General features: G+C 71.2%; 106 protein-coding genes and 1 tRNA gene (1 of these 107 cut by a window edge). 53 read left to right on the plus strand and 54 right to left on the minus strand.

Annotated features, from left to right (window positions below):
• Window positions 1-104: 104 nt before the first annotated feature.
• Together ABZW32_RS09840 and ABZW32_RS09845 are read right to left on the minus strand one after the other, a co-directional pair.
• A complete protein-coding gene (locus ABZW32_RS09840) occupies window positions 105-1,244 on the minus strand; it encodes a glycosyltransferase (RefSeq protein ID WP_356213708.1) in 1,140 nt (379 codons plus the stop codon).
• An 82-nt stretch (window positions 1,245-1,326) separates the two neighbouring features.
• Entirely contained in the window at window positions 1,327-2,442 is a 1,116-nt protein-coding gene (locus ABZW32_RS09845; protein WP_356213710.1) for a DUF3344 domain-containing protein, read from the minus strand.
• A 421-nt stretch (window positions 2,443-2,863) separates the two neighbouring features.
• Between ABZW32_RS09845 and ABZW32_RS09850 the strand changes: the two genes are divergently transcribed.
• From ABZW32_RS09850 to ABZW32_RS09865, 4 genes are all read left to right on the plus strand, one after another.
• Window positions 2,864-3,274, plus strand: coding sequence for a rodlin (locus ABZW32_RS09850; RefSeq protein ID WP_356213712.1), 411 nt, complete (start codon window positions 2,864-2,866; stop codon window positions 3,272-3,274).
• A 282-nt stretch (window positions 3,275-3,556) separates the two neighbouring features.
• Window positions 3,557-3,748 carry a chaplin gene (locus tag ABZW32_RS09855; RefSeq protein WP_256462242.1) on the plus strand — a complete coding sequence of 64 codons (192 nt, stop codon included), beginning with the start codon at window positions 3,557-3,559 and terminating at the stop codon, window positions 3,746-3,748.
• A 120-nt stretch (window positions 3,749-3,868) separates the two neighbouring features.
• Window positions 3,869-5,164: a chaplin gene (locus ABZW32_RS09860; RefSeq protein ID WP_356213714.1), complete on the plus strand. Its 1,296-nt coding sequence runs from the start codon at window positions 3,869-3,871 to the stop codon at window positions 5,162-5,164.
• 195 nt (window positions 5,165-5,359) lie between these two features.
• Complete coding sequence (locus ABZW32_RS09865) at window positions 5,360-5,704, plus strand: hypothetical protein (RefSeq protein ID WP_356213716.1); 345 nt, start codon at window positions 5,360-5,362, stop codon at window positions 5,702-5,704.
• An 83-nt stretch (window positions 5,705-5,787) separates the two neighbouring features.
• Here the strand turns inward: ABZW32_RS09865 and ABZW32_RS09870 are convergent, their stop codons facing one another.
• Together ABZW32_RS09870 and ABZW32_RS09875 are read right to left on the minus strand one after the other, a co-directional pair.
• Window positions 5,788-6,030 carry a chaplin gene (locus ABZW32_RS09870; protein ID WP_356213718.1) on the minus strand — a complete coding sequence of 81 codons (243 nt, stop codon included), beginning with the start codon at window positions 6,028-6,030 and terminating at the stop codon, window positions 5,788-5,790.
• Between the two features lie 156 nt (window positions 6,031-6,186).
• Window positions 6,187-6,657: a hypothetical protein gene (locus ABZW32_RS09875; RefSeq protein ID WP_356213720.1), complete on the minus strand. Its 471-nt coding sequence runs from the start codon at window positions 6,655-6,657 to the stop codon at window positions 6,187-6,189.
• A 279-nt stretch (window positions 6,658-6,936) separates the two neighbouring features.
• Between ABZW32_RS09875 and ABZW32_RS09880 the strand changes: the two genes are divergently transcribed.
• Complete coding sequence (locus ABZW32_RS09880) at window positions 6,937-7,347, plus strand: rodlin (protein WP_356213722.1); 411 nt, start codon at window positions 6,937-6,939, stop codon at window positions 7,345-7,347.
• A gap of 105 nt (window positions 7,348-7,452) precedes the next feature.
• Here ABZW32_RS09880 and ABZW32_RS09885 read toward each other — a convergent pair whose 3' ends face one another.
• Window positions 7,453-8,088: a vitamin K epoxide reductase family protein gene (locus ABZW32_RS09885; RefSeq protein WP_356213942.1), complete on the minus strand. Its 636-nt coding sequence runs from the start codon at window positions 8,086-8,088 to the stop codon at window positions 7,453-7,455.
• Between the two features lie 198 nt (window positions 8,089-8,286).
• On the opposite strand from ABZW32_RS09885, the gene ABZW32_RS09890 reads away from it, so the two are divergent.
• Window positions 8,287-9,060: a DUF6227 family protein gene (locus ABZW32_RS09890; RefSeq protein WP_356213724.1), complete on the plus strand. Its 774-nt coding sequence runs from the start codon at window positions 8,287-8,289 to the stop codon at window positions 9,058-9,060.
• A gap of 100 nt (window positions 9,061-9,160) precedes the next feature.
• Here ABZW32_RS09890 and pfkB read toward each other — a convergent pair whose 3' ends face one another.
• The 3 genes from pfkB to ABZW32_RS09905 all read right to left on the minus strand — a co-directional run bounded on the left by pfkB (window position 9,161) and on the right by ABZW32_RS09905 (window position 12,467).
• Window positions 9,161-10,102, minus strand: a complete 942-nt coding sequence (gene pfkB, locus ABZW32_RS09895; protein WP_356213726.1) for a 1-phosphofructokinase — start codon at window positions 10,100-10,102, stop codon at window positions 9,161-9,163.
• Window positions 10,099-10,866, minus strand: coding sequence for a DeoR/GlpR family DNA-binding transcription regulator (locus ABZW32_RS09900; protein WP_356213728.1), 768 nt, complete (start codon window positions 10,864-10,866; stop codon window positions 10,099-10,101). Before ABZW32_RS09900 ends, pfkB begins: the two co-directional genes overlap by 4 nt.
• A 155-nt stretch (window positions 10,867-11,021) precedes the next feature.
• Window positions 11,022-12,467, minus strand: a complete 1,446-nt coding sequence (locus tag ABZW32_RS09905; RefSeq protein ID WP_356213944.1) for an MFS transporter — start codon at window positions 12,465-12,467, stop codon at window positions 11,022-11,024.
• Between the two features lie 194 nt (window positions 12,468-12,661).
• Here ABZW32_RS09905 and ABZW32_RS09910 point away from each other — a divergent pair, with 194 nt between their 5' ends.
• Entirely contained in the window at window positions 12,662-13,657 is a 996-nt protein-coding gene (locus ABZW32_RS09910) for a YafY family protein (protein ID WP_356213730.1), read from the plus strand.
• A 66-nt stretch (window positions 13,658-13,723) separates the two neighbouring features.
• Here the strand turns inward: ABZW32_RS09910 and ABZW32_RS09915 are convergent, their stop codons facing one another.
• Window positions 13,724-14,701 (minus strand): sigma-70 family RNA polymerase sigma factor, encoded by a 978-nt coding sequence (locus ABZW32_RS09915; RefSeq protein WP_356213732.1) that lies wholly within the window; start codon window positions 14,699-14,701, stop codon window positions 13,724-13,726.
• Between the two features lie 552 nt (window positions 14,702-15,253).
• On the opposite strand from ABZW32_RS09915, the gene ABZW32_RS09920 reads away from it, so the two are divergent.
• Window positions 15,254-15,898, plus strand: coding sequence for a Uma2 family endonuclease (locus tag ABZW32_RS09920; protein ID WP_356213734.1), 645 nt, complete (start codon window positions 15,254-15,256; stop codon window positions 15,896-15,898).
• 7 nt (window positions 15,899-15,905) lie between these two features.
• On the opposite strand, the gene ABZW32_RS09925 is transcribed toward ABZW32_RS09920, so the two are convergent.
• From ABZW32_RS09925 to ABZW32_RS09935, 3 genes are all read right to left on the minus strand, one after another.
• A complete protein-coding gene (locus ABZW32_RS09925; protein ID WP_356213736.1) occupies window positions 15,906-16,688 on the minus strand; it encodes a class III extradiol ring-cleavage dioxygenase in 783 nt (260 codons plus the stop codon).
• A gap of 130 nt (window positions 16,689-16,818) precedes the next feature.
• A complete protein-coding gene (locus ABZW32_RS09930; protein WP_356213738.1) occupies window positions 16,819-18,363 on the minus strand; it encodes an MFS transporter in 1,545 nt (514 codons plus the stop codon).
• A gap of 100 nt (window positions 18,364-18,463) precedes the next feature.
• Window positions 18,464-19,213 (minus strand): TetR/AcrR family transcriptional regulator, encoded by a 750-nt coding sequence (locus ABZW32_RS09935; protein ID WP_356213740.1) that lies wholly within the window; start codon window positions 19,211-19,213, stop codon window positions 18,464-18,466.
• A 268-nt stretch (window positions 19,214-19,481) separates the two neighbouring features.
• Between ABZW32_RS09935 and ABZW32_RS09940 the strand changes: the two genes are divergently transcribed.
• The 4 genes from ABZW32_RS09940 (at window position 19,482) to ABZW32_RS09955 (ending at window position 23,870) form a co-directional block, all read left to right on the plus strand.
• Window positions 19,482-20,759, plus strand: coding sequence for a M6 family metalloprotease domain-containing protein (locus tag ABZW32_RS09940; protein WP_356213742.1), 1,278 nt, complete (start codon window positions 19,482-19,484; stop codon window positions 20,757-20,759).
• Window positions 20,760-21,084: 325 nt separating this feature from the next.
• Window positions 21,085-21,573 carry a RidA family protein gene (locus ABZW32_RS09945; protein WP_356213744.1) on the plus strand — a complete coding sequence of 163 codons (489 nt, stop codon included), beginning with the start codon at window positions 21,085-21,087 and terminating at the stop codon, window positions 21,571-21,573.
• Window positions 21,574-22,144: 571 nt separating this feature from the next.
• Entirely contained in the window at window positions 22,145-22,426 is a 282-nt protein-coding gene (locus ABZW32_RS09950; protein WP_356213746.1) for a hypothetical protein, read from the plus strand.
• A gap of 940 nt (window positions 22,427-23,366) precedes the next feature.
• Window positions 23,367-23,870: a nucleoside deaminase gene (locus tag ABZW32_RS09955; protein WP_356213748.1), complete on the plus strand. Its 504-nt coding sequence runs from the start codon at window positions 23,367-23,369 to the stop codon at window positions 23,868-23,870.
• Between the two features lie 840 nt (window positions 23,871-24,710).
• Here ABZW32_RS09955 and ABZW32_RS09960 read toward each other — a convergent pair.
• From ABZW32_RS09960 to ABZW32_RS09985, 6 genes are all read right to left on the minus strand, one after another.
• On the minus strand, window positions 24,711-25,622 hold the full coding sequence (locus tag ABZW32_RS09960; protein ID WP_356213750.1) for a hypothetical protein: 912 nt from the start codon (window positions 25,620-25,622) through the stop codon (window positions 24,711-24,713).
• Entirely contained in the window at window positions 25,619-26,914 is a 1,296-nt protein-coding gene (locus tag ABZW32_RS09965; RefSeq protein WP_356213752.1) for a hypothetical protein, read from the minus strand. Before ABZW32_RS09965 ends, ABZW32_RS09960 begins: the two co-directional genes overlap by 4 nt.
• Entirely contained in the window at window positions 26,911-27,276 is a 366-nt protein-coding gene (locus tag ABZW32_RS09970) for a hypothetical protein (RefSeq protein WP_356213754.1), read from the minus strand. The genes ABZW32_RS09965 and ABZW32_RS09970 overlap by 4 nt, the downstream gene beginning before the upstream one ends.
• A gap of 370 nt (window positions 27,277-27,646) precedes the next feature.
• On the minus strand, window positions 27,647-31,042 hold the full coding sequence (locus ABZW32_RS09975) for an ATP-binding domain-containing protein (protein ID WP_356213756.1): 3,396 nt from the start codon (window positions 31,040-31,042) through the stop codon (window positions 27,647-27,649).
• A 93-nt stretch (window positions 31,043-31,135) separates the two neighbouring features.
• Complete coding sequence (locus tag ABZW32_RS09980) at window positions 31,136-31,510, minus strand: hypothetical protein (protein WP_356213758.1); 375 nt, start codon at window positions 31,508-31,510, stop codon at window positions 31,136-31,138.
• Window positions 31,507-33,969, minus strand: a complete 2,463-nt coding sequence (locus ABZW32_RS09985; RefSeq protein WP_356213760.1) for an AAA family ATPase — start codon at window positions 33,967-33,969, stop codon at window positions 31,507-31,509. Before ABZW32_RS09985 ends, ABZW32_RS09980 begins: the two co-directional genes overlap by 4 nt.
• A 465-nt stretch (window positions 33,970-34,434) precedes the next feature.
• Between ABZW32_RS09985 and ABZW32_RS09990 the strand changes: the two genes are divergently transcribed.
• The 6 genes from ABZW32_RS09990 to ABZW32_RS10015 all read left to right on the plus strand — a co-directional run bounded on the left by ABZW32_RS09990 (window position 34,435) and on the right by ABZW32_RS10015 (window position 45,956).
• The gene (locus ABZW32_RS09990) at window positions 34,435-36,648 is read left to right on the plus strand and encodes an N-6 DNA methylase (protein ID WP_356213762.1); all 2,214 of its coding nucleotides are present in this window, start codon (window positions 34,435-34,437) and stop codon (window positions 36,646-36,648) included.
• A gap of 90 nt (window positions 36,649-36,738) precedes the next feature.
• Window positions 36,739-38,748 (plus strand): class I SAM-dependent DNA methyltransferase, encoded by a 2,010-nt coding sequence (locus ABZW32_RS09995; RefSeq protein ID WP_356213764.1) that lies wholly within the window; start codon window positions 36,739-36,741, stop codon window positions 38,746-38,748.
• Window positions 38,745-40,055, plus strand: a complete 1,311-nt coding sequence (locus tag ABZW32_RS10000) for a restriction endonuclease subunit S (protein WP_356213766.1) — start codon at window positions 38,745-38,747, stop codon at window positions 40,053-40,055. Before ABZW32_RS09995 ends, ABZW32_RS10000 begins: the two co-directional genes overlap by 4 nt.
• A gap of 2 nt (window positions 40,056-40,057) precedes the next feature.
• Window positions 40,058-43,255, plus strand: a complete 3,198-nt coding sequence (locus ABZW32_RS10005) for a type I restriction endonuclease (protein ID WP_356213768.1) — start codon at window positions 40,058-40,060, stop codon at window positions 43,253-43,255.
• Between the two features lie 237 nt (window positions 43,256-43,492).
• Window positions 43,493-44,161 carry a hypothetical protein gene (locus ABZW32_RS10010; protein ID WP_356213769.1) on the plus strand — a complete coding sequence of 223 codons (669 nt, stop codon included), beginning with the start codon at window positions 43,493-43,495 and terminating at the stop codon, window positions 44,159-44,161.
• Window positions 44,162-44,366: 205 nt separating this feature from the next.
• Window positions 44,367-45,956 carry a protein kinase gene (locus tag ABZW32_RS10015; RefSeq protein WP_356213770.1) on the plus strand — a complete coding sequence of 530 codons (1,590 nt, stop codon included), beginning with the start codon at window positions 44,367-44,369 and terminating at the stop codon, window positions 45,954-45,956.
• Between the two features lie 311 nt (window positions 45,957-46,267).
• Here ABZW32_RS10015 and ABZW32_RS10020 read toward each other — a convergent pair whose 3' ends face one another.
• Both ABZW32_RS10020 and ABZW32_RS10025 read right to left on the minus strand, forming a co-directional pair.
• Entirely contained in the window at window positions 46,268-47,356 is a 1,089-nt protein-coding gene (locus tag ABZW32_RS10020) for an XRE family transcriptional regulator (protein ID WP_356213772.1), read from the minus strand.
• 72 nt (window positions 47,357-47,428) lie between these two features.
• Window positions 47,429-48,061 carry a hypothetical protein gene (locus tag ABZW32_RS10025; RefSeq protein ID WP_356213774.1) on the minus strand — a complete coding sequence of 211 codons (633 nt, stop codon included), beginning with the start codon at window positions 48,059-48,061 and terminating at the stop codon, window positions 47,429-47,431.
• Between the two features lie 186 nt (window positions 48,062-48,247).
• On the opposite strand from ABZW32_RS10025, the gene ABZW32_RS10030 reads away from it, so the two are divergent.
• The 4 genes from ABZW32_RS10030 (at window position 48,248) to ABZW32_RS10045 (ending at window position 49,650) form a co-directional block, all read left to right on the plus strand.
• Window positions 48,248-48,745, plus strand: a complete 498-nt coding sequence (locus ABZW32_RS10030) for an NUDIX domain-containing protein (RefSeq protein WP_356213776.1) — start codon at window positions 48,248-48,250, stop codon at window positions 48,743-48,745.
• 22 nt (window positions 48,746-48,767) lie between these two features.
• Window positions 48,768-48,920 carry a hypothetical protein gene (locus ABZW32_RS10035; protein ID WP_356213778.1) on the plus strand — a complete coding sequence of 51 codons (153 nt, stop codon included), beginning with the start codon at window positions 48,768-48,770 and terminating at the stop codon, window positions 48,918-48,920.
• Between the two features lie 128 nt (window positions 48,921-49,048).
• Window positions 49,049-49,195, plus strand: a complete 147-nt coding sequence (locus tag ABZW32_RS10040) for a hypothetical protein (RefSeq protein WP_356213780.1) — start codon at window positions 49,049-49,051, stop codon at window positions 49,193-49,195.
• Window positions 49,196-49,574: 379 nt separating this feature from the next.
• Window positions 49,575-49,650 (plus strand) — tRNA-Arg (locus ABZW32_RS10045).
• Window positions 49,651-49,695: 45 nt separating this feature from the next.
• Here ABZW32_RS10045 and ABZW32_RS10050 read toward each other — a convergent pair.
• Window positions 49,696-50,010, minus strand: a complete 315-nt coding sequence (locus ABZW32_RS10050) for a deoxyxylulose-5-phosphate synthase (protein WP_356213782.1) — start codon at window positions 50,008-50,010, stop codon at window positions 49,696-49,698.
• Window positions 50,011-50,242: 232 nt separating this feature from the next.
• On the opposite strand from ABZW32_RS10050, the gene ABZW32_RS10055 reads away from it, so the two are divergent.
• Both ABZW32_RS10055 and ABZW32_RS10060 read left to right on the plus strand, forming a co-directional pair.
• A complete protein-coding gene (locus tag ABZW32_RS10055; protein WP_356213784.1) occupies window positions 50,243-50,587 on the plus strand; it encodes a hypothetical protein in 345 nt (114 codons plus the stop codon).
• A 95-nt stretch (window positions 50,588-50,682) separates the two neighbouring features.
• On the plus strand, window positions 50,683-52,989 hold the full coding sequence (locus ABZW32_RS10060) for a hypothetical protein (RefSeq protein WP_356213786.1): 2,307 nt from the start codon (window positions 50,683-50,685) through the stop codon (window positions 52,987-52,989).
• Window positions 52,990-53,133: 144 nt separating this feature from the next.
• Here ABZW32_RS10060 and ABZW32_RS10065 read toward each other — a convergent pair whose 3' ends face one another.
• The 3 genes from ABZW32_RS10065 to ABZW32_RS10075 all read right to left on the minus strand — a co-directional run bounded on the left by ABZW32_RS10065 (window position 53,134) and on the right by ABZW32_RS10075 (window position 58,214).
• A complete protein-coding gene (locus tag ABZW32_RS10065) occupies window positions 53,134-53,340 on the minus strand; it encodes a hypothetical protein (RefSeq protein WP_356213788.1) in 207 nt (68 codons plus the stop codon).
• Window positions 53,341-53,439: 99 nt separating this feature from the next.
• On the minus strand, window positions 53,440-55,221 hold the full coding sequence (locus tag ABZW32_RS10070; protein ID WP_356213946.1) for an MFS transporter: 1,782 nt from the start codon (window positions 55,219-55,221) through the stop codon (window positions 53,440-53,442).
• Between the two features lie 185 nt (window positions 55,222-55,406).
• Window positions 55,407-58,214, minus strand: a complete 2,808-nt coding sequence (locus ABZW32_RS10075) for a hypothetical protein (RefSeq protein ID WP_356213790.1) — start codon at window positions 58,212-58,214, stop codon at window positions 55,407-55,409.
• 185 nt (window positions 58,215-58,399) lie between these two features.
• Between ABZW32_RS10075 and ABZW32_RS10080 the strand changes: the two genes are divergently transcribed.
• The 3 genes from ABZW32_RS10080 (at window position 58,400) to ABZW32_RS10090 (ending at window position 60,719) form a co-directional block, all read left to right on the plus strand.
• Window positions 58,400-59,143: a GPP34 family phosphoprotein gene (locus ABZW32_RS10080; protein ID WP_030232012.1), complete on the plus strand. Its 744-nt coding sequence runs from the start codon at window positions 58,400-58,402 to the stop codon at window positions 59,141-59,143.
• 278 nt (window positions 59,144-59,421) lie between these two features.
• Window positions 59,422-60,309, plus strand: a complete 888-nt coding sequence (locus ABZW32_RS10085; RefSeq protein WP_356213792.1) for a helix-turn-helix transcriptional regulator — start codon at window positions 59,422-59,424, stop codon at window positions 60,307-60,309.
• Window positions 60,310-60,521: 212 nt separating this feature from the next.
• Entirely contained in the window at window positions 60,522-60,719 is a 198-nt protein-coding gene (locus ABZW32_RS10090; RefSeq protein WP_356213794.1) for a DUF397 domain-containing protein, read from the plus strand.
• Between the two features lie 153 nt (window positions 60,720-60,872).
• Here the strand turns inward: ABZW32_RS10090 and ABZW32_RS10095 are convergent, their stop codons facing one another.
• Window positions 60,873-61,751: a hypothetical protein gene (locus ABZW32_RS10095; RefSeq protein WP_356213796.1), complete on the minus strand. Its 879-nt coding sequence runs from the start codon at window positions 61,749-61,751 to the stop codon at window positions 60,873-60,875.
• 127 nt (window positions 61,752-61,878) lie between these two features.
• Here ABZW32_RS10095 and ABZW32_RS10100 point away from each other — a divergent pair, with 127 nt between their 5' ends.
• Window positions 61,879-63,099: a PLP-dependent aminotransferase family protein gene (locus tag ABZW32_RS10100; RefSeq protein ID WP_356213798.1), complete on the plus strand. Its 1,221-nt coding sequence runs from the start codon at window positions 61,879-61,881 to the stop codon at window positions 63,097-63,099.
• 144 nt (window positions 63,100-63,243) lie between these two features.
• Entirely contained in the window at window positions 63,244-63,900 is a 657-nt protein-coding gene (locus ABZW32_RS10105) for a hypothetical protein (RefSeq protein WP_356213800.1), read from the plus strand.
• Window positions 63,901-63,937: 37 nt separating this feature from the next.
• Here ABZW32_RS10105 and ABZW32_RS10110 read toward each other — a convergent pair whose 3' ends face one another.
• Entirely contained in the window at window positions 63,938-65,761 is a 1,824-nt protein-coding gene (locus ABZW32_RS10110; RefSeq protein ID WP_356213802.1) for an alpha/beta fold hydrolase, read from the minus strand.
• A gap of 327 nt (window positions 65,762-66,088) precedes the next feature.
• Window positions 66,089-67,948, minus strand: a complete 1,860-nt coding sequence (locus ABZW32_RS10115) for a long-chain fatty acid--CoA ligase (protein ID WP_356213804.1) — start codon at window positions 67,946-67,948, stop codon at window positions 66,089-66,091.
• Window positions 67,949-68,214: 266 nt separating this feature from the next.
• On the opposite strand from ABZW32_RS10115, the gene ABZW32_RS10120 reads away from it, so the two are divergent.
• The gene (locus ABZW32_RS10120) at window positions 68,215-68,958 is read left to right on the plus strand and encodes a hypothetical protein (protein WP_356213806.1); all 744 of its coding nucleotides are present in this window, start codon (window positions 68,215-68,217) and stop codon (window positions 68,956-68,958) included.
• Window positions 68,959-68,978: 20 nt separating this feature from the next.
• On the opposite strand, the gene ABZW32_RS10125 is transcribed toward ABZW32_RS10120, so the two are convergent.
• The gene (locus ABZW32_RS10125) at window positions 68,979-69,929 is read right to left on the minus strand and encodes a DUF1648 domain-containing protein (RefSeq protein ID WP_356213808.1); all 951 of its coding nucleotides are present in this window, start codon (window positions 69,927-69,929) and stop codon (window positions 68,979-68,981) included.
• Window positions 69,926-70,273 (minus strand): GntR family transcriptional regulator, encoded by a 348-nt coding sequence (locus ABZW32_RS10130; protein ID WP_266839684.1) that lies wholly within the window; start codon window positions 70,271-70,273, stop codon window positions 69,926-69,928. Before ABZW32_RS10130 ends, ABZW32_RS10125 begins: the two co-directional genes overlap by 4 nt.
• A gap of 101 nt (window positions 70,274-70,374) precedes the next feature.
• Between ABZW32_RS10130 and ABZW32_RS10135 the strand changes: the two genes are divergently transcribed.
• The 3 genes from ABZW32_RS10135 to ABZW32_RS10145 all read left to right on the plus strand — a co-directional run bounded on the left by ABZW32_RS10135 (window position 70,375) and on the right by ABZW32_RS10145 (window position 71,709).
• Window positions 70,375-70,749 (plus strand): VOC family protein, encoded by a 375-nt coding sequence (locus ABZW32_RS10135; RefSeq protein ID WP_356213810.1) that lies wholly within the window; start codon window positions 70,375-70,377, stop codon window positions 70,747-70,749.
• 203 nt (window positions 70,750-70,952) lie between these two features.
• Entirely contained in the window at window positions 70,953-71,360 is a 408-nt protein-coding gene (locus ABZW32_RS10140) for a hypothetical protein (RefSeq protein WP_356213812.1), read from the plus strand.
• Window positions 71,361-71,412: 52 nt separating this feature from the next.
• The gene (locus ABZW32_RS10145) at window positions 71,413-71,709 is read left to right on the plus strand and encodes a hypothetical protein (RefSeq protein WP_356213814.1); all 297 of its coding nucleotides are present in this window, start codon (window positions 71,413-71,415) and stop codon (window positions 71,707-71,709) included.
• A gap of 94 nt (window positions 71,710-71,803) precedes the next feature.
• On the opposite strand, the gene ABZW32_RS10150 is transcribed toward ABZW32_RS10145, so the two are convergent.
• A complete protein-coding gene (locus ABZW32_RS10150) occupies window positions 71,804-72,715 on the minus strand; it encodes a helix-turn-helix domain-containing protein (RefSeq protein ID WP_356213816.1) in 912 nt (303 codons plus the stop codon).
• Between the two features lie 487 nt (window positions 72,716-73,202).
• On the opposite strand from ABZW32_RS10150, the gene ABZW32_RS10155 reads away from it, so the two are divergent.
• Complete coding sequence (locus ABZW32_RS10155) at window positions 73,203-73,517, plus strand: hypothetical protein (protein WP_356213818.1); 315 nt, start codon at window positions 73,203-73,205, stop codon at window positions 73,515-73,517.
• A 53-nt stretch (window positions 73,518-73,570) separates the two neighbouring features.
• Window positions 73,571-73,831, plus strand: coding sequence for a hypothetical protein (locus ABZW32_RS10160; protein WP_356213820.1), 261 nt, complete (start codon window positions 73,571-73,573; stop codon window positions 73,829-73,831).
• A gap of 87 nt (window positions 73,832-73,918) precedes the next feature.
• Here ABZW32_RS10160 and ABZW32_RS10165 read toward each other — a convergent pair whose 3' ends face one another.
• From ABZW32_RS10165 to ABZW32_RS10185, 5 genes are all read right to left on the minus strand, one after another.
• Window positions 73,919-75,253 (minus strand): dicarboxylate/amino acid:cation symporter, encoded by a 1,335-nt coding sequence (locus ABZW32_RS10165; protein WP_356213822.1) that lies wholly within the window; start codon window positions 75,251-75,253, stop codon window positions 73,919-73,921.
• A 452-nt stretch (window positions 75,254-75,705) separates the two neighbouring features.
• Complete coding sequence (locus tag ABZW32_RS10170; protein WP_356213823.1) at window positions 75,706-76,014, minus strand: DUF4229 domain-containing protein; 309 nt, start codon at window positions 76,012-76,014, stop codon at window positions 75,706-75,708.
• Between the two features lie 107 nt (window positions 76,015-76,121).
• Window positions 76,122-76,646, minus strand: coding sequence for a GNAT family N-acetyltransferase (locus ABZW32_RS10175; RefSeq protein WP_356213825.1), 525 nt, complete (start codon window positions 76,644-76,646; stop codon window positions 76,122-76,124).
• Window positions 76,647-76,749: 103 nt separating this feature from the next.
• The gene (mqnE, locus tag ABZW32_RS10180) at window positions 76,750-77,913 is read right to left on the minus strand and encodes an aminofutalosine synthase MqnE (protein WP_030232071.1); all 1,164 of its coding nucleotides are present in this window, start codon (window positions 77,911-77,913) and stop codon (window positions 76,750-76,752) included.
• A gap of 55 nt (window positions 77,914-77,968) precedes the next feature.
• A complete protein-coding gene (locus tag ABZW32_RS10185; RefSeq protein ID WP_030232075.1) occupies window positions 77,969-78,424 on the minus strand; it encodes an Lrp/AsnC family transcriptional regulator in 456 nt (151 codons plus the stop codon).
• Window positions 78,425-78,545: 121 nt separating this feature from the next.
• Between ABZW32_RS10185 and ABZW32_RS10190 the strand changes: the two genes are divergently transcribed.
• Window positions 78,546-78,680 carry a hypothetical protein gene (locus ABZW32_RS10190; RefSeq protein ID WP_266839699.1) on the plus strand — a complete coding sequence of 45 codons (135 nt, stop codon included), beginning with the start codon at window positions 78,546-78,548 and terminating at the stop codon, window positions 78,678-78,680.
• Here ABZW32_RS10190 and ABZW32_RS10195 read toward each other — a convergent pair.
• Window positions 78,677-79,360, minus strand: a complete 684-nt coding sequence (locus ABZW32_RS10195) for a UbiX family flavin prenyltransferase (RefSeq protein ID WP_356213828.1) — start codon at window positions 79,358-79,360, stop codon at window positions 78,677-78,679. The two genes, ABZW32_RS10190 and ABZW32_RS10195, sit on opposite strands and share 4 nt — an antisense overlap.
• A gap of 87 nt (window positions 79,361-79,447) precedes the next feature.
• On the opposite strand from ABZW32_RS10195, the gene ABZW32_RS10200 reads away from it, so the two are divergent.
• Window positions 79,448-80,041, plus strand: a complete 594-nt coding sequence (locus ABZW32_RS10200; RefSeq protein WP_356213830.1) for a rhomboid family intramembrane serine protease — start codon at window positions 79,448-79,450, stop codon at window positions 80,039-80,041.
• A gap of 4 nt (window positions 80,042-80,045) precedes the next feature.
• On the opposite strand, the gene ABZW32_RS10205 is transcribed toward ABZW32_RS10200, so the two are convergent.
• The 4 genes from ABZW32_RS10205 to ABZW32_RS10220 are packed head-to-tail and all read right to left on the minus strand — an operon-like array spanning window position 80,046 to window position 83,516.
• Window positions 80,046-80,630: a Uma2 family endonuclease gene (locus ABZW32_RS10205; protein ID WP_356213832.1), complete on the minus strand. Its 585-nt coding sequence runs from the start codon at window positions 80,628-80,630 to the stop codon at window positions 80,046-80,048.
• A 26-nt stretch (window positions 80,631-80,656) separates the two neighbouring features.
• On the minus strand, window positions 80,657-81,580 hold the full coding sequence (gene mqnP, locus ABZW32_RS10210) for a menaquinone biosynthesis prenyltransferase MqnP (RefSeq protein WP_356213834.1): 924 nt from the start codon (window positions 81,578-81,580) through the stop codon (window positions 80,657-80,659).
• Window positions 81,577-82,062, minus strand: coding sequence for a hypothetical protein (locus ABZW32_RS10215; protein WP_356213836.1), 486 nt, complete (start codon window positions 82,060-82,062; stop codon window positions 81,577-81,579). Before ABZW32_RS10215 ends, mqnP begins: the two co-directional genes overlap by 4 nt.
• Window positions 82,059-83,516 (minus strand): menaquinone biosynthesis decarboxylase, encoded by a 1,458-nt coding sequence (locus ABZW32_RS10220; protein ID WP_356213838.1) that lies wholly within the window; start codon window positions 83,514-83,516, stop codon window positions 82,059-82,061. The genes ABZW32_RS10215 and ABZW32_RS10220 overlap by 4 nt, the downstream gene beginning before the upstream one ends.
• 90 nt (window positions 83,517-83,606) lie before the next feature.
• Between ABZW32_RS10220 and ABZW32_RS10225 the strand changes: the two genes are divergently transcribed.
• Together ABZW32_RS10225 and ABZW32_RS10230 are read left to right on the plus strand one after the other, a co-directional pair.
• Window positions 83,607-83,942 (plus strand): PLD nuclease N-terminal domain-containing protein, encoded by a 336-nt coding sequence (locus ABZW32_RS10225; protein ID WP_356213840.1) that lies wholly within the window; start codon window positions 83,607-83,609, stop codon window positions 83,940-83,942.
• A gap of 73 nt (window positions 83,943-84,015) precedes the next feature.
• On the plus strand, window positions 84,016-84,564 hold the full coding sequence (locus ABZW32_RS10230; RefSeq protein WP_356213842.1) for a hypothetical protein: 549 nt from the start codon (window positions 84,016-84,018) through the stop codon (window positions 84,562-84,564).
• Here the strand turns inward: ABZW32_RS10230 and ABZW32_RS10235 are convergent.
• The 8 genes from ABZW32_RS10235 to hemL form a co-directional block, all read right to left on the minus strand.
• Complete coding sequence (locus ABZW32_RS10235) at window positions 84,540-85,043, minus strand: SRPBCC domain-containing protein (protein WP_356213844.1); 504 nt, start codon at window positions 85,041-85,043, stop codon at window positions 84,540-84,542. The genes ABZW32_RS10230 and ABZW32_RS10235 overlap by 25 nt on opposite strands.
• A gap of 25 nt (window positions 85,044-85,068) precedes the next feature.
• Complete coding sequence (gene ccsB, locus ABZW32_RS10240) at window positions 85,069-86,151, minus strand: c-type cytochrome biogenesis protein CcsB (protein WP_356213846.1); 1,083 nt, start codon at window positions 86,149-86,151, stop codon at window positions 85,069-85,071.
• A complete protein-coding gene (locus ABZW32_RS10245; protein ID WP_356213848.1) occupies window positions 86,148-87,884 on the minus strand; it encodes a cytochrome c biogenesis protein ResB in 1,737 nt (578 codons plus the stop codon). The genes ccsB and ABZW32_RS10245 overlap by 4 nt, the downstream gene beginning before the upstream one ends.
• A 13-nt stretch (window positions 87,885-87,897) precedes the next feature.
• The gene (locus ABZW32_RS10250; RefSeq protein ID WP_356213850.1) at window positions 87,898-88,674 is read right to left on the minus strand and encodes a cytochrome c biogenesis protein CcdA; all 777 of its coding nucleotides are present in this window, start codon (window positions 88,672-88,674) and stop codon (window positions 87,898-87,900) included.
• A gap of 4 nt (window positions 88,675-88,678) precedes the next feature.
• Window positions 88,679-89,338: a TlpA disulfide reductase family protein gene (locus ABZW32_RS10255; protein ID WP_356213852.1), complete on the minus strand. Its 660-nt coding sequence runs from the start codon at window positions 89,336-89,338 to the stop codon at window positions 88,679-88,681.
• Between the two features lie 77 nt (window positions 89,339-89,415).
• The gene (locus ABZW32_RS10260) at window positions 89,416-90,663 is read right to left on the minus strand and encodes a hypothetical protein (RefSeq protein ID WP_356213854.1); all 1,248 of its coding nucleotides are present in this window, start codon (window positions 90,661-90,663) and stop codon (window positions 89,416-89,418) included.
• Between the two features lie 176 nt (window positions 90,664-90,839).
• Complete coding sequence (locus tag ABZW32_RS10265) at window positions 90,840-91,514, minus strand: histidine phosphatase family protein (protein ID WP_266839717.1); 675 nt, start codon at window positions 91,512-91,514, stop codon at window positions 90,840-90,842.
• Window positions 91,511-92,833 (minus strand): glutamate-1-semialdehyde 2,1-aminomutase, encoded by a 1,323-nt coding sequence (gene hemL / locus ABZW32_RS10270; RefSeq protein WP_356213856.1) that lies wholly within the window; start codon window positions 92,831-92,833, stop codon window positions 91,511-91,513. The genes ABZW32_RS10265 and hemL overlap by 4 nt, the downstream gene beginning before the upstream one ends.
• A 133-nt stretch (window positions 92,834-92,966) precedes the next feature.
• Between hemL and ABZW32_RS10275 the strand changes: the two genes are divergently transcribed.
• Both ABZW32_RS10275 and ABZW32_RS10280 read left to right on the plus strand, forming a co-directional pair.
• Window positions 92,967-93,578: a hypothetical protein gene (locus ABZW32_RS10275; protein WP_078950404.1), complete on the plus strand. Its 612-nt coding sequence runs from the start codon at window positions 92,967-92,969 to the stop codon at window positions 93,576-93,578.
• A 581-nt stretch (window positions 93,579-94,159) separates the two neighbouring features.
• Entirely contained in the window at window positions 94,160-94,666 is a 507-nt protein-coding gene (locus ABZW32_RS10280) for a GNAT family N-acetyltransferase (protein ID WP_356213858.1), read from the plus strand.
• 240 nt (window positions 94,667-94,906) lie between these two features.
• Here the strand turns inward: ABZW32_RS10280 and ABZW32_RS10285 are convergent, their stop codons facing one another.
• Window positions 94,907-95,806 (minus strand): NADP-dependent oxidoreductase, encoded by a 900-nt coding sequence (locus tag ABZW32_RS10285; protein WP_356213947.1) that lies wholly within the window; start codon window positions 95,804-95,806, stop codon window positions 94,907-94,909.
• 169 nt (window positions 95,807-95,975) lie between these two features.
• Here ABZW32_RS10285 and ABZW32_RS10290 point away from each other — a divergent pair, with 169 nt between their 5' ends.
• The 3 genes from ABZW32_RS10290 to ABZW32_RS10300 are packed head-to-tail and all read left to right on the plus strand — an operon-like array spanning window position 95,976 to window position 98,881.
• Complete coding sequence (locus tag ABZW32_RS10290) at window positions 95,976-96,392, plus strand: helix-turn-helix domain-containing protein (protein WP_356213860.1); 417 nt, start codon at window positions 95,976-95,978, stop codon at window positions 96,390-96,392.
• A gap of 41 nt (window positions 96,393-96,433) precedes the next feature.
• Window positions 96,434-97,168 carry a Mut7-C RNAse domain-containing protein gene (locus ABZW32_RS10295; RefSeq protein ID WP_356213862.1) on the plus strand — a complete coding sequence of 245 codons (735 nt, stop codon included), beginning with the start codon at window positions 96,434-96,436 and terminating at the stop codon, window positions 97,166-97,168.
• Between the two features lie 42 nt (window positions 97,169-97,210).
• Window positions 97,211-98,881 (plus strand): FAD-dependent monooxygenase, encoded by a 1,671-nt coding sequence (locus tag ABZW32_RS10300; protein ID WP_356213864.1) that lies wholly within the window; start codon window positions 97,211-97,213, stop codon window positions 98,879-98,881.
• Here ABZW32_RS10300 and ABZW32_RS10305 read toward each other — a convergent pair.
• A complete protein-coding gene (locus tag ABZW32_RS10305) occupies window positions 98,869-99,306 on the minus strand; it encodes a hypothetical protein (protein WP_356213866.1) in 438 nt (145 codons plus the stop codon). The two genes, ABZW32_RS10300 and ABZW32_RS10305, sit on opposite strands and share 13 nt — an antisense overlap.
• A 138-nt stretch (window positions 99,307-99,444) precedes the next feature.
• Between ABZW32_RS10305 and ABZW32_RS10310 the strand changes: the two genes are divergently transcribed.
• Both ABZW32_RS10310 and ABZW32_RS10315 read left to right on the plus strand, forming a co-directional pair.
• Window positions 99,445-99,777 carry a YnfA family protein gene (locus ABZW32_RS10310; protein ID WP_356213868.1) on the plus strand — a complete coding sequence of 111 codons (333 nt, stop codon included), beginning with the start codon at window positions 99,445-99,447 and terminating at the stop codon, window positions 99,775-99,777.
• Window positions 99,778-99,862: 85 nt separating this feature from the next.
• Window positions 99,863-100,630 (plus strand): SDR family oxidoreductase, encoded by a 768-nt coding sequence (locus ABZW32_RS10315; RefSeq protein ID WP_356213870.1) that lies wholly within the window; start codon window positions 99,863-99,865, stop codon window positions 100,628-100,630.
• On the opposite strand, the gene ABZW32_RS10320 is transcribed toward ABZW32_RS10315, so the two are convergent.
• Window positions 100,627-101,301, minus strand: a complete 675-nt coding sequence (locus ABZW32_RS10320) for a polysaccharide deacetylase family protein (protein ID WP_356213872.1) — start codon at window positions 101,299-101,301, stop codon at window positions 100,627-100,629. The two genes, ABZW32_RS10315 and ABZW32_RS10320, sit on opposite strands and share 4 nt — an antisense overlap.
• 263 nt (window positions 101,302-101,564) lie before the next feature.
• Between ABZW32_RS10320 and ABZW32_RS10325 the strand changes: the two genes are divergently transcribed.
• A complete protein-coding gene (locus ABZW32_RS10325) occupies window positions 101,565-102,047 on the plus strand; it encodes a Uma2 family endonuclease (RefSeq protein WP_356213874.1) in 483 nt (160 codons plus the stop codon).
• A gap of 198 nt (window positions 102,048-102,245) precedes the next feature.
• Window positions 102,246-103,043, plus strand: coding sequence for an LAGLIDADG family homing endonuclease (locus tag ABZW32_RS10330; protein ID WP_356213876.1), 798 nt, complete (start codon window positions 102,246-102,248; stop codon window positions 103,041-103,043).
• A gap of 58 nt (window positions 103,044-103,101) precedes the next feature.
• On the opposite strand, the gene ABZW32_RS10335 is transcribed toward ABZW32_RS10330, so the two are convergent.
• On the minus strand, window positions 103,102-104,295 hold the full coding sequence (locus ABZW32_RS10335) for an RtcB family protein (RefSeq protein ID WP_356213878.1): 1,194 nt from the start codon (window positions 104,293-104,295) through the stop codon (window positions 103,102-103,104).
• 187 nt (window positions 104,296-104,482) lie between these two features.
• Between ABZW32_RS10335 and ABZW32_RS10340 the strand changes: the two genes are divergently transcribed.
• The 3 genes from ABZW32_RS10340 to ABZW32_RS10350 all read left to right on the plus strand — a co-directional run bounded on the left by ABZW32_RS10340 (window position 104,483) and on the right by ABZW32_RS10350 (window position 107,782).
• Entirely contained in the window at window positions 104,483-105,385 is a 903-nt protein-coding gene (locus ABZW32_RS10340) for a DUF3558 domain-containing protein (RefSeq protein WP_356213880.1), read from the plus strand.
• A 124-nt stretch (window positions 105,386-105,509) separates the two neighbouring features.
• The gene (locus tag ABZW32_RS10345; RefSeq protein WP_356213882.1) at window positions 105,510-106,331 is read left to right on the plus strand and encodes a DUF3558 family protein; all 822 of its coding nucleotides are present in this window, start codon (window positions 105,510-105,512) and stop codon (window positions 106,329-106,331) included.
• 98 nt (window positions 106,332-106,429) lie between these two features.
• Complete coding sequence (locus ABZW32_RS10350; protein ID WP_356213884.1) at window positions 106,430-107,782, plus strand: DUF2637 domain-containing protein; 1,353 nt, start codon at window positions 106,430-106,432, stop codon at window positions 107,780-107,782.
• Window positions 107,783-107,866: 84 nt separating this feature from the next.
• On the opposite strand, the gene lysS is transcribed toward ABZW32_RS10350, so the two are convergent.
• Both lysS and ABZW32_RS10360 read right to left on the minus strand, forming a co-directional pair.
• On the minus strand, window positions 107,867-109,594 hold the full coding sequence (gene lysS, locus ABZW32_RS10355; protein ID WP_356213886.1) for a lysine--tRNA ligase: 1,728 nt from the start codon (window positions 109,592-109,594) through the stop codon (window positions 107,867-107,869).
• A 154-nt stretch (window positions 109,595-109,748) separates the two neighbouring features.
• Complete coding sequence (locus tag ABZW32_RS10360) at window positions 109,749-110,609, minus strand: hypothetical protein (protein WP_356213887.1); 861 nt, start codon at window positions 110,607-110,609, stop codon at window positions 109,749-109,751.
• 220 nt (window positions 110,610-110,829) lie between these two features.
• Here ABZW32_RS10360 and argS point away from each other — a divergent pair, with 220 nt between their 5' ends.
• On the plus strand, window positions 110,830-112,599 hold the full coding sequence (argS, locus tag ABZW32_RS10365; RefSeq protein ID WP_356213889.1) for an arginine--tRNA ligase: 1,770 nt from the start codon (window positions 110,830-110,832) through the stop codon (window positions 112,597-112,599).
• 92 nt (window positions 112,600-112,691) lie between these two features.
• A protein-coding gene (locus tag ABZW32_RS10370; protein ID WP_356213891.1) for a DUF6247 family protein crosses the window boundary here: on the plus strand, window positions 112,692-112,819 show its 5' portion. The gene runs 220 nt beyond the window's last position; 128 of the gene's 348 nt are visible here — the first part of the coding sequence; it begins with the start codon at window positions 112,692-112,694; its stop codon lies beyond the right edge, outside the window.

The raw sequence follows: 112,819 nt of genomic DNA on the forward strand, positions 1-112,819 counted from the left end.
CACGGTGCGGCGGGCTTCCGCGGGTGGCGCGGGCGCGAAGGCGCCGCCGCCGGCGGGCGCCGTGGCGCCCTGCCCCGTGTGCCGGGCGGGTGCGCTGTCCATCGTCATCGGCTGACGCTCTCCTGGTTCAAGGGCCGGGGCCTGCCAAGCAGTTCGTGGTACAGGCCGGTGACCGCGTCCGTGGTCCGCCGCACGTCGAACTCCGTCCGGGCGTGCTGCTGGGCCTGCTCCCCGAGTTCGGTGAGCAGCCGCGGTTCGGTGAGCAGCCGTCCCAGGGCCTTGGCCAGTGCCGTCGGGTCCTCCGGCGGTACCAGGCAGAGCCGTCCCTGGCCGGGCGGCAGGCTCTCCCGGGCACCGCTGACGTCGGAGACCAGGACCGGGCGGCCGCAGGCCATGGCTTCGAGCGGGGCGAGCGCCATGCCTTCCCACCGCGACGGCAGTACAACGAGATCGGCGGCCCGAAGCCACGGGCGGATGTCCGCCGCGGCCCCCGCGAAGTGCACGCCGGGCGGGGCGGCGCGGCGCAGCCGCTCGGCGTCGGGTCCGTCGCCGACGAGGGCGAGGCGGGCGCCCGGGACGTTGCCCAGCAGTTCGGGCCAGGCGCGCAGCAGGACGTCCTGGCCCTTCTGGGGGCAGAGCCGGCCGACGCAGACGGCGAGCGGGCCGTCGCCGGTGAGGGCGGCGGGCAGGGGGAGGGCGGCCCGCGCCTCGGCGCGTTCGCGGTCCGGGTCGCGGTGGGCGGGGCGGAAGCGGTCGAGGTCGACGCCGTTGCGGATCACGGACCAGCGGGCGGTGACGCCTTCGGACTGGCCGGCCCGGCGTTCGGACTCGCTGACGCAGAGCACCCGGTCGGCCCAGCGGGCTCCGGCCCGTTCCCAGCGCAGCGCGAGGGCGGCGGTGGCGCCGCCGACGGCGTCGAAGGACCAGGCGTGCGGCTGGAACACGGTGGGTACGCGGCCCCGTACGGCGATCCGCCCGGCCAGTCCCGCCTTGGCGCTGTGGAGGTGCAGCAGGTCGGGGCGGGCGTGGCGGATCAGCCGGGCGGCGCCGAGTACTTCCGCGGGCAGGCCGGGGCCCGGGGAGCGTCCGGCGCGCCAGGTGAGCACCTCGGCGCCGGCGGCGCGGGCGTCGTCGGTGAGGTGCCCGCCGGGCGGGCAGCCGACGAGGACCCGCAGTCCGGCTGCGGTCTGGGCCCGTACGAGGTCGGTGACGACCCGGGCGACTCCGCCGTCTACGGGCTGCACGAGGTGCAGGACGGTCAAGGGCTCCGGGGAAGGTGTGGGGGCTGGTGAGGACTTTTTCCGCACGGGGAGTGGTCTCCTGCGTTCAGCGGCGCGCGTCTGTCTGAACGAAGAGCACACCGAGGAATTGACCCTGGCTTTCGCCCGTGAACCTGAAGTTCAGAGTGTGGGCGCCCCCGGACAGGGCGGGGCTCAGATCGAACACGTCCGCGTCATATCCGAGGTTATTCATATGTTCGGGCTGTCGCACGAACGAGGGACGTCCGAATTCTGTGATAGTAGAATTCATCACATCATTGAAGGGGTTTTCGGCATCGCTGATACTGATCCGGCGACCACTGTCGGCGGTCACCGTGAGTGAGTCCCCGAGGGTCCCGCGGTCCCCGTCGTACGCCACCACCCCGGCGCGTCCGCTCGCCCCGGCCGGCGCGTTCAGCCCCGCGATCTCCACCGTCTCCCCGGCGGCCTCCCCGGCCCCGGCGGTCAGCGACTCGAAGCCGTCCCACAGGGAGATCCGGCGCAGCGGCTCCCCGGGGTTCTCGTACGCCACGACCAGGGTCCAGCCGCCCCAGGCACCCACCTCGGAGTGCCCCATGGCGATGTTGAGCTGGGCGACCGTCCACATCCCGGCGCCGCCCCTGCGCACCATCGGGGTCACGTCGGCGGAGGCCTGATAGGCATCGCTGCCCGCGTCGGTGTGGTGGCCGACGACGGTGTCGGCGAGCACCGCCTTGTAGGCGCCGCCCGGTTCGGCCACCAGCACCCGGCCGTTGTCCTCGGGCGGCTTCTGCTCGCCCACGCGCAGGTTGCCGCCCCAGTACAGCCGGGCGTACGAGACCTTCGCGCCCTGCGGCACCTTGAGTTCGGCCCGGGTGGAGTTGTAGGTGTCGGGATCCTTGTCGACCTCGTCGTAGAACATCTCGAAGTCGCTGTTGACCCCGGCCGCCCCCTTCTGCACCTCAGGGCACGGCTCGGCCTGGGGGGACTCGGCCGAACGGCAGCTGATCGAGGAGTTGGAGGCCCGTACCAGGCCGCCGTGCTGGACCGCCTGGTAACGCTGCGTGAAGGGGATCCGGGGTGATTCACGGACGGCGGCGGGAGGGGCCGGGGGCGCGGCGGCCTCCGCCACGGGGACGAGTGCGGAAAGCGTGAGGCAGGACAGCAGGCCGACTGTGCCGAGGATTCTGCGGGAGGAACCCATGACGCCTGTCTCCATTTTCGATCAAGGGGACAAAACAGGAGTGCACTTTGTCAGAAATCAGCCTGGAAATCACGCCGGACTCGCTCGTACGGCCTTTTGGGCGATGAATCGCACCCTGGCGCCGGGCGGGTCGTTATGGGTTGCACCGTCGTTCGAACCGAAAGGGAAAACGAGGAGGGGGAAGACGCCGGCGCGCGGCACCACCACGGCCGTCGGCGCGGCCGCCCCGCCCGGCCCCTCGCCCAGCCCCCCGCCCGGCCCCTCGCCCAGCTCCCGTTCGGCGACGCCCGCGTGAACGCCTGAGCGTCAACCGCGCCGTCCGAAACGGCGGCATCCGAGTGAAGTCACGCAACCCGGGCCGGGGGCGGGCCGTTGATCCGGGTGCTCCTGTACCGGGCAATCCTGCAAAAAAGGGACGATAATGATCAAGAAGTTTGTGGCCGGCGCAGCGGTTGCCGCCTCCGTCGTGGGTCTCGGTGCCGCCATGGCCCCGCAGGCGATGGCCATCGGGAACGACAACGGCATCAACACCGTGAACGGCAACAACTCCGCGCAGATCTACGGCAACCAGGCCACCTACGGCAACATGAGCCCGCAGATGGCGCTGATCCAGGGCTCCTTCAACAAGCCCTGCATCGCCCTGCCGGCCAAGGCCAACGTCCAGTCGGTGCTGGCCCTCGTCAACGTCGGCGTCCAGGACATCCCGGTCCTGTCCAGCCCGCAGAACCAGCAGTGCACCGAGAACTCCACCCAGGCCAAGGGCGACGAGGCCCTCTCGCACATCCTGGACAACATCCCGATCCTCTCCGGCAACGCCTCCGCCGGCAGCTGACCGCACCCCAGCGCCCCGCGCCAGCGAGGCCGCCGCACCCCCGGGGCGCGGCGGCCTCGCCGCATGCCGGGCCCGCGTCAATTCCGCCACCGCAAATAGGGGCGGAAATTGCACGGACGAGCGGCCGGACCATCGGAGTGAATTCGTCCACACCCTCCGGAAAATCCCGGTTTCTTTTTCCCCGACCGCTCGTTGTTATTTGTGCAGCGGATACACCTCTGCGGGAAGGATTGAAATCAAATGACCTACAAGAAGGCAGTCGTCCTGGCCGCCGGCATCCTGATGGCCGCCGGTGCCGCCGCCCCCGCCATGGCTGACGCGGGCGCCGCGGGTCAGGCCGTCGGCTCCCCGGGCGTCCTGTCCGGCAACCTCGTCCAGGTCCCGGTGCACGTCCCGGTGAACGTCTGCGGCAACACCGTCAACGTGATCGCGCTGCTGAACCCCGCGTTCGGCAACACCTGCGTCAACGCCTGACGCAGCGCCTGTGCCCACCAGGGCAGACCTCCTCGGGTGGCCTCGGAGTGCACGGCGGTGCACTCCGAGGCCGTCTTCGATTGAGCACCGGCCCCCGCGCCGGTAGACAGGGAAAGACCCATGCGACAGGTACTGAGCCGACAGGTACTCGGCAAGGGGGTGCTCACGGCGGCGGCCGCCTCCAGCCTGCTGTCGATCGCGGCCGGCGCGGCCTACGCGCATCCCGGGGCGATGTCCGAGGCCTCTCATTCGCCGGGCGTGCTGTCCGGCAACAGCGTCTCGGTACCGATCACGTTCGCGCCCAACGTGTGCGGCAACAGCGTGGACGGGGGTGCGGCGCTCAACCCCGCGATGGGGAACACCTGCGTCAACACGACCGGCTCCGACGCCGGCCACGACTACGAGCGCTACCTCAGCCCCGAAAGCTCCGCGGCCCTGGAGCGCTACCTCGACGAGCGCGAGCAGCAGCGGGGCGGCCGGCACGCCCTGCCCGCGCAGCGCCAGGACGAGGAACGCGGCTACGGGGGCGGGGGCCACGAGGAGCCCCGCGCGCACGCCCCGCGGCACGCGGCACCCCGCCCGCAGCAGGACCGGCACGAGGACCGGGGCGGCTACGGCGGCCCCGCCGACGAGGACCGCGGCCCGCAGGGCGAGGAGGAGTGCGACGACCACTCCCCGCACCCCGCGCCCCACGCCGAGAACCCCGCACCCCACCCGGCCCCGCCCGCACCCGCCCCGCACCACCCGCAGCCCAAGCCCCTGCCGAAGCCCCAGCCGCACCCGCACCCCGCGCCCCGCCCGGCGCCGGCCGCGGACCATCCGGCACCGGCTCCGGCACCGCACGTCCCGGCAGCGCAGGCTCCCGCCCCGCGGCCGCAGGAGCAGGAGCAGCCGCACACGCTCCCGGCGCCCGTCCCGGCCCCGGCCCCGGCCCCGGCGCAGGAGGCTCCCCGGCCCCCGCTGCCCGAGGAGCAGCCCAAGGATCAGCCCGGGGAGCAGCCCGGGGAGCAGCCGCACACCCTCCCCGCGCCCGTCCCGGCGCCGGCCCCCGCGCCCCCCGCCGCGCAGGAGGAGGCGCCCGCTCCCCGGCCGCCGCACGGCAGCCTGCCGGTGGAGCGCCCCGCGCCCGCCCCCGTACCGGTCGCGGAGACCGTGCCCGCGGCCGACCAGCCTCCGGCGGCCCCCGCCGGTGACGTCCCGGTGCACCTGCCCCCGGTGCCGGCTCCCGTCCCCGCGCCGGCTCCCCCCGTGACGGCCGCCCCCGCGCCGGTCCCGGCGACGGCTCCCGCACCCGCCCTCGCGACGGCCCCGGAGCTGGCCGCGACCGGGGCCGGGCAGGCCGGAGCCGCGGCGGCCCTCGCCACGGCCCTGGTCCTCGGCGGCGCGATCCTGTACCGGCGGTCCCGGATCGCCTGACCGGGAATACCGGTAATCGGAAGAGTCGGAAGAATCGCAAGAAATATCGGCCGGAGAATCCCTTGACGGATTCTCCGGCCGCTGCCGTGTGCCCGGTCCGCGTTTCCGTGGCGGCGGGTAATCGTTACCCAGGGCGAAAGCGGCGCGACGGGCGCCGCCGATGCCTCCGCCCACGAAAAGAAAAGGATTTCGATAATGAAGCTCTCCCAGGTCGCCGCCGTCGTCGTCGGCTCCGTCGCCGCCCTCGGTGCCGCGACCCCCGCCTTCGCCGCCGACGCGCCGGCCTCGATGCCCCCCATGAGCGCGACGGGCGGGCTGACCGAGGTGCTGAACGCCGCGGGTCCCGTCACCGAGTCGCTCCCCCAGACGGTGGGCAACGGTCTGGCCGAGCAGGGTCAGACGGTCGACAAGGCCGTCGGCACCGTGCAGAAGGTCAACACCATCCGCAACAACGCCCCCGGCGAGGTCCTCGGTCTGGCGAACGGCGCCACCCAGGCCTCCCCGCTGCTCGGCGGGGTGAAGCTCAACGGCGGTCAGTGAACCGGCCCCGGACATGACTGTGGGCGCCACCGGCGAGGCCGGGGCGCCCACGGTCACGTGGTGCCGACTGGGACGTGCGTACGTCAGTCGTTGACGCAGACGTTGCCGAACGCGGGGTTCAGCAGGCCGACGACGTTCACGGAGTTGCCGCAGACGTTGACCGGGATGTGGACCGGGACCTGGGCCAGGTTGCCCGAGAGAACACCGGGGGAACCCACGGCCGCGCCTTCGGCCGAGGAGTCGGCGGAAGCGGCGCCCGCGGCACCGGCAACGGCGAGACCGGCGGAGGCCAGGGCCACGGCGGCCTTCTTGGCAGCAGAGTTCATGGGAAGTGCACCTTCTCTTCGATGTCCTGCCCCGATCCCGGGGCTCACACCGAGCGAAACGGTCCACCACCCGGGACGACACGGTTCCGGGCCGGATCTGACCTGTTCAGCCCAATAGTCGTAACCATCGGACCCGGAACCCGCCGTCCGCGCGGGCTAGTTGCTCAGCGGAATGTCGGGAATCGCCGGGATCGGCGGGATCGCGGGAACCAGGGTGCCCACCGGGGGGACGGCCGGAGTGGCCGGCAGGGCCGGAACCGTGACCGGGAGCTTGGGGAGTTCGATCGACGGGAGCTTGAGGTCCGGCAGGCCCGGGATGTCCGGCAGGGCGGGCAGTTTCGGCAGTTGGATCGGCGGCAGGCTCACCCCGGCGGGCAGCAGGCCCGTAAGGGACTTGAGGAGGTCCTCCAGCGTCTTGGTGAGGCCTGCGAGGAGGTCGTCGATCGGGCCGGCCGCGACCCGCTCCTCGATCCGGTCCACCTGCCGCCGCACGGAAGCCACCCGTTCCGTGACGGAGGCACCGGAACCGTCCGCGGCGCCCGCGGGGGCGGCCGCGCCGGACAGTATGACGACCGCGAGGGCCGACGGGACGAGGACGCGGGCGCGGAACGGCTTGGTGCGGTGCATGGAGTGTCCTTCTGTGGTCGCACGAAAACGGAACAAATTGATCCGCTTCTTCACCCACCGTGCGAACACCTCGTACGGAGCGCAACCGGACCTCGGGCGCGCGGCCGGCGCCAGGGGCTGCGTACGGGCTTCGCGCAGGCGTCCGGAGCGGCCTCACCCGGGCCGGGGAAAAGCGCCCCGAGAACGGGCCGATTGAGTGAAGGGGCGGAACCAACCCCCCGGCGGGCCAGTTGACCAGGGCGCTCCACACGTGGGCACTCGTGCGAAAGAAGGACAGTGATGTTCAAGAAGATCATGACCGCCGCCGCGGTCTCCGCCGTCGCCGTCGGGGCGGGCGCCGCCATCGCGACCCCGGCCATGGCCATCGGGAACGACAACGGGATCAACACCGTCAACGGCAACGGCGCCTCCCAGATCTACGGCAACCAGAAGACCGAGGGCGACCTGAGCCCGCAGCTCGGCCTGGTCCAGGGCAGCCTGAACAAGCCCTGCATCGCCCTGCCCGCCAAGGTCAACGCCCAGTCGCTGGTGGCCCTGCTCAACATCGGCGTCCAGGACATCAACGTCCTGTCCAACCCGCAGAACCAGCAGTGCACCGAGAACTCCACCCAGGCCAAGGGTGACGAGCCGCTCTCGCACATCCTCGACAACATCCCCGTGCTGTCCGGCAACGCCTCCGTCGGCAGCTGATTTCCCGCTCCCCCTCCCGGTCAGGGCCACGGCGCCCGTGGAGCAAAGTGACGGGGCCCCGGCGGCGTCCAGCCGCCGGGGCCCCCGCATGTGCGCAGCCGCCGGTCAGCCCGTCCAGAAGTCCCACCACCGGGTGAGGATCAGCATGCCGATCACGCCCAGGTGCAGCGCGGGCGGCGCCCAGCCGAAGTCGGCGAAGAAGGTCCGCAGCGGGCCCGGGGCGGGCAAGATCCCCGTACGGACGTTGTACGCCGTGACCGCCCAGAACATCAGCAGCGTCGCCGTCCAGGCCAGGCAGCACCACAGGCACAGGGCGTTGATCTCGTAGAGCGACTGCACCATCAGCCAGGCGCAGAAGCCGGTCCCGAAGAGGGTGCCGGCGTTCAGTCCCAGCCAGAACCAGCCCCGGTAGCGGGCCCCGGCCAGCAGGCCCGCGGCCACGCAGACCACGACGGCGTAGCAGGCCAGCCCGAGCATCGGGTTGGGGAAGCCGAACGCGGCGGCCTGCTCGCTCTTCATCACGCTGCCGCAGGAGACCACCGGGTTGAGGCTGCACGCGGGCTTGAAGTCCGGGTCCTCCAGCAGGAGGAACTTGTCGAGGGTGATCACCCAGGAGGCCAGCAGTCCGGCGGCCCCGGTGGCGGCCAGCAGCCAGGCCAACGCCCGTGACGGCGGGGCCGGTTCACACTCGGGGAGGTTGCCGGAGCGGCGCTGCTGGCGCGGGACGCTCACTGTATTCATTGCCATGCCGCCCATATTCCCCCCGATCGCCACATAGTGCCGCCAACCCTGACCAACCGTGCGCAAGTTGACCTGAAGGTGTGGCGGGAACCCCTGATACTTCCCGGACGTTTTACCGAACCCCGGACGTGATGTCAGAGCCAGGGGCTACGTTGTGCTTCCGCGAAGTGACAAGCTGCGACGGCCTGGAGACCCACCTTGAGCGATCCGTACGAGACAACCGAGGCGCACCTCGAGCGACTCCTGGGCCGCGCCCTCAACTCCTTCGACCTCCCGGACCCGCTGGTCGAGCGCCTGGGGGCGGCGCTCGCCCACAGCTCTTCGCTGTACACCACGCACCACAGCCCCTCGGCGGGGCTGTGGCGGGAGACCCACCGGCACACCTACCTGCTGCCCGACGGCGCCGCCGTCTCCCTCTGGGAGCTGGCCTACCGGCTGAAGGGCGACCGCGGCACCCGGTGCGAGGTGTACGCGGGCAAGGACGAACTCCGGCTCGCCGTGGCCCGGATATTCGGTGAGACCCCGTCGGACGCCGTGCTGTCACCGCTCGGGGACGGCGGGGACGAGGACGGCCTCGACGGCGATCTGGCGCTCCTCGGCGCCCTGTTCGCCGCTCCGTCGCCCCGGGAGCGGCACCGCGAGTACACGGTGGAGCAGTCCGCCGACCACGCCCGCCGGGTGCTGCGCCGGGCGGAGAACGCCGACCGCCCCGGTGAGCGGGTGGCGGCGTTGCTGCGCTCGGCCTACGCGCACCAGATCACCCAGGCGTTCGGCGGCCGCCAGTGCCTGGCCGACGGCCGGGACGCCGGTTTCAGCCTGTACGAGCACTCCTTCGTGCTGCTCGACGGGACGGAGCTCAGCCTGTGGGAGGTCGAGCACACGGCCACGCCGGACGGCCGCCACATGTGCGAGGTCTACGAGAGCGAGGCCGCCGCGCGCGGGGCGATGAAGCTGCGGACCCGGGTCCGCTAGCCCCGGGCCGGACTCCCCCGCCTCCGCTCGGTCTTCCGCCTTCGGGCCGTCCGCGGTCCGCCTCCGGTCGGGCTCCGGCCCGCCTGCGGCCCGTCTGCGGTCAGGCTTCGGTCAGGGGGAGGTCCAGCGGCGGGTCCGCGGTGACGCGGACCGCGTCCGGGCGCAGGTCCGCGGGCGTCGGCACGGCGCTGCCCGGGAGCTGTACGGCGGCCGCCCCGTGGGCGAGCGCCGAGGCGAGGGCGGCGGGGCCCGCGCCTCCCGCAATCAGGAAGCCGGCCAGGGAGGCGTCGCCGGCGCCGACGTCGCTGCGGACCGCCGCGACGGGGGCGGTTCCGTGGAAGGCCCCGTCCCGGGAGACCAGGAGCTGGCCGTGTCCGCCGAGGGAGGCCAGGACGGCACCCGCGCCGAGGCCGACCAGTTCCTCGGCGGCCTTGACCGCGTCCCCCAGGGTGGCCAGGGGGCGGCCCACCGCTTCGGCGAGCTCCGCCGCGTTGGGCTTGACGACGTCCGGGCGGGCCTTCAGGGAGGCCAGCAGGGCGGCCCCGGAGGTGTCGACGGCGATGCGGGCGCCCGCCTGATGGGCGCGGGTGACGATCTCGGCGTACCACTGCGGCTCCAGGCCGCGCGGCAGGCTGCCGCAGCAGGCGATCCAGGCGGCGTCGGCCGGGCAGGTGCGCACGGTGTCGAGGAGGAGGGCGGATTCGGCGGGGGTGAGTTCCGGACCCGCGCAGTTGACCTTCGTGAGGGTTCCGTCGGGTTCGGCGACCGCGATGTTCGACCGGGTGCTTCCGGCGATGGAGACGGCGGTGACGTCCACGCCCTGCGCGCCGAGGAGTTCGGCGAGCAGGGCGCCGGAGGCGCCGCCGAGCGGGAGGACGGCGGTGGCGTGCACGCCGGCCGCGACGACGGCCCGTGCGACGTTGACCCCCTTGCCGCCGGGGTCGACGCGCTCCCCGGCGGTGCGGTGCACCTCGCCCCGGACCAGTGCGGGCACCTCGTAGGTCCGGTCGAGGGAGGGGTTGGGGGTGACGGTGAGGATCATACGAGCACGACTTCCGTACCGGCGGCCTCGATCGGGGCCTGGTGGGCCGGGTCGAGCCCGGTATCGGTGATGAGGACGTCCACGTCCGCGAAGGAGCCGAAGCGGGAGAAGCGCTCCTGGCCGGCCTTGGCGGAGTCGGCGAGGAGCACCACCCGGCGGGCGGCGGCGATCGCGGCGCGTTTGACGGCGGCCTCGGCGGGGTCGGGGGTGGTCAGGCCGACCTCGGCGGTGAAGCCGTTGGTCGCGAGGAAGAGGACGTCGGCGCGGATCTCGGAGTAGGCGCGCAGGGCCCAGGCGTCGACGGCCGCGAGGGTGCGGTGGCGGACGCGGCCCCCGACGAGGTGGAGGTCGACGCCGGCGTGGTCGGCGAGTCCGGCGGCCACGGGCAGGGCGTGGGTGACCACGGTGAGCGTGAGCGTCTCCATGCGGGCCATCGCGGCCGCGACCCGGGCGACGGTGCTGCCGGCGTCGAGGATGACGCTGCCGCCGATGGGGAGCCGGGCGAGGGCGGCGGCCGCGATGCGGTCCTTCTCGTCGGGGGCGGCGGTCTCGCGGGAGGTGAGGTCGGGCTCGAAGCCGAGCCGGCCGGCCGGGATGGCCCCGCCGTGCACGCGGCGCAGCAGTCCGGCGCGGTCGAGGGCGGTGAGGTCGCGGCGGACGGTCTCGGAGGTGACCTGGAACCGCTCGGCGAGGGAGAGCACGTCGACCCGTCCGGCTTCGCGGGCGAGGCGCAGGATCTCCTGCTGGCGCTCGGGTGCGTACATGTGGGTTTACGTCCGTTCGATGCCCGGTTGTGTGACCTTGCCTCCGACGGTACCCGCACATGAGGGATAAAACCAAACTAAACGGACATGCCCGCCTGTGGGGGCGGGCATGTCCGTGCGCGGGGCCCTGGGCCTGGACGGCCGGGGCCCGGGGTCTAGACGGCCGGGGCCGGGGCCGGGGCGACCGCGTCCTCGCCGCCGCTCCCGTTCTCGTACTCGCGCTGCTGGTCGGCCATCGAGACCTGCTTGCGCGGCAGCAGGAACATCACCGCGAAGATCAGGACGAGGACCGCCACGACCCACCACAGGGCGCTGCGGAAGGCCTCGACGTAGGGCGGGCCGTAGATCATGTCGTCGTCGAGCACACCGAAGAAGACGACGGAGGTCAGGCCGAGGCCGAGGGCGTTGCCCATCTGGCCGGTGGTGTTGATCAGGCCGGAGGCCGATCCGGCGTGCTCGCGCGGCACCTGGGAGAGCACGGTGTCGGTCAGCGGCGCCACGATCAGGCCCATGCCCAGGCCCATGACGATCAGCGGGGCCGCCATCTGCCAGGACGCGATGCCCATGCCGTAGTGGTCGGACTCCCAGATGTAGAGGAGCAGACCGGCGGCCATGAGCAGCGCGCCCGCCTGGAGCACCTTGCGGCCGAAGCGCGGGACGAGCTTCTGGACGGAGATGCCCGCGGCGACCGAGACGGCGATCGAGAAGGGGATGCCGGTGGTGCCGGCGCGCAGGGCGCTCCAGCCGAGGCCCATCTGCATGTAGAGCGTCCAGACGAGGAAGAAGATGCCGGTCGCGATGCCGAAGGTCAGCTGGACGGCGATGCCGCCGGCGAAGCTCTTGACCTTGAAGAGGGAGAGCTCGACGAGCGGGGAGCCGTCCTTGCGGATCTTGTACTTCTCGTAGAGGACGAACGCGGCGAAGACGACGGGCGCGAGTCCCATGCAGACGAAGCCCCACAGCGGCCAGTCGTTCTCCCGGCCGTGGGTGAGCGGGAAGATCAGCATGACCAGCGCGAGGGTGGCGAGCACGACGCCGACCAGGTCGAGGCGCAGGGCCTTGGGGGCCTTGGACTCGGTGATGAACCTGCGGCCCATGAGGATGGCGGCGATGCCGACGGGCAGGTTGATCAGGAAGATCGGGCGCCATTCGAGGCCGAAGATGTTCCACTCGGTGAGCAGCGCGCCGAGCATCGGGCCCGAGACGGCACCGAGGCCGATGATCGCGCCGAACATGCCGAAGGCCTTGCCCCGCTCGTGCGGCGGGAAGGTGACGTGGATGATCGCCAGGACCTGCGGGACCATCATCGCCGCCATGGCGCCCTGGAGGATGCGGGAGGCGACGAGCATGGAGGGGTCGGCGGCGATGCCGCAGAGCAGCGAGGCGGCCGTGAAGCCGGCGACGCCGAGGAGGAAGAGGCGCTTGCGGCCGTAGATGTCGCCGAGACGGCCGCCCGTGATCAGGCCCGCCGCGAAGGCGAGGGCGTACCCGGCGGTGATCCACTGGATCGCGCTGGTGGAGGCGCCGAAGTCCTGGCGCATGCTCGGTATCGCGATGTTGACGATCGTGACGTCGACCAGGTCCATGAAGGCCGCGGTCATCACGATGGCGAGCGCCAGCCAGCGGCGCGGGTCGGCGGGGGAGCCGGTTGCTTCTGCCGGGGCGGCGTTCCGCTCTTCTCGTACGGGCCCGTTCGTTCTTTCGGGCGATGTCTTGGACGTCTCGGTGCTCATGGAGAGAAACCTAGACGGGATGTAGGTCAGATGGTGTCCGCATTCGCTGGCAATCTGGCTCCATGAACGACACCCCTGCCCGGCTGCTCACCCTGCTGTCCCTGCTCCAGACCCCCCGCGAATGGCCGGGCAGCGAGCTGGCGGTCCGGCTGGAGGTGAGCGCGCGGACGATCCGGCGGGACATCGAGCGGCTGCGCGACCTCGGGTACCCGGTGGAGGCCTCGCGGGGCGCGGAGGGCGGGTACCGGCTGGTGGCGGGCGCCGCGATGCCGCCGCTGCTGCTCGACGACGAGGAGGCGGTGGCGATCGCGGTGGGGCTGCGGGCGGGCGCCGGACACGCGATCGAGGGGGTGGAGGAGGCCTCCGTACGGGCCCTGGCGAAGCTGGAACAGGTCCTTCCGGCCCGGCTGCGGCACCGGGTGGGCGCCCTGCAGTCGGCGACGGTCGCGCTGACGCGGGGCGACGGCCCGAGCGTGGACCCGCGCACGCTGACGACGATGGCGGGGGCGGTGGCCGGCCCGGAGCGGCTGCGGTTCGCCTACCGGGCGCGGGACGGGGCCGCTACGCGGCGGCTGGTGGAGCCGTACCGGCTGGTGAGCACCGGCAGCCGCTGGTACCTGGTGGCCTACGACCTGGAGCGGGAGGACTGGCGGACCTTCCGCGTGGACCGGGTGAGCGAACCGTTCGCGACGGGGGCCCGGTTCGTCCCGCGGGAGCTGCCCATGGACGCGGCCGCGTTCGTGCGGCGCGGGCTGCGGGGCGGGGAGACGTACCCGGTCGAGGTGTCCTTCGCGGCGCCGCCGCGGGAGCTGCCGGGGTGGCTGCGCGAGACGGCCGTGGCGGAGGGGGAGGGCTCCCTGGTCCGCTTCGAGAGCGGGGACGCCCCGGAGTGGGTGGCGGCGCGGCTGGCGCTGACGGGGGTGCCGTTCACGGTGCGGGGGCCGGAGTTCCTGGCGCGCAGCGCCCGGACGCTGGCCGACCGGCTGGCGGCGGGTGCGGGGGCGGGGGCAGGCGGCCCGGCATCGGAGGGGGAGCGGGCGGGGGCGGAACCGGAATGAGGGAGCCCCGGCACCTGGGGGGGGTTAGGTGCCGGGGCTCGTCCGGGGGGGCGGGACGCTGGCCGGTCAGGCCACGGCGTCGAAGCCGGTGTCGCGGGCCATGCGCTTGAGTTCGAGCAGCGCGTGCTTCTCGATCTGCCGGATCCTCTCGCGGGTGAGGCCGTGCTGCTTGCCGACCTCCGTCAGGGTCCGTTCGCGGCCGTCCTCGATTCCGTACCGCATCTTGATGATGGACGCCGTGCGCTGGTCCAGCTTGCCGAGGAGGTCCTCCAGTTCCTCGCTGCGCAGCAGCGAGAGCACGGACTGCTCGGGCGAGATCGCCGAGGTGTCCTCCAGCAGGTCGCCGAACTGGGTGTCACCCTCGTCGTCCACGGACATGTTGAGGCTGACCGGGTCACGCGCCCAGTCCAGGACGTCGCCGACGCGCTTCTCGGTGGATTCGAGTTCGGCGGCGATCTCGGCGTGCTCCGGGTCGCGGCCGTTCTCGCGGTTGAACTCGCGCTGCACCCGGCGGATCCGGCCGAGTTCCTCGACCAGGTGGACGGGGAGGCGGATGGTGCGGGACTGGTCGGCGATGGAGCGGGTGATGGCCTGGCGGATCCACCACGTGGCGTACGTGGAGAACTTGAAGCCCTTGGCGTAGTCGAACTTCTCGACGGCGCGGACCAGGCCGGCGTTGCCCTCCTGGATGAGGTCGAGGAGGGGCAGCCCACTGCGCGGATAGCGGCGGGCGACGGCCACGACCAGGCGGAGGTTGGAACGGATGAAGACTTCCTTGGCGCGCTCGCCCTCGGCGGCCAGGGCCTCCAGCTCCTCGCGCGCGGGGGCCTCCCCCTCGCGGTCGGTCGCCTCGTCGAGGATCTGCCGGGCATAGACGCCCGCCTCGATGATCTGCGAGAGCTCCACTTCCCTGGCGGCGTCGAGCAGCGGGGTGCGCGCGATCTCGTCGAGGTACATGCCGACCAGGTCGCGATCGGCGATCTCCCCGCCCACAGCGCGGGCGCTGCTCGTGGACTGACGACGGGCGACGGCGCGGGTTGCCATGCGTGCTCCCTTGCGATGCGGTGAGTCGGTCGCGGTGCGTCCTCGGACACTCTCCCGAGTGCCCGCTTCCGAAGGAAACAACGACTGGAATCGGGACAGAATTCCCCAGCCGGTCCCTGTTTTCCGAGATCTTGCAGTATCCTGCCCCGCCATCCTTTACGCGGAGCTGACAGGACCGATGCGAGAGCCCGTGGAGGCGCAGGTCAGAGCGGGGACGAAGGTCATCGCGCACACCCTCGCCCGTCGGCGTGACCGCCACACCCGTGAGACCGTCGTCACATCCGTACGACGCCTTTCACCCGGGTGCGACGCACTCCCGGCCGCACTTCCACCCCTGAAGACGGGGCGCACCGGCCTCCGGTTGCCTGGACTGGCGAGCGAATGCCCGAATACGTCACAAGTGGGATAAATCGCTACTGACGGGCTCCCGCCCCCAACCCGTCCGGGTGAGCTTTCGGCATATCCCACCGGCACGGGACACCGCTCCCTAGCGTCGGGGGGTCGCTTGTGCCGCCCGGTCGGCGACGCCCACACTGAAGGAGGTGCTGAACCATGACCGCTCTCGCCCACGAGACGCTGGAGGCCGCAATGCCGAGGGTCACGACTCCCCCGTCGGACCTGGACGACGTCCTGTGGCAGGCATGGAAGGCCATGGAACTCCCCGAGGGCTACCGCGCCGAGATCATCGAGGGGTTCATCGAGGTGTCACCCACGGGCCGCTACGCACACGGACAGGCCTCGAACAGGCTGCGCCGTGCCCTGGACGCGTTTCTGACCGGCGGAGAGTTCGCCGCGTACCAGGACATGAACGTCATCCACGGCCGCGAGGCGTGGATCCCCGACGTGTTCATCACCCTGGAGGACGCCGAGGAGCACGTCACCGAGGACGGCCTCGGGATCGAGGCCTCGGCCGTCCGTCTGATCGTCGAGGTCGTCTCCCCCGGCGGTGACGGCATCACCCGCGACCGCACCCGCAAGCGCCGCGCCTACGCGCGCGCGGGGATCCCCGTGTACGTCCTGATCGACGACCACGACGACGGCGGCACCGTCACCGTGCTCAGCGCGCCCGATCCCGAGGCGGCCATCTACGCCGACGAGGTCAGGACCGCCTACGGGTCCGGCGCCACCGTGCCGGAGGGTCCCGCCAAGGGGTTCACCATCGGCGAGGAGATCACCGGGCCCCGCCGGGGGGCCTAGCCGTGGCCTAGCCGAACTGGAGGGAGCGCTTCGAGAGGCCCATCCAGAAGCCGTCGACCGGGGTCCGCTGGGCGCCGAGGTCGGCTTCGGCGGCGCCGAGGGTGACGAAGAGCGGGGCGAAGTGTTCCGTGCGGGGGTGGGCGAGGCGGCCCGCCGGGGATTTGGCCTCGAAGTCGAGCAGGGCGTCCACGTCGCCGGCGTCCAGGGCCTCGCGGCCCCACGCGTCGAACTCCGCCGACCAGCCGGGCACGCCGGGGCCGGTGTGCCGCAGGGCGGCCAGGTTGTGGGTGAAGAAGCCGCTGCCGACGATCAGCACTCCCTCGTCGCGCAGCGGGGCCAGCTTGCGGCCGAGGTCCATGAGCCGGGCCGGGTCCAGGGTGGGCAGGGATATCTGGAGCACCGGTATGTCGGCGTCCGGGTACATCTCCACCAGCGGGACGTACGCGCCGTGGTCCAGGCCGCGGTCCGGGATGTCCTGGACGGGGGTGCCGGGGGCCCGCAGCAGCTTGCGGACCGAGGCGGCCAGCTCCGGGGCGCCGGGAGCCCCGTAGCGCACGCGGTAGTAGTGCTCGGGGAAGCCCCAGAAGTCGTAGACGAGCGGCACCGGTTCGACGGCGCCGAGGGCGAGCGGGGCTTCCTCCCAGTGGGCGGAGACCATCAGGATCGCGCGCGGCCGGGGCAGGCCGGCGGACCAGGCGGCGAGCTCGGACGGCCAGAGCGGGTCGTCGGCGAGCGGCGGGGCCCCGTGACTGAGGTACAGCGCCGGCATGCGGGGGGTGGCGGTGGTCATCGGGCGCTCCTCGGTCATCGGCGCGGGGCCGCGGCGGGCGGTGCGGTACCGCCCCACAAAGACTAACCCCGCTTCGTTCAAATTTGAACGAAGCGGGGTGATCAGTCATTCCCGTACCGGCGGGGCCCCGTCAGTGGGCGATCACCGGGACCTTGAGCTCGGCCTCCTCGGAGCCGGCGCCCTCGCCGCCGGCCACCGGACCGCCGGAGCCGGGACGGCCCGTGTTGATCAGGGTGAACGCGATGGTCGCGCTGATCGCCAGGATGCCGACGGCCCACCAGATGGCGGCGGAGTAGCCCTCCACCATGGCCTGGGCCTGGACCAGCTTCCCGGCCGCGCCGCCCGCCGCGGCCTGCGCCGCGTGGTCGGTCAGGTACGCGGTGGTCGCCGAGGCGGCGATGGTGTTCAGCAGGGCGGTGCCGATCGCGCCGCCGACCTGCTGGGAGGTGTTGACCATGGCCGAGGCGACGCCGGCGTCGGCCGGGTTCACCCCGTACGTGGCCAGGGACATGGCCGGCATGAAGGCGGTGCCCATGCCCAGGCCCAGCAGCAGCTGCGCCGGCAGGATCAGCGCCGGGTAGGAGGAGCCGACCTCCAGCTGGGTCAGCAGCAGCATGCCGGTGGCGGCGAGCAGGAAGCCCGGCCCCATCAGCAGCCGCGGCGCGACGCGGGTCATCAGGCGGGCGCCGATCTGGGTGGAGCCCGTGATCATGCCCGCGATCATCGGCAGGAAGGCGAATCCGGTCTTGACCGGCGAGAAGCCCTTCACGACCTGGAGGTAGTAGGTGAGGAAGAGGAACAGGCCGAACATCGCGATGACGGCGAGGCCCAGCGAGAGGTAGACGCCGCCGCGGTTGCGCTCCAGCAGTACGCGCAGCGGCAGCAGCGGGGACTTCACCTTGGACTCGACGGCCACGAAGGCCAGCAGCAGCGCGGCGGAGGCGATGAACAGGGACACGGTGATCCCGTCCGACCAGCCCGCGGACTCGGCGCGGGTGAACCCGTAGACGAGCGAGACCAGTCCGAGGGTCGAGAGGATCACGCCCGGGACGTCGAGGCGGGCGCTGTTGCGGGAGCCGGCCGGCTCGCGGATGACCATCCAGGCACCGGCGGCCGCGACGATCGCGAAGGGGATGTTGACGAAGAAGGTCCAGCGCCAGTTGAGGTACTCGGTGAGGAAGCCGCCGAGGATCAGGCCGACGGCGCCGCCGCCGCCCGCGATCGCCCCGTAGATGCCGAAGGCCTTGGCGCGCTCCTTGGCGTCGGTGAAGGTGACGGCCAGCAGGGAGAGCGCGGCCGGGGCGAGCAGCGCGCCGAAGGCGCCCTGCAGGGCGCGGGCGCCCAGCATCATCGCCTCACCGGTCGCCGCGCCGCCCAGCGCGGAGGCCAGGGCGAAGCCGGCGAGGCCGGTGATGAAGGCGTTCTTGCGGCCCCACTTGTCGGCGATGCGGCCGCCGAAGAGCAGCAGTCCGCCGAAGGCCAGCGCGTACGCGGTGATGACCCACTGGCGGTTGCCGTCCGAGATGCCGAGGTCGGTCTGGGCGGAGGGGAGCGCGATGTTCACGATGGTCGCGTCGAGGACGACCATCAGCTGCGCCAGCGCGATGAAGACCAGGGTCTTCCAGCGACTGGGATCGGCGCCGGCCGGCGCGGGGGCCGCGGCTGTTTTGGACATGGGGGTACCCACTTCACTGTGCGGAATGACTGAAAACAACTACTGAGAAACGAAAAGACCGAATTGCGATATCGAAGCTAGGGGACGCCGGGTGGCCGCGTCACATGGTTTTACGCCGCAGGTCTTGCAACGTGGTTGCGGTGCCGGGCAGTTGAGAGCGGGCCGGAGCCCGCAGCCCGTCGAGGAAGAGCTGGAGGTGGCGGTGGACGAAGCGGTCCGCGCCCATGCAGTCCGTCCCCGGCAGGGGGCGGCTGAGCTGGGACAGGGCCACCATCAGGTCACCCACGCCGATGTCGGTGCGCAGCAGCCCGTCGCGCTGGCCGGCGGCGACCAGGCCCTCCACGGCCACTCCCAACGCGTCACGGGCGGCCAGGAGTTCGGGGTGCTCGCGGTCGAAGTCGGTGGAGAGCATGGGACACAGGGCGCCGATCCGCTCGTCGGCCGCGGCGTGCGTGAAGCGGCAGAGCGCGGCGAAGGCGTCCGGCTCCTCGGCCAGGGAGTCCTCGGCCTGGGCCGTGACCCGGTCCATCACGTAGAGCACCACGTGGTGGACGAGGGCGGCCCGGTCGGGGAAGTGCCGGTAGAGGGTGGCGTTGCCGACGCCCGCCCGGCGGGCGATCTCGTCGAGCGGGGCCTCCACGCCGGTTTCCACCAGCATCTCGCGGGCCGCCGCCAGGATCCGCTCCCGGTTGCGCACGGCGTCGGCGCGGGGCTTCGGGACCCGGCCGGGGGCCGTGGCGGCGGTCGCGGCGGAGCGGGTGGCGGGGGTCGCGGCCGAGCGGGTGGCGGGGGCGTCGAGGTCCGCGGACGCCTCGGGGGCGGTCGCCGGCGTACGGCTGGAGCTCTTCATCCGGGGCCTCCCTGGGGCTGGGACTCGTACGGGTCAATCGGCACCACCAAACGGGGAGCCGGTCCCCGGTTAGCGGGACTCCCATGCAAACGGGGATTGCGTCCCCGGTTATTTCACTCTTGAGTGTGACCCCGATCACATATAAATTTGGGCTGTTTCGTCTCGTTTGGGCGCTTCCGACGGGCGGGTGCGCCGCGGCCGACGGAGGGTGAGCGCACAGAGCGCAGTCCGGACCCGGCCGGCTGCCGCGGACCCGAAGGCGATCTCCATGCCGCAGACCCGCCACCGGATACGCAGACCCTGCCGCACCGGCGCCTACATCGGCCTGACGGCACTGGCCCTGGGCGTCACCGCCACCGCCAGCACCGGCATATCCGGCCGCAGCCACTCGGCCTCCGGCCCGGTCGCGGCGAGCGCGGAGTCCGTCCTGGCGCCCTGCCGGATCGCCGGGACCATGGGCGTCCAGATGTCGGAGGGCCTGCCGACGCCCCCCGGGTACTCCCGGTCGACCGGCGAGGTCCGCGCACTGAACCTGATGATCGACTTCCCGGACGCCAAGGGCGAGGGCTCGGCACTGGACCGGCTGGCGGAGTTCTTCCCCCAGACCTCCGACTGGTTCCGCACCAGCTCCTACGGGCGGCTCACCTACCGGGCCGAGGCCCCGATACGGAACTGGCTGCGGATGCCGATGCCCTTCGCGGCGTACGGGATCGAGCGGGGCTCCGCCTACGAGCCCGGCTACCGCCAGCTCGTCGAGCACATCGCGAGGGCCGCCGACTCCGAGGTGGACTTCAGCCGGTACGACCTGATCAACATCCTGGTCACCCCGAACGCCGGACCGTCCGCCCTGGACACCGTCCTGTCCGTCACCTTCTCCGGCAACGGAGAGGCCCCGATGGCCGACGGGGTGCCGCTCGCGAACACGTCCTTCGTCTACAGCCGGCAGGACGACGGCTCCGGCACCTACCGGGAGACCGGCTACCGGGTGCTCCCGCACGAGAACGGGCACGTCTTCGGGCTGCCCGACCTCTACACCCCGGACGGGGGCGGCACGGTCGGCCACTGGGACATCATGAGCGAGGACTGGGGGGCCAACAACGACCTCCTCGGCTGGCACAAGTGGAAGCTGGGCTGGCTCGACGGCTCACAGGTCAGCTGCGCCTCCAAGTCGGGGGTCAGCGACCACGTCCTGACGCCGCTGGCCGTCGAGGGCGGGACCAAGCTGGCCTTCGTCCCGCTGTCGGAGAGCGCCGGGTACGCCGTGGAGGTCCGCACCCGGGCCGGGAACGACGAGGCCGTCTGCAAGCCCGGCGTGCTCATCTACAAGGTGGACTCCGAGGTGGACACCGGGCGCGGCCCGGTGACGGTCGCGGACAGCGCGAGGGGGAGCGGCGGCTGTACGCGACGGCCCAACGTGCACGCGGAACTGTCGGACGCCCCGTACCGGCCGGGCGAGACCTTCACCGACGAGAAGGCGGGGGTCAGCGTCTCGGTGGTGGGCGAACTGCGCGACGGCAGCTACCAGGTACGGGTCACTCGGCCGTGAAGGGGCGGGGGGCGGCAGGGTCGGGGCGGGGGCCCGGGGTCCGGGCGGGGACCGGAGGTCCGGGCGGGAGCCCCCGAATCCGGGCGGAGCCTCACGGGCCCGGGCGGAGCCTCACGGGCCCGGGCGGCGGCCCGCGATCCTGCGGTCGGCGGTCGGCGGCCCGCGGCCCGCGGCCCGCGGCCGGGGAGCGGCTCACCCGGACGGCCGCCCCGACCGGCGGCGGGCCGCCCGGTCCCACCCTGATGGAGGAGCGCTTTCACCGGCTTTCGGCGCGGGATGCGGGCATGGTCGAAGCACTGATCCGCTTCCCCCGGAGGAGCCCGTCGTGACCGCCACCCCCACCACCCCCGAAGAGCGCCTGGCCGCGGCCGGGCTGGAGCTCCCCCCAGCCCCCGCGCCCGTAGCCGTGTACGTGCCGGCGGTCGTCACCGGGCACTACGTCCACACCTCCGGCCAGCTGCCCATGGTGGACGGCGCCCTGCCGGTGACCGGCAAGGTCGGGGACGGGGTGGGCGCCGATCTGGCCAAGGAGCTGGCGCAGCGGTGCGCGCTGAACGCGCTGGCCGCCGTCGCGTCGGTGGCCGGGGACCTGTCCGCGGTGAAGCGGGTGGTGAAGGTGGTCGGCTTCGTGGCCAGCTCCCCCGACTTCACCGGGCAGCCGGGCGTGATCAACGGCGCGAGCGAGCTCCTCACTACGGCATTCGGCGACGCGGGCATCCACGCGCGCAGCGCGGTCGGGGTGGCGGTGCTGCCGCTGGACGCCCCCGTGGAGGTGGAGATCACCGTGGAGCTCCACGCCCCGATGGGCGTGTGACGGGGCGCCACCGCGCGCGAACCCGGAGGCGCGCACGAGCATCCTCGCATACGTGACCACGCGCGCCCGGCGGCGATGGGCCCTGCGTCTTCCCGCCGGGCTCCGTCGCGGGTGGATCGCGGCCGTGGACGCGCCTTCGTCCCGGGGGGGGGGATCCCAGGGGGGCATTCCGGGGCCGTCTCGGTGCCGATCCGGACACCGTCCGGGCGGAGGTCCGCGATACCACGACGCCCGTGGACACCATTTCCTGACCCGCCGCCCTTTTCACCGCGCCCGTGGAAAGAGCCCCGGCGGCTTCGGGGCGATTTCCGGCATTCCCGCCGCCCCGCGGTTCCGCGTATCGACAGGACCGGGCCCGCGCGTGAGCCGGGCCCGATGGAAAAGCTCCCGACTTCACCCAGCACGAAGGAAAGAAGCTTGTCCCGGACGTCATCCGCCCGGAACATCGAGATCGCCCGGCCCGACCCGGGCACCACCGTCACCGCGGAACGCGACGACCGCAATCCCTCACCAGCCGGCTTACCAGAGCCTGCAGGGACACGCGCTCGCGGCGGGAAGCCCCCTCTGTCACGTGGCCCCGACCCATTCCCTCCCGCACCTGCACCTCGGCATCGCATACGGCCCGCTGACCGAACCGATGCCCGCATCCCCCGTCGGGCAAATCCGGCCGGAGGACATACCGGCTCTGCAGGAAACCGGCCGGGCCATCTGGAACGCCGTCCATTCGACGAAGAAGCCGATCGTCGCCGCGGTCCGCAAGACCGGCCGGGGAGGCGGCCACCGCATTCCCCGCCTGACCGCCACCGGGTCGCTGCGCCAGGAGCGCCCGGCCGGAGCGGGCCCGCGGCCCTGACGCCGTCCGTTGCGCCCGCGCCACCCGCCCGCCCCGGCGCACCGCGCTGCGGCCCGCCGCGGGCGGCGGCCGGACCTCACCCACCGACGTGATCGCGCCATATCCTGAGCGCCGACGGGCGTTCCGCTCCGCCTCCGCCGACGTGTGCCGCGGCCCTCGGGGCCGCCGAATCCGCACCGTCGGCCTGTCCGCTGGACTATTGACCAGCGGTGACATGACGCGCGGACCAACTCTCGTAGAAGTCTACGAAGAGCTGCTCTCAGCCTGCGGACTTTTCATGTCTTCGCCCCCTAGCTGATTCCGGCCGGTTGGCTGTGTACTCCTCACAAGTCGCAATGCAGCGGAGGGGTGGTCTGTCGTGTCCGCACGGCGGCCACGTGCGAGAGGCGTTCGCGTGATGCCGGATTTCCGGTCGGGAACTCGCTCTTCCTGACATCTCGCGGAACGAAGGAGAAAGCCTTGACTGAGTCGTTATCCGGCCCACACATCGGGACCGCCTGCCCCGGTCCGGGTGTCACCGTCAACGCGGAACCCGACGTCCGTAATGCGTCGGCTCCCGCATGGGCCGGATCCCCTGCGAACCAGGCGATCCGCCGCCCGCATCCCCCGTCGGACGGACCCGACCGGAAGAGATGCCGGCCCCGCACGAACCCCGTCAAACCCCGCGGGACGCCGGAGGCCACCCGCGCCGCAGGCGACCCCAGCCGGGTCGCGCGTCACGGACGCCCGACGACCTGACCGCCTTACGCACGTCCCGGCCGGAGGCCGCCGGGGGAGAAGCTCCGACGCCGGACCCCTCCCCCGCGTTCGACTCGCCCCGCGTGCCCACGGCACCGCCGACTTCAAGACGGCCTCCGCGGGCCCCTTGCCGTCCCGGATGCGGTGCTCCGCACAGGCAGAGCATCCGGAAAAGTCCCCACCTTCTCCACAAGGAGCGATCATGACCGCGCACACCGAAGAGATCAGAGTCCAGGAACTCCACCGCTCCTGGATGGACGAGGCCGTCAAGCTGGCCACCAACAGCGTGGCGAACGGCGGCGGCCCCTTCGGCGCGCTGGTCGCCAAGGGCAGCGAGATCGTCGCCGTGGGGAACAACCAGGTCACCGCAAACCTGGACCCGACCGCGCACGCCGAGGTGAGCGCGATGCGCGCCGCCTGCAAGGAGCTGGACACCTTCTCCCTCGAGGGCTGTGTCCTGATCACGTCGTGCGAGCCCTGTCCGATGTGCCTCACGTCGGCGCTCTGGGCCCGGGTCGACCGGATCCTCTACTGCGCCGACCGGCACGACGCGGCGGTGGCCGGCTTCGACGACCTCAAGTTCTACGAGCTGTTCGAGAAGGCGCCCGCGTCGCTGTGGCCGACCCCGGTCGAGCAGCTGGAGCTGCCGAGCCGGACGGCGCCCTTCAACGCGTGGCTGGCCAAGTCCGACCGGGTCGACTACTGACCCACCCCGCTCGCCGCTCCCGGTCCTCCACCACTCCGGGAGCGGCGCAGGCCCGTCACGCACCGACAGAGCCACGACCGGCGGCCCGCACCGGGCCGGCGGACAGGTCCGCTCGGGGGCGCGTGTCGCGCCGCGGGGCCTCCTGAAAACCCAGCCGCGGAGCCCCGCCCTGATCCGCTGCCCTGTCCCTGGGTTGCCCTCGTGGCGGCCCAGGATCTTGCCGAGGCGAGCGGGACTCTCACGCAGAGCATCCGGCCACGTCTCACGCAAGGCCCCGCCTTCGTGGGGCTTGACGGAAACACCAAAACCGCAGGTCGGAAACCTGGCACCGAGTTCACTCAAAACGCTCTGCCGTCCTTTCTGGAACGCAGTACGCAACGCCCCAGGTCAGAGCCCACGCTGATACCTCACCCGCCAGCGCATTCATGCCGCGGCTCCCAGGGGGCTGCATACCCTTCCGGGTCCCCCAGATGGACACGTGAAGTCCCGTTACTGACGGCCCACCAGCCACGGCCGTGGGCACCTGCGGGGCTGCTGTTCGCCGGCGACGATCAGAAGGGTCGTCGGCGACGGGTCACCGCGCGCGTGGTGTAGCTCCGGTGCGGGCGTGGTGCGTAGGCCGACTCACGTGATGCCCAGTGCCCAGAGACACCATCCCTGACGGCTGATCCTGAAGTCACCGCTCGGCATCACCACCTGGAGCCAATCCAGGTCCTCCGCCCGGAGGGCGGCTGCTGAGGCTGATCCCTCGTACTCAGTTTCCACGCCCCAGACCCCGAGCAGGCCCGGTACGCGACTCCCATCGCGCACCAGGCCTGTGGTGTCACCATCGAGACGCAGTCAGGCCTGTTCCCAAGGTGCGGGATTCGGGCGGCGGTGCCACCACCAGCCGACCGGCGTCTGCTCTGCGGAGCTGCCGGTCAGCTCTCGGCGGAGACTCCCTGACGGGTCATCCTCTGTCGCAGCGACAAACCGCCTGTCCAGTTGCTCCAAGGCCTCGTCGAGTAGCTCAGTGACATCACGCGGCAGGTGGGCACCAATTCCGGCCAGCTCGTCACGCGATTCCAGCCGCTCCCGGTAGAGGTCGGCCGGATACCACCCCGACGGCGCCCACCCGGATTCCATTTGCGTGATGACCCTCTCCCACACCACCAGGTTGCCCTTCGCGGTCCAGACGGGGCTGCCGGTGCCGTCGTCGAGGGAAAGCTTCGCGAGACCCGAGGCGGCCTGCCGCACCTTCTCCACCGATGCCGCGAAGGCCCAGGCCACCGGCGTGTCCGGCCGCTGTTCCCGTACGATCTCGGCGAATCTGGTCACGGTCGCCCCGAGCAGTTGCGGCACTGGCGCCTCGACGGCAGTGATCGCGTAAAGGGGAGGCTCGTCGTCGGAGAGTTCGAGCCGGGCTCGGGTGAGAACTCCTTCCGGCGTCACCGCCCAGTAGGCACTGGGTGGTGCTTCCTCAGCGGGAAACAGGACGGTCGTCATGGCGGCCTTCGCGAACCCTGCGGCGAGGTCGGACTCGGGCGGCTGATCAGCGACGTGTTCCTGGGCGTAGACGTCTAGCGACCAGGCCACATCCCCTTGAACTGCCCGGTATTCGCACGAGACGGGCGCATCCCAGTTGCGGAGGTCGGGGTCGCCGTCAGAATCCGCCACGTCCACGTCACCGACCGCGATACCGAGGCATCCGGCAAGTGCGAGGGCCATGGTCTCGGGGCTGACGGGGTCGACGGTAAGGAGGTTGTATGTCACGGATACGTCCCGTTGTAGATGGCCAGCGCTTTCTCGACGAGGCCTGCATTTTTCGTGAAACGCGGATTCTTAGTCAATTGCGGCGCGGCGCTGAGGTCTCCTTTCGCTTTGGCTATCTGCTGCAAGGCGGCATACTCGTTCCTGTCGAGCTTCACAATGCCTGGGCCGGAGTCCGGATAGACCCTTCCCGAATCTTCTACGCCATAGGTGCGCCCGTTCACCTCATAGCGGTTAGTGTCCGAGACATATTTCGCCTTACCGCTGGCTATGTCAGCTATGTCCTTGGAAACAGACTCCTGTTGGCCCCGCAGGATGACGCTGTTGTCTTTTTTCACCTCGCCGCTGGCCGACCCCGAGACAGTGTGCCGCGCGTTGGGTGGTTTGAGCTCCTTCCCTGCGGCAGGTCCTGTGAGCTCGCTCGATGCCGGCCAGGGACCTCGGCCGGGGCCCGACCCGCTGGCAGCCCCGGAAGACGTCCCCGTTCGGAAGGTGTAGGGGTCACCAGCAGGGAGCCCATCGGGAAGACCGGCGAAGGCGGTCCGAGGCCCACCGAAACCGTTCGCCAGCCCAGGAAACAGCCCGGCGAGTCCGCCTCCTTCTTGGGCGAGCTGGAACGCCTTTCCGGCGCCGCCGAAGGCTCCACCAGTCAAGGTTCCGTAGAATGCTGCGTCCTTCGCCTCATCGAGATTGATGCCGGTCTGGATGCCTGCCGCTATCTTGAGCGGTTGGGCGACGGCGAGGTCGACGGTGACGGATTCGATACCCGCGATGGCAGCGGTCGCAAAGACAGTGCCGGCGATGGTGGCGACCTCGGTGGTGAGGGCCACGCCCACAGTCGCGGCGAGCTCGACGATAGTGGCGGTGGCCGCAGCCGCGGCAACTTCGGTAGCACCCAGGGTGAAGAACGCCAGGCCTGTGCCGGCGACGATCACGGCGCCGGCGATCTCCAGTTCGCGGTCGAGCTTCTTCTTCGCGTCGGCCACGGCATCGGCGTACTTGTCGATCCCGTCCGCAAGCGAGCGGGGACCGTCGACGAGGTCTTGGAGCCACCCCTTCTTGTCGTGGTAGTAGCGGGCCCAGAAGGGGTCGGCGAACGCGGAGATCGCCTCTCCGCTGTTGTTGTGAATCAGTGTCTGAGCCGCCTTGTTGGCGGCCGCCGCGACGTCTTCCATGTCGTCGGCGAACGTTCGCCACGCGTTGGCGATGTTACGCAGTTTGCCTACGTTGCCGGCAGGCCACTCGATTCCGGTGACGTCGGTGACGATCTCCCGGACCTTGTCACCAGCACTCACTGCTGGCGCCCTGGAGCATCGGGCTCGCCTTGGGGCTGAGGTGTGATCTTGCGGAACATGGCGCCGATCAGAGCGTCGTTCTCTATGTGTCCGTCGGCCATGTCGGTCATCGCCGTGTGGATGCTCGCCAGGCCATCCCTGATGATGCCAGCAGACTCCTCGATCCGGGCCACGATCGGCCCGTACTTGTCGTGGAGCTGCTTCCCCGGGTCGTCATCCCCCCAGGCCGCCCCCGCTTTTTCCAGCGACGTGCGGAGCGTACCCAGAGCCTTGCCAAGCGCCTCGCTCTGATCGTGGAACGTCGGTGCTGTCGCCTTCAGATCCGCCATCTTGATGTCAAGGATCTTGCCATCGTCGCCCACTTATGTCCCCTCCCATTGCACTCGCGACCATTTGACCCTAACCGCGCCTGATCGTTCGCAACTATGAAGAGCTCAAAGAACAAGCAAAGATCAACTACGCGGACGCCGACGACCGCCGTGCCGACCCGTCGGGATGGAACGGACACCGAGGTGGGCCGAGTGGTCGCCTAGTTGTGCACCTGCCGAAGCTTGGTTACATCCGGGTCTGGGCCTTTGAGCGCTTGCGAGTTGCCCTGGTCGCCGGGGCCAGCACTTCATCAGGGCGTCCGAACTGCTCGACTTCGCTCCCAACCCCGCGTTGTCACCAGCTCCTGCTTCGCCTGCTCCAGCAGGCGCAGGCGAGAACTGGACGACGGCTACTGGTGATTGCTCACCCGGAGGAGCCGAAGGCGATGTTCGCGTTCTCGCCGCCCCAGCCGGTTGGGCTGCGCCAGATGACATTGACACGGAAGACGTCGCGAATCGTGTCTACAGACCAGTCTTCGGCAGGCGGTTCGGAGAGGACGAGGTAGAGACCGTCGGCCGGCGCGGGCAGCGTGTGGTTGATCTCGAGCAGGCGCGTCGCGCCCGATCGCAGGTCCGCATAGGTGGAGCAACCAGCGCCCAGGGCCTCGTAGAGGAAGAGACCGTGCTGGGTGACGCAGCTGACGTCGACGACCGAGGAGTCGGCCGGCTGGAGGTCCGCCCAGAGAAGTGATGCCTTCAGCGCATGACGGACCGCCTCGTGCTTCTTACACGTACGGTCGGCCTCGGCAGCCGCTTCCAGCGCGCGGAGAAATCCGTCCTTCGTGGTCGCAGCCGGTGTTGCGGCGGCGGTGTCCGCGGTGGTCATCTGCACCTCTTCCTTCTGGTCTGACTGCGTCGGGGTAACGGGGATCGCGCCGTCAGAGTTCGGCTTCGTCGCCATGCTGAAGCGCTCCTGGAGCTCTCGCCGTGCTTCGGCGAGGGGCCCTTCCCAGCCGGAAGCGTCCAGCCCCTCCGCGAGCCGACCTGCGTCGAAGGTGCCCTCCTTGATCGCACGGTTGGTTGTGGCGGCAAGGTCTCGAAGAGCTCCGAGTCGCTCTCTGTCCGGATCACCGAACAGATGAAGTACATCGACCCAGTCGGCCTGGTCCCGGCGAAGGATGCGGTTGGCCATGCCCTGGAGTTCGGAGAGGCGGCTGCGGGCGTCGGGAACGTTGCCGTCGCTGCCGGTCAGCTCTCCCAGCACGCCCAGCGCCGCGAGATAGCGCCCCGCCATCCGTTCCGAGACGGGCGACCGGCCACGCTGATCGGCGGTGAGCACCGTCTGACTCGTGTCGTTCGCGAACACCCAGCAGTCCAGCTCGTCACCCCGGCGCGGGGGAGCCGAGCCCTGGCGGACGGTGAGCACGAGCGGCCGACCGATCACCGGAGACAGCGGCTTGACCTTGTACCGACCGCCAGAGACGTGGCCCACGACCTCGACCCGGACATCGCTGCCGATCCGGGGAAGGCTTTCCGCCGCGCCCGCCGGCCGGACGTCCGGTGCCGCGGGTTCGGAGTCGTCCGCTGAGGCGGTGAGCGCCTCCGGCAATGCGGCGGTGTGCAGGACGGTCAGGCTCTGGGTGCTGCGGGTGAGGGCCACGTACAGCTGGCGCAGCCCGGCCGGACCACGGTCTGCGATCGTCGCGGGCTCGACGACCAGGACGTGGTCGTACTCCATTCCCTTGGCCTGCGCGGCAGCCAGTACGGACACGGCATCGCGATCGCGCTCGGCGATGTCGCCGCCCTGGTGGATTCGGTGGCTGATTGCGTCCAGCCAGTCGGAGTCGTCGGGGACGATGACGGCAACGGAGCGGGGGTTGCTGCCGTCGCTGGTGCGCACCAGTCGTGCCACGTGGGCGACGGTGTCGTCGAGCAGCTTCCACGGTTCGGTCGCCATGGTCCGCACGGCGTCCACGCCCGCCTCACGGACAGCCTGTGGATATGGCAGGGACGGGGCGACCACGCGGGCGAGAGGCGCGACGAACTCCATGATCTCGGCGGGGACGCGGTAGCTGGTGGTGAGCTGAGCCACGCTCCAGTCGCCATGGTCGGAAAGGAGTGTGCCGAGCAGGTCCCAGCTCGTCGGGATGTGGGCGCCCGTCGCCTGTGCGAGGTCGCCCAGGACGGTCATGGAGCCGCCCACGGCACACCGCCGCCGCAGGGAGCGGGCCTGCATGGGGGTGACGTCCTGGGCCTCGTCGACAACGATGTGGCCGTATCGCGGTGGGGTGTCGTCGCTGATCAGCACGCGGAGCTCTTCGAGGCAGACGTGGTCGTCGAGGGTCCACGGGTCGGCGTCAGCACTGGCAGCGCGGGCCCGCAATAGGGCCGCCTGCTCGTCCTCGTCGAGGATGCCGTCGGCGCAGTCCCGCAAGAGGTCGGCCGAGTCGTAGAGGCTACGCAGGGCCTCCCGGGGTCCGGGGGACGGCCAGACGCGTTCGACGAGGCGCTCGACCCGGCGGTTGCGCTCTAGGTCGCGGCGGATCGTACCGGCCTGTCCGCGGCGCGGTGCGACATCGGCGAGCTCCTGGAGAAGCCGGTCGACGAACAGGCCGCGGAAGCGGTCCCGCCGCTCCCGGAAGGGCCCGTCGCCGGCGTGAGCCTGGTCGAGGAGGGCGAGGACCTCGGACTTCGGCACGCGGAGGGTCGTACTGCCGGCGGTGACGACGACCCCGGGCTCGTCGCCCTCGAAGGAGGGGACGACGGTGAGGGCGTCAAGAGCCTCTGGGCGGTAGTCGCTCTCGACCCGGCGCCGCAGCACGGCCGCCATGCCTTCACCCGACTTCGCCAGACGCGCCTTCGGCGAGTCCACACCGAGGATCTCGCCCTCCCACAGCCTGTCCAGCTGAACGGCGTTCACATCCCGGGTGCCGAGGGTGGGGAGGACCTGGCCTACGTAGTCGAGGAACCGCTGGTGGGGGCCGATGACGAGGATGTCCTGGGCCTTGAAGTGCCCGTTGTTGACGAGCCAGGTCACCCGGTGCAGACCGACCGCCGATTTGCCGGTACCAGGGCCGCCCTGCACGACGAGGATGTCCGAGGGTGAGCCGGTGACCAGCTCCATCTGGTCACGGCGGATGGTCTCGACGATGTCCCTCATCCGACCGCCGCGCGACCGCTGGAGCTCCTGCAGCAGGAAGTCGTCCGGCTGGAGTGCCGTACGCCGCTGCCGTCGTTCGACATCGCCGGGCGTGGGGGCCGATGTACGTTCCGGGGCGGCGGACGCGTCCGTCTCCTCCGCCGCGCTGTCGTCGGCGGCCTGACGGGGCACCGGTACGGCGGCGGGCTCGGGTACGGACAAGGGCACGGGAGCGGGCGTCGCCGGGGAGATCTCGTCGAAGTAGCTCTCGACGATCCGCTGTACGCAGCGGAGCTGACGACGCAGGATCACCTCGCCCGGGCTCTCGGGCCGGGTCTCGACCCACTTCTTCGCCAGGGGGCTGGTCCACAGCAGAACAACCGGATCGTTCACGCTGTCCTTCACCCCACGGCGCCCGATGTACCACGGCCGGGGCTCTCCGCCCGGGTCCTCCGGGGCGTCGATGCGGGAGAAGACCAGCGCCTCGTCGCCCAGTCCTCCGTAGGCCTCGGCCCGCGCCTCCGCTTCGGCCCGGTTGGCGATCCCGTCCTTGCTGCTCGCCGAGGCGGTTGCCGCCGAGGTGCCGCTTAGTTCGGCCAGTTTCGTGGTGTAGCAGTCGTACGCGTGGTCCACCGCCCGCTGCTCGCCGGCGAGGATCTCGTCCCGAGTGGTGGTGCTCATGTGCGTCCTCCCTGCGGTGCCGGGGGACACCGCCGCGGGCATGTGCCCGTACCCCGCTGAAACAACTATCAGAAACCGCTCGGTGACGAACGGTCAGTGGCTCAGTTCGCGGATGAGGCCGTCGGCCTCGGTCCGCCAGACCCGCACCTGGTCGCACGTGGGCCCGAGCTCGTACAGGTGGTAGTGGCACCCCAGACTCAGCTGGGACCAGAGGGCCTTCGCCCGCCGGGCCGTTTCGGCCGACGCGACGGAGTGCAGGAGGAGCAGCTTGGCGCGCCCCGTGGTGCGGGGCAGACCGGGTGTCGCGGCTTCCAGCGCCCGGTCGACGCAGACCTCCAGTGCGGTCCGCAGCGCGAGGCAGGCGCCGCGGTGCCGGCCGGCGGTGGTGGCGTCGGCGAGTTCGCCGTTGAGGAGGTGGTCGGCGGTCAGCAGCAGGCCTTCGACGGAAGTAGGGGCAGGGGCAGTCATGCGGTCACCACCTCCGGCTTGCGGATCTTCTGCGCCAGGTTCTCCACGTCCGTGACGAAGCGGTGGGGGTTGGGGATCGAGGTGCCGTCGGGGTGGGCTCCCTTCTGGCACTGCTGGATCAGGGAGCATGCCGGGCTCCCGTAGCGGCGGCGTACCTCCTCCTTGACGTCGCTACCGCGCGTCACGTCGCCGAAGAGGGCGAAGGCCGCGACCTCCTGGAACCTTTCCGCGCTGTCGATCGCGGTCTGGAGGTCGTGTTCCGATCCGCCGGTGCGGTGGTGTCGGATCCACGCGGCCTCCAGGAAGGCGTTCTCCAGGGCGATACGGCACAGGCCGGGCAGCACGTGGCTGTACGTCTCGGGGGGAAGGCCCCGGGTGGCGGCGATGGCCCGGGCGTCGCCGATGGCCTGCGCGACCGGGTCGTCGACGCAGTCGACCTTCACCCGGGACCCCTCGCCACGCGTCACCTGGAAGACCGTGACCGGCAGCTCCTGGTCGGTGAACGCCTTCTGCAGACGGGGGTCGTGGGTGAAGACGACGATCTGCCGGTGCCTGCCGATCTCGTCCAGCACCTGGGCGAGTCCGTGCACCTTGGTCGGGTCCATGGACTGCACGGGGTCGTCGATCACGAGGAAGCCGAACGGGCTGTCCGCGGTGGTGGCCGTCGGCAGGAAGAGGGAGAGCGCGAGGGAGTGCAGCTCCCCCTGGCTCATGACCTCGAGCGCGGGGGCGTCCTGGCCGTCGACGGAGGCCGCCATGACGAGCTTGCGGACGTTCGCCTTCTCGCTGCCCTTCAGGCTCACGGCAGTGAGGTCGACGTTACTCTCCTGCCGCAGGCGCTCCCAGATGGCCTGCGTGGCGTCGGTGAAGCGCTCCATGCGCTGCTCCCTCAGCTCGGTGGAGAGGTCCTTGAGCCACTTCACCGCCTCGCGGAGGTCGCTCAGCAGACGCTTGTTCCGCTCGGTCTCGCGGGCTTTGTCCGCCCAGGCGGCGAGCCGGGTGACGAGCGCGCGCCACCGCTCGTCGCGCGCCTCCAGCTCCTGGGCCGCATGCCTCCTGACGGTCTCGCAGGCGTCGGCGAGGACCGTGGCGGCTTCTTCGACGCTCCTGGCGAGCTCGGCGGGGTCGGTGATCTGTCGGCAGTCGGTCCATGCCTTCCACGGGCCGGCCAGTGCAACGGGGATCCGCTGGGGGTTCTCGATGAGGTTGTGGAGGTTCCGCTTACCGGTCCGAACGGTGGCGCGGGCGTCGTCGGCGGTCTTCGCCTCGTGGCGCAGCTCCGCGACCTGCCGGGAGGCGCGGTCGCACCACTCCCGTCCGAGGACCCGTTCCGTTCCGCACGCGGGGCAGACGTCGTCGTCGGGGTGCCGGTCGGCGTGGGCGAGGGCCTTCTCCAGCAGATCGGCGCGCAGCCTGGCGTTCTCGGCGTTGGTGCCGTGGAGGTCCTCTACGTCGGCGAGGGCGATCCGCAGCCGCTGGACGGCCTCCCCAACCTCCACCAGATCGGGTCCGTGCACCCCGGCCTCGATCTGGAGCTCGGCGAGCCGGCTGTCGTCGGCCGGGGGGAGCCCCGCGACGAGCGCGTCGATGGTGTCGAGGTCCAGGTCGCCCGAGGTGTCCACGGCGAGCAGGGCCTGTACGGCGCGGTCGTCGTCCTCCAGCGCGTAGAGGGCGTCCTTCAGGCCGGGCAGGGCCTCCCTCGTCTCCTTCGCGACGGCAGCGAGGGCCTTCTCCCGCGCGCTCAGCCGGTTGGTCGCGGTGGAGAGCAGCTCCATGCCGAGGATGGTGGCGATCGCGTCGTACCGCTCGGACGGCTTGCCGGTGAGCATGAGGTCGAGGTCGGTGTACGAGAGGAACGGCCGGTGGTCGGCGAGGGGCGTGTCCCAGCCGGCCTCGGCCACGGGGACGGTTCCGTGGCCCGGGCGCTTGAAGGTGGCCTCGGAGTCGGCGAGCTCCTGGCTCGTCCAGGTGCGGGTGAGGGTGCTGTTGCCGGTGTCGCCCTCGATCGCGAGCTTGAGCTCGATCTTGGGGCTTTCGGCGTTGTGGAGGTTGTACCAGTGGCCGCCGCGCGTGGCGTCCTGGCCCGGCCGGTGGGCCCGGGTGCCGGTGAAGCCGACCTCGATGGCGTCGGCGAGGCTGGACTTGCCGGAACCGTTGCGGCCCACGACGAGGTTGACGCCCGGGCGGGGGCTGAGGCTCAGCCGGGCGCGGGGGCCGATGCCGCGGAAGCCGTTGACGGCGACGGAGCCGAGGTAGACGCGCCCGACCGGGGAGGTTCCACGGGTCTCGTTCTCGCCCAGCGCCTCCTTCAGGAGCGCCTTCACGGGCTCGGTGAGTGCCGCCTCGCTCAGACGGGTCCGCACCAGACCGGCCAGGGGCGGGGGCTCGTCGGCGGAGTTCGGCCGAGTGGAGTCGGTGGGTTCGTTCGCGTTCCGCTGGGACTGTTCCGTCACGGTCATGTGCTTTCTCCCGGGGGCCAGATGCTGGTTCGGAGGATGGGGCGGACACCGGCACGCGGTCGGTGCGGATGGCGCCCCGGCGTTCGCGTGGGGGTGGTGGTGCGCTGCGTGGTCCCCCGTTGAGAGGGAGGGGACATGTGCGGTGGGTGGCGACTTCGGTGCGGAACGTATCCGGCGAGGGCGCGGCCCTGACGTGTCGCGTTGCGATGAGTAGGGACTGACGGAGATCGGATGCGTGACGCGGTACGGCGACAGGGCGCTCCATAGTTCGGCCGCACAGTCAGCGTCACGCTTCCACTCGGAACCGTGACTAGATAAGCATGACACTGAAAGCACTGTCAAACGGCTTGACGAATTTGACGACCGTTGTAATGTGTTAACCGTCCCCGTCCAACTGGCCCGAGAGGTGCGGAACCCCACGCCATGCCCCAGCAGCCACCAGCCCAACCGGCACCCTCAGCGCATGTGACAGCCGCCGAGATCTCCCGTATCGCAGGGGTCACGCGCGCCACCGTCAGCAACTGGCGCCGCCGCCACGACGATTTCCCGGCTCCCAGCGCAGGCACGGAAACCAGTCCGCTCTACGATCTGCCGGCCGTCCAGGCATGGCTGCGGGGACGCGGGCACACCTCCACCGCCTCGCCGACCGAGGAACTGCGTACGGCGCTCCGGCTGCTGGGACCCGGCTCGGGAGTGGCCGCGCGACTGTTCCCGCTGGCGGCTACCGCGTCCCGGCGCACACCGGAGGAGCTGACCGAACTCGCCGCCTTGCCCGACGACCAGTTGATCGCACGAGCGGAGAAGACCGCGGGCGAGCTTCCGGCCGCCGTGCCCGAGGCCGAGCCGGTCCGCTACGGTCCGGACGACGCGGACGCGGTCCGCGCGCTGCTGGGTTGCGTCCGTGAGGCGGGGCCGCAGGCCGCCGTCGACGTCCTCGCCGAACGCGAACTGGACGAGGGCGCCGCCAGCGGCGTCTACCAGACCCCGGAGGTCCTGGCCCTCCTCATGGCACGGCTCCTGCCCGCCAGCCCGTCCCGCGTCCTCGACCCCGCCTGCGGCAGCGGCACGCTCCTGGCTGCCGCCGCCCGGCAGGGCGCGCGGGAGCTGTTCGGGCAGGACTCGCTCCCCGTCCAGGGCCAGCGCACCGCGGTCCGGCTCCTGCTGGCCGCACCCGAAGCCGAGACTACGATCCGCGTCGGCGACAGCCTGCGCGACGACGCCTTCCCCGACGTCACCGTGGACGCCGTCCTGTGCAACCCGCCGTTCGCCGACAGGGACTGGGGTCACGACGAGCTGGCCTACGACCCGAGGTGGGCGTACGGACTTCCGCCGCGCTTCGAATCCGAACTGGCGTGGGTGCAGCATGCTCTCGCGCACCTGGAGCCCGGCGGCTACGCGGTCATGCTGCTACCACCCGGGGTTGCCTTCCGCTCCTCCGGCCGCCGCGTCCGCGCGGAACTCATCCGCGGCGGGGCCCTGCGCGCCGTCGTCTCCCTTCCGGCGCGTGCCGCGTATCCGCTCCACATCGGCCTGCAGATCTGGGTGTTCCAACGCCCCGAGCCGGGCGGCACGGACCGTACGACGGTGCTGTTCGTCGACGGGGAGGGCGAGCAGCGGGACGGCGCCCCGGGCACGGCGTCCGCTACCGACACGGCCACGGCCGACGCCGGCACCCGTGGCGGCTCACGCCCCCGCCGCTCCGGCTCGTCCTCTTCCGTCGCCCCTTCCTCCACCGCCTCCTTCGACTGGGCGGGGCTGACCGACCGGGTCCTCGGCCAGTGGGCCGCGTTCACCACCGCACCCGACACCTACGCCGACGAGCCCAGCGTCGCCCGCGCGGTGCCCCTCGTCGACCTCCTCGACGACGTCGTCGACGTCACCCCGGCCCGCCATGTCCGGGCGACCGCGGGCGACATCGACCCGGCCGGCCTGGCCCGCCGCGTTGACGACCTGTACGGGCAACTGGCCGAGCAGGTCGCCGCGCTGGCGGCCTCCTCCGCCTCCGGCGGGTGGCAGCCGTCCGGGGCCTCGGCCCGCGAGTGGCGTACGGCGACCGTCTCCGACCTGGCACGTGGCGGAGCCCTGACCGTGCTGCGGGCGGCGGCGCCCGGCACACGAGGGTCCAAGAGCTCCGGCGCCCCCGCGGTGGAGCGGCCGGTCCTCGCCGCCCGCGACATCGCGGCCGGAAACCCGCCGTCCGGCACGGCTGTCGACATCCACACGGACGCCGCGCAACCCGTAGCCGCCGGGGACGTCCTCGTACGCGCCGTCGCGAACGGCGGCAACGCGGCGGCAATGACCCGGGTAGCGGACGACCGGGACGCCGGCGCCCTGCTGGGTCAGCACATCCACCTCCTGCGCCCCGACCCCGCCCGCCTCGACCCTTGGTTCCTGGCCGGGTTCCTCGGCGCCGAGGACAACATCGCCTCCGCCTCGACCGGCAGCAGCCTCGTGCACGTCACACCGGGCCGCCTGCGCGTACCGCTGCTGCCCCTGGAGGAACAACGGCGCTACGGGGAGGCCTTCCGCCGCGTGCACGAACTGCGCGCGGCCGTCCGCCGAACCGCCGACCTCGCCGCCGACACCGCGGCCACGCTCACCACCGGCCTGACCGCGGGCGTACTCCTGCCACCGGCCGGACCGACCAGCCCGGGCACACCGGGCAGCCGTTCTGTCTGAAACGCCCCACGAGTCCCACCGCACACGACCACACTGAATCCCAGCCGTCCCACGCCCGGACGGTGTTCTTCGGAAGGAAGCCGGGACCTCTTGAACAGCAGCAAGCACACGGAGCTGGCGAACCACGCCTGGTCCGTCGCCGATCTCCTGCGCGGTGACTACCGACAGTCCGACTACGGCAAGGTCATCCTGCCGTTCACCGTGCTGCGCCGCCTGGAGTGCGTCCTGGAGCCGACGCGCGAGAAGGTCGCCGAGACCGTCGACAAGTTCGCGGGCCAGGAGATCGACACTGACCACTTCCTGCGCAAGGCCTCGGGTCACTCCTTCTACAACAAGAGCGACCTCACGCTCAAGAAGATCGCGGCCGACCCGCAGAACGCGGCGAAGAACCTGCAGATCTACGTGGGCGCCTTCTCTGACAACGCCCGCGAGGTCCTCGACAAGTACGAGTTCAACCAGCAGGTCAGGAAGCTCGACGGCGCGAACCTGCTCTACCAGGTCATCGGCCGGTTCACCGACCTCGACCTGCACCCCGATGTCGTGCCCAACCACAACATGGGCTACATCTTCGAGGAGCTGATCCGCCGCTTCGCCGAGCAGTCGAACGAGACCGCGGGTGAGCACTTCACCCCGCGTGAGGTCATCAAGCTGATGGTGAACCTGCTGGTAGCGCCCGACGCGGACGCCCTCAGCCTGCCCGGTGTCGTCCGCACGGTCATGGACCCGGCCTGCGGCACGGGCGGCATGCTCAGCGCCGCCGACGACCACATCCTGGCCCTCAACCCGGACGCGACGGTCGAGGTGTACGGGCAGGAGCTCAACCCCGAGTCCTGGGCGATCTGCCGCTCCGACCTCATGATCAAGGGCCAGGATCCGGAGAACATCCGCTTCGGCAACTCCTTCTCCGACGACGGTCACGCCCGCCGGAAGTTCGACTACATCCTCGCCAACCCGCCATTCGGCGTGGAGTGGAAGAAGGTCAAGGAGGAGGTCGAATACGAGCACACCTCGCTCGGCGACGCCGGCCGCTTCGGCGCGGGCCTGCCGCGCATCAACGACGGCTCGCTGCTCTTCCTCCAGCACATGATCTCGAAGATGAAGCCGGTGGACGTGAACGGCGGGGGCGGCTCCCGCATCGCCATCGTCTTCAACGGCTCCCCGCTCTTCACGGGCGCGGCTGAGTCGGGCGAGTCCAAGATCCGCCGCTGGATCCTGGAGAACGACTGGCTGGAGGCGGTCGTCGCCCTCCCGGACCAGCTCTTCTACAACACCGGCATCTCCACGTACTTCTGGATCCTCACCAACCGCAAGGACGCCGACCACAAGGGCAAGGTCGTCCTGCTCGACGCGCGCGAGCAGTGGGCGAAGATGCGCAAGTCGCTCGGCGACAAGCGCAAGGAACTCGGGGACGGGACGAATGGCCGCCCCGACCACATCGGCGACATCACCCGGCTGTACGCGGAGGCCCTCCACGTCGCCAAGGACCCCGAGCACCCGCTGTACGGCAAGGTCAAGGTCTTCGCCAACGAGGACTTCGGCTACCAGCGCATCACCGTGGAGCGGCCGCTGAAGCTGCGCTTCGAGGTCACGGAGGAGACCCTGGCTGCGCTGGCAGAGGCCAAGCCGGTGGCAAAGCTGGAGCAGAGCGAGGAGTTCGTGGCGGCGGTGCGTACGCTGCTCGGCTCGTCCTGGACGACGAAGTCCGCGGCGTTCATCGCGCTCAAGGACGCGGTCGTCGCGGCCGGCCTGACATGGCCGTCGGGCGCGCCGTTCGTGAAGGCGGTACGGGAGACGATCGGCGTCCGGGATCCGGAGGGCGAGGTCCAGAAGGCGAAGGGTGCGGCTGAGCCGGACACGGATCTGCGGGACTACGAGAACGTCCCGCTCGGCGAGGACGTCGAGGACTACCTCAAGCAAGAGGTGCTGCCGCATGTTTCGGACGCGTGGATCGACCACACGAAGACGAAGATCGGCTACGAGATCCCGTTCACGCGGCACTTCTACGTGTACAAGCCGCCGAGGCCGCTGACGGAGATCGACACGGAGCTGAGGTCGCTGGAGGCGGAGATTCAGGCGCTGCTGGGTGAGGTGACGGCATGACGGACACAAACGTTGCGCCGTGGCTCACGCATTCCCGTTGGCCGACAGCTCCAATCCGCCTTGTCGCTCGTCTCGGATCCGGTCACACGCCCAGTCGAAGTGTTCCTGAATACTGGGAAAACTGCACGGTTCCCTGGATCACCTTGGCTGACGTTTGGCAACTCAGGACGGGAAACGTCAGCGTCATCTCCGAAACTAAAGAAAAAGTCAGTTCGCTTGGCCTCGCACACTCTGCTGCTGTTGAACATCCGGCAGGGACCGTCATCCTTTCCCGCACGGCCTCAGTCGGTTTTTCGGCCATCATGGGAACCAGTATGGCAACAAGCCAGGACTTCGCAACCTGGACTTGTGGACCGCGCTTGGATCCAAGATTCTTGCTGCACGCACTCAGAGGCATGAGTCCAGATTTGAAGCGCGTCGCCACGGGCTCGACGCATAAAACCATCTACATGCCGGATATTGAGCAGCTCAGGGTTCCACTGCCTCCGCTGGATGAGCAGCGGCGCATCGCCAACTTCCTCGACGCCGAGACCGCCCGTATGACTACCGTCGGAGACGCGCTGCGCCAGTTTGACCGGGACGTCCGCGAGCGTGAGCGCGCAGTATTGGCTCATCAACTAAATGCCGGTGTTCGCAGCGTCCGCACCGAATTGCCTCCAGGTTGGCAGTGGACACCTCTCATGCACCTAACCGATCCACTTCGGCAGATCATGTATGGAATTGTCTTGCCTGGACCGAATGTGACTGATGGCGTTCCCATCGTGAAGGGCGGCGACGTTGCAGCCAATCGCTTGTCTCTAAATTCACTGAACCGAACAACTCGCGAAATCGAAGCCAACTATGCCAGATCTCGCCTCAAGGGCGGTGATCTAGTTATTGCAATTCGGGGAAGCGTTGGCGAAGTTGCCGTTGTGCCTGCTGAGCTGACAGGAGCAAACCTGACTCAGGATGCCGCCCGTATCTCAATCAACAGGTCAGTGCATGCCGAGTGGCTACGACTAGTCCTCGAATCCCCTCTCGTGTCTCACCAGATCCAGCAACGGATCACTGGCGCAACTATCAAGGGGATCAATATCTGGGACCTGAAAAGAGTTCTTGTGCCGACGCCAGACGGAGAAACCCAGGCCGCTTTGGCAGCCACGGCGGGTCGTGAAATCGAGACGCATGAAGATCTACGCTCTCGCGTGGCGCAGCACAATCATCTGCTCGCTGAACGGCGTCAAGCCTTGATCACCGCCGCCGTAACCGGCCAGTTCGACGTAACCACCGCCAGCGGACGCAACGTAACGGACGGAGTCACCGCCTAGCCATGAGCCCCATCCACACGGAGTCCGCCTTCGGGGACGCCATAGTCGCCGCCATGATCGAGCGCGGCTGGCGCGAGGCGCGCCCGCAGGACTACCAGGCCGACCTCGGTCTGGACACCAACGAACTCTTCACCTTCATCGGGGCGACCCAGCCCGATGAGTGGAGCGAGCTGCTCACCGTCTACGGCGGGGACCCGAACGAGGCGCAGCGCGGGTTCGCCGGACGCCTCGACCAGGCCATCGCCACCAACGGGCTCCTCGACGTCCTCCGCAACGGCGTCAAGGACCGCGGGGTCCTGCTCCGCGTCGCCTACTTCAAGCCCAACCTCGTCGCCCATGACTCCGTGCTGGACGGCTACCGGGCCAACCGTCTCACCGTCGTCCGCGAACTCGAGTACGCGACGAAGCAGGCCGACTGGGGCAACCGGCTCGACCTCGCCCTCTTCCTCAACGGAATCCCCGTCGCCACGGCCGAGCTGAAGAACCCGCTGACCAAGCAGGGGGTGGAGCAGGCCAAGGAGCAGTACCGCTCCGACCGCGACCCCACCGAGCTGATCTTCACGCGCCGCGTCGTCGCGAACTTCGCCGTCGACCCGGACCTGGTCTTCGTCGCCACCCAGCTCAAGGGCAAGAACACCCGCTTCCTGCCGTTCAACACCGGATCCAACGGCCCCGGCCAGCCTGGCGGCGCCGGCAACCCAGCCCCCACCGCCTACGGCACGTACGCGACCTCCTACCTCTGGGAGCAGGTCTGGCAGCCGGACAACTGGCTGGACCTGCTCCAGCGGTTCGTGCACCTACACAAGAGCAAGACGCCCGGCGGCGGCACGACGAAGACGATGGTCTTCCCCCGGTTCCAGCAGTGGGACGCGGTCAAGAAACTCACCGTGCACGCCTCCACCCACGGCGCCGGCCACGACTACCTGGTCATGGCCTCGGCCGGTTCCGGCAAGTCGAACACCATCGGCTGGCTCGCGCACCGCCTCAGCGACCTGCACACCCCGACCGACCCGCGCGAACTCGACCCCGAGGCCATCGCCAAGGGCCTCAAGCCGGGCGTGCCGGTCTTCGACAAGGTCATCGTCATCACCGACCGCCGCAACCTGGACGCCCAGCTCCGCGAAACGGTCGGCAACTTCGAGCAGACCGCGGGCCTCGTCGTGAAGATCGACGAGAAGTACGGAGCCAAGGGCGAGCAGCTCGCCAAGGCGCTCTCCCGCGACACAGGGAAGATCGTCACCGTCACGCTGCACTCCTTCCCGGCGCTGCTCGACTACCTCCAGCGCAACCCCACAGAGATCCAGGGCAGCAGCTTCGCGATCATCGTGGACGAGGCGCACTCCTCGCAGTCCGGTGACGCCGCCACCGCCGTACGGTCCGCGCTGCGCGACCTCGGCCTGGACTCCGACTCGGACGACGCGGGCGCGACCACGGTCAAGGCCCCGGCCGCCGCAGCCCTCGACGAGCAGCTCAAGAAGAGGGCCGAGCAGCGTTCCCGCGCCGCGAACCTCTCCTACTTCGCGTTCACCGCCACGCCGAAGGCCAAGACCCTCGAACTCTTCGGCACGCTCGAGGACATCGACGGCAAGGCGGCCTACCGGCCCTTCCACACGTACTCGATGCGGCAGGCGATCGAGGAGGGCTTCATCCTCGACCCGCTGCGGAACTACGTCACGTACAACACGTACTGGAAGCTGGTGAACCAGAACCCCGACGAGCGGGAGGTCGACCCGTCGAAGGCGAACGGCCTGCTCGCCCGGTACGCGCTCACCCATGACTCGACGGTCGCCCAGCACGCCCAGGTGATCGTGGAGCACTTCGTGCCGCACAGCCGGGGCCGTCTCGGCGGCCGGGCCAAGTCCATGGTGGTGACCGCCTCCCGGCAGTCCGCCGTGGAAATGGCGCGCGCGATCAAGAGCTACATCAAGGACCGGGACTACGACACCAAGTACCCCGACCTGGGGGTCCTCGTCGCCTTCTCCGGCTCGCTCACGGTCGACGGCGAGGAAACCACCGAGCCGAAGGAGAACGGCGGGCTGTCGGAGAGCGCGCTGCCGAAGGCGTTCGCGTACACGCGTGTCGACGACAAGGCCGCCCGGGCCGGCGGTGCAGGCCAGCGCGAGTACCGGATCCTGGTCGTGGCGGAGAAGTACCAGACCGGCTTCGACCAGCCGCTGCTGACGACGATGTACGTCAACAAGTCACTGACGGGCATCTCCGCCGTCCAGACCCTGTCCCGGCTGAACCGGACCGCCGAACGCAAGAGCCAGGCGGACCTCGCGGTCCTGGACTTCGTCAACGACGCTAGCGACATACAGGACGCCTTCCGCCCGTATTTCGAGGAGGCGAACACTCTCCCCTCCGACCCCAACCTGCTCTACACCGCGCAGAGCCGGGTCATGCAGGCGGCGATCCTGTCCGGGCAGGAGATGGACGAGTTCGCCGCCGCGTACTTCGCCGCCAAGGAGAAGGCGGCGGGCTCACAGTCCAAGTGGGAGAAGCTGCACGCCGAGCTGTACCGGCTGCTCTCCCCCGCTGTCGCCCGCTTCACGCCCCTGCTCGAAAGCGAGGACACGGACGACCAAGAGGCCGCGGAAGACTTCCGCGCCGCCCTCAATGACTACGTCAGGAAATACGGCTTCCTCGCGCAGATCGTCCCCTATCAGGACGCCGAGTTGGAGCGGCTGCACCTCTACGGCCGCTACCTCCTCAATCGCCTGCCACGCCGGGCGGACGGCGGCGTGGACATCGGCGAGATCGACCTCAGCCACATGCGGGTGGAGAAGACCGGCGAGTACGACGTCTCCCTCACTTCCGAGGGGCCGACGACGATGCAGGGCTTCGGTGACGGCACGGGCGGCGCGAAGGAGGCGGAGAAGTCGCTGCTCTCGAAGTTGATCGACGACTTCAACGAACGCTTCGGCACCGAGTTCACCGAGCAGGACGTCATCCGCCCGTTCGAGGAAGCCAAGGCCGACCCGAAGGTGCGGGCAGCGGCCGTCGTCAACGACGAGGAGAACTTCGGCCTCGTCTTCGACAACGTCTTCGCGGACAAGATGGCCGACCACATCGACACCATTGCCGGCATGGGCCGCCAGTACTTCGGCCCCGACAAGGGCTTCAAGTCCAGTCTGGACCGCAGCGCCCGCAAGGCTGCCTGGCGGATGATCCGCCGCGAGGAGGGCCTGAACGACGTCTGATGTGTACGCCCCGGCCGGAAGTGCCGGCCGGGGCGACCTGCTGGAACGGCGCAATGCTCCTTGACGATGGGGCAAGGGACCAGCCGCTGCCATTCCTCGCCTGGCTCACCGCGAGACCGAACTCGCCAGAGCCAGGCTATGGAATCGGCTGCGCATTCCACTGGATTTCCGCATACCAGACTGTGCGCAGTGCAAGTTGCCCTCTTCGTGAGGTGCAACGGATCGGGAGGGGAAACAATGAGCCACGCGGGGAACGAGCTCGAAGAGTCTCGACTTCAGAAGGCCGTCGAGATGATCGCCATTACACCGGAGGCTGCTACTGCGCTCGTGGGCGGGTACCGTACGACCTTCGAGGCCAAGTTCAAGCGGGAGCCCGGGAGTCCGGAGGACAAGCGCCGGATCGCGGCCAAGATAATTGGCCGGTATTCCAAACTTTCGGCAGTCACCGGCGCGGTCACAGCAGCCCCGAGTGTGATTCCAGGGGTCGGGACGGCGGTCGCAGTCCTGGGCGGCGGCATCACCGATATCGCCGCGGCACTCAAGCTCCAGATCGACATGTGCATGTGCCTGGTCGAGGTGTACGCGACCGAGCTGAGTGACGAGGACAAGAAGCACCTGGCTTTCGTGCTCGCGTTGGCGGGTTCGGTGGAGCAGATGGCGTCAAAGGGTGGCAAGGCAGCGGTCATGAAGATCGCTGAGAAGTTGGTCTATCAGTACCTGCGAGGGCCGGCCTTGGTCACGATCAAGCAGTTGTTCAAGCGGGTGTCGATCACCTTCACCCAGAAGGCGATGGCCAAGGCGATTCCCGCCGGCGTAGGTGTCGCCTTCAGCAGCTCAACCAACTACGTCCTGACGACGGTGGTGGGCAAAGTCGCCGTCGCCGTCCTGGCCAAAGACGTGAAGTAGCAACGCTGCATCGGATTCGGCACCGCCGACTCAGTTGCCAGGCAGTAATGCAGTCGCGCATTGCACTTCCTTTGCGCGCGTGCCAGTCCCAGCGGTCGGCGACCCCCGTGGCCCCTTTCGCACGGAGACCGCTGGACGGCAGATCAACGCGGCGGCCACACTTGACCCCTGACCATGACTGTTCATCACACACACCGGGGGCAAGGTGCCGCAGGAGGCGATCTCCGACCGTTACGAACTCCTCGAGGAGCTCAGCCACGGCGGCATGGGCGACGTGTGGCGCGGCTACGACGCCGTGCTCGACCGGCCCGTCGCTGTGAAGCTCATCCGGCAGGCATCGGTCACCTCCCCGCAACTGGCCGAGGAGTTCGCCAAGCGCTTCCGCCGCGAAGCCCGCATCACCGCACGCATCCAGCACCCCGGCGTGCCGCAGGTGTACGACGCGGTGCTCGACGCGTCGTACGAGCGGCTGTTCCTGGTGATGGAGCTCGTCGACGGTGTGCCCTTGTCGGCCTACCTGGGCCCCGGCCGTCCGCTGCCGGTCAGTTGGGCGGCCGCCGTCGCCGCGCAGGTCGCGACCGTACTGTCGTACGCGCACGAAGTCCCGGTGATCCACCGCGACCTCAAGCCGGGCAACATCCTCGTCGCACGCGACGGCACCGTGAAGGTCCTCGACTTCGGCATCGCCGCGATCCTGCGCACCGACGTCACCAAACTGACCGCCACGGGCAGCCCCATCGGCACCCACCAGTACATGTCGCCCGAGCAGGTGCGCGGCGGACGCATCACCCCGCAGACCGATCTGTACGCGCTGGGCTGCGTGCTGCATGAACTCCTCAGTGGACGAATCGCGTTCGAGGCGGACAGCGAGTACATGCTGATGTACCAGCACGTCAACGCCGCCCCCACCCCGCTGCGGCAGCTGCGGCCCGACGTCCCCGAGGCACTGGAGGAGCTGGTCCTGCACCTGCTGCGCAAGGCTCCCGAGGCACGGCCCGCCGACACGCAGGAGGTGTACGCGCGACTGCTGCCGTTCCTCCCTCCTCCGGGCCAGGAACCCGGCACGACGGACGCCGGGCCGGCCGGCGCGCCCGACCCGACGGGCGTCTTCCGTCGTCCTTTCGCACCCCGCGCCCGTGCCCAGTCGCCCGTACCTGATGATGTGCCGCCCACGGCCGTCTTCCCGGGGGCCCGGCCGGTGCCCGTTCCCGCCCAACTACGCGAGGACATCAAGGCGGCGTACGCCCATTCCGACGCTCTGCTGGAGGAGGAGCGGTTCGCTCAGGCCGCCGAGGTGCTCAGCGAAATCATCGAACCCGCGGCCCTCGCCCTCGGCTCCGAGAGCAAGGCCGTTCTGGCGCTGCGCCGCCAGCGAGCGGCCATCCGCCTCCTCGGCGGCGACTACCGGGCCGCCCTGCCCGAGTTCGAGGCCCTCTCCGACGCCTACGCTCGCATCGCCGGACCCACGGGCGAGCAGTCCCGCGCCTGCCGCGCCCAGGCGGCCCGGTGCCGCGCCGAACTGGGCCAGGTCACCGACGCGCTCGCCGCGCTCCAGGGCGTGCTGAACGTGGTGCGGGCCGTCGACAGTGACTTGAGCGAGGAAGCGGTGGAGCTGCGGCACAACATCGGGATTCTGCTGCTCGCCCAGGGCCAAGCCGCCGAAGCCCGGCAGGTCCTCGAACCGCTCCATCAGGACATGTGCATGGTGTTCGGCCCCGACGACGAGATGACCGTCGAGATCGCCGCGGCGCTGACCCTGATCCGCCTGGACCTCGACGGCGACGCTGCCAGGTAAGCCGCTCGTACACCTCGCAGGCTTGGCAAGGCCATCGCCTGGCGATCAAACAGCGCGCCATCCTCGCTGCAACGCTTGTGAGGTACGGAACACGCACACCTGCATCGAGGCCCTTCGGCTCCCCTGTGCCGGTCGCGTTGTTCGCGCGGCGTCCGGCCGTCACCCCGAGGCCCGGCGACCTCGCTCACCCAGCGCCGTCCAGTGCGCTCGAACCTTCGGCGGGCATCCCTTCCACCTCATCGCTGCGGTCCTTGGGAGCCCATGCAGGAGCAGACCGCGAAAGGCCGAAACCGAGGACGCGTATCGGCCGTTCAGGGCACCAGGGACAGGGCACGCCGAGGCTCCGATGCGGCCCGCTGGCCGCCGCCGACGACCATCGTCATGGTCAGGCCGAAGAGCATCTTGTTCATCTCGTCCGGCGTGAGGCTCAGCTCGGCGGCCACCGCCGCCGGTTTCATCCCCGTGGAGCGCAGGCCCTGGAAAACCTTGGTGAGCACCTGGGACGTCTCCCGCTTCTTCATGCCTGCGGGCTCCGCCTTGCGGTAGCCCCGCTGGCTCAGCTCGGTGCAGGCGGAACGGTACTGCCAGTCGGTGAGGAGTCCGAGGTCGTGCATGCGGTAGGTCAGGGCCATCGCGGACACGTTCCAGATGGCCTTGCCCTTGAGGATCTGATCGACGTGGGCCCCAGCCGGCATGTGGCCCAGCACGCTCGAAGCAGGCATGAGGAAGGCACTGGCGAAGTCGTTCGCCTGGCGCTCGGCCTCAGGACCGGCACACTCTCGGTCGCTGCCGTGCATAACGAGATGTCCGAGTTCGTGGGCGGCGTCGAAGCGGCTGCGCTCGGCGGACTTCATCGTGTTCAGGAAGACGAACGGGGTCCTCCCGCGCCAGACAGCAAAGGCGTCGACTTCCGCGTAGTCGGGCGCGAGCGAGAAGACTCGGACGCCGTACGCCTCCAGGAGGTGCACCATGTTGGGGGCTGGGGAGCTCCCCAGCCCCCACGCCGTGCGGACCATCTCGGCCGCGGTCTCGGGGTCGGGCTTGCCGAGAGAGGGAATGTCGGCAACCGGCAGACGGAAGCGTTCCTCGATCCAGTCATAGAGGAGCGCGGCCAGCGTGCCGGCGGCACGCGCGGCATCAAGAGTGCGGGCCGGAGTCCTGCTTCGAGCACGCCACGAGATGCCCTCAGCGGGCAGCTCGTCGAGCTCCGGACCGGTGAAGAAGTCTCCCGGGAAGCCGAGCGCGCCTGCGAGCCGCTCCACGGTGGTACGTCGGGGTGCCGTCCGGCCGGTCTCATAGTTGGACAGGCTCTGAAGCGAGACCCCCGCCAGTTGGGAAAGCTCGGCGAGCGTCAGGCCCCGGCGCTTTCGGGCCAGCGTGATGCGGGACGGGGTCACCATGGTGAGACTGCCTCGGGATCCGGATGGTGCGGGTGGGGCGGCCAGTATCGCGGCCACCCCACATGATGGGCCTCAGCGAAACTCGACGGAGATGTCGATCTCGTCGGGTCCATCTTCGTCCGACAGTTCGATTTCGTCCATCTCGATGACCGGCAGCAGTATCCGCTGCTCCCACTTCACGACGAACCCGCGATCGACCTGACCTGGCAGCGACAGCTCGCTGTGGATCCGCACCCCGCCCTCGGCCTTCACTCGGTACGAGACCAGGAACCAGGTCTTGAGTTTCAGGGCCTCGTCTTCATCGAGGAGGACTTCGTTCGGATCGACGGGCGGCGGAAAGAGCCCGAGCTGCACGTTGTGTTCGGCGGCGCGCTCCGTGGCGGCGCCCCTCTTGTGGAGGTTGGTGGGGTGGAGGCTCGCGCTACCGGTGGCCGCGTCGCCAACCATGGTGCCGATGGCGAGCGTCTTCTCCGGGTTGCAGACGAGTTCGAGATGGTCGTGAAGAAGCCGCTTCCACCCCTCGTGGCGGATGTGCGCTTCCCTCAGCATGCGCACGTGCTCCTGATAGGCGCGCGTCCCGGCAGTGTTCGCCGGATGGTTGGGGGTGGCCGTTCGCCGCGCCGCCTCGCCGGCATACAGAGGCGGGTGCAGGTACTCCAACTTCGTTCCCAGCGCCGCCAGCTGGGCATGGACGCCTTGGGACACGGAGCCTCCGATGATTGGGCAGGAAGTTATAAGGAGGCTACCGCAAACGAGGCGTCAGTTTTATAAGTTCTCCCTCCACGAGCCTTAAGATGATGCGTAGTTGACGCCCACCGAATGTTGCCGACCCAAGCACGGCTTCAGAGCACGCCACGGCCCGCTTGGTCGCCGGCCCGACCAAGGAACCCTGTGACTCAGCAGACCAACGGCCCCTCCCAGGAACTCAGGCCGGCGTTCGACTCGATGACCCTGCTGGTCGCGGCGGTCATCGTCCACGACCGGACCGCCCATCGCGTCGCGCTCCTCCAGCGCGGCAAGAACGCCAAGTTCGGCCCGGGCATGTGGGACCTACCTGGCGGCAAGAGCGAGCCCGGCGAACCCATCACCGAAACCGCGGTCCGCGAGCTCTACGAGGAGACCGGACTCACGGTGAAAGCCGACTCGCTCGAGGTCGTTCACGTCATCCACGGCGCCTGGGGCGTCGAGGCTCCCAACGGTTACCTAGCGGTCGTCTTCGCCACTCACGAGTGGACCGGCGAGCCCGAGAACCGCGAGCCCCACAAGCACTCCCAGGTCCGCTGGGCCCATGTCGATGATCTGCCGGGCGAATTCGTCCACACGTCGGGCAATGCCCTACTAGCCTTCCTGCACGGCGGCCCCCAGGTCACGCTCCGAGGGTGGTCGTAGACCCTGGAGGCAGGAGAGAGCGATGTCCGATTCACCTTGGGACGCCGCGCTGTCGCCCATGAAGCCGTTCCACCCCTTCAATGACGTCGGCGAGCCGGTCGGTCTGCACCACGGGCAGGTCGGCGGTGTGCCGGACACGGAGGTGCCCGGTGAGGTGAGTCCCTGCGGTGCGTAGACAGCGGCCGGCCCCTGAAGAGCGACAGCGAGCGCGCCTTCCACCGGGCCGAGCACCTCCAGCAGATCCCGCAAGACACCTCCGAGTCGGTCCACAGCCAGTTCGACCCCAGCCGCTGGAGTCGCCGCATGATCGCCTACGGCGTCGAGCGTCAGAAGATCTCCGTACTGGGCTTCGCCCCCTCGCGGAACGCCACCAGCCACCGGATCCGCCTTGAGGCCCGCAGCAACGCCAACAGAGCTCCGCACCGCCTGACTCGCGCCTCACCCCGATGACGGCCGCACCCACCCCAGGGTGCAGCCGTCGCACCATTTGCGCCCCCACAGGGAGCAAGCAGCCAGAACGGACGTCCGGGCCGCCCCTCCCAGGCTCCGCAGCGCGCCCAGCCTCCGCGCCCACCACCCCAGGCGCTCAGAATCCCCAGGTCACGACCACGGCGTCGCCTCAGCCCCGTTCCTGCCACAATCCATGCGACCACTCCCAGCACGATCCGCTACGCTGTCAGCGGTCAGTCGACTACCAGGCGTGTGCCGGGGAAAGTGTCCGCGAGGACACCTCCGACCCGGGCGGGCGCACGTCATCTGACCAGCACGCTTGTCGAAGCGGATCGGGTGATCCCTCTGGGGTTTCCGGCAACGTTTCCGGCAAGGCCCCGCCTTCGTAGCTCAGGGGATAGAGCACCGCTCTCCTAAAGCGGGTGTCGCAGGTTCGAATCCTGCCGGGGGCACCAGAGAGAACGGCCCGGAGCGATCACGCTCCGGGCCGTTCTGCTGCGCTAGGGGGTGGCGAGGGCGCGGGCGATCGGGGTCCCGGTGCGTCGGGCGTACGTGAGCCGTTCGCGCACCTCGCGCAGGGTCCGGGGCCGGTAGCCGGGTCCGCAGCCGCAGCAGCCCTGCCGGAAGTCCAGTCCGGCGTGGAGCAGGACGGAGACGACCCTCCAGGCGTCCCGGTCCCGCTGCGGCGGGGCCTCGAAGGCGTCACCGGCGAGGAGCATCTCCCGACGGCATCCCGGGCAGCGGTACGTCCGCGGCTCGGAGTGCTTGAAGGAGACGCGGCACGAAAGGCAGACGTACGCGGAGCGGTGCGGCATCCGGCCACTGTCCGTCGCCGGGCCGGTGCACCGCCACCGGATTTCCCGTGCGCCGACCGCCCCGGCGGCCCCTCTCCTCGCCCGCCGTGATTAACAGAATTAATTCTGCGGTTTTAGTCGGACGGTAAGGTCTGTCGCCTTTTTGTTCGACGGAATTCAAGCCAGCGCGAGCGGCAAGGTGACCGGAACGACACTGGGCCGGTGGGGCGTTCCGCTTTTAGTGTTCTCGCCCATGGAGCTCACCATTGATGCGATTGTCGGTGGAGTCGCGCTCGACGGCGGCGTCAAGGCAATCTCGATGCGGCTCATCAAGCAGTGCGCGGCCCCGGATCGCAACCGGCTCAGTGCCGATCTGAGTCATCAGATCACCCGGGAACTCGAAAGCCTCGGGTTGGTCACCTTCCCCCGGCGGCTCCCCACGTCCGAGAACGCGACTGTCTGGGTCATGGCCGCCGGTCATCCGCTGGCCCAGGTGGTGCTGATCGCCTCCGCCTACGCGTCCCTCGACCGGAGCGGCCGGAATCCGCTGCCCGAACTGTTCGAGAAGTACGCCCTCGCGCGAGACGGACTGCTGTGATCCGACCGGCGCGGCACGCCGGATCGAGCGGATTCCAGAGTTGAGTTAAGAGCTTGAATCTTTAGGTGTTAAGTAACTTCGGAGGTCACCTGCCCATGCCCGTGAACACCCCCCAGTCCCTCACCGTCACCTGGGGCTCCGAGACGGTCATCGTCTCCAGCATCGATCGCGACCTCCCGGCTCCGGGCGAGCCCTCCGCGCGGGGGGAGGCCATCGCCGCCGGTGCCGCCAACCCGCAGACCCTGCTGCCCGACGGGGCCTGGCGGGCCATAGCGCGGGCGACCACGGTGCCCGAGGGCATCGCCCTGCAGCTGCGCCCGTCCACGGGGGATCCGGGCGGGCTGCTGCTGGAGGAGAACGTCGAGGGCGCCACGCTGCGTTCGGTGGTGACGCGGGTGCACCTGAGCGAACTGCTGCCGGGCATCCAGCCCCGGACCGGCATGGAGGTCAACGAGGTACCCGACCCGCAGGTGGAGGGGCTGACGCGGGCCGGGCGGCCGTGCGCCGTCGTGCGCTACCGGTACAAGGACTTCGGCCACCTGAAGGACCACGTCTGGCAGACCCTGCACGGCACCCTGTCGATCAACAGTTACGCCTCCTCCATCCTGGCCCGGAAGGTGACCAGGAGCCTGATCACGCACCCGGTCGAGATCACCTTCGAGGACGGCACCCCGTCCTTCCACGGCCTGGTCGTCCGCGACGGCATCACCCGGCTGGCCAGCGCCTGGAACGTCCTCGCCGGCCCGGACGCCGACGCCGCCAGGACGGCGGAGCACGCGGTCGGCTCGCTCTTCGGCGGCGTCCGCCCGGACGCCGGTGAGGCCGCCCCCGCGCTCGACGAGCGGCTCGCCGAGCACCGGGAGCAGTGGCGTGAGGGCATCCGCAAGGAGTTCGCGCACGAGATGGGCCTCCTGGAACCCGGACTGCGGGCCGCGCAGATCGCCCAGACGTTCGTGGTGCCCGCGCAGATCGCGGTGGGAGCCCAGCACCACCCCGGCCACCCGCTGGCCCCGGAGGACCTCTTCGACGACGCGATCCGCTCGATCCTGGCGAGCGTCCACGTCGACTTCAAGGTGTGGGACGACGCGGCCCAGCACGTCGAGGTCATCACCCGCGCCCTCAAGCGGGTCATCCAGCAGGGCGATTCGCCGGTCCCGGCCGAAGACCTCCAGGCCGTCTACGGGCTCGCCGTCGGCCGGACCTCGCCCGACGAGCTGCCCACCGCGTTCCGCGACCGGACCATCCCCGGCACCCCGCTGTGGCGCAGCGTCTACCTGGTCCACGCGCTCACCCGGGCCGGGCTGTTCGAGCAGCTGAAGGACCAGGCCAAGGCCATCAAGGGCGGTCGGCGGATGGCGCTGAAGGGGTTCGCGGAGCTCCTGGGGCCGCTGGTCGACCTGCCGTGGCGCAGTCACAAGCGGGCCGTGACCAAGCAGGCCCGGAACGCGTGGAGCAACGGCGGTGTCCTCACCAACGACGTGATGCTGGACTGGGACCCCGTCCCCACCGGCGACTTCACCTCGCTGATCGGGCCGGCCTCGCGGGGGGACCTGAACGCGCGCTGCACCCTGGCCGTCGCCGGAGGCATCGCCCTGATCGCGGACAAGCTGCTGACGCGCAACGTCGGTTCGGCGCTGGGCGCCCCGAAGGAGAAGGGCGGGGTCCCCTTCCGCTCGGACGTGAACCAGGTGGTCCAGGACCTGTCCCGGCAGGACAACGAGCTGGGGCTGTGGACCCTCGCGCTGGCGGCGAACGGCTTCCGGGGCGACGCCCTGCCCGAGAACGCCGTCACCCTGCGCCAGCTGATCCGCAAGGATCCGGACGCCGGGGCCCCGGGCCGGACGTACGTCCATTTCAGGGCGGACCTCGCGCAGCCCGACCGGATCGCCCGGGACGAGAACGGGGTCCCGGAGCAGCTGTACCAGTGGGACGTGGTCGCCGCGTCCGACGAGGCGCGGGCGAGGGCGGCGGCCCCGGCGGGTACCGGCTCGCCGGGCGCACCCGTCGGCGTACCCGTCGGCGCACCCGTAGGCGGACCCGTCGACGCCTCCGCCGCGTCGCCGGAGGGCACGGCGGACGGGGCCGGTGGGCAGGGCGCCGCGGCCGTCTTCCTGGCGCCCGCGGGCGTGGACGGCCGGCCCGCGAGCCGGCGGGCCGCCGACGACCGCAACGTCCTGCGCACGAGCCTCTCGGCCGCCCACGACGCGCTGGAGCGGCTCAAGCTGCTGGAGCCCGAGGTGGGCGCCCACACCCCGGTGATCCCGCTGCCCGCCCTCGAAGAGCTGAACCGGATCCTGGTCGGCCTCAGCGCCGACATCGAGTACCTGCGGCGGCGGATCGAGGACCTGCACGAGGACGACGCGGAGGAGGGAGAGGAGGGAGAGGACGGCCAGGAGGGCTAGGGCGGCCAAAAGGCCAGGAGGGCCGGTACGGCCCGGGTGGGGGGGAGCGGCGGCCCTGGTCAGGAGGGACGGAAGCCCTCCCGGCCGGGCCGGGAGGGCGAAGTGCGTCATGACCGGGGCAGGGGGCGCGTCAGGCAGCGCCGGTCAGCTGAGGCCTCTGCTGCGCTCGCCGATCCGGTCGCCCTGGGGAGTACCGGCCCGCTTCAGGGACGCCTTGGTGTGGACCCCGCCCTTGACTTTGGTCCGGACCGGACCCTCGAAGCCGTGACCACCCGGTGCGTGGGGCAGCTGGAGGCGTTCCGACGCCTTCGCGATCGCCGCCTGGACGTCCTGCTTCTGCTCTTTGCTCATCCCGTCGTCAACTCCCTCGGGAAGCACCCAATCGGACTACTGGGATCGTATGCAGATATACGGACCAATGCACCCGGACCATGCGTAAAGAATGCTGGATCAAGGCCGTGGCGCGGCCGGCCGCTTCGGGCTGCCCACGGTGGCCCGGATCAGCTCCTCCGGGCAGGGCGTACCCCGCGGGAGCTGGTACTTCGCCGCCACCCGGTACTCCCCCGGCGCCGGCGCCAGCAGCTCCGTCCAGGTGTCCCCGGCGGCGTCGGGGGCCGCCTTGAAGAGGCACCCGGACGTGTTGGCGTACTCCTTGGGCGGTGTGCCCGTCCCGGCCGCGGCGGTACCCCGGGCCTTGGACGCGGGGGTCTCCCGCGGGGGCTCGACCGCCTTGCCCCGTGCGTCCACCAGGCCCAGCCAGGGCGAGTGGGGGATCCGTACGAGGACCCGGCCGGGGGCCTTGACGTCGATGACCAGCTGATCGGCGCCCGCCCGCACCACGTCGGCCGGTCCGGACACCAGGTCCGTCGGGTCGGCCACCCGGAACAGCCGCCAGTTCTCGTCGCCCCACACCTCGTGGAGGTACGGGAGTCCCGCGTGCACCAGCTTCGCCTCGGCCTCCCCGCCCGAGTCGGGTGTGTCGGCGGGCAGCACCACGTAGTGGACGGCCCAGCGCTCCAGCCAGGCCCGGTAGCGGTCGGCGGTGAGGGTGCCGTCGTAGAAGAGCGGGTTGCGCTCCAGGTCCGCCTGCCGGTTCCAGCCGCGCGCGAGGTTGACGTACGCGGGGAACGCCGAGGATTCGCGGTGGCTGCTGGCGGGGACCACCTCGACCCGGCCCCGGTCGGCACCCTCCTTGCCGAGCCGGTCGATCAGCGGGGCCAGCTCCCGGTTCCAGGCGGCCACCGGGGTGGTACGGACGATGTCGGTGACGCTGTTGGTGGTGATCCAGGCGGTCAGCCCCACGAAGGCCGCCAGCACCGCGTACCGGCGCCGCGAGCGGGGGGCGGTGTACGGGAGGGCGGCGAGCAGCACCGCACCGCCGAAGAGCATGACCAGCCGGGTCACGTTCGAGCCGACCTGGGAGTCGATCGCCCAGGTCAGGAACACCCCGAAGGTGTAGACGGCGGAAGCGATCCGGACCGTCTTCCATCCCTTGGGCACCAGGAAGACGAGGGACAGGCCGAAGAGGAAGGGCAGCCAGGCCGAGCCCAGCTTCATCGGCTGCGTACCGGAGAAGGGGAACAGCCAGGCCGACAGCCCCACGACGGCCACCGGGGCCAGACCCAGGGCGTACGCGCCCGGCCGCCGCCCGCTCAGGAAGAGCGCGGCCGCGATCACCCCGAGGAACAGCCCCGCGACCGGGCTCGCCGCGGTCGCCAGCCCGGCGAGCGGCGCGGCGACGGCGGCCTTGGCCCAGCGTCGCCGGGCCCACCTGCGGGGCCAGCAGAAGACGGCGGCGACGGCCCCGAGCGCGAACAGCACCCCGAGCCCGAAGGTGACCCGGCCCGACAGGGCGTTGCACAGCAGCCCGTAGACCCCGGCCAGGGCCGGCCACAGGGGGCGGCGGACGGCGCCCCGGCAACGGGTCAGGATCAGCGCGAGGAGCCCCGCCGAACAGGTGCCGGCGATCATCATCGTGGTCCGGACGCCGATCATGTGCATGACGTACGGGGACACGATGCTGTACGAGACCGGGTGCATGCCCCCGTACCAGGCGAGGTTGTACGCGGTGTCGGGGTGCCGGCCGACGAACTCCGCCCACGCGTCCTGCGCCGCCAGGTCCCCGCCGCTGTTGGCGAAGCTGAAGAACCACACCACGTGCAGGACGGCGGCCACGGCGACGGCCACGGCCACCGGGTTCCGGTGCGCCCGTGCGAGCAGGCCGGCGCCTATGCCGCCCGGCCCGGGGGACGCCCCGGCCGGCTCCTGTCCCTGCCCGTGCTGCTCATGCTGCTCAGCGGTGGTCACAACCGACGCTCTCTCCCCGACACGACACGTGAGTCCCGCCCCGGCACCCTAGACGCGCCGCGGCGCCCCGGGGTTGCCCGGGGCGCCGCGGCGACGCACCTGCGATCGGATCAGCCGATACGGGTCAGCTTGCTGCCGGCGCCCGGCGCGACCAGGTCCCGCTGGAGCGCCACGGGCACCTTCACCTGGCTGGCCCCCTCGCCGACGGTCAGCACCCCGACCTGGGTTCCGGCCTTGGCCGTCTCCGGGATCTTGGTGCCGCCGTCGCCGAGCTTGAGGGCGACGGTCAGCGAGGACCAGCCGATGGCCTGGACGTCGGCGGTGGCCACGACCGGGGTGCGGCCGCCGAGGCCGTCGTCCACGTACCCGACGACATCGCCCTTCTTCACGACGGTCGCGCCCTCGATGGCCTTCTGGGTGGGGATCAGCAGCGTCCGGCTCGCGGCGATGACGCTGTCGATGATCGGCGGCTTGTGCTGGCCGAGGACGGCCCCGACGATCAGCTGGTTGGTGTCGCCGACCTTCTTGTAGGCGGCGAAGAGCAGGTTCCCGCCGGCCTTGGTCGTCGTACCGGTCTTGATGCCGAGGGACTCGTTGAACGGGACCAGGCGGTTCCAGTTCGGCCACGTCTTGCCGGTCTGGTCGGTCCAGCTGGGCATGCGGGTGATGTCCACCAGCGCCGGGATCTCGACGATCTTCAGACCGAGCTTCACCTGGTCCTCGGCGGTGCTGACCGTGGTCGCGTCCAGGCCCGAGGGGTCGGTGTAGGTGGTGTTCGTCATGCCGAGTTCCTTGGCGGTGTCGTTCATCTTCTTGACGAACGCCTCCTGGGAACCGGAGTCCCAGCGCGCGAGGAGCCGCGCGATGTTGTTGGCCGACGGGATCATGAGGGCGGCGATCGCGTCGTACTCCGAGATCTTCTCGCCCTCCTTGACCGTGTTGAGGGTGGACTCGTTGTCCGACTTGTCCTTCTGGCCCTCGGTCTCGGCGGTCTTGTCGATGTCGATCATCGCGCCCTTCTCCCCCTTCTTGAAGGGGTGGTCGCGCAGGATGATGTACGCCGTCATCGACTTGGTGACACTGGCGATCGGCACGGGCTTCTGCTCACCGGACGAGCCGATGGTGCCGAGCCCGGCGGCGGCCATGGAGGCCTGCCCCTCGGTGGGCCAGGGCAGATCGGGCTTCCCGCCCGGGAAGGTGTACGCGGCCTTCGCGGTCATCGCCAGCTTCGGCGCGGGCAGCGGGCGCACCAGCTGCGCGACGGCGAGCAGGACGGCCAGGAGCAGCACGATCGGCGCGTAGATCTTGAACCGCCGGACCGTGGTGCGCAGGGGGCTCGGCGGCGGGGGCGGGTTGTTGGTGAGGTCCGCCAGCATGTCGAGCGGCGGGCGCGGGGGCAGCGGCTGCTGGGTGGTGCGCTCGCTGGAGTCCAGCCGGCCGGCCGCCGCCGGCGGGGCCGGGGGCGTCGCGAACGGCTTGGGGGCGGCGGGTGCGGGCTTCGGCGTCGCGGGCGCGGGCGTCGCGGGCTTCGGCGGGGCCGGCTGGTCGTCTCCGCGCAGCGGCACGAAGGTGCTGGAGCGCGCCCCGCCCTGCGCGGCGTCCGCGGGCTTCTTCTGCTCGGCCGGGGCGGAGCCCGGCTTGACGGCCCGGAAGACGGCCGTGCGCTCACTGTCGCCGTCGGCCGCGCCGCCCGCCCCGCCCGCGCCGCCCGCCTTCCGGGCGTCGGCCGGCTTGGCCCCGCGGGGGTCCTGCGCGGGCTTCTTGTCCTCCACGGAAGCGGAACCGGAGCCGGAGCCGGAGCCGGAACCCGAGCCCGAGCCCGGCTTCACCGTGCGGAACACGGCGGTGCGCTCGCTGTCCGCAGCGGCGGGCTTCCCGGCCCTGTCCGCCGGGTCTGTGGGGGCCGCCTCGCCGGCCTTGTCCGCAGCATCGACCTTGTCGGCCCCGTCAGCCTTCCCGGCGTCGGCCGGCCCGGCCCCGCGCGGGTCCTGCGCGGGCTTCTTGTCCTCCGCCGGAGCGGAACCGGGCTTCACGGTACGGAAGACGGCCGTACGCTCGCCGTCGCCCTTCCCGGGCCCGTCGGCGGGCTTCTTGTCCTGCGCCGAACCGGAATCGGGCACGACGACGCCGAACGCGGTGGTCCGTACGTCCGCGGACGGCTTCTTCGGCTCCGCACCGCGCGGATCGGCCGCCGGCTTCCCTTCCTCCACGGAGGAAGACCCCGGCTTCACCGTACGGAAGACGGCCGTACGCTCCCCGTCGCCCTTGCCGGCCCCGCCGGCGGGCTTCTGCGGCTCTCCGCCGCGCGGGTCCTGTGCGGGCTTCTTGTCCTCGGTCGAAGCGGAATCCGTCTTCAGCGTGCGGAAGACGGCCGTGCGCTCGCCGTCACCCTTCCCGGGCCCGTCGGCGGGCTTCTCGTCCTGCGCCGAACCGGAATCGGAATCGGGCACGACGACGCCGAACGCGGTGGTCCGCACGTCCGCGGACGGCTTCTTCGGGCCGCCGGAGGTCTCCGAGGGGGCCGAGCCCTGGCGGACCACTCCGGGCGCGGCCGGCTTCGCGGGGGCCGCCGGAGCGGGGGACGGCTCCGCGACGGTGGCCGCCTTGCCCGCGCCGGTCCCGGCGCCCGGGCCGGAACCCGAGTCCGGGCCGGAACCCGAGTCCGGGTCCGACTCCGTACCCCCGCCGCCGCCGTCACCGTCCGTGTCGGCTTCCGCGTTCGCGTCCGCGTCGGCGGGCCGGTCCGCCGGGCCCGTCGGCTCGGCGGTCGCGACCCATGCGGCCACGGCCTCCTTCAGCGGGTCGCGCCGCGGCGGCGGCTGGAAGACCGAGAGCCTCGGGTCCTGTTCCGCGGAGGAGGACTTCGCCGTTCCCGACGTTCCTTCATCTACCGACTTGTCGGGGGACTCGCCCGCCACCGTTCCTCCTCGATCGCCGTCCGGTCGCTGTCCGAACCGTCTAACAGTGTCCCGTCTAGGGGGCATCGCCCCTGTGCTAGACGAGAACGACATAGCTGCAGGTTCCCCCGCAAAGCGGCCAGGCGCTCTCGACAGATGAATGTGAGAGGCGTCACCCTGTCACTCATCCACGCGGGGAGGCATGGATGGGCAGGAGCCGCAGAACAATTCCAGAGGAGCTTCTGCTGCTCGCCTTGGACCCGGCCACGGGAACCACGGCGCAGCCGCAGTCGCTCGACCTCGGCCTGGCCGGGGCACAGCTAGTGGAGCTGGCTCTGGCAGGACGGATAGCCCCTGACGGGGATCGTATCGCCGTGGTGATGCCACGGCCGACAGGAGATCCGACTTTGGACTCCGCACTGGAACTGCTGCGCAGGCGCGGCAGCCCGGTCCGGGCCGTCCACTGGATCGGCGGACCCCGGCTGGGGCTCCGCCAGATTTACCTCGCCCATCTGGAGCGCTGCGGCATGGTGCATGCCGTCGCGGGACAGATGTGCGGGGTGTTGCCGACGACTCGCTACCAGGCGACCGACACGGCGATCAGCCGGGAGATCCGTGCCCGGCTCGACAGTGCGATCCGCACCGGTGTACCCCCGGACCCGCGGACCGCGGCGCTCGCCGCACTGGCCCACGCGGTCGGACTCGGCAAGCACCTGTACCCCGGCAACGAGGGGCGGTCGTCACGGTCCCGGCTGCGGGACCTGATCCGGCACGACCCGATGGGCGGTCTCGTGGCGCACGCCGTGATGGACGTCCAGAACGGCGTGGCCGCCCAGCCGCGCCGCGACCGGGCTCCGGCCCAGCCGCCCGCCGCCCGGGCCACGGCGAGCAGCGGTGTGCCGCTGCAGCCGCGCCGGACGGGTGCGATGGCACGGGCGGCAGCGCACTAGGGACGGACCCGCAACACCCGTACAGGCAGCACGCACAGGCCCCGTGACACCCCTTGATCCGCCGCACGGGGCACAGATCGCCGCGACCGGAGGTCCCCCAAGGACCGGCGCGGAAGCCGCCCGCACGCGGGGTGGCGTGACCGGTGAGCCGGTCCCGCCACCCCGCGTGTCTGCTTTTCCCAGCCGTTCCCCAGCGCCGTCGCACCCTTCGGTGGCAGTCTGCTGAACAGCAGACACGCAGAGAGACCACGACAGAAGAAGGCGGAGGTGCCGTATCCGTGGCGTCCAATGTCAATCCCACCGTCCGACGCCGCCGACTGGGCATGGAATTGCGCAAGCTGCGCGAGGACAAGGGCATGACGGCCGAACAGGTCGCCGAACGCCTCCTCGTCTCCCAGTCGAAGATCAGTCGGCTGGAGAACGGCCGCCGGTCCATCAGCCAGCGTGACGTCCGCGACCTGTGCGAGGTGTACGAGGTCGAGGACCCCCGGCTCGTGGACTCGCTCATGCAGATGGCCAAGGACTCCCGCCAGCAGGGCTGGTGGCACGCCTTCGGGGACATCCCGTACAGCGTGTACATCGGGCTGGAGACCGACGCGGCCAGCCTGCGCACCTACGAACCGCAGATGGTCCCCGGTCTGCTCCAGACCCCGGAGTACGCCCAGGCCCTCATCCGCGGGGCGCTGCCGGAGACGGCGCCCGCCGACGTGGACAAGCGCGTCCAGGTCCGCATGCACCGCCAGAAGCGGCTCTCGGAGACGGACAACAACAATCCCGACGTCGGGCCGCTGCGCCTGTGGGCGGTGATCGACGAGGCGGCGCTGCGCCGGCACGTGGGCGATCCGCAGTTGATGATCCGGCAGCTGGAGTACCTGATAGAGCAGTCGCAGCAGCCGTACATCACGGTGCAGGTGATGCCGTTCTCGATGGGCGCGCACCCCGGTGTGAACGGGCAGTACGCCATTCTGGAATTTCCGGACGCCTCCGACTCGACGGTCGTCTACATCGAGGGCGTCACGAGCGATTTGTACCTGGAGAAGGCCAACGACGTTCAGAAATACAGCGTGATGTACGAGCACCTGCGTGCCCAGGCCCTCAATGTCGACCAGACCAGGCAGTTCATCGGCGAGATCATCGACCACTACGCGGGCAAGACGGGAAAGTGAACCCGGTGACCTGACGGTCCGAGGGCCTGATGCGGCGAGGGGGCCGGTACCGTACACCGTCGGTCCCCGGCCGGAAAAGGCCTGACCGGAATATGCCACCCGGTCGAGTGAATGCCTCCTTCGGGCCTCGGGAGGTGCCGGTAGCGTCGATCACGTCGGTCAGGGAATGGACCGGCACGCAACCGGAACTACTCGCTGAACCGGAGAGAAACATGGCAATTCGTCAGGGCGCCACGGAAAACTGGACCAAGTCCTCCTACTCCGGCGGAAACGGCGCCTGCGTCGAGGTCAAGTCCCCTGCCGTGGAAGCGATCGCGGTCCGCGACTCCAAGGTGCAGGACGGCCCGTCCCTCACCTTCGCGCCGTCCTCCTGGACCTCCTTCGTCACCGACGTCGTCGCGGGCCGGTAAGGGCGCCTCGCCTGAACACCGAAGCGCCCTGTCCGATGCCAGGTCCGATACCGGGTCCGGCGCCGGATCCGACGGCCGGTCCGGCAGCGCCGACCAAAGCCCCCTCGACCGGCCCGCCGTCCTGGCCGAGGGGGCCCGGTCATGTCGGGGACCTCAGCGCAGCAGGTCCACGTAGCGGTCGGTGCCCGGCACCGTCGGGATGAACGGCGCGACCAGTTCCACCCGCCCCAGCCCCGATCGCGCGACCTCCGCGTCCAGCCCCAGGAAGCGGTCCCAGCAGGTGCGCGGGTCGGCTTCGAGGAACCACAGCAGGGTGAGCCGGGTGTCGACCCCTTCCACCTGCTTCACGTAGGTCATCCGGTCGCCGGGCAGCGGCGTCGGCCGGAAGACGGTCACCATCGCCGCCGGTGAGCCGCTCAGCCGTCGCGGCAGGTCCCGGGAGCGCAAACGTTCCAGCAGCTCCGCGCGTCGGCCGGGGTCCTCGGCGTCGACGACCTGGAGCACGAGCCCGGCGTACGGGTGGTCGAGGGCGTGGAAGTCGCGGGGTCCGGCGGCCCCGTCGCGGTAGACGGTCGCCTCGTGGTCCTGGAAGGCCGTGAAGACGTGGGTGCGCTCCTGGTGGACCCGGCCGTCCCGGTTGAGGCGCTTGTTGATGCCGACGGTCCACTTCATGTGCTCGTCGTAGCGGCCCTCGGTCACCCAGTACGTGGAGAGGTAGCAGCCGGCGGTGACGGGGGTGGCGACCGCCGACTTCTCCGGGTAGCGCAGTTCTTGGAGGTCGCGGGTGGCGACCCAGCGGCGGCCGGCGTACATCCAGGGCATGGCCATGGCGCCGGCGTAGTAGTGGTCGTCCTCGTACCAGCGGTTGTACGCGTACTCGTGGCCCGGGTGGGGTTCCACCATGGTGATGAGGGCGTGGCCGGGGCGGACCCCGTACGGGCCCACGGCCGCCAGCTCCGCGTAGTCCCCGGCCCGGGTGTCCTCGGGCTCGCGCCCCGGGCCCCGCCGTTCCCGATCGTCTCTGGTCGTCATGGCACCGGTCTAGCTGATGATGCGTCAGTTGTGGAGGGTGCGTGCGCGGTTCAGCCGGTGGACAGTAGGTGCCATCTACACCTTCCACCGCTAGGCTGCGCGGCACCCGCCACCCGAAGGAGCGCCCATGCCCCTCGACTCCCCCGCCCCGGACGCCACCCCGGACGCCGCCCCGCTCCCGCCCTTCGCCGCCCGAGCGGCCTCCGTGGGCGGCTCGCCCGTACGGGAGATCCTCGCGCTCACCGAACGCCCCGGGGTGATCTCCTTCGCCGGGGGCCTGCCCGCGCCCGAACTCTTCGACACCGCGGGCCTGCGGGCCGCCTACGACGCCGCCCTCACCGGGGCCGGCGCGGCCCGTGCGCTCCAGTACTCCACCACCGAGGGCGCCCCGGAACTGCGCGAGGCCGTCGCCGCGCGGGCCCGCGCCCGGGGCCTGCCCACCACCGCCGACGAGGTCCTGGTCACGACCGGCTCGCAGCAGGCCCTCACCCTGATCGCCGCCACCCTCCTGGAGCCGGGCGACACCGTCCTCGTCGAGAACCCCACCTACCTCGCGGCCCTCCAGTGCTTCGGCCTCGCGGGAGCCCGGGTGATACCCGTGCCCTGCGACGAGCGGGGCCTGCTGCCCGACGCCCTGGCCGAACTCACCGCCCGGGAACGCCCGAAGCTCCTCTACACCGTCCCCACCTTCCAGAACCCGACCGGGCGCACCCTGCCGGGCGGGCGCCGCGCCGAGGTGGCCCGGACCGCGGCCCGCCTCGGGCTGTGGCTCGTCGAGGACGATCCGTACGGCGACCTCCGCTACGAGGGCGACCACCAGCCCTGGATCGCCGCCCACCCGGGCGCCGAGGACCGCACCGCCCTGCTCGGCAGCTTCTCCAAGGTGATGGCGCCGGGGCTGCGCCTGGGCTGGCTGCGCGCCCCCGGCGCGCTGCGGCGCGCGGCGGTGGTCGCGAAGCAGGCCGCCGACCTGCACACCTCGACGGTGGACCAGCTGGCCGCCGCCCACTACCTCGGCGCCGCCGACCTCGACGCCCATGTCGCCCGGGTCCGCGAGGCCTACCGGGCCCGCCGGGACGCCCTCCTCGCGGGGCTGGGCGGGGCGCTCCCGGAGGGCTCGGAGTGGAACCGCCCCGAGGGCGGCATGTTCGTGTGGGCGCGGCTCCCCGAGGGGTACGACGCGGGCGCCCTGCTCAAGTCGGCGGTGGCCCACGACGTGGCGTACGTCCCCGGGGCGCCCTTCTTCACGGGCACCCCGGACCCGCGCACGCTGCGCCTGTCGTTCACCACGCACACCCCGGCGGAGATCGCCGAGGGCCTGACCCGGCTGGGGCGCGCCCTGGGCTAGGCCCGGGGGCGGGCAGTGCGGGGCGCGCCGGGTCCACGGGGTGTGCGCCCGCGCTCCGTCGACCGCGGAAAGCAACTGGTCCCTGTCCCACCAACCGCCGAATTCGTTCGCCACGCGGCAGGCCCGCCCGGTACAACCACCCCCATGGGTACCTGGACGGACGCCTTCCTGGCCCCCGCGGAGCCGGGGCTGCTGATCCCGAGCGAGGACTTCCGGCGGCTCCTGCTCGATCTGGGGCGCGAGCGGGTGGTGCGGATGCCCTGGGTGCTGCTCGCCGGCCGGCTGTGCGCGAACGCGAGCCTGAACTGGGGCAGCGTCAGTGGAATGGCCACACGGGACCCGGAGGCCGGGCCGGGCACCGTCCTGCGCACCGAGGAGCCCTTCTCGGAGAACGTGGACGACGACCCGCCGCCCTGGGGCGACTCCCACGAGGAGGCGCGGGTGCTGGCGCGCGGGGAGTCGATGGACGGCCTGATGGCGGCCCTGCGGACGGCGCCGTACGGCACCGAGGACATTTCCGTCGCCTTCGCCGGGGTGGACTTCGCCAACCCGGCGGTCAAGGACTGGTTCTGGTGGGACGACCGCCTCACGACGGTCGTCTGCTACGCCCTGGCCGGCCCGCAGGAGCGGCCGCTGAAGGCGGAGTTCTACGGGATCCCGCGCGGCCGGACCCACCGGGTGCGCACCTGCCTGGTCCACACGTACAAGATCGTCTCGGGATCCGGTCCGGTACCGGCCGTCGCCTCCGTGGCCGCCCGGCACTTCGGGCCGGATCCGGTCACGGGCGCGACGCGCGACTGAGGGGCGGCGCGGCGCGGGCGGCCGCCCCGGCGGGAGGTCACTCCCCGGCGAGGCAGGCGCGCGTGCCGTGCGGGAGGCGGCCGTCGGTGAGGAAGGCGTCCGCGTATCCGCGTACGCAGGCGGAGGTCCCGTAGCCGGTGTGTCCGTCGCCCTTGTGGTCCACGATCACGGCCGAGCCCAGCCGGCGGGCCGTCTCCTCGGTCCACTCGTACGGGGTCGCCGGGTCGCCGCGGGTGCCGACGAGGAGCATGCGCGGGGCGCCCGGGTGGTCGATCCGGCGGATGAAGTCGGTGCCGGCGGGGCGTCCGTAGCAGGCCAGTACGGTTCCCAGCTGGCCCGGCCCGAAGACCTCCGACACCGCGCGGAACTCCGGCTCCAGGTCCCGGATCTCCCGTTCCACGGCTGCCGGGGCGGCCCGGTCCTCGCTCCGGTCCGGGTCGTCGGCGCAGTTCACGGCGGTGAGGGCGGCCTCGGCGTTGTCGGCGGGGACCGTGGCGGGGCCGTCGCCCGCGTCGGGCACCGGGCCGGTGGGGCCGCCGAGCTGCATCAGGCCGACGGGGTCGTGCCGCCGCTCCGCGAGGGCGAGGGCGTCGGCGAGGGCGGGCCAGGCGGCCGGCGCGTACAGGGCGGTGGCGATGGCGTCGACCGCGTCCTGTCCGGTGAACCAGGAGCCGTCGTCCCCGATGAGCGGGTTCCGGTCGAGCCGCGCGACGAGGTCGTCGACCCGCTCCTTGGCGGTGCGGGTGTTGGTGCCGTAGACGCAGCCCGGACGGTGGGCGCACCAGGTGAGGAAGCGGTCCAGGGCGCGCTGGCGGCCGCGCGCCGAGGCGAGGGCCTGCTCGGCGAGCGGTTCGGCGAGGGTGTCTACCCCGTCGAGGACCATCCGGCCGGTGCGGTGCGGGAACAGGGCGGCGTAGACGGCGCCGAGCCGGGTGCCGTAGGAGAAGCCGAGGTAGTTGAGCTTCTTGTCGCCGAGCGAGCGGCGGATGGCCTCCATGTCGCGGGCCACCTGGACGGTGCCGACGTACGGGAGCACGGGTCCGGAGTGCAGGGCGCAGCGGCGGGCCACGGCGCGCAGGGCGGCGAGCTGGGAGGCGGCGTCGGCCGGGACGCCGTCGCCGACCTCCTGGGAGCCGCCGCAGGAGACGGGTTCGCTGAGGCCGACGCCGCGGGGGTCGAAGGTGACGAGGTCGTAGCGCTCGCCGAGCTTCGCGAAGGTCTCGGGGTCGGCGGCGAGGGAGGTGGTTCCGCGTCCGCCGGGGCCGCCGAAGTTCAGCAGCAGCGAGCCGAGGGGGTGCCGGCCGGGGGCGGTGGCCGGTATCCGGGCGAGGGCCACCCGGATGGTCCCCTTGGCGGGGTCGTCGTGGTCGAGGGGGACGGTCACGTACCCGCACGTCATGCCGTCGGGCACGGGCTGGTCGGGGCAGTCCCCCCACCGTATGGACCCCGCGGCGGGGGACGGGGTCCCGGGCCCGCTCCCGGGTCCGGGGCCCGCGCCGAGGGCGGAGGCCAGCACGACGGCACAGGCCGCGGCGGCCCCGCGCGCACGCAGACGGGCCCGGACGGGGGTACCGGCCCGGCCGGGCGCGCCGGCACGGGGGCGGCCGGGCACGTCGGCACGGGGGCGGCCGGGCACGTCCGTACGGGGGCTGCCGGGCATGTCGGCACGGGGGCTGCCGGGCATGTCGGCACGGAGGCTGCCGGGCACGTCCGTACGGGGGCTGCCGGGCACGTCGGCACGGGGGCTGCCGGGCACGTCTAGACGGGGGCTGCCGGACGCGTCCGTACGGGAACGGCCGGGCGCGCCGGTATGGGAGCGGCCGAGGCCGTGCGAGCGGGTACGGCGGTGGGAACGGTGCACGGCACCCTCCTCGGGTGACCCCCCGGACCGGTCAGCCCAGCTCACCCTAAGCGCGCCCGACCCCACCCGCCCCTCGGCCGCCGCCGCAGGGGTTACCCCCGGCCGGGCGCGGTCCGGAGCCGGGCGCCCGGCCGGGGGCGGCGCCCACAACCCCGCGCCCAGCCTGGAAGCGCCCGTAACCCCGCACCCAGCTGGGGGCGGCGCCCGCAACCCCGTGCCCGGCCCGGGGGGGGCGCCCACAACCCCGCGCCCAGCCGGGGGGAGCGCCCGTACCCCCGCGCCCAGCCGGGGGAGCGCCCACAACTCCGGGCCCGGCCCGGGCCAGGCTCACCGCTGTCTGCGGTACAGCTCCTCGATCTCCCGCTCGTAGTCCCGCGCGACAGCGCCCCGCTTGAGCTTCATCGACGGCGTCAGGTGCCCGCGCTCCTCGGTGAAGTCCCCCGGCAGGACGGCGAAGCGGCGTATCGATTCGGCTCGCGAGACCAGCGCGTTCGCCTCGTCGACGGCCCGCTGGAGGTCGGCGAGCAGGGCCTCGTCGGTGAGCAGCTCGCGGATCGGCACTCCCTGCTTCCTGTGCATCTGCCGCCAGTGCGCCAGTCCGTCCGGTTCGAGGGTGATCAGGGCGGTGACGTACGGCCGGTTGTCGCCGACGACCATGCACTGACCGACCAGCGGATGGGCGCGGAGCCAGTCCTCCAGGGGGGCGGGGGCGACGTTCTTGCCGCCGGAGGTGATGATCACGTCCTTCTTGCGGCCGGTGATGGTGAGGTACCCGTCCGGGTCGAGCTCGCCGATGTCCCCGGTGGCCAGCCAGCCGCCGGGCTGCTGCGCGGCGACGTTCCAGTAGCCGGCGAAGACGTGCGCCCCGCGCAGCAGCACCTCCCCGTCGTCGGCGATGCGCACCGCCGTCCCCGGCAGCGGCCAGCCGACCGTGCCGAGCCGGGGGCGCAGCGGCGGGGTGACGGTGGCGGCCGCGGTCGTCTCGGTGAGCCCGTAGCCCTCGAAGACCTCGATCCCGGCGCCCGTGTAGAAGGCGGCGAGGCGCCGGCCGAGGGGGGAGCCGCCGCTGAGGACGTAGCGGACGCGGCCGCCGAGGGCGGCGCGGACGCGGCGGTAGACGAGCGGGTCGTACAGGGCGTGGGCGGCCCGGGTGCCCATCGGGGGCCGTCTGCCCTCGCTCTGCGCCTCGCCGACGCTCTGCGCGATGCGCGAGGCCCGGTCGAAGGAGGCGGCCTTGCCCATCTTCTCGGCGGTGGCGCGGGCGGTGTTGTAGACCTTCTCCAGGACGTAGGGGATGGCCAGCAGGAAGGTCGGCCGGAAGCCGGCGAGGTCGGCGAGGAGGTCCTCGGTGGCGATGCTCGGCGCGTGTCCGAGCTTGACGCGGGCCCGCAGGCAGCCGACGGCGACCATCCGCCCGAAGATGTGGGACAGCGGGAGGAAGAGCAGGGTGGAGGCCGGGTCCTCGCTGACCGATTTGAACACGGGGTGCAGGAGCTCCACCGCGTTGTCGACCTCGGCGTAGAAGTTGGCGTGGGTCAGCACGCAGCCCTTGGGCTGCCCGGTGGTGCCGGAGGTGTAGACGAGGGTGGCGACGGACTGCGGCGTACGGGTGGACCTGCGGGCGTGCACGATCGCGTCGGGCAGGTGCTCCCCTGCCTTGACGAGCCGGGCGACCGCGCCGGTGTCGAACTCCCACAGGTGCGCGAGCCAGGGCAGGTTGCCGCGTTCGGCGCTGATGATGCGGGCCTGCGCGGTGTCCTCGACGGCGCAGGCCACGGCCCCGGAGTCGTGGATGATCCAGCGCGCCTGGAGGGCCGAGGAGGTGGGGTAGATCGGTACGGTCACCAGCCCGGCGGCCCAGCCGGCGAAGTCCAGCAGCGTCCACTCGTAGGTGGTCCGGGCCATGATCGCGAGCCGGTCCCCCTCCTGGAGGCCCTCGGCGATGAGCCCCTTGGCGACGGCGAGCACCTCGCGGGCGAACTCGGCGGCGGTGACGTCGCGCCAGGTGCCGTCGGGTTCCTTGCGGGCGAGCACGGGCTCGTGCGGGGCCTGGCGGGCGTTCTCGAAGGGGAGGTCCCCGAGCGAGCCGCTCACCGGCATCCCGGCGAGGGCGGGGACCGCCACCTCGCGCACCACCCCGGCGACGGTCGTCTTGACTGGCTCGACCAGCTTCGGCTCGGCTTCCACGGCTGTTCTCCTCGGTCGTTCCGGGGTTACCGCCGGTAATCTACGCACGGGTAACGACCCCGAACACCCCCCGGACCGCTTCTTCACCCACCTCCCACCCCCTGCCCACACCCACCGGCGCGAATCGACGGGCCCGGCGGTGGTCGGTAACCGACCGGCAACAGCCCGCCGGAACGCCTGCGTCGGGCCACCCCCACTGGGCAGAATCCCCCGCGGGGGCCCGGTCGACGGCTTCCGCACTCCCGTCCGCCGTGAGGAGTACGCCGGTGTCGCCGCAGGAAATCCAGTTACCGCTCACCCCGCAGCAGGCCGCCGAGGGCACGATCGTCACCGTCCCCCTGCCCAACGGCACGGCCCGCCTGCGCATCCCGCCGTCCCGCGACGGCGACCTGGTCCGCGCCCGCTTCGGCGACAACGAGGTGCTGCTGCGGGTCCGCATCACGGCGACGGGGACGCCGACGGGGGCACCCCCCACACCGCCCGCACCGCCGAAGAAGTCGAGCCCGCTGGGCTGCCTGCTCGCGCTGGGCGTCGTGGCGGCCGTGATCATCGCCATCGTCGTGACGAACGACGACAAGAGCGACGACTCGAAGAACACGGCCTCCCACACCCCCACGTACGCCGCCCCGACCACCCGGGACCCGTACCCGACCCCCACCTACACCTACGCGCCCAGCACCACCCGCCCCACCCTCCCGACCCTCCCGGCGCTCCCGCTCCCCACCACGGAGGCCGCCCCCACCCCCTTCGACAAGGGCACCTGCCTCAACGGCCGGCTCCCGGACTCCGAGACGGCGCAGCGGGTGGACGACGTCAAGGAGGTCTCCTGCTCGGCGTCGGACGCGCACTACAAGGTCATCCAGCGGTTCCCCTTCTCCTCCGACATGGAGCAGTGCAAGAGCAACCCGGACACGGAGTACGCGTTCTCGTACCGCTACACCCTCAACGGCAGCGTCATCAACCAGTACGTGTACTGCCTGATCGGCCTGGGCTCCTACTCCCGCTCCTGACGTCCCGCCTCCGCGCGGGCCTAACCCCGGCGCACCGCGAGGGAGTTCAGCAGCGCCGCGCCCCGCTCCGCGTCGTTCACGCTGATTGCGAAGTCCTTGCCCTTCGCGCGGATGACCAGGCATTCGCCGCCCCGCAGCATCACCGTCGTGCCCAGGCCGTTGATGCGGTACCCCCAGCCGCCCGCCCGGGCCGGGGTGCGGTGTTCGGCGCGGGCCGATTCGATGTCCCGAGCCGCCCAGCGCCGCACCGGCAGCCCCAGCGGGCCGAAGGCCACCTCCAGGCCGTCGGCCGTCACCCGTGCCCGGACCGACGAGCAGAGCAGCACGGCCAGGGCCGCGGAGCCGGTCGACGCGACCAGCGCCCACGCCGCGGCGTCGGCCAGCCCGGCCAGGGCCGCCAGTACTCCGGCCACCGCCACCAGGCCCAGTACGGCCCCGGTCAGGCGGAGCCACGGGTTGCTCTCGCGGGAGAGCCAGACGAGCCGTTCGCCGTCCGGGATCTCCATCCGGGGTCCGGCGGCGGGAGGTCGTGCCCCGGCCGCGTCCCGGCGGCCCGCCAGGGCCCCGCCGACCGCCGCCAGTACGGCCGCCACCGCGACCCCCACGACCCACGCCGTCACCGACCCGGCCTGCCGCCAGTCCGCCCGGTCCAGGTTGGCCCGTACGATCGCGGCCTGACCCCCGGCCAGCCCCACCCCGGCACCCGCCAGCGTGCCCGCGACCCAGCCGCCGCCCGGCCCCGCGAACCGCCGCCCCAGGACGACCCCGAGCACCACGAGCACCCAGATCAGCGCCGGGAACAGCGCCGCCGCCCACAGCGGCATCGAGCCGTCCGGGGCCCCGGAGCCCGAGGACCAGTGCGTGGCCAGCCGCTCCGGCAGCCGCCCGCTCGCCGCCACCGGCATCCCCACCAGTAGCACCAGCACCCCCGCGGCCCCGCCGGCCACGCCCCACCCCACCCGGTCCTTCACGGCAACTCCCTGATCATCTCGATGAGATCGGCCTTGCTGTACCCGAGCCGCGCCCCGTCCTCCACCAGTCCGCGTACGCGGTCCAGCAGCCCCGAGCGCCCGCCCGCCCCCTCCGCGACGGTCACCCCGCGGCCCCGCCGGAACTCCAGCAGCCCCTCGTCGCGCAGGACGCGCAACGCCCGCAGGACGGTGTTGGCATTGACCCCGAGCGCCCCCGCGAGGTCCCGCGCGGGCGGGATCCGGTCTCCGGGCGCGCATTCGCCGTCGGCGATGGCGCGCCGGAGGGCTCCCGCCACCTGTTCGTGGAGGGGACGTGGGTCCGCGGTGTTCAGCCTCAGCAACATGGTGCTAGTGACCGTAGCACCATCACCACCAACCGGCCAGAAGCGCCGACGGCCCGAATCTCCGTGGACAGCCTCCACCGGGTCGGCCGATAGTGCCGCTCATGAGTTCTCTCGTACGCCACGTGACCTTCGACTGCTCCGACGCCTACGCCCTGGCCCGCTTCTGGGCCGGGGCCCTGGACGGCTCCCTCGCCGACGACGACCACCCGGGCGACCCGGAGGCGCTGGTGACGGCGCCCGGCACCGCCCTCCTCTTCGTCACCGTCGCGGACACCAAGACCGTCAAGAACCGGGTGCACCTGGACCTCCAGCCACAGGACCGCACCCGCGACGAGGAAGTGCAGCGGCTCCTCGCCCTCGGCGCCACCGTCGCGGGCGACCACCGCAAGCCGGACGGCGCCGGCTGGGTGACCATGGCGGACCCCGAGGGCAACGAGTTCTGCGTCGAACGCAGCGCCGCCGAGCGGAAGGCCTGACCGGCCGCCCGCTGCCCCCGCGGCCTGCCGGAACTGCCCTGCCGGACCTCCCGGCCCACGCAGGCTCTGCTTCTTCGGGCAGCCCTTCCCACAGGCCCGCGCCGGGCGCCGGGAGGAGCCGCGAACCGACCCTAGGGTGAACGGGCGTACGGGAACCGACCGACCAACGGTTCCCGGCGCCGCACCGAAGGGGCTGTTCCACCATGAAGAAGCTGAAGGCGATCGCCGTCGCGGCCGCAGCCGTCGCCGGACTGACCGTCGCCGCCACCCCGGCGCAGGCGTCCACCTGCGAGGCGGGCGGCGGGGGCCTCTACATCTGCGAGTACGGGGTCACCAAGCACGCGCTCCCGGGCGGCCAGAAGGAACAGTTCATCGTCGGCACCGACAACGCGATGTGGACGCGCTACACCACGAACGGCGAGTGGGGCGGCTGGTGGTCCCTCGGCGGCTCGGTGAAGAGCAAGATCTCGATCCAGGAGCGCCCCGACCCCGCCCACCCGTACGCGATCACCATCTACGCCACGGGCCAGTGGGACAAGGCCTGGGGCCGGACCCGACTGGCGCCGGGGCTGGAGTGGAGCCCGTACGACTGCCTGAAGTGCCCCGAGTAGGAACGGGGACCGGGCCACCGCCGACGGGCGCCCCACCTGGCAGTCTGGGGCGATGAGACCCTGGAGCACCGCCACGGAACGCGCCCTGCGGAGCCTGCTCAACGAGTGGGACCCGATCGGTGTCGCCGACGAGGTGGACGACGAGTACGACTGCATGCTCGCCCCTCTGCTCGGGAGGCTGCACGGGGGCGCCGACCGGGCGGAGGTCGACGCGTTCCTCCGGCACGAGCTGGAGGACCACTTCGGCATCACTCCCGCACTCCAGCGCACCGACGCCGTGGCGGGCCGCGTGCTCGACTGGTGGGCGTCCGCGCGTCCCTCGCCGGGAACGACGCCACAGGCACGGTGAACAAGGCCCGGTGAACAAGGCACGAAGCGGAGGGCCCCGGGCCTGAAGTGGACCCCGTTCCACCGCGTGCGGTGCGCCGGGTGGGAGCGCCCCGCTACGCCGCGTTCTCGACCGCCGGCCCGCCGGGCGGCGGGCAGTCGTCGCAGCGGCCGGGGACCGGGGAGCGGAAGACGCGATCGCAGCCGTCGCAGTCCTGGAACGGATCGGGACGGCGGGCCTGAGGCGCGGGGGCCGGGGCCGTCGGCATCCGCGGCGGGATCCCGGCCCGCAGCCGGTAGCCGATCACCGCGGCCGGGCTGCGCATGTCGGCGGGCAGGTTCCCGGAGAGCACCTGCCGCACCGCCTCCGGATCGGCGCCCCGGTCGAGCCAGACGGTCACCCCCGGCGCGAGCTGCCGTACGTCGCGCTCCGCCAGCAGCAGCCGGGGGTCGTCGGCCCGCAACCGGGCGAGGAGGTCGACGGCCTCCTGCCGGGCGGCGGCCGTTGGCGGGACCTCGGCCGCGGGCCGCGGCTCGGCCACCGGCGCCGGGGCCTGCGCCACGGCCTGCGCCACGGCCGCCGCCACCGGCTCCGGCTCCGGTACGGCCGCCCGGTGCGCCGGTGGCGGTGGTGGCGGCGGGTCGGGGACGGGACCGCCGGGCGTCCGGGGCCGGTTGTAGGACACGGTCCGGGTCACCAGCCGCCCGTCCTCGGTCCGTACGCGGCTGCGCTCCAGGTACCCGTGGGCCTCCAGCTCCCGCAAGGCGGTGGCGATCCGGACCTCCCCCTCGGGGAACCGGTCGGCGATCGCCTTGATGCCGACCTTGGCACCGGCGGGCAGCGACTGGATGTGGAGCGCGAGGCCGATCGCGACGAGCGACAACGCCCGGTGCTGGGCGAGGTGGTTGCCCACCACGGTGTAGTGATCGGTGTGCCGCACGTTGACGTGGACGACGCCCGATGGGGCGGTTCCGGCGCGATGCCGGGACGCGGCGCGCGAGCGCGCGCTAGGGTGCTGGGGAGCCATTGGGAAGAGTCTGCTTCCTAGTTGGTCAGGCCCTCGCCCGGGATGCCAGTCCCGGCGGGGGCCGTCTCAGTTCTGATGTTGTGGGGCGAGCATATGCCCGCCAACCCTCCGGAAATCCAGCCGAGTTGGCACAGTTCACCCGTGTGAGTGAGCGGGGAGCCGGAGGGGTGGGTGGGTTGGATTCACCTCGGTACTTGAGTCGGTTTACGTCGGGGAACGCCGCGTCCCGGCCGCCCGCGTCACGGCTCCCGCCGCTCACCGGGGAGGTCCGGCTCCACCCACACCGCCTTGCACGGCGGCGGCCCCTCCTCGCCCCCCGGTCGGCGACGGCAGCTACCGGCACCAGCCCCCGCCCGCCCTCCGCGCCGGCATCCGCGTCGCGAGGAAGGGGAACCCGGCCGCGGGTCACCGCGTAGGCCGTGGTCCTCCCGCTTCGCCGCGGCGGCGGCCGTGCAACCGTCCGGGCCGCACAGCGGTCATGATCACCGTGAAGACCTCTTTCCCCGGGCGGACCACCGGCGAGGCACGGTTCCGGCAGGTCGCCGCCTCCGTGCTCGCGACCCTGCACCTGCTCAACGCCGCCACCGTCTACGTCGTCCTCAACGGCGGGCGGCCCGCCCCCTCGGACCAGGACGGGCTCGGGGCGGCTGATCTGGCCTGCCTGCTCTCGATCTGCCTGAGCATCGCCGCGATCCAGTTCTGCCTGCGCCCCTCGGTCCGGCGGGTGCTGGCCCCCTGGTGGGCCGCCCCGGCCGTCGTACTCGGCGCCATCGCCTCGCTCCGGCTGGCGGCCCTGTTCTGAGCCCACCCCGCGAGTCCGTCGACCTGCCCGCCGACCAAGGGTGCCTGCGGTGGGTGCTGGGCCTGCCCCTGGTCCTCTTCTGCTACCTGCCCGCCGCCTACTTCTGTTACGGCGCGCTGGTGTTGGACCCCGGCTACCCGGGCGACCGCATGCGCGACGACGCCCGGTTGATGGCCGGGATCTGCGTCGGGCTGTGCTTCGTCGGGCTGCTGCTCACCGCCGTGCCGCTCTTCCACCGCACGCTGGGCCGCTGGTGGTACGCGGGGCCCTTCCTCCTCGCGACGCTCGCGTTCCTGCGCTGGCAGACGGTCTGAGCACGCCCCCGGTCCGGCTCGCTCCGCGAACGCCGCAGCCCCCGCCCGGACGGGGGCGGGGGCTGCGGACGGGATGCCGGACGCGCCTCAGGCGGCGACGGGGACCTTCGCCGGTTCGGCCGCGGCCGGGGCGGCGGCGGGCTCGTCGAGCGGGGAGGACGAGGCGGCGGCGTACGCCTCCTTGTCCAGGATCCCCTCACGGGCGGAGACCAGGACCGGGACGAGCGCCTGGCCGGCCACGTTGGTGGCGGTGCGCATCATGTCGAGGATCGGGTCGATCGCCATCAGCAGGCCGACACCGGCCAGCGGCAGGCCCAGCGTGGAGAGGGTCAGGGTCAGCATCACGGTCGCGCCGGTGAGGCCGGCCGTGGCGGCGGAGCCGACGACCGAGACGAACGCGATGAGCAGGTACTCCTTGATGCCCAGCTGCACGTCGAAGATGTTCGCGATGAAGATCGCGGCGAGCGCCGGGTAGATCGCGGCGCAGCCGTCCATCTTGGTCGTGGCGCCGAACGGGACGGCGAAGGAGGCGTACTCCTTCGGGACGCCGAGGCGCTCGGTGACCTTCTGGGTGACCGGCATGGTGCCGACCGAGGAGCGGGAGACGAAGGCGAGCTGGATCGCGGGCCAGGCACCCTTGAAGAACTGGACCGGGTTGACCTTGGCGACCGTCGCGAGGAGCAGCGGGTAGACGCCGAACATCACCAGGGCGCAGCCGATGTAGATGTCGGCGGTGAAGGTGGCGTACTTGCCGATCAGGTCCCAGCCGTAGCTGGCGATGGCGGTGCCGATGAGGCCGACGGTGCCGATCGGGGCGAGGCGGATGACCCACCACAGGGCCTTCTGGAGGAGTTCCAGGACCGACTCGGCCAGGTTCAGGACGGGCTGGGCCTTGCCGCCGAGCTGGAGGGCGGCGATGCCGGCGACGGCGGCGAGGAAGACGATCTGCAGGACGTTCAGCTCGGTGAACGGCGTGATGATGTCCTTCGGCACGATGCCGGTCAGGAAGTCGATCCAGGAGCCGTGCCGCTTGGGCTCCTTGCCGTCGGCCGGGGTGAGGCCGGTGCCGGCGCCCGGGTCGGTCAGCAGACCGATGGCCAGGCCGATGCCGACCGCGATCAGCGAGGTGATCATGAACCAGAGCAGCGTGCGGGTGGCGAGCCGCGCGGCGTTGTTCACCTTGCGGAGGTTGGTGATGGACACCAGGATCGCGAAGAAGACGAGGGGTGCGACGGCCAGCTTCAGCAGCTGGATGAAGATGTCGCCGACCTGTTCGAGGGTGGTCTTGAGCCAGCTGATGTCCTGGCTGCGGGCGAGCCAGCCGAACAGGACGCCGAGCGCGAGGCCGGCGACTATCTGGGCCCAGAACGGGAACTTGAACGAGGCCTTGGCGGGAGCCTGGGCCTGGGGGGACGCGGACACGGACACTCTCCGGGGGTGACGCACGGGGGTGGGGCGGAAGGTTTCTGCGAGGTGTTCTGCGGGGGATGCGGTGCGGCAGCAGCCGGAAAGGGGCCGGGCCGGCCGGGGACCGCTGCTGTATCGATTCGGCTCGACGGGGCGAGGTGAATCAGCGGCAACAGCAACAGGCCGCGGACACGCGGCGGCAGAGGTCGACGTGCAGGCGTGACACGAGCGGGACGCTCTCGGTCATCGGGTGCGCTGCGACGGTCAACATGTTGAACACGCTAACACTTGTCCTTTGAGAATCTCAAAGGCGTACTTTGAGTCGGGCTCGCACGGGACCGGAGCGCACCTCCCCGGAAACGCCGAAGCCCCAGCGGACCAGGGGGTGTTCCCGGTGCTGGGGCGTTCGGTGCGGTTCGGTGGAGTTCGGCGCGTTTTCGGTGTGTGAGGAAGCCCACGGGCTCCCGTCAGCCCACGCGGGCGGCGTCGTCGGCCGCGTCCTCCTGGTTGCGGTTCGCGGCGAGCTTGTCCTTCGCACCCGCGACGCGTCCGGCGATCTGCTCGGACATCTCGTCACGCTGCTTGCGCAGCAGGATGAAGGAGAGCGGGGCGGAGATCACCAGGGCGAGCAGCACGACCCAGGCGGGGTTCGCGTCGCCCAGACCGGCGGGCACCCAGCCCACGTTGACCAGGACGGCGACCAGGACCAGGCATCCGACGAAGATGCCCAGGCGCATCGCGGTGTAGCGGATCGTCGCGCTCGGCTTGAGGGACACGGTGACCCCTTCTCTCTCGTCGTCTACGGCGGCACGTGCCTCACCAGTGAAGCACGCCGGGCCCCCGCTCCGGCCCGCCGGGGTCACCCGCCGGACTCCCCCGCCGGTCAGTGCAGCGGCAGCAGCATGGTGATGTCGTCGCGGTCGTCGCCCGGGGCGACCCGGATGGCGTCGGGGACGCGGCCGACCTCCTTGTAGCCGCACGCCGCGTAGAAGTGCTCCAGCCCGAGGCCGCCGCGGCAGGAGAGGCGGATGGCTTCGATCCCCTCCAGCGAGCGCGCCGCGTCGGCGAGGGCCGCCATCAGCTCCCGGCCGGCGCCGCGGCCCTGGAGGGCGGGGCCGACCATGACGGTGTACGCCCAGACCCAGTGCGTCTGCAACCGGTGCGTGTTGAGGGCGAGGAAGGCCGCGGCCGCGACCTCGCCCCGCTCGTCGTGCCCCACCAGCAGCCGGTGGCGGCCCTCGGCCATGGCGGCGAGGTGCTTGACCAGCTCCGGCCGGATGACGTCGCGGGTGACGGGCGGTACGAAGCCGACCGCGCCGCCCGCGTTGGAGACCTCGGTCCACAGCTCGGCGATGCCGTCGCGCAGTGCGGGATCGACCACCGGGTCGAAGGTAAACGTAAGGGTCATAGCTGAATACTAGTCATTACACGCTGCCCCGGGCAACGGAAAAGCCCCGGCCTACCGGATGACTCCGGGGGCCGGGGCTCCTCGCGCGCGAGGGCGGGGGGCCTCAGACGCGCATCGCCTGCGGAGTCTCGCGCAGGCCGGCGTCGGGGCCGGGGTACTCGCGGATGACCTCGTAGCGCGTGTTGCGCTCGACCGGGCGGAAGCCCGCCTCGCGGATCAGCTCCAGGAGGTCTTCGCGGCCCAGCTTGTTCGGGGTGCCGTAGTTGTCCGCGTCGTGGGTGATCTTGTACTCGACGACCGAGCCGTCCATGTCGTCCGCACCGTGCTGCAGCGCGAGCTGGGCGGTCTGCACGCCGTGCATCACCCAGAAGACCTTCACGTGCGGCACGTTGTCGAAGAGCAGGCGCGAGACCGCGAAGGTCTTCAGGGCCTCGGCGCCGGTCGCCATCGTCGTGCGCGCCTGGAGCTTGTTGCGGACCTTGCCGTCCTGCATGTCCACGAAGTCGTGCTGGTAGCGCAGCGGGATGAAGACCTGGAAACCGCCGGTCTCGTCCTGGAGCTCGCGCAGCCGCAGCACGTGGTCCACGCGGTGGCGCGGCTCCTCGATGTGCCCGTAGAGCATGGTGCTCGGGGTCTTGAGCCCCTTCTCGTGCGCCAGGCGGTGGATGCGCGACCAGTCTTCCCAGTGGGTGCGGTGGTCCACGATGTGCTGGCGGACCTCCCAGTCGAAGATCTCCGCGCCGCCGCCGGTGAGCGACTCCAGCCCGGCCTCGATCAGCTCGTCGAGGATCTCGGAGGCCGAGAGACCGGAGATCGTCTCGAAGTGGTGGATCTCGGTGGCCGTGAACGCCTTCAGCGAGACGTTCGGCAGCGCCTCCTTGAGGGCGGACAGCGAGCGCGGGTAGTACCGCCACGGCAGGGTGGGGTGCAGGCCGTTGACGATGTGCAGCTCGGTGAGGTTCTCGTTCTCCATGGCCTTGGCCAGGCGGACGGCTTCCTCGATGCGCATCGTGTACGCGTCCTTCTCGCCCGGCTTGCGCTGGAACGAGCAGTACGCGCACGAGGCGGTGCAGACGTTCGTCATGTTGAGGTGGCGGTTGACGTTGAAGTGGACGACGTCACCGTTCTTGCGCGTGCGCACCTCGTGGGCGAGACCGCCCAGCCAGGCCAGGTCGTCCGACTCGTAGAGGGCGATGCCGTCCTCACGCGTCAGCCGCTCGCCGGAGCGGACCTTCTCCTCCAGCTCGCGCTTGAGCCCAGCGTCCATGCCGGTGTCTCCTCTATGTGTCCCGTCCTGCGTGCAACCGCCACCCACCGTACTCTCAGCCCTCCTCGGGCAGCTCCCCGACCCGGTTCTCCCACTTCGTGGAGAGCACGATGGTGGTGCGGGTGCGCGAGACGCCCTTGGTGCCGGAGAGCTTCCGGATGATCTTCTCCAGGCCGTCGACGTCGCTGGCGCGGACCTTGAGCATGAAGGAGTCGTCGCCGGCGATGAACCAGCAGTCCTCGATCTCCGCCAGGTCGCGCAGCCGGCGCGCCACGTCCTCGTGGTCCGCGGCGTCGGAGAGGGAGATGCCGATCAGCGCGGTGACGCCGAGACCGAGCGAGGCCGAGTCCACGGTCGCGCGGTAGCCGGTGATCACACCGGCCGTCTCCAGACGGTTGATGCGGTCGGTGACGCTGGGGCCGGAGAGGCCCACGAGACGGCCCAGCTCCGCGTACGAGGCACGACCGTTCTCGCGAAGTGCCTGGATGAGCTGCCTGTCCACCGTGTCCATTACGTGGAGCCTTCCATTATTCGGCGTTACTGCAAGTCTAGGTATAGAATCAAAGGCGCACAGGGTCAACACCCTGTGAATCTTTCAACAGATCAATGACGATCTTCAGGAGTGGTTCACCGTGTACACGATCGAGATGGCCTACGCGCACATGCGACAGCTCCAGGAGCTGGCCAACCGATCCCGCACCGACCAGCCGACCGCCGCGCACCGCGTCGACAAGACCCGTAAGCCGCGCGGCGCCAAGAAGCGCTAGTCACCGGACTGGCCACGGGGGCGGGCGGCGCCAAGCTCCCCCTCCCAACGGCGGTACAGCCGGTGCGGCACCCCTGCCGCGTCGAGCACCCGCCCCGCGACGAAATCCACCAGATCCTGGATGTGCGTCGCACCCGCGTAGAACGCCGGAGAGGCGGGCAGCACGATCGCGCCCGCCTCGTCCAGCGCCACCAGATGCTTGAGCGTCTGCCCGTTCAGCGGGGTCTCCCGCACCGCGACCACCAGCCGGCGCCGCTCCTTGAGCGTCACGCTCGCGACGCGCTGGAGCAGGTCCTTCGACAGTCCCAGCGCCACCCCGGCCACGCACGCCGTGGACGCGGGGACGATCAGCATCCCCTTCACGGGGTACGAGCCCGAGCTCGGACCGGCCGCGAGGTCCCCGGCTCCCCAGTAGCGGACGGCGTCCAGATCCGGCACCGGGAAGGTGCCCGGCTTCCCGTCGGCTCCCCGGCCCAGCCACTCGGCGAGGTCGTCGCGCCAGTGCGCGTCCCGGAAGGCGATCCCCGTCTCGTCCAGCAGGGTCAGCCGCGAGGCGCGGCTGACCACCAGGTCCACGTCCTCGCCACCCGCCAGCAGCCCGCGGACCACCGCCGCCGCGTACGGCGTCCCGGAGGCCCCGGAAACCCCGACCACCCACGGGGTGCGCTTGCGCTCTGTCATACCTCCGAGACTATCCGGCCACGGAGCGAAGGCACTCGGTAAGGTGACCGCACGTCCCAGGGCGTGGGACGGCGCGAGGGGAAGTACATGAACACGATGGCCGAAGAGACCTGGACCCGGACGGACCGGGCCGGGGCCGCAGCCCGGCTGATGCTCGGCTGGGTGGCCCTCCTGTGGGTGATCGAGGCGGTCGACCTCGTCACCGGCCACGCCCTCGACGCGTACGGGATACCCGCCCGCGACCCGGACGGCCTGAGCGGCATCCTCTTCGCGCCCTTCCTGCACTTCGGCTTCGCCCACGTCGCCGCCAACAGCGTCCCGCTGCTGGTCCTCGGCTTCGTCACGGCCCTGTCCGGGATCCGCCGCTTCCTCGTGGTGTGCGCCCTGATCATGCTGGCCGACGGCATCGGCATCTGGCTGATCGCGCCGCCGAACACCATCACCGCGGGCGCCTCCGGCCTGATCTTCGGACTCTTCGGCTACCTGCTCGTACGGGGCTTCGTGGAACGCAGGGCGCTCGGCATCGCCGTGGCCCTGGGCGTCGCCGCCGTCTACGGCAGCACGATCGTGGCCGGCATCCTGCCGACCGACGCCACCGTGAGCTGGCAGGCCCACCTGTGCGGTCTGGCCGCGGGCATCGCGACGGCCGTGTACCACCGCCGGCCGGCGCGCAGCGCCTAGCCGCTCACGCGGCCGTGCCCGGGTCCACGGGGAGGGGCGACGTGTCCAGCGACAGCTTGCCGATGCCCGTCTCCACGACGACCGTCCCGCCGTACGGGATCACGTCCCGGCCGCGGTAGCCGTCGGGACCGGGGTTCCAGAGGGTCGTGCACTGGGCCTTGTACGGGTCGAAGATCAGGTAGTGCGGGATCCCGCGCCGGGCGTAGGCGCGGTCCTTGACCTCGTAGTCGTTGCGGACGCTGCTCGGGGAGACGACCTCGACGGCCAGCTCGATCAGGTCGGGCGGGTAGGCGCTGAGGTTCTTCCGCCGCTCGGCATCCGGAATGAGGGCCAGGTCCGGGCAGTACTCGTTGTCGCCGTCGAAGGGTACGGCCACGTCCGAGATGAAGCCCCACTCCGGTGGGAGCTGCGGCTTCAGAAGACTCCGCACCTCCCAGATGGTCTCGTTGTGATGTGGCTTCAGCGGACTCATCACGATGGCGCCCTCGACAATCTCCATCCGGTAGCCCGGGAACATGTCCTCGAACCGGCTGAGCTGCGAGTGCAGGCGGTCGCTCTCCGAAACGGTCACGTCGGCCTCCCTGTCCATGCACTCGATGGTAGGCCGCACGCTACTCAGACCGTCAGACCCCGCACCACGAGATCGGCGAGAGAGCACACAAAGAGGGCGATGCCGATGAAGCCGTTGACCGTGAAGAAGGCCCGGTTCAGGCGGGACAGGTCGTGCGGCTTGACGATGGTGTGCTCGTAGCAGAAGGCCGCCACGACGACCAGCAGGCCGAACCAGAACAGCGGGCCCGCGTCGGTGAGCAGCGCGTACCAGACCAGCAGGGCCGTGGTGACGACGTGCGCACCGCGGGCGCCCCACAGGGCCGCCGGGACGCCGAAGCGGGCCGGGACGGACCTGACGCCCTCCGCCCGGTCCGCGGCCACGTCCTGGCAGGCGAAGATCAGGTCGAAGCCGCCGATCCACACGCCGACGGCGAGGCCGAGGACCACGGCCTCCCAGGACCACTCGCCCGTGACGGCGAGCCACGCGCCGATCGGCCCCATCGCCTGGGCCAGGCCCAGGATGGCGTGCGGGAAGTCCGTGAACCGCTTGCCGTACGGGTAGACCACCATCGGGACGACGGCGACGGGCGCGAGCGCCAGGCACAGCGGGTTCAGCAGCGCCGCCGAGCCGAGGAAGACCACGAGCGCGGCCCCGGCCCCGGTCCACGCGGACCGCACGGACACCGCGCCGGTGACCAGCTCGCGCCCCGCGGTGCGCGGGTTGCGGGCGTCGATCTCCCGGTCGATGATCCGGTTCGCGGCCATCGCGAAGGTCCGCAGGCCCACCATGCACACGGTGACGAGCAGCAGCTCCCGCCAGTGCACGCGCCCGTCGAGCCGGAACATCGCGGTGAAGGCGGCGATGTAGGCGAAGGGCAGCGCGAAGACCGAGTGCTCGATCATCACGAGCCGCAGGAAGGCCTTCACCTTGCCGGCGGACTGCGGTGCGGGGCCCGGCCCGAGGACGTCCTCGGCAGCCGATGTCATCCGAGGGACCTCCGGAACTGTTCGAGTTCGGCGCGCAGGTCCGTGATGGACGACGGGCCGATCTCCACCTCCAGCAGGGGCGTTCCCTCGGAGGGCGGCGGGACGACGCTGGCCAGGAAGGCGAAGCCCTCGCCCGCCGGGCGGCCTTCCAGGCGCAGCACGTCGTGCGCGGCGACCGTCAGCACCTCGGTGAACTCGGCGTCCGGGTCGGCGATCGCGGCGAGCAGCCGCTCGGCGAAGGCGCCCGCGTCGGCGTCGGCGAGGTCGTTCAGGGCGATCTCGCGCCCCTCGCCGTCGGTGCGGTCGGCGATCAGCTGCCACTGGTCGGACGGCCCGGCGAACTCCTCGGGCGTGACTCCGGCGCGCTTGGCGGCCTCCTTGACCGCCGGCTGGGCCGGGTCGATCGTGGGGCGCACCAGGGCGACGCAGGGGGTGTCGCTGCCGATGAAGAGGGCGGGACCGCCCACGGCGATGGGGCTCACAGGCCGTACTCCTTCCATCGGCGGTCCACGAGGGCCGCCGTCGCGGGATCGGACTCCACCATGTCGGGCCAGCCGCCGTCGCGCGTGTAACCCTCCTCCGGCAGTTTCTTCGTGGCGTCGATGCCCGCCTTGCCGCCCCAGAACTGCTGGTACGAGGCGTGGTCCAGGTGGTCCACCGGTCCCTCGACCACCGTGAGGTCGCGGGAGTAGTCAGTGTTGCCCAGCGCCCGCCAGGACACCTCGTGCAGGTCGTGGACGTCGCAGTCCTTGTCCACCACGATGATCAGCTTGGTCAGCGACATCATGTGGGCGCCCCAGATGGCGTGCATGACCTTCTGCGCGTGCTTGGGGTACTTCTTGTCGATCGAGACGATCGCGCAGTTGTGGAAGCCGCCCGACTCGGGGAGGTGGTAGTCCACGATGTCCGGCACGATGATCTTGAGGAGCGGCAGGAAGAAGCGCTCCGTCGCGCGGCCCAGCGGACCGTCCTCGGTCGGCGGCCGGCCGACCACGATGGACTGCAGCAGCGGACGCTTGCGCATCGTCACGCAGTCGATCTTCAGCGCGGGGAAGGGCTCCTGCGGGGTGTAGAAGCCGGTGTGGTCGCCGAAGGGGCCCTCGGGCAGCATCTCGCCCGGCTCCAGCCAGCCCTCGACCACGACCTCGGCGTTGGCCGGGACCTGGAGCGGGACCGTCTTGCAGTCGACCATCTCGATCCGCTTGCCCGCGACGAACCCGGCGAAGAGGTACTCGTCGATGTCCCCCGGCAGCGGCGCGGTCGACGCGTACGTCACGGCGGGCGGGCAGCCGAAGGCGATCGCGACCGGCAGCCGCTCGCCGCGCGCGGCGGCGACGGCGTAGTGGTTGCGGCTGTCCTTGTGGATCTGCCAGTGCATGCCGATGGTGCGCTTGTCGTGGCGCTGGAGGCGGTAGAGGCCGAGGTTGCGCACGCCCGTCTCGGGGTGCTTGGTGTGGGTGAGACCCAAGTTGAAGAAGGAGCCGCCGTCCTTGGGCCAGGTGAAGAGGGCCGGCAGCTGGTCCAGGTCGACGTCGTCGCCGGTGAGGACGACCTCCTGGACGGGTGCGGACTCGCCCTTCACCTTCCTCGGCGGGACGTGCACCATCGAGCCGAGCTTGCCGAAGGCCTCGCGGACGCCGATGAAGCCCTGGGGCAGCTCGGGCTTGAGCAGGCCGCCGATCTTCTCGCTGATCTCGCCGTACGACTTCAGGCCGAGGGCCTTGAGCAGGCGCCGGTCGGTCCCGAAGACGTTCATGGCGAGCGGCATCGCCGAGCCCTTGACGTTCTCGAAGAGCAGGGCCGGGCCGCCGGCCTTGTTCACTCTGTCGACGATCTCCCCGATCTCCAGGTACGGGTCGACTTCGGCCTTGATGCGCTTGAGGTCGCCCTCCCGCTCCAGAGCCCGGAGCAGCGAGCGGAGATCGTCGTAAGCCATGGGGCCCAGTATCCGTCACCAACTACCCTGGGGACGTCACCGGGGCCCCGCGCGGGCCCGCCGCCACTGCTGGGGAGTCGGTCCCACACCGTGCTGCGCTATCTGCCGTTCCTGCTGATCATCGCGCTGACCATCTACACCTTCATCGACTGTCTGAACACCCCCGAGGAAGAGGTCAAGCACCTCCCCAAGGTGGTGTGGGTGATCATCATCCTGGTCTTCTCGATCGTCGGGCCGGTGGTGTGGCTGTTCGCGGGCAAGAAGCGCGCGGGCGTCGGCGGCGGCCGTCCGGGGCGCACGCAGTGGGTGGCGCCGGACGACAACCCGGAGTTCCTGAAGTCCCTGGGCGAGGAGCGGGAGAACCGCGAGAACCGCGAAGGCCGGGAGAACCGCGAGAACCGGGACGAGAAGGACAAGGACCAGTAGACCGGGACCCGGGCGGCCCGGTGTGACGCAAAAGTTGATTGAACGCGTTCAATAGGGCTGTCAGAATGGGCCCATGCCACTGTCACGGGCCCCCCGCGAGCGCGGTCCGCGGATCGTCGACACGATCCTGCGCAATCTCCTCGCCTACGGGGTGCTCGTCGCCGCGCTGCTCACCATGACCGGCTGGAACCCCCAGCAGGGCACACCACCCGTCCCCGCCGTCTACGACGCCGACCTCTCCGAGATCGTCGGCACCTGGCGCTGCGTCGACGGCACCGAGGTCGTCTTCCGCGCCGACGGCAGCGCCTCCGTGACCCTCCTCGACGGCCAGGAACGCGACTACGCCGCCGGCTGGCGGCTCTCCGGCCCCGGCCGCTGGCGGCTCACCGAGGACCGCGACGCCGGCCGCAGCCTCGGCCAGCACCTGCGCCTGGTCCTGCCCGCCGCCACCGGCACGGCCACCCGCGCCGGCACCGTCACCCAGGCACCCGGCCGCTACTCCTGGACCTTCGAGCTGCGCCGCGACGCGCGCCGCTCGCTGGAGCTGTACTTCTTCTTCGGCAACGGGACGGGGACGGGATCGGGCCGGCGCGGGGCCTACGTCCTGGAGAAGGACGCGTAGGACGCCCGCAGCTCCGCCCGCCGGACCCCGGTCCAGGCCGCCCAGTCGACGGGCTGCCCGCCCAGCGCGGCCTCCAGCTCCTCGAAGTGCTCGTGCCAGGCGGCCAGGCAGTCCAGACGCTCCGCGTCGGATCCGGTGCGCTCGTCGAGGAAGCGGACGACCGTCGAATCGGTGCCCACCGGGTCCAGGTGGAAACGGAGCCGGCCCTCGCCGGTGACCGTGTACTCCACGACCCGCTCGGTGTCCCAGGCCGTGACCTTCCCCGACACCGTGTTCCCGGTGTACGGCCGGCGCAGGGTGACGGCCCCGCCGAACCGGCGTTCCAGCACGTCCACCGCCGCCAGCCAGCCGTACAGCCCGTCCGCCGTGGTCAGGGCGGGCCATACGGCCTCGTAGGCGAAGGGCACGTGCGTCTCGAAGCGGACGATCCAGCGTCCGCCCTCACGCGGCTCGCTGGTGGCATGGCTCACAGGAGGCATACCACCAGCGTCGCACCGCCCGCGCTCAGACGCCCGCGTACGAGTGCTTGCCGCTGAGCAGGATGTTCACGCCGTAGTAGTTCCAGATCCAGCAGGCGAAGGCGAACAGCGCCAGGTACGCCGCCTTGCGGCCCTTCCAGCCCGCGGTGGCCCGCGCGTGCAGGTAGCAGGCGTACGCCACCCACGTCACGAAGGACCAGACCTCCTTGGGGTCCCAGCCCCAGTAGCGGCCCCAGGCGTCGCCGGCCCAGATCGCGCCCGCGACGATGGTGAACGTCCACAGCGGGAAGACCGCCGCGTTGATGCGGTACGAGAACTTGTCGAGCGAGGCCGCCGAGGGCAGCCGCTCCATCACCGAGGAACGGAACCGGCCGATCGTGCGGCCGGCCTCCAGGTGGGCCTCGTAGCTGTCGCGGAACAGGTAGAGCACCGCGCCCGCCGCGCCGATGTAGAAGACGGCGCCGCAGAAGATCGCGGTCGAGACGTGGATCCACAGCCAGTACGAGTGCAGGGCCGGAACCAGCTGGTCACTGGCGGTGTACAGCCAGGTGGTGGCGATGCCGAGGTCCAGCAGGACGGTGGTGATCAGGATCAGGCCGAGCCAGCGGACGTTCTTCTTCAGCGCCAGCAGCGCCAGGTACGCGCCGACGGCCACCGTGGAGAAGGTCACCGAGAACTCGTACATGTTGCCCCAGGGGGCCCGCTGCACCGACATCGCGCGGGAGACCACGCCGGCCGCCTCGATGAGGAAGCCGAGGACGGTCAGCGAGACCGCGATCCGCCCGTAGAGGTCACCCTTCTCGGTGCCGCCCGCCGCGCCGGGGCCGTCCGGGACGTCCCGGGTGCCCGCGGCGGAGCGGGTGACGACCTGCGGCCTGTCCAGGACGGCCGTGCCGCCGGCCTTGGTCCGCACCTGCACGGCGGGAGCCGCGCCGGCCGCGGCCGACGTCAGCGCGGCGGCCGTACGGCCCACCTTGCTGCGGCTGCCGAAGACCCATTCGGTGATGTGGGCGAAGAAGGCGAGCGTGTAGACCGCCATCGACGCGTACACCAGCTTGTTGCTGAGATCGGCCAGGCTCTCGTTGGTAGCGGCCGCGAGCAGCGTCATGCGCGCTCTCCTTCGTGGGCTTCATCTACGGATGACGCGGATCCTGCGGATTCCGCGTCTGCGGGTGGTGCGGCGGCGGGCGCCGAGGGCGCCCGCTCGAACAGGGCGGCCGAGAGCGCCGACAGCTCCTCCGGCAGCTTCGCGGACTCGCTGCGGCCCAGGCCGGCCATCTCGACGACGGTCACCCCGTCCTCGCCGCGCACCGCGCGGACCCAGACCCGGCGGCGCTGGATGAACAGGGAGGCGGCCAGACCGCCGATGGCGGCCATGGCGCCCGCGAGGGCCAGCCCGCTGGCCGGCTGGCGGGTGACCGAGAAGGTCGCCCAGCGCTCCACGCCCTCGAACCTGACGGTGCCCTCGCCCCCCGGGAGCTCCATCGCCTCACCGGGCAGCAGCCGCTTCTTGAACAGCTGGTTCTTGTCGTCCTTGAACTCCTCCAGCTTGGAGGTGTTCAGCTGGTACACGTTCTGCGGCAGGCCCGAGTCCACGCCCAGGCTGCCGTGGTAGGCGCTCAGCGCGAGGACGGGGAAGTCCAGCGCCGGGAACTGCGAGAGCATCGTGCCCTTGCCCTCGCCCGCGAAGGTCGGCACGAACATGGCGTTGAAGCCGAGCTGCTCCTTTTCGCCCTTCTTGTTGCGGTAGCCGTCCGGGACCTTGACCGCGCCCGAGGAGCTCAGGTTCGCGTCGAAGGGCAGCATCGGGACGGCGTCCTTGTAGATCACCTTCCCGGCGGGGTCGGTCACCGAGATGACGGGCGCGTACCCGTGCCCCAGCAGGAAGATCTTGGAGCCGTCGATCTCCAGGGGCTTGTTGACCTCGATCTCGGCCTTGCGCGGCGCGCCCTCGGCGCCCTCGCTGTAGGTGACGTAGGCCTTGAAGTCGCGCGCGGTGCCCTTCTGCGGGCCCGTCTTCTCGTACGTCGCGTCGAACTTGTCCAGCGTGAACGAGAACGGCGCCAGGTCGTCCGAGGAGAAGAGGCTGCCGTACTTGAAGTCGTCGTACTGGGTGAGCGTGTTGGAGAAGCCCTTGCCGCGCAGGACGAGCTTGCCGCCCTCGGACTTGAACAGCTGACCGGCGGCGAAGGCCACCAGCATCACGATCAGGGCGATGTGGAAGATCAGGTTCCCGGCCTCGCGCAGGTAGCCCTTCTCGGCGGCGACGGAGTTCCCGCCCGCCTCCGTACGGAAGCGGCGCCCGCCCAGGACGCCCTTCGCCGAGGCGAGCACCTCGTCCGGGGACTTCTCCGTACGCCACGTCGTGTACGCCGGCAGCCGGTCCAGGCGCCGCGGCGCGCCCGGCGGGCGGCCGGTGAGCTGGCCGACGAACTGCCAGGTGCGCGGAACGATGCAGCCGATCAGCGACACGAACAGCAGGATGTAGATCGCGGAGAACCACACCGAGCTGTAGACGTCGAAGAGCTGGAGCTTCTCGGCGGCCGGCACCCAGAACTCGTGGGTCTTCTTCCAGTCCGCGACCTTCATCGCGTCGACCTGGGTCTGCGGGATGAGGGAGCCGGGGATGGACCCGAGCGAGAGCAGGAAGAGGAGGATCAGCGCCACCCGCATGGAGGTGAGCTGACGCCAGAACCAGCGGGCCCAGCCGATCACGCCGATGCCGACGGGGGCGGCGGGACCGTCCTCGACGGGGGCGGTGGACAGCTGCGCGCCGGCCGCCTCGTCGGTGGGGTCGGACTCGTGCGGCGCCTCGGTGGGCGCCTTGTCGGTCGTACTCATGTGCGTGTAGTCCTCAGATCCCCACCGTGAAGCCTTGGGTCCAGCCCTGCATCTCGTTGACGATGCTGGCCCACATTCCTGTGACGAGCAGCAGACCGGTCACGATCAGCATGCCGCCGCCGATGCGCATCACCCATGCATAGTGCTTCTTCACCCACCCGAAAGCGCCGAGCGCCTTGCGGAAGGCCAGCGCCGTGGCGATGAACGGCAGGCCCAGCCCGAGGCAGAACACCACGGTGAGCAGGGCCCCGCGGCCGGCGGTCGCCTGGTCGATGGAGAGGGTGTTGACCGCCGCGAGCGTCGGACCCATGCAGGGACTCCAGCCGACCCCGAAGAGCACGCCGAGCAGCGGCGCCCCGAGCAGACCGGCCGCCGGCTTCCTGTGGAAGCGGAACTCGCGCATCGTCAGGCCGGGGATCCACCCCATGAAGAAGAAGCCGAGGAGTATCACCACCCCGCCGAGCACCCGGGAGATGACGTCCTTGTTGGCGGCGAGGGTGTCCCCGAAGTAGCCGAAGAGCGCGCCGGTCGAGACGAAGACGGCGGTGAAGCCGAGCACGAACAGGCTCGCGCCCGCCAGCATCCGGCCGCGGCGCGCCTCGGCGAGGTCGGCGCCGCCGACGCCGGTCACGTAGGACAGGTAGCCGGGGACCAGCGGCAGGACGCAGGGGGAGAAGAAGGAGACCAGCCCGGCCAGCAGCGAGAGCGGCAGGGCCAGCAGCAGCGCGCCGTTGAGCACGGTGGTGTTCACACCGGTGGCTTCGGCGGCGAGGAGGTGCGCGGTGACCACGGGGTCACTTCTCCGCGAGGAGCGGGTCGATCATCGAGCGCAGCTGCTCCTCGTTGACCGCGACGAGGGTGCGGGCGGCGATCTTGCCCTCCTTGTCGAGGACGATCGTGGAGGGGATGGACTGCGGGTTGAGCGTGCCCTTGGGGAAGCGGAGCATCAGCTTGCCGTCCGGGTCGAAGAGGCTCGGGTAGGTGATCCCGAAGTTCTCCTCGAAGGCGGTGGCGTTCTGCTTGCTGCTGTCGCGGGTGTTCATCCCGACGAAGGCGACGTCCTTGCCGGCGTCGGCCATCTCCTTGGAGACCTTCGCGAAGTACGGTGCCTCGGCCCGGCACGGCGGGCACCAGGAGCCCCACACGTTGAGGACGACGACCTTGCCCTTGAGGGCGGTGGTGTCGGCGGTCTTGCCGTCCACGGTCTCGCCGTCGAGCTTGGGGGCGTCGACGCGGTCGGCCTTGGCCACGGTGGAGATGCCGTTGGGGCCGGTCACGTAGTTGCCCCCGGCCGAGCCGGAGGGCTTGCCGCCGCCGTCCGCGTCGCTGCACGCCGACAGGGCGAGGGTGCTCGCGAGGGTCACCGCGGTCAGCAGGACGGCGCGGCCGCCGGTCGAGCGGCGGCTGGTCGAGCGGCGGCTACTACGACGGGCACGGGCGCGGCTAAGGCTCATGTGAAAAGTTTCGCATGGGCGATTTGCCGATCTTCCGCACCCCCCGACGGGGTTGTTAAGGCGCTGGTCAGTACCGGTCAGACGGCCGAAAGGTACGCGGACCAGCCGCCGGGCGGGGCCTGTCCGGGGGCCAGGGACCGCAGCCTGGCCAGCAGTTTTTGGTCCTGGACGTCGAGCCAGTCGGTGAACTGCCGGAAGGATACGAGGCGTACGTCCTTTTTGTCCGCGATGGCCTTGAGGGCTTCCTCGACGGCGTCCATGTAGATGCCGCCGTTCCATTCCTCGAAGTGGTTGCCGATGAACAGGGGCGCGCGGTTGGTCTCGTAGGCGCGGCGGAAGCCGCCGAGATAGGTGGCGGTGGCCTGGGAGCGCCAGGCGGGGTAGTTGGAGGGCACACCCCGGGTGGTGTTCCGCGACTGGTTGGCGAGGATGTTGTAGTCCATGCTCAGCACCTCGAACGTGTGCCCGGGGAAGGGCAGTGACTGCAGGGGCAGGTCCCAGACGCCCTCCTTCTTCGCCGGCCACTGCTGCAGGCCCCCGGAGGAGCTGGAGTCGTAGCGCCAGCCGAGGCGGGCGGCGGTCGGCAGCAGGCCCTCCTGGCCGAGGAGGCAGGGGGTGCGGGCGCCGATGAGCTCCTTGCGGTAGTCGAAGGGGAGCGGTTCGAGGTCGGTGAAGCCGGTGTTGGTGCGCCAGTTGGTGACGAACGCCACCGCCTGGTCGATCTCCGAGCGCCAGTCCTCCGGGCTCCAGTGCGCGACGGAACCGGAACCGGCGCAGAAGTGGCCGTTGAAATGGGTGCCGATCTCGTGGCCGTCGAGCCAGGCCTGGCGGACGAAGTGGAGGGTGTTGCGGACGTTCTCGTCCTTGAGGTAGCCGATGTCGGAGGCGCCGACGGGGTTGTTCGGGGGGTGGTACAGGCCGCTCTTCGACTCCGGCAGGAGGTAGAGGCCGGAGAGGAAGAAGGTCATCGCCGCGCCGTGCTCGCCCGCGAGCTTGAGGAAGCGGGGGAAGAGGCCGTTGCCGACCTCGCCCGCGCCGTCCCAGCTGAAGACGACGAACTGCGGCGGGGTCTGACCGGGCTCCAGGGGGACGGGCCGGGGCGGCTGGTGCGGCTGCGGTCCGGTGTCGGCGGTGGAGCCGTCGCCGATCACCCGGACCGCGGCGGGCGGAGCGGAGCCGTCGCCGGCCGTTATCGGGCCGTGCTTACCCGCCCCGGACCCGGACCCGCCCCCGCCGCCACCGCAGCCGGCGAGCCCGATCGCGGCGGCGGCACCGAGTCCGAACCCGAGCAATCCCCTTCGACTGACGTCGCGTACGTCGCTCATGAAATGTCATATAAACGGACATTCTCGGGATGTCGACCCATCGACACGTCACCATGTGCGCGACTTGTATGAAATTAGGCCTGCCCATGACCCGGCTTTGCCCTCGGGGCCCTCGGAGAGACCCGGAGACACCGCGGGCCCGCCCCCGGATGGGGACGGGCCCGTCGGGGGTGGCGTCAGGCGCCGAAGGCCTTGGACTTGCCCTTCACCGGCTTCGCTCCGGCCAGGAGGTGCGCCGGGACCAGGTCCCGCGCCGGCTCGCTGTAGCCCACCGACACCAGCTTGTCGCCCTGGTACGTGAACGAGGTCAGCGAGGCCAGCGTGCACTGCCGGCGCCGCGGGTCGTGCCACAGCCGCCGCTTCTCCGCGAAGCTCCGCACGATCCAGATCGGCAGCTGGTGGCTGACCGCCACCGCCTCGTGCCCGCGCGCCGCGTCCCGCGCCGCCTCGATCGCGCTCATCATCCGTACGACCTGCTCGACGTACGGCTCGCCCCACGACGGCTTGAACGGGTTCGTCAGGTGCTTCCAGTTGCCCGGCTTGCGCAGCGCACCGTCGCCGACGCCGAAGGTCTTGCCCTCGAAGACGTTGCCCGCCTCGATCAGCCGGCCGTCCGTCGCCAGCTCCAGGCCGTGCACCTTCGCGATCGGCGCGGCCGTCTCCTGCGCCCGCTCCAGCGGGGAGGCCACCACGTGCGTGACGTCCCGGTCCTGGAGGTGCTCGGCCACCCGGTCGGCCATCTGCCGGCCCAGCTCGGAGAGGTGGTACCCGGCCCGGCGCCCGTAGAGCACCCCGTCCGGATTGTGCACCTCGCCGTGCCGCATCAGGTGGACGACGGTGATGTCGCTCATGCGGTCGCCTCCGCGGCGGCTCGGGCGGCGGCGGGCAGCGCGGCCGCGATGCGCTCCACGGCGCGCTCGTCGTGGGCGGTGGACACGAACCACGACTCGAACGCCGACGGCGGCAGGTAGACGCCCTGCGCCAGCATCGAGTGGAAGAACCCGTTGAAGCGGAACCCTTCCTGCTTCTTCGCGTCGTCGTAGTTGCGGACCTCGTCCTCGGTGAAGAACACCGAGAACATGTTGGAGGCCGTCTGCAGCCGGTGCGCCACGCCCTCCTTGGCCAGCGCCGCCGTCACCAGACCCTGGATCTCCGCGGAGACCGCGTCGACCTTCTCGTACGCCGCCGCGTCCAGCAGCCGCAGCTGCGCGAGACCGGCCGCGGTGGCGATCGGGTTACCGGAGAGCGTGCCCGCCTGGTACACCGGGCCGGCCGGGGCCAGGTGGCCCATGACGTCCGCACGACCGCCGAACGCCGCCGCCGGGAAGCCGCCTCCCATGACCTTGCCGAAGGTCATCAGGTCGGGCTTGACCCCGTCCACGCCGTACCAACCCGCGCGGGAGGTACGGAAACCGGTCATCACCTCGTCGGAGATGTACAGCGCGCCGTTCTCCCGGCACAGATCGGCCAACCCCTGGTTGAAGCCCTCGCCCGGGGTCACCACGCCCATGTTGCCGGGCGCGGCCTCGGTGATCACGCAGGCGATCTCGCCCGGGTGCGCGGCGAACGCCGCCCGCACCGCGTCGAGGTCGTTGTAGGGGAGCACGATCGTGTCGCCGGCCTGCGCGCCGGTCACACCGGGGGTGTCCGGCAGGGCGAAGGTCGCCAGGCCGGAACCGGCGGCGGCCAGGAGCGCGTCGACGTGACCGTGGTAGCAGCCGGCGAACTTCACGACCTTGGCGCGGCCGGTGAAGCCGCGGGCCAGCCGGATCGCCGACATGGTCGCCTCGGTGCCAGAGGACACCAGGCGCACCTGCTCGACGGGCTCGATACGGGCGACGATCTCCTCGGCGAGCGCGACCTCGCCCTCACCGGGCGTGCCGAAGGAGGTGCCGCGGGCGACCGCGGCCTGCACGGCCTCGATCACCTCGGGGTGGGAATGGCCGAGGATCATCGGCCCCCACGAGCAGACCAGGTCGACGTACTCGCGCCCGTCGGCATCGGTCAGATAGGGACCGGTACCGGACACCATGAACCGGGGCGTACCGCCCACGGCACGGAAGGCGCGCACGGGAGAGTTCACGCCGCCGGGGGTCACGAGGGACGCGCGCTCGAAGAGCGTCTGCGAAACTGGGGCTTCATACGGGTACGGGTAGCTCACACCAGCCATGGTCTCAGAGGCCGCGACAGACTTGCGGACGGGCGTTTCACCGCGCCGCCGCGGGGGAGGTCACTGCCATGATGATCAGGCTGCGTGGCGGGGGCCGCGGGGCCGGGGCAGGCAATACGTGTCGGGTGGAGATATGCAACGCGGTGGTGGACCGGGCGAGGGTACGGACGGCCTGGACCCGCAGCGCGCCCGTGATGCCCGAGCCCGTCGCGGCAAGCACCGGCGCCACGGCGCCGAAGCGGCCGATCCCGTACCGGGTCCCACCCGGACGCCGGACGGCGAGGACGGCCTCCCCAAGGGCCGCGGCATGGGAGTGACCTACAAGTACTTCGGCGCCCCCGACGGCGCCACGGCCGCGCGGGTGCCCCAGACGATGCGGCCCGAGGAGCTGGGCGGCGACGAGCTCGGCATGGGCGGCATGTTCACCAAGATCAAGCCGGAGACGGTCGCCGCGATGGTCCTGACCGGCATCGAGGGCATACCCCTGCACAAGGTGCCCCCGCTGGAGCTGGTCGTCCTGCACCCCGACTACGCCGTGGTCAAGCTGCCGATGACGGTGGTCGATCCGCTGCGCGGCGTCGGCGAGGAGTCGGTCGGCGCGGCCGCCTTCATCTGGTCGACCGTCCCGGACCGGGGCGGCCCCCGGGACGCCTTCAACGTCTACCAGCTGCTGCACGAGTGGCAGGACTTCTCCCACCGCCTCCACGAGGCCGGCCACCAGCCGTACTGCCTCGTCTGGCCCTGACCGGCCGGTCCCGTCCCGTCCCGTCCCGTCCCGTCCCGGTCGTACGGCGGGGCGGGGCGGTGCGGGGTCGGCGGTGCCGGTCTCGGCGGGCGGCGGCCGTGTGCAGTGCTTCCGCCATCGCTGACGTGCCCTGCGTGAGGTGCCGTGCGTGACGTAGCTGCGGATCGAGGCCGGGCAGGCGTCCCGGCCGACGCGCCCGTGGCCGCCGCCGGCCTCGTCCAGCGCGTCGAACGCCGGGCCCGCGTTGTCGGCCGGATTGCCCAGCCCCTCCCGCAGCCGCGCGAACTCCGCCCGGTCCAACGCCCCGTCGCCGTCCGCATCCATCGAGGCGAACACCCGCTCGTGGGCGGTGCGGGCGACCGCGACCCGCTCGGGGCGGGACAGGTACTCGTGCCGGGAGATCACGCCGTCCCGTCCCCATCGAGCACGGTGAAGATGTGGCGCTTTGCGATGAACGAAGCCGCCGTGTCCATGAAGATTCCTTTCGCGCACTTCGGACTGGCCCGCTACCCCACTCCGCGCGCCCCACGCGCCCCCTCTCACCTCTTTCCGCCCCCCGGCCCACGGGGCAGAGTGGCCGCATGGAGACGCGCGTACGGCTGGAGCCCTGGGGCGAGGACGACTTCTGGCTGCTGTCACGATGCAACTCGGCGGAGATGACCGCGCACCTCGGCGGGCCCGAGTCAGAGGAGAAGCTCGCCGACCGGCAGCGCCGCTACGAGGCCCTGAGCGCACGGGAGCCGGCCGCCGGGCGGATGTTCCGGGTGGTGCTCGGCGCCGAGAGCGTCGGGTCGATCGGCTTCTGGGAGCGGGAGTGGCGCGGCGAGCCGGTGTACGAGACCGGCTGGGCGGTGCTCCCGGAGTTCCAGGGCCGCGGCCTGGCCGCGGTCGCCCTCGCCGAACTCGTCGCCCACGTCCGCGCCCACGGCTCCCGCACCGCCCTGCACGCCTTCCCGGGCACCGACCACCCGGCGTCCAACGCCGTCTGTCGCCGGGCGGGCTTCACCTGCCTGGGCCGGGTCGACTTCGAATACCCCCCGGGCACCCCGCACCCCTCCAACGACTGGCACCTCCCCCTCACCCCCTGACCCCGCCCTCCCCACCGCCATTCGGTGCGCGTGCCGCGGGGCCGGACCAGGCCGGGCCGCCAGGCCGGGACGCCGGGCCGGACCGGGCCGGGACGCCGGGCCGGACCGGGCCGGGACGCCGGGCCGGGCTGGCCCGGCCGGAGCCCCGGGGCGCCGGCCCTCAGCCCTTCAACCCGTCAGCCCTTCAACCCGTCGGCCGCTCAGCCACTCAAGCGCTCAAGCGCTCAAGCGCTCAGCCGCTCAAGCGACCGTGAGGACCAGTCGGCCGCGCGTGCCCGGGGTGTCGAGGGCGGTGTGCGCCTTCGCCGCGTCCGAGAGGTCGAAGGTGTCCGCGACCCGGAGCGTCAGCTCGCCCGCGTCGACCAGCGCGACCAGCCGCTCCAGGTGCTCGCCGTCGGGGGCGACCTCCTGCTCCTCGACCCGGATCCCCCGCTCCGCGGCCGGCCCGGCGTGCGGGCGGAGCCCGACGTAGACCCCGCCGTCACGGACGAAGGCCAGCGCGGCCTCCCCCAGGACCGCCGCGTCCAGGACCCCGTCGACCGGGTCGGCCGGTGCCCCGCCGCGCTCCACGAAGGCGCTCGCGCCGAGCGACCGTACGAACGCCTCGTCCTCCGCGCCCGCCAGGGCGGTCACCACCAGTCCGGCCCGGACGGCCAGCTGGACCGCGAGCCCTCCGACCACCCCGGCCGCGCCGGTGATCAGCACGGACGCGCCGGGTGCCAGTCCGAGCAGGTCCACCGCGCGGGCGGCCGTCAGCCCGCTCAGCGGCAGCGCCGCCGCGGCCGCGTCGTTCACCGTCCCGGGGGCCTGGGCCAGCGCCGAGGCGTCGAGCACCACGTACTCGGCGTGCGTGCCGAGCGGCTTCACCGGGCCGTGGTGCAGACCCACCACCCGGCGGCCCACCGTCCAGCCCTCCACCTCCGGGCCGACCGCGTCGATCTCGCCCGCCACGTCCCAGCCGAACCCGAGCCGCTGCCCGGCCCCGCCGAAGACCCCCACGCGGACCGCTCCGTCGACCGGGTTCACCCCGGCCGCCCGGACCCGGATCCGGACCTGGCCGGCTTCCGGACGCGGCACCGGCACCCGCTCCACCCGCACCTGCTCCGGACCGCCGAAGGCGTCGACGACCGCTGCCCGCATGGTGTGCGTCTGCTCGCTCATTCTCTGTCTCCCCTGTGTCGTTCGTGTCGTTCGGCTCGGGTTCGCTGGGCGGTTCCGCCCTTCCCGATGACCACTAACTTAGGGAGAGGTACTCTCTTTTCGTAAGTACGTACTTGGGAGTGCGTACCCGACCCGGAAGTGGGCACCCATGGCCACCCGCACCGCCGCCGCCCGCCGTGCCGAAGCCCGCGCCGCCTACGACGCCTTCGTCAAGGAATGCCCCACCAGCCAGCTCCTGGCCCGCATCAGCGACAAGTGGGTCGGCCTCGTCCTCAGCGCCCTCGGCCAGGCCGAGACCGGCTCCATGCGCTACAGCGACCTCGGCCGCAAGATCCCCGGCGTCAGCCAGAAGATGCTCACCCAGACCCTCCGCTCCCTCGAACGCGACGGACTCGTCAGCCGTACCGTCACCCCCACCGTCCCCGTGCGCGTCGACTACGCCCTGACCGAACTCGGCGGCAGCCTCGGCTGTCTCCTCTCCTCCGTGAAGAGCTGGGCGGAGAACCACTTCGACGACGTCAGCGCCCACCGCGACGCCTACGACGAAGCCCTCGCGACCACGTAATCCGGGCGCGCCGCCCCGCCCCCCAATGGCATGCTGGGATCGTGAACGGTCCCGGCATCCATCTCACCCTCGCCCCCGAACTGCGCCTCTTCGCCCCGCCCAGCCGGCGCGCGGAACGCGTACCGACCGCCACCGACGGCGCCTCCAGCATCGGCCACGTCGTCGAATCCGCAGGCGTGCCCCTCACCGAGGTCGGCCGCCTCCTCGTCGACGGCCGCGAGGTGCCCGTCTCCTACGTGCCCCAAGCGGGCCAGTCCATCGAGGTGTTCGGCGTGGACCGCCCGCAACGGCTCCCCGACGCCCCGCTGCGCTTCCTCCTCGACGTCCACCTCGGCACCCTGGCCCGCCGCCTGCGCCTGCTCGGCGTCGACGCCGCCTACGAGAACGAGGACATCGGCGACCCCGCGCTCGCCACCCGCTCCGCCGCCGAACGCCGCGTCCTGCTCTCCCGCGACCGCGGCCTCCTGCGCCGCCGCGAGATCTTCGCCGGCGCCTACGTGTACAGCGACAACCCCGACGACCAACTCCGGGACGTCCTCGGCCGGTTCGCCCCCGACCTCGCCCCCTGGACCCGCTGCACCGCCTGCAACGGCCCCCTGCACGAGGCCGACAAGGACAGCGTGGGCGACCGCCTGGAACACGGCACGCAGCGCTCGTACGACGTCTTCGCGCAGTGCACCGACTGCGAGCGCGTCTACTGGCGCGGCGCCCACCACGCCCGGCTGGAACGGATCGTCGGCGAGGCCATGGCCGAATTCGGCGGCGCCGCCGCCTGATCCCCACCCCCCGGAGGCCCCCGTCCGGCAGACTCTCCGGCCATGACCGCAGCCGAGAACACCTCGCACGTCATGGACCCCGCCGTCACCGCGACCGAACCCCAGTCCGCCGTCACCGCGACCGAACCCCGGTCCGCCGCCACCGCGGACCCCCGGACCGTCGTCGACGTCGTGGTCGTCGGCGCAGGACCCACCGGACTCCTGCTCGCCGGCGACCTCGCCGCCACCGGACTCTCCGTCACCCTCGTGGAGCGGCGCCCCCGCACCGCCGCCAACCTCACCCGCGCCTTCGCCGTGCACGCCCGCACCCTCGAACTGCTCGACGCCCGCGGACTCGCCGACCCGCTCGTCACCACCGGCCGCCGGATCGACCGCATACGCCCCTTCGGTGGCATGCCCCTCTCCCTCCAACACCTGCGTTCGCGCTACCCGTTCGCGCTCATCACCCCTCAATATGAGACAGAGAAACTCCTGGAGCGCCGCGCGTTGTCCACAGGGGTGGACATCCAGTACGACAGTCGGTTGATCGGCCTGCGTCAGGACCGCGACACCGTCACCCTCGACCTCCGCCCCACCACCCCGGATTCCCCGGACGCCCCCGGCACCCCCGGCACCTCGACAGCCGCCCCCGGCACCGCCCCCACCCGCCGGATCCACGCCCGCCACGTCGTCGGCGCCGACGGCGTCCGCTCCACCGTCCGCGAGGCCCTCGGCCTCCCCTTCCCCGGCCGCGCCGTCGTCCGCTCCATGATCCTGGCCGACGTCCGCCTCACCGACCCGCCCGAAGACGCCCTCGCCGTCAACGGCACCACCGACGCCTTCGGCTTCCTCGTCCCCTTCGGCGACGGCTGGTACCGCGCCATCGGCTGGCGCCGCGACGCCGACGCCCCGGACACCGCCCCCGTCGACCTCGGCGAACTCCGCGCCATCCTGCGCGACGCCCTCGGCACCGACCACGGCATGCACGACCCCCGCTGGATGTCCCGCTTCCACAGCGACGAACGCCAGGTCCCCCACTACCGCGTCGGCCGCGTCTTCCTCGCCGGGGACGCCGCCCACGTCCACTCCCCCGCCGGCGGCCTCGGCATGAACACCGGCCTCCAGGACGCCGCCAACCTCTCCTGGAAACTCGCCGCCGTCCTCCACGGCCAGGCCCCCGACCCCGAAGCCCTCCTCGACAGCTACCACCGCGAACGCCACCCCGTCGGCCGCCTCGTCCTGCGCGTCAGCGGCAGCATCGTCCGCGCCGCCATGGCCGCCACCCCCGCCCACCGCACCGCCCGCGCCCTCGGCGCCGCCCTCCTCGCCCACATCGGCCCCGCCCGGGAACGCGCCCTCGGCATCGTCTCCGGCATCGGCATCGCCTACCCGCCCCCGCCCGGCACCCGCCGCCCCACCCCCGCCGGCCGGCGCGCCCCCGACCTCGCCCTCGCCCACGGAGAGCGCCTCTACGAGGTCCTGCGCACCGGCGGCTTCGTCCTCGTCACCCCGCCCGGCACCGCCACCCCGCCCGGAGCCCCCCTCGCCCACCGCCGCTGGGCCCGCGGGACGCGCACCGCGTGCGTCCTCGTACGCCCCGACGGATACGTCGCCTGGAGCTCCCCCCGGCCCACCGACGCCGAACTCACCGCGGCCGTCGCCGCCTGGCTGCTGCCCCGCCCCCTGCCGGGACCCGGCGGCCCCCGGGTCCCTCAAGGCCCTCAGAAGGCGTAACCGTCGCCCGTGTCCAGGGCCAGCACCACGTGCTCGTTGTTGCCGCGGTTGCGGTCGGTCGCCCCGCCGTTCCACCACGTGTCGATCCGCACCACCACCTCGGCCGGCCGCTCCCGCAGCCCCAGCGACAGCCCGATGTGCCGCCCCCTGCCGTGCTCCGGCAGCTCACCCGTCTCGCAGACCACCTCGCGCTGCCCCGCCCGCGCGCACCCCTCGGCCAGCTCCTGCCGGTCCGCGAGGTCGACCGACAGCCGCACCCGCACCGTCGCGTTCGGCACCCCGGACGGCCCCTCGTTCTGCGGCACCATCCACACCCTCAGCCGGCCATGGGCCAGGGACACCTGCCCGTGGTAGGCCACGTCGGCCTCCGGCCCGGCCCACGCACCCGCGGGCCCGGCCCCGCCCAGCACCAGCAAGCCCGCCACCACCACACTCCGTACGGCACCACGGCGCACCGCCACCACCTCCTCGCGCGGACGCTAGCCAGTCCACCCACCCCCCGGTCGGACCATCACACGAACGAGGGCGAGCCCTCCCCCATTCGCCTGCGTAGGCTTCCGGTCATGCTCATCGCACGCTCCGCCGCCCTCTTCGCCCTCGCCGCCGTCCTGGAGATCGGGGGCGCCTGGCTGGTCTGGCAGGGCGTGCGCGAGCACAAGGGCTGGGCCTGGATCGGCGCCGGCGTCATCGCCCTCGGGCTGTACGGATTCGTCGCCACCCTCCAGCCACAGGGCGATTTCGCCCGCGTGCTGGCCGCCTACGGCGGCGTCTTCGTCGCCGGATCCCTCCTCTGGGGCGTCGTCGCCGACGGCTACCGCCCCGACCGCTGGGACGTCACCGGCGCCCTCGTCTGCCTCGCCGGGATGGCCGTGATCATGTACGCGCCGCGCCGCTGACCCGGCCTATGCTGGCGAGGATTCGCCCGTACGAACGAACGACCCCGCGGGCGAACGTCCCCACGATCGAACGAGGAGCCCGCCCATGAGCACGCGCACGGCCACCCGAACCGCCGTAGTCACCGGCGCGAGCAGCGGAATCGGCGCGGCCACCGCCCGGCAGCTCGCCGCGGCCGGCTACCACGTCGTCCTCACCGCCCGCCGCAAGGACCGCATCGAGACCCTCGCCGGCGACCTGACCGACGCGGGCTACGAGGCCACCGCCCACGCCCTCGACGTCACCGACCGCGCCGCCGTGGACGCCTTCGCCGCCTCCCTCGACCGCTGCGACGTCCTGGTCAACAACGCCGGCGGCGCCATCGGCGCCGAGCCCGTCGCCACCGGCGACCCGGCCGACTGGCGCACGATGTACGAGGTCAACGTCATCGGCACCCTCAACGTCACCCAGGCCCTCCTCCCCGCCCTCACCGCCAGCGGTGACGGTACGGTGGTCGTCCTGTCCTCCACCGCCGGCCACGCCGCCTACGAGGGCGGCGCCGGCTACGTCGCCGCCAAGAACGGCGCCCGCGTGCTCGCGGAGACCCTCCGCCTGGAGATCGTCGGCCAGCCCGTCCGCGTCATCGAGATCGCCCCCGGCATGGTCAAGACGGAGGAGTTCGCCAAGACCCGCTTCCGCGGCGACGCGGCCAAGGCCGAGAAGGTCTACGAGGGCGTCGCGGAGCCCCTCTCCGCCGACGACGTGGCCGACACCGTCACCTGGGCGGTCACCCGCCCCAGCCACGTCAACATCGACCTCCTGGTCGTCCGCCCCCGCGCCCAGGCCTCCAACACCAAGGTCCACCGCGAGCTCTAGAGGACTCCCGCCGCCTTCAGCTGCGGCATGAGGGCCGCCGGCTTCAGCCCGGCGGCCTTCGCCGCGTCCAGGGCCCGCCGCAGGTCCGCCGCCAGGGTCGGCGTGAAGTGCAGCAGCACGATGTCCCCGGCCTTCAGCTGCGGAGTCGGCGGGGTCTGGCTCCAGGTGGTGAAGTCGTACGTCCACGTCACCAGCGCCTTCACCCCGCACGCCTTCGCCGCGACCCGCACGGCGTCGTCGACCGCCCCGTACGGCGGCCGCAGCAGCTTCGGCTCCTTCCCCCCGAAGGCCGCCGCCAGCCGCTCCCCGGCGCCGCACACCTCGGCGTCCTTCCCGGCGGCGTCGAGGGTGGTCAGGTCGGGGTGGTTCACGGTGTGGTTCTCCACCGTCGCCCGGCCCTGTCCGGTGAGCGCGGTGAAGTACCCGGTGTCGTACGCGGTCGCCCCCGGCAGCAGGAACAGCGACACCGGCACCCGCTCCTCCAGCAGGATCCGCGCGGCCTCGGGGTCGTGGGTCCAGCCGTCGTCGATCGTGATGAAGACGACCTTGTCCTGGGTCGGCACGTGCGACACCACGGGCGGCAGCCCCACCCCGGCCTCGGCCGACCCGGCGGCCCCGAGGGCGAGCGACAACGACGCGAGAGCGGCGACGAACACACGAGTTCTCCACATGCCGCACACCCTGGTCTAGACCAACCGAACCCGTCAACCCCCTTACAGGGAGCCGGAGTTGCGACGCACGCGCCCCGTCAGGCCCGTATGGGTGAATCCGCGCGAATTGTCGGTGGGCGCCGCTACGATCCGAAAGCGTGAGCCGCGAAAGGGAGGAAGCTATGGCCGTGATGCAACACGAGACCACGATCGCGGAAGCCGCCGATCGACTCTCAAAGGAGCTTCCCAGGCACCGAGTGGAGATTCTCCAGGGGAGGCTCATCGTGACACCACCTGCCGACGGAGAGCACGCGCTCACTTTGAGCTGGCTGACCGAAAGGTTCTTCGAGGCCGGGGCCAAGGAGGCGGGTCTGCGCTACCTCCAGGGCATCGGCATCTGGCTGCCCACAGGGCCCGCCGACTACGCCGTCCCGGACTTCGCGCTCGTCAGGAAGGACTTCCTGGACTTCAAGGGGCGGAACAACTGCTATTCACCCGAGGTGTTCCGCCTCATCGTCGAGGTGACCTCGTCGAACTGGTCGGACGACCTCGGCTCCAAGGTCGACTCCTACGCGAAGGCCGACGTCCCCTTCTACGTCATCGCCGACCGCCGCCACGACGAGGTCGTCGTCTGCCGCGACCCGCGCAACGGCACCTACCGCCTCCGCACGTCCCACAAGCGCGGCACTTCCATCACGGTCCCGGAGTACGTCGGAGTAACCCTCGAGCTCCCGGTGGACCTCCTCCTCGACGGCGACCAGGAGTAACACGCACAGGAACGTGAAATTCCGCCACACGTTCGAGTGAAGCGCCGGAAATCCCCCCAATTCCGCGCGCGGCGACACCTACGTTCGGTGACAACCCAAACGGCCCCCGACCGGGATGGCAGTCCCGGCCGAGGGCCTCACCGACGAGGGAAGGCACTCCCTGTGGCTGATCAGGACCCTAGCGCCCCCACACGCTTCATGGACCTCCAAGACCCCCGCTACGCCTACATGTTCGGGTTCCTCCAGGCCGACGGACACCTGTCACAGCAGAGTCGCCAGCGAGGGCGTCTCACAGTCGAACTCAACGCGCGGGACATTGATCTCCTGCGCGAGTTCCAGCGCCTCACCCCGTACAACAGCTCCGTCAGCGAGCGCACCCGGTCCACGAATTTCGCCGAGTCGAGTCACACGGCCACTTGGGCGGTCTGCGCTCTGGAAGCACGCACCATCGTCAACGAGCTCGGAATCCCCTACGGGCGCAAGTCCAAGACGATCACTCCGCCCCGCATGGAATTCTCCCGCCGCGACTACCTTCGCGGCATCATCGATGCCGACGGGTCAGTCGGATACACCGGCCAGGGACTGCCGTTCGTGTCTCTCACGACGGCCAGCACCGCGATCGGCGCCTACCTGTGCCATTACGTGAAGAAGCTCACCGGGGCCGAGCGCACGATCAAGCGCAATGCCCGCGATGGCGTCTACAACGTCATCTACACCAAAGAACCGAGCATGGAACTGGCCGCGCACCTGTACTACGACGGCTGCCTCGCCCTGGAGCGCAAGAAGGCAAGCGCAGCGGCACTGTCCACCTGGCTCCGGCCTGCGGATATGCCACGGGTGGTCCCACGCCGCCGCTGGACGACGGCCGAGGACCTGAAGCTGCTCGCCCTCGGTGACCCTGCTGCGGCAGCAGTCGAACTGGGACGCTCGGAGTCGGGCTGCAAACAGCGCCTCACGCGCCTGCGGACCGGTTGCGGCCCCTGGCCGAGGAGCTGACGACTCCGTGCCGAAGGGGCCCGGATCTCCACGATCCGGACCCCTTCCGTCCAGGAGCTCAACCCTTGATGCAGACGACCTGCCTGAGCTTGGCCACGACCTCCACGAGGTCCCTCTGCTGCTCCATGACCTGCTCGATCGGCTTGTACGCGGCCGGGATCTCGTCGACGACACCGGAGTCCTTACGGCACTCCACACCCCTGGTCTGCTCTTCCAGGTCGCGCGTCGAGAACCGCCGCTTGGCCGCCGCACGGCTCATCCGCCGGCCCGCACCGTGCGAGGCGGAGTTGAAAGCAGCTTTGTTGCCCAGCCCCTTCACGATGTACGTGCCGGTCGCCATCGAGCCAGGGATGATCCCGTATTCTCCGCCGCCCGCGCGGATCGCGCCCTTCCGCGTCACCAGCAGGTCCACACCGTCGTAGCGCTCCTCCGCCACATAGTTGTGATGGCAGCTGATCTCCTGCTCGAACGAGACCTTCGCCTTCCGGAACTCCTTCCGGAGGGCCTCCTTCATCAGGCTCATCATCACGGCGCGGTTGTACTTGGCGTACTCCTGCGCCCAGTAGAGGTCATGCCGGTACGCGGCCATTTCCGGGGTCTCCGCGAGGAAGACCGCGAGGTCCCTGTCGATCAGCCCCTGATTGTGCGAGAGCCCCCGCGCGACGCCGATGTGGTACTCGGCCAGCTGGTTGCCGATGCCCCGGGATCCGGAGTGCAGCGTCAACCACACTGCACCTTCCTGATCGATGTTGACTTCCGAGTGGTGGTTGCCGGCGCCAAGTGTTCCCATTTGCCGCATGGCCCGCTCCCGCCGGAACTTCACCGCGTCCGCGACGTAGTCGAACCGCTCCCACAGGTCCCCGAACCCGGAGTCCCCGAAGCCGTACAGCCGCACCGGGTCCACGGCCTCGCGGTGCATCCCAGCCCCCACCGGAATCGCCTGCTCGATGCGCGAGCGCAGCTTCGAGAGGTCGCCCGGGAGGTCGTTCGCCGTCAGGGAGGTCTTCACCGCCGACATGCCGCAGCCGATGTCGACGCCCACCGCCGCCGGGCAGACCGCGTCCTTCATGGCGATGACCGAGCCGACCGTGGCGCCCTTGCCGTAGTGGACGTCCGGCATCACCGCCAGGCCCTTGATCCAGGGCAGGCCCGCCGTGTTCTGCAACTGCCGCATGGCGCTGTCCTCGACCGACGCCGGATCGGTCCACATCCGGATCGGGACGTTGGCCCCGGACACCTCTACATACGACATATGACGCCAATCCCCCGAAAACCACAGAAAGTCACAGAAAGCTCGGAATGCGCAAAAAGCCTCGCTCATCGCCCCAAAGCAGTCAGGGAACCGGCGCCGGCACCAGCGTGTGCGATAGACATTGTGTCCATCCGTGTCCGAGTCGCGGCAACGGATTTTCCCGAGGGGACCAAGGGAGCCAGTGGACGTGGAGCGCAAGGCGGTACGCCGACGGGTCCTGCCCGGTATCGCGATGATCACCGCACTCGCGGCCGGAGTGACCGGTCTCACCGGGTGCACCGACGGCAGCGGCATCGGGATCACCAGCGACCAGAAGGGCGGCGGGAGCACCGCCGCGCCCGCCCAGCCCGGCAAGTACCGCAGCCTGCCACAGCCCTGCAAGGCCGCCGACGTCAAGCGCCTCAAGGCCATGCTCCCGGCTTCCGACTCCCTCACCACCCAGCAGCGCGAGCAGCTCTACGCCGGAACCGCGGAGCCCTCCTTCGACGGCGACCGGCACGTCGGCTGCCGCTGGAACGCGCAGGCGCCCGAGGGGAACCTGCTGCTGTCGGTCACGTTCGAGCGCGTGGTCTCGTACGACCGTGCCGCCGCGAGCGACGACGACAAGGCGCACACGGTGTTCGTACGCCGCCTCACGGACGCGCACCTGCCCTTCCCCGGCATCACCGGCTCCCCCTCCCCGAGCACCGCCCCCGGCGCCACCCCCGGTAACACCCCCGGTAATGCCCCCGGCGCCGCCGCGACCCCCGCCCAGCCTTCCGGTTCTCCTTCCGCCCCGCCCTCCTCGGCTTCCGCCCCCGCCTCCGCTTCGCCCTCCGTCCCGGCGTCCCCCACCTCCGCGCCCGAGCTCGGCTCGCGCGTTCTGGAAGGGCTCGGCAACGAGGCGTACCTGGACGACAAGCTGAGCCCGGCCGGGGCGAGCGCCGCCCAGTCGCGCACCGTGCGGATTGTGTTCCGCACCTCCAACGTCCTGGTCACCGTCGAGTACAGCGTGCAGCCGTCCGGACCCGCCGCAATCCCCTCAAGTGCGGAAACGCAGGACGAGGCGCGCCAGTTGGCGGAGGCCCTGGCCGAGCGTTTCAGCGAGTGAGGCCCCCCGTCCCGAGCGGGCGTGCGGGGCCGTCGTGACGGCGCGCACAGCAGGCGGGCACCCGGTCGGGCTACCGTTGCCCGGGTCCCGCGCCCGTAAGAAGTCCCCAACGTCTGAAGGAACCATGCACCGATCAGCCTCGCGTCTCACCCGTGTCCTCGCCTGTGCGGCCGTCGTCCCGGTGATCCTCACCGCCGCCGGGTGCTCGTCCGACTCGGGCTCGGAGAAGTCCTCGGGCACGGATTCCGGCAAGAAGTCCGCGGCCTCCTCGTCCGCCAAGCCGAACTCGAAGGCCTCGGCCGCCCTGGAGAAGGTGGCGTTCGCGAAGCTGCCCGACCCCTGCAAGGCGATCGCGTCGAAGACCATAGATTCGGTCGTTCCGGAAGCGAAGGAGAAGAACGGTACGGCCGCGAAGTCGAACGACCTCGCCAACCGGGCCAGCTGCTCCTGGAACGGCCTGCAGACGGACGGCGTGAAGGGCTCGCAGTACCGCTGGCTCTCCGTCTCCCTGGTCCGCTACGACTCGCACGCCACGCTCGGCAGCGGTGACAAGCGCGCCGAGGAGCAGTACAACAAGCAGATCGAGCTGGCGAAGACCACCGAGGGCGCGCACGACGTCAAGGTGGAGCAGGCCGGCGGGATCGGCGACCAGGGTTCCTCGGTCGCGTACGGGGTGAAGAAGGACGTCGACTTCTTCAACACCACCCTCGTGGTCCGTACCCACAACGTGGTCGTCACGCTCGACTACAACGGTGCCGCCTACGAGGGCGCCGGTGCCCCCGACCAGGCGAAGCTGCTCCAGGACGCCGTCGCGGCGGCCCGCGACGCGGTGAACGCGGTCGACTCCGCCAACAAGGGCGACGCCGCTCCCGACCAGGCTCCGTCCGGTTCCGCTTCGCCTTCCGGTTCGGCTTCGCCGTCGGGTTCCGCTTCCCCGCAGCAGTAGGCGGCGGGCGGTAAGGGGTCCTGGGGAACGGGTGACGCGCAGTCACCCGTACGCTGTGCCTGCCGTAGCTCGACAAGGGGAGGTCGCGGGTGGCCGCGATGCAGCTGACTCGTACGCACCGGATACTCATCGGTGTCGTGGTCGCCGGTGCCGTGGTCATCGCGGGCATCGGTTTCGCGGGATCGTACGCCGCGGTGCGCGCACTGGCGTTGCAGAAGGGCTTCGGCACCTTCTCGCTGGTGTTCCCGATAGGCATCGACATGGGCATCTGCGTGCTGCTGGCGCTGGACCTGCTGCTGACGTGGATCCGCATTCCGTTCCCCCTGCTGCGCCAGACGGCGTGGCTGCTGACGGCGGCGACGATCGCGTTCAACGGCGCGGCGGCCTGGCCGGACCCGCTGGGCGTGGGGATGCACGCCGTGATCCCGATCCTGTTCGTGGTCACGGTCGAGGCGGCCCGGCACGCCGTGGGCCGGATCGCGGACATCACCGCGGACCGGCACATGGAGGGCGTGCGCATCACGCGCTGGCTGCTCTCGCCCGTCCCCACCTTCAAGCTGTGGCGCCGGATGAAGCTGTGGGAGCTGCGCTCCTACGAGCAGGCGGTCGGCATGGAGCAGGACCGGCTGATCTACCAGGCGCGGCTGCAGGCCCGGTACGGGCGGGCGTGGCGGCGCAAGGCGCCGGTGGAGGCGCTGATGCCGCTGCGGCTGGCCCGGATCGGCGTGCCCCTGTCCCAGACGGCCCCGGAGGGACTGGTGGCGGCGGGCATCGAGCCGGTGCTGCTGCCTCCGGCGGGCCTGGCGGCCCCGGCTCTGGAGGCGGCTGCCCCGGAGGCGGCGGCGCTGGTGACCGCGGCCCCGGAGACCGCGGCCCCGGAGGCGGCGGACGGCGACCCGAAGGCCGCGGAGGTGCTGGTTCCGCAGCAGGCGGGTCCGGCGTCGGCGCCTGCGCCCGGCGCGGGCCCGGCGGTGGCTCCCCCCGTCGCGCACGTCCCGCCGGCGTTCGCGGTGGATCCCACCGCGATGCCGGCGGCGCACGACAGTGCCTGGTTCGCGGGGCCGCTGGCCCCGCAGGCGGCGTACGAGGGCGGCTACAACCCGCAGTACGTGGAGGGCCTGGAGCCGACCCCGGTCATGCCGCCGTCCGGCCCGGAGGAGCTCCCGGAGCAGGAGCCGTCCCGGAAGCCTTCGCAGCAGCTGCTGCCGGACGAGGAGGCCGACGACTCCGGTGCCGACATCGACGAGGTGAAGTTCGCGGAGGCGGCGTACGAGGTCTTCCGGACGTACATCGAGGAGAACGGCAAGGTCCCGAGCCCCGAGCAGGTCGACATATACCTCTCGGACCGACACGGCATCGCGCACCCGCGCAGCTTCAGCACGATCAGCCGGCTGATGCCGGAGCTGAAGCAGCGCTACCAGCGGGACCTGGAGAACGAACACATCGCCTGATCGTCCCGTCCCGGCACGCGGAAGGGCCCCGCACCCCCGAGGGGGGCGGGGCCCTTGCGTACGGCCTCTGCGCCGCCGGGTGCCTCAGGCGGCGAGCAGCTTGCGCACCCGGTCCGCGCCGACGGCGAGGAGCAGGGTGGGCAGGCGCGGCCCGGTCTCCCGGGTCACCAGGAGGCGGTAGAGCAGGGCGAAGAACTCGCGCTGGGCGACCTTGAGTTCGGGCGTCGGCTTGGCGTCGGGCTCCAGCCCGGCCAGCACCTTGGGCACGCCGTAGACGAGGGTGGTGAGCCCGTCGAGGGACCAGTGCGAGTCGAGGCCCTCCAGGAGGAGGCGCAGCTGCTCGCGGCCGTTGTCGTCGAGGGAGGACAGCAGCTCGGTGTCGGCGTCCTCGCGGACGAGGGTGCGCTGGTCGGCCGGGACCTGGCTGGTGATCCAGTTCTCGGCGCGGTCCAGGCGCGGGCGGACCTCGTCGAGGGAGGTCAGCGGCTGCGTCGGGTCCAGGTCGGTCAGGATGCGCAGGGTCTGCTCGTCGTGCCCGGCGGTGATGTCGACGACCGACGCGAGGGTGCGGTACGGCAGCGGGCGCGGGGTGCGGGGCAGCTCGTGGGAGGCGACGCGGACGGCGCGGGCGTGCGCGGCGGCGTCGGCCGGCAGCACGGTGCCGTCGGCGACCTTGCCCTCCAGCTTGTCCCACTCGTCGTACAGCCGCTGGATCTCCTGGTCGAAGGCGATCTTGAAGGACTGGTTGGGGCGGCGGCGCGCGTACAGCCAGCGCAGCAGCTGCGGCTCCATGATCTTCAGCGCGTCGGCCGGGGTGGGGACCCCGCCCTTGCTGGAGGACATCTTGGCCATGCCGCTGATGCCGACGAAGGCGTACATCGGGCCGATCGGCTGCTCGCCGCCGAAGATGTGCACGATCTGGCCGCCGACCTGGAAGGACGAGCCGGGCGAGGAGTGGTCGACGCCCGAGGGCTCGAAGATCACGCCCTCGTGGGCCCAGCGCATGGGCCAGTCGACCTTCCAGACCAGCTTGCCGCGGTTGAACTCGTTGAGCTTGACGGTCTCGGTGAACTCGTCCTCGGTGCAGACGTAGGTGAGCTCGGTGCTCTCGTCGTCGTACGCGGTGACCTTGGTGAAGTCCTTGCCGCACTCGCCGCAGTAGGGCTTGTACGGGAAGTAGCCGCCCTCGGCGCTGCTGCCGTCGTCCTCGGCGGCGGCGCCGGAGCCCTCGGCGGCCTCCAGCTCGGCCTCGTCGACCTGCTTCTGCTGGGGCTTCTTGCCGCCCGGCTTCTGCTTGGTGCGGTACTGGTCGAGGACGGCGTCGATGTCGGCGCGGTGCTTCATCGCGAACAGGACCTGCTCGCGGTACGCGCCGGAGGTGTACTGCTCGGTCTGGCTGATCGGGTCGTACTCGACGCCCATCTCGGCGAGGGCCTCGACGAAGGCCGCCTTGAAGTGCTCGGCCCAGTTCGGGTACGCGGAGCCGGCCGGGGCGGGCACGGAGGTCAGCGGCTTGCCGATGTGCTGGGCCCAGGACTCGTCGATGCCGGGGACGCCGGCCGGGACCTTGCGGTAGCGGTCGTAGTCGTCCCAGGAGATGAGGTGGCGGACCTCGATGCCCCGGCGGCGGATCTCGTCCGCGACCAGGTGCGGGGTCATGACCTCGCGGAGGTTGCCCAGGTGGATCGGGCCGGAGGGGGAGAGTCCGGACGCGACGACGACGGTTTTGCCGGGTGCTCGGCGCTCCGCCTCAGCGATGACCTCGTCCGCGAAACGGGAGACCCAGTCGGTCTCGGTGCTGCTCTGAGCCACGACACGTCCTTCTATCTCGAAATGCTGGCTACTGCCATTCTCCCAGACGGAAGCAGGCCCTCCGAGGTTGCCCGCGCGGCGCGGACCGGTCGCGGCGCGGACCGGTGCGGCCGGCCGCCGGGTGGCGGCCGGGTGGCGGCCGGCCCGTGCCGCGTCAGCTGTTCTGGTAGTTCTCGAAGTGCGCGTGGGTCAGCCGGTACTCGGCGCCGTCGCGCGTCATGCCGATGGTCCACGGGCGGCCGGCGGCGTCCTGGACCTGGCAGTTCTTCCCGTAGGCCACGGTGCGCGCCGCGTAGAGGTCGATCGCCGCGTCGCACGCCGCCAGCAGGGTTTCCAGGTACTCCAGCGGGGTGTAGCGCCGGACGTTGGCGAAGAAGACCGCGGTCTGTTCCTTGCGGGAGCGCTGGTACTCCAGGAAGTGCCGTACGGCGCTGTCGCCCTGGTCGCTGAAGTAGCAGGCCCGCCCGCGCGGTGTGATGAACCGCCGCCCCTGTGCCATGCGCGCGGCGATCTCCTCCGCGGTGGGCCCGTCGGGCACCTGCGGGCGCCGGTCGGGCTGCGGGGCGGCGGGCGCCGTGCGCTCGCTCTGCCGCTGTACGGGTACGGGTACGGGTTCCTCCTCGTCGGAGTCCTCCCAGCGGTTGGTCCTCGGCTCCTCGGTGTCGGCCTCGTCCATCGAAGAGGAGGAGGTGGCGGCGGCGGCCACGGTCGGCCGCCGGGCGGCCGCGACGGCCCGTACCGCCTCGGCGATCTCCAGGACGGAGACGAGGACGGCCCTGCCGCCGACCCGGTCGGCGAGGACCATCCGCCCGCCCCGCCGCAGGCCGCGGAGGCGGCTCGCGTCCATGTGCTCGGGGCCGCCGGACCCCACCGACACGGCGAGCGGGACGTGGAGGGTCGGGTCCACCCCGTGGATGACGGTGTCCACCAGCTGTCCCGTGGGTGTCTCGTAGTACGTCCGCAGGTTTTCGTCCGACAGGTTCACGTAGGTGCCGCCCGACGACATCTCCGTCATGTCCCCACCCTTCGACCGGACCGTCAAATCGGGCGGAGCCTATCCGGCGGGTACGGGCTTTGCCGGGCAAACCGGGAAACATACGCCGCCGTCTCCCCCCTAGCCCTCCCTTCCGCCTCCCCTCCGGGACGGGCCGCCGCGGCGGACAAATCCCGGGATGTGGACAGGTGCACCGTGGGATACTCGACGGGCATCAACCGACTCACAGGAACGGCAGCTCATGGCCTCGGTCCCTTCCCTCGCTTCCTCCGTCGAACAGCGCGTCGCGGACGCCCTCGCCTCCGCCCTGCCGGAGGCCGGTGCGACCGACCCGCTGCTGCGACGAAGCGACCGGGCCGACTTCCAGGCCAACGGCATCCTGGCGCTCGCGAAGAAGGCCAAGGCCAACCCGCGCGAGCTGGCGACGACCGTGGTCGAGGGCATCCCGACGGGTGACCTGATCCGGGAGATCGAGGTCTCCGGCCCCGGATTCCTCAACATCACGATCACCGACCGGGCGATCGTCGAGACCCTCGCGGCCCGCGCCGCCGACGACCGGCTCGGCGTGCCGCTGTCGCCGTCCGCCGGCACCACGGTGATCGACTACGCGCAGCCGAACGTCGCGAAGGAGATGCACGTCGGGCACCTGCGGTCCGCCGTGATCGGCGCGGCGATGGTGGAGATCCTGGAGTTCACGGGCGAGAAGGTGGTGCGGCGCCACCACATCGGCGACTGGGGCACCCAGTTCGGCATGCTCATCCAGTACCTGCTGGAGCACCCGCACGAGCTGGACCACAAGTCGGACGAGGAGGTCTCCGGCGAGGAGGCCATGTCCAACCTGAACCGCCTGTACAAGGCCTCGCGCGCGCTCTTCGACTCCGACGAGGAGTTCAAGACGCGGGCGCGGGCGCGGGTGGTGGACCTCCAGGCGGGCGAGCCGGAGACGCTGGCCCTGTGGCAGCGGTTCGTGGACGAGTCGAAGATCTACTTCTACTCCGTCTTCAACAAGCTGGACATGGACATCCAGGACCCGGACGTGGTCGGCGAGTCCGGCTACAACGACATGCTCGCGGAGACCTGCAAGCTGCTGGAGGACTCGGGCGTCGCCGTCCGCTCCAACGGTGCGCTGTGCGTGTTCTTCGACGAGTACAAGGGTCCGGACGGCAACCCGACCCCGCTGATCGTGCAGAAGTCCGACGGTGGTTTCGGCTACGCGGCCACCGACCTCTCCGCGATCCGCGACCGGGTGGGCCACCTGAAGGCCGACACGCTCATCTACGTCGTGGACGCCCGCCAGGCGCTCCACTTCAAGATGGTCTTCGAGACGGCCCGCCGGGCCGGCTGGCTGAACGACGAGGTCAAGGCCGTCCAGCTGGCGTTCGGCACGGTCCTCGGCAAGGACGGCAAGCCGTTCAAGACCCGTGAGGGCGAGACGGTGCGGCTGGTGGACCTCCTCGACGAGGCCGTCGAGCGGGCGACGTCGGTGGTCCGGGAGAAGGCCGAGAAGGTCGGCCTGACCGAGGAGGAGATCGTCGAGAACGGCCTGTACGTGGGCATCGGCGCGGTGAAGTACGCCGACCTGTCCACCTCTGCGGCGCGCGACTACAAGTTCGACCTGGACCAGATGGTCTCGCTCAACGGCGACACGTCCGTCTACCTCCAGTACGCCTACGCGCGCATCCGCTCCATCCTCCGCAAGGCGGGCGACCGCAGCCCGGTCGCGCACCCGGAGCTGGAGCTGGCCCCGGCCGAGCGCGCGCTGGGCCTGCACCTGGACGGCTTCGGCGAGCTGCTCTCGGAGGCCGCGGCCGAGTACGCCCCGCACAAGCTGGCGGCGTACCTCTACCAGCTGTCCTCGCTGTTCACGACGTTCTACGACCAGTGCCCGGTCATCAAGCCGGAGCCGGAGCTCGTGGTCGCCGAGAACCGCCTGTTCCTGTGCGAGCTGACCGCCCGCACCCTCTCGAAGGGCATGGCCCTGCTGGGCATCCGCACCCCCGAGAAGCTCTGACGCACCACCCGACGGCCCCCGGCGCGACCACCCCGCGCCGGGGGCCGTCGCGCTCTATCGTGGAAGGCGTCCGATCCGAGGAGGAGCCGGGAATGACGACCGCGACGCCTGCGCCCGGTGGATCCGTACCGCCGATGCCGGAGTACACGCCGAAGGCCCTGCGTGCCGCCATAGCGGCCCACGCCCCGGCCCTGCTGGCGGACTTCGACTCCGCTTGGCG

It is taken from the genome of Streptomyces sp. NPDC004667, assembly GCF_040609475.1.
In the GTDB taxonomy this organism is placed as follows: domain Bacteria; phylum Actinomycetota; class Actinomycetes; order Streptomycetales; family Streptomycetaceae; genus Streptomyces.

Coding starts and splice junctions, on each gene's coding strand:
- ABZW32_RS09845 (WP_356213710.1), bottom strand. CDS start 2,442: ATGGGTTCCTCCCGCAGAATCCTCGGCACAGTCGGCCTGCTGTCCTGC.
- ABZW32_RS09850 (WP_356213712.1), top strand. CDS start 2,864: ATGATCAAGAAGTTTGTGGCCGGCGCAGCGGTTGCCGCCTCCGTCGTG.
- ABZW32_RS09855 (WP_256462242.1), top strand. CDS start 3,557: ATGGCCGCCGGTGCCGCCGCCCCCGCCATGGCTGACGCGGGCGCCGCG.
- ABZW32_RS09860 (WP_356213714.1), top strand. CDS start 3,869: ATGCGACAGGTACTGAGCCGACAGGTACTCGGCAAGGGGGTGCTCACG.
- ABZW32_RS09865 (WP_356213716.1), top strand. CDS start 5,360: ATGAAGCTCTCCCAGGTCGCCGCCGTCGTCGTCGGCTCCGTCGCCGCC.
- ABZW32_RS09870 (WP_356213718.1), bottom strand. CDS start 6,030: ATGAACTCTGCTGCCAAGAAGGCCGCCGTGGCCCTGGCCTCCGCCGGT.
- ABZW32_RS09875 (WP_356213720.1), bottom strand. CDS start 6,657: ATGCACCGCACCAAGCCGTTCCGCGCCCGCGTCCTCGTCCCGTCGGCC.
- ABZW32_RS09880 (WP_356213722.1), top strand. CDS start 6,937: ATGTTCAAGAAGATCATGACCGCCGCCGCGGTCTCCGCCGTCGCCGTC.
- ABZW32_RS09885 (WP_356213942.1), bottom strand. CDS start 8,088: ATGAATACAGTGAGCGTCCCGCGCCAGCAGCGCCGCTCCGGCAACCTC.
- pfkB (WP_356213726.1), bottom strand. CDS start 10,102: ATGATCCTCACCGTCACCCCCAACCCCTCCCTCGACCGGACCTACGAG.
- ABZW32_RS09900 (WP_356213728.1), bottom strand. CDS start 10,866: ATGTACGCACCCGAGCGCCAGCAGGAGATCCTGCGCCTCGCCCGCGAA.
- ABZW32_RS09905 (WP_356213944.1), bottom strand. CDS start 12,467: ATGACCGCGGCCTTCATGGACCTGGTCGACGTCACGATCGTCAACATC.
- ABZW32_RS09910 (WP_356213730.1), top strand. CDS start 12,662: ATGAACGACACCCCTGCCCGGCTGCTCACCCTGCTGTCCCTGCTCCAG.
- ABZW32_RS09915 (WP_356213732.1), bottom strand. CDS start 14,701: ATGGCAACCCGCGCCGTCGCCCGTCGTCAGTCCACGAGCAGCGCCCGC.
- ABZW32_RS09920 (WP_356213734.1), top strand. CDS start 15,254: ATGACCGCTCTCGCCCACGAGACGCTGGAGGCCGCAATGCCGAGGGTC.
- ABZW32_RS09925 (WP_356213736.1), bottom strand. CDS start 16,688: ATGACCACCGCCACCCCCCGCATGCCGGCGCTGTACCTCAGTCACGGG.
- ABZW32_RS09930 (WP_356213738.1), bottom strand. CDS start 18,363: ATGTCCAAAACAGCCGCGGCCCCCGCGCCGGCCGGCGCCGATCCCAGT.
- ABZW32_RS09935 (WP_356213740.1), bottom strand. CDS start 19,213: ATGAAGAGCTCCAGCCGTACGCCGGCGACCGCCCCCGAGGCGTCCGCG.
- ABZW32_RS09940 (WP_356213742.1), top strand. CDS start 19,482: ATGCCGCAGACCCGCCACCGGATACGCAGACCCTGCCGCACCGGCGCC.
- ABZW32_RS09955 (WP_356213748.1), top strand. CDS start 23,367: ATGACCGCGCACACCGAAGAGATCAGAGTCCAGGAACTCCACCGCTCC.
- ABZW32_RS09975 (WP_356213756.1), bottom strand. CDS start 31,042: ATGAGCACCACCACTCGGGACGAGATCCTCGCCGGCGAGCAGCGGGCG.
- ABZW32_RS09980 (WP_356213758.1), bottom strand. CDS start 31,510: ATGACTGCCCCTGCCCCTACTTCCGTCGAAGGCCTGCTGCTGACCGCC.
- ABZW32_RS09985 (WP_356213760.1), bottom strand. CDS start 33,969: ATGACCGTGACGGAACAGTCCCAGCGGAACGCGAACGAACCCACCGAC.
- ABZW32_RS10000 (WP_356213766.1), top strand. CDS start 38,745: ATGACGGACACAAACGTTGCGCCGTGGCTCACGCATTCCCGTTGGCCG.
- ABZW32_RS10005 (WP_356213768.1), top strand. CDS start 40,058: ATGAGCCCCATCCACACGGAGTCCGCCTTCGGGGACGCCATAGTCGCC.
- ABZW32_RS10010 (WP_356213769.1), top strand. CDS start 43,493: ATGAGCCACGCGGGGAACGAGCTCGAAGAGTCTCGACTTCAGAAGGCC.
- ABZW32_RS10020 (WP_356213772.1), bottom strand. CDS start 47,356: ATGGTGACCCCGTCCCGCATCACGCTGGCCCGAAAGCGCCGGGGCCTG.
- ABZW32_RS10035 (WP_356213778.1), top strand. CDS start 48,768: ATGTCCGATTCACCTTGGGACGCCGCGCTGTCGCCCATGAAGCCGTTC.
- ABZW32_RS10040 (WP_356213780.1), top strand. CDS start 49,049: ATGATCGCCTACGGCGTCGAGCGTCAGAAGATCTCCGTACTGGGCTTC.
- ABZW32_RS10050 (WP_356213782.1), bottom strand. CDS start 50,010: ATGCCGCACCGCTCCGCGTACGTCTGCCTTTCGTGCCGCGTCTCCTTC.
- ABZW32_RS10055 (WP_356213784.1), top strand. CDS start 50,243: ATGGAGCTCACCATTGATGCGATTGTCGGTGGAGTCGCGCTCGACGGC.
- ABZW32_RS10060 (WP_356213786.1), top strand. CDS start 50,683: ATGCCCGTGAACACCCCCCAGTCCCTCACCGTCACCTGGGGCTCCGAG.
- ABZW32_RS10065 (WP_356213788.1), bottom strand. CDS start 53,340: ATGAGCAAAGAGCAGAAGCAGGACGTCCAGGCGGCGATCGCGAAGGCG.
- ABZW32_RS10080 (WP_030232012.1), top strand. CDS start 58,400: ATGGGCAGGAGCCGCAGAACAATTCCAGAGGAGCTTCTGCTGCTCGCC.
- ABZW32_RS10090 (WP_356213794.1), top strand. CDS start 60,522: ATGGCAATTCGTCAGGGCGCCACGGAAAACTGGACCAAGTCCTCCTAC.
- ABZW32_RS10095 (WP_356213796.1), bottom strand. CDS start 61,751: ATGACGACCAGAGACGATCGGGAACGGCGGGGCCCGGGGCGCGAGCCC.
- ABZW32_RS10100 (WP_356213798.1), top strand. CDS start 61,879: ATGCCCCTCGACTCCCCCGCCCCGGACGCCACCCCGGACGCCGCCCCG.
- ABZW32_RS10105 (WP_356213800.1), top strand. CDS start 63,244: ATGGGTACCTGGACGGACGCCTTCCTGGCCCCCGCGGAGCCGGGGCTG.
- ABZW32_RS10130 (WP_266839684.1), bottom strand. CDS start 70,273: ATGTTGCTGAGGCTGAACACCGCGGACCCACGTCCCCTCCACGAACAG.
- ABZW32_RS10135 (WP_356213810.1), top strand. CDS start 70,375: ATGAGTTCTCTCGTACGCCACGTGACCTTCGACTGCTCCGACGCCTAC.
- ABZW32_RS10140 (WP_356213812.1), top strand. CDS start 70,953: ATGAAGAAGCTGAAGGCGATCGCCGTCGCGGCCGCAGCCGTCGCCGGA.
- ABZW32_RS10145 (WP_356213814.1), top strand. CDS start 71,413: ATGAGACCCTGGAGCACCGCCACGGAACGCGCCCTGCGGAGCCTGCTC.
- ABZW32_RS10150 (WP_356213816.1), bottom strand. CDS start 72,715: ATGGCTCCCCAGCACCCTAGCGCGCGCTCGCGCGCCGCGTCCCGGCAT.
- ABZW32_RS10175 (WP_356213825.1), bottom strand. CDS start 76,646: ATGACCCTTACGTTTACCTTCGACCCGGTGGTCGATCCCGCACTGCGC.
- mqnE (WP_030232071.1), bottom strand. CDS start 77,913: ATGGACGCTGGGCTCAAGCGCGAGCTGGAGGAGAAGGTCCGCTCCGGC.
- ABZW32_RS10185 (WP_030232075.1), bottom strand. CDS start 78,424: ATGGACACGGTGGACAGGCAGCTCATCCAGGCACTTCGCGAGAACGGT.
- ABZW32_RS10195 (WP_356213828.1), bottom strand. CDS start 79,360: ATGACAGAGCGCAAGCGCACCCCGTGGGTGGTCGGGGTTTCCGGGGCC.
- ABZW32_RS10200 (WP_356213830.1), top strand. CDS start 79,448: ATGAACACGATGGCCGAAGAGACCTGGACCCGGACGGACCGGGCCGGG.
- ABZW32_RS10205 (WP_356213832.1), bottom strand. CDS start 80,630: ATGGACAGGGAGGCCGACGTGACCGTTTCGGAGAGCGACCGCCTGCAC.
- mqnP (WP_356213834.1), bottom strand. CDS start 81,580: ATGACATCGGCTGCCGAGGACGTCCTCGGGCCGGGCCCCGCACCGCAG.
- ABZW32_RS10220 (WP_356213838.1), bottom strand. CDS start 83,516: ATGGCTTACGACGATCTCCGCTCGCTGCTCCGGGCTCTGGAGCGGGAG.
- ABZW32_RS10230 (WP_356213842.1), top strand. CDS start 84,016: ATGCCACTGTCACGGGCCCCCCGCGAGCGCGGTCCGCGGATCGTCGAC.
- ABZW32_RS10235 (WP_356213844.1), bottom strand. CDS start 85,043: ATGCCTCCTGTGAGCCATGCCACCAGCGAGCCGCGTGAGGGCGGACGC.
- ccsB (WP_356213846.1), bottom strand. CDS start 86,151: ATGACGCTGCTCGCGGCCGCTACCAACGAGAGCCTGGCCGATCTCAGC.
- ABZW32_RS10245 (WP_356213848.1), bottom strand. CDS start 87,884: ATGAGTACGACCGACAAGGCGCCCACCGAGGCGCCGCACGAGTCCGAC.
- ABZW32_RS10255 (WP_356213852.1), bottom strand. CDS start 89,338: ATGAGCCTTAGCCGCGCCCGTGCCCGTCGTAGTAGCCGCCGCTCGACC.
- ABZW32_RS10260 (WP_356213854.1), bottom strand. CDS start 90,663: ATGAGCGACGTACGCGACGTCAGTCGAAGGGGATTGCTCGGGTTCGGA.
- ABZW32_RS10265 (WP_266839717.1), bottom strand. CDS start 91,514: ATGAGCGACATCACCGTCGTCCACCTGATGCGGCACGGCGAGGTGCAC.
- hemL (WP_356213856.1), bottom strand. CDS start 92,833: ATGGCTGGTGTGAGCTACCCGTACCCGTATGAAGCCCCAGTTTCGCAG.
- ABZW32_RS10275 (WP_078950404.1), top strand. CDS start 92,967: ATGCAACGCGGTGGTGGACCGGGCGAGGGTACGGACGGCCTGGACCCG.
- ABZW32_RS10280 (WP_356213858.1), top strand. CDS start 94,160: ATGGAGACGCGCGTACGGCTGGAGCCCTGGGGCGAGGACGACTTCTGG.
- ABZW32_RS10285 (WP_356213947.1), bottom strand. CDS start 95,806: ATGCGGGCAGCGGTCGTCGACGCCTTCGGCGGTCCGGAGCAGGTGCGG.
- ABZW32_RS10290 (WP_356213860.1), top strand. CDS start 95,976: ATGGCCACCCGCACCGCCGCCGCCCGCCGTGCCGAAGCCCGCGCCGCC.
- ABZW32_RS10300 (WP_356213864.1), top strand. CDS start 97,211: ATGACCGCAGCCGAGAACACCTCGCACGTCATGGACCCCGCCGTCACC.
- ABZW32_RS10310 (WP_356213868.1), top strand. CDS start 99,445: ATGCTCATCGCACGCTCCGCCGCCCTCTTCGCCCTCGCCGCCGTCCTG.
- ABZW32_RS10315 (WP_356213870.1), top strand. CDS start 99,863: ATGAGCACGCGCACGGCCACCCGAACCGCCGTAGTCACCGGCGCGAGC.
- ABZW32_RS10320 (WP_356213872.1), bottom strand. CDS start 101,301: ATGTGGAGAACTCGTGTGTTCGTCGCCGCTCTCGCGTCGTTGTCGCTC.
- ABZW32_RS10330 (WP_356213876.1), top strand. CDS start 102,246: ATGGACCTCCAAGACCCCCGCTACGCCTACATGTTCGGGTTCCTCCAG.
- ABZW32_RS10335 (WP_356213878.1), bottom strand. CDS start 104,295: ATGTCGTATGTAGAGGTGTCCGGGGCCAACGTCCCGATCCGGATGTGG.
- ABZW32_RS10345 (WP_356213882.1), top strand. CDS start 105,510: ATGCACCGATCAGCCTCGCGTCTCACCCGTGTCCTCGCCTGTGCGGCC.
- ABZW32_RS10350 (WP_356213884.1), top strand. CDS start 106,430: ATGCAGCTGACTCGTACGCACCGGATACTCATCGGTGTCGTGGTCGCC.
- ABZW32_RS10360 (WP_356213887.1), bottom strand. CDS start 110,609: ATGACGGAGATGTCGTCGGGCGGCACCTACGTGAACCTGTCGGACGAA.
- argS (WP_356213889.1), top strand. CDS start 110,830: ATGGCCTCGGTCCCTTCCCTCGCTTCCTCCGTCGAACAGCGCGTCGCG.